Source organism: Bradyrhizobium sp. SZCCHNRI3052 (assembly GCF_032484895.1).
In the GTDB taxonomy this organism is placed as follows: Bacteria; Pseudomonadota; Alphaproteobacteria; order Rhizobiales; family Xanthobacteraceae; genus Bradyrhizobium.
This window is the reverse complement of the sequence record NZ_JAUETW010000001.1, coordinates 795,659-909,805: the sequence shown is the minus strand read 5'-3', so window position 1 is coordinate 909,805 and position 114,147 is coordinate 795,659. Positions and strand designations below refer to the sequence as shown.

Annotated in this window: 101 protein-coding genes, 3 tRNA genes and 1 pseudogene (2 of these 105 only partly in view); 55 read left to right on the top strand and 50 right to left on the bottom strand. The window is 65.2% G+C overall.

Translation table 11 applies throughout. The annotated features are described in order from the left end of the window. From QW887_RS04280 to QW887_RS04270, 3 genes are all read left to right on the top strand, one after another. On the top strand, positions 1-510 hold the 3' portion of the coding sequence (locus QW887_RS04280) for a hypothetical protein (RefSeq protein WP_316194195.1). 183 nt of this gene lie to the left of the window's left edge; the window shows 510 of its 693 coding nt (coding positions 184-693); the start codon falls outside the window, past its left edge; the stop codon is at positions 508-510. Between the two features lie 69 nt (positions 511-579). After that, positions 580-1,317: a tRNA-uridine aminocarboxypropyltransferase gene (locus tag QW887_RS04275; RefSeq protein WP_316165432.1), complete on the top strand. Its 738-nt coding sequence runs from the start codon at positions 580-582 to the stop codon at positions 1,315-1,317. Positions 1,318-1,367: 50 nt separating this feature from the next. After that, positions 1,368-1,541 carry a hypothetical protein gene (locus QW887_RS04270; RefSeq protein ID WP_315797447.1) on the top strand — a complete coding sequence of 58 codons (174 nt, stop codon included), beginning with the start codon at positions 1,368-1,370 and terminating at the stop codon, positions 1,539-1,541. A gap of 50 nt (positions 1,542-1,591) precedes the next feature. On the opposite strand, the gene QW887_RS04265 is transcribed toward QW887_RS04270, so the two are convergent. Continuing rightward, positions 1,592-1,665 (bottom strand) — tRNA-Cys (locus QW887_RS04265). A 770-nt stretch (positions 1,666-2,435) separates the two neighbouring features. Here QW887_RS04265 and QW887_RS04260 point away from each other — a divergent pair. Continuing rightward, a complete protein-coding gene (locus QW887_RS04260) occupies positions 2,436-3,581 on the top strand; it encodes a reverse transcriptase domain-containing protein (RefSeq protein ID WP_316188442.1) in 1,146 nt (381 codons plus the stop codon). Positions 3,582-3,612: 31 nt separating this feature from the next. On the opposite strand, the gene QW887_RS04255 is transcribed toward QW887_RS04260, so the two are convergent. After that, complete coding sequence (locus QW887_RS04255; RefSeq protein ID WP_316175382.1) at positions 3,613-4,644, bottom strand: hypothetical protein; 1,032 nt, start codon at positions 4,642-4,644, stop codon at positions 3,613-3,615. Between QW887_RS04255 and QW887_RS04250 the strand changes: the two are divergent. Continuing rightward, positions 4,607-4,978 (top strand): annotated as a pseudogene (locus tag QW887_RS04250) (PQQ-binding-like beta-propeller repeat protein); the annotation flags it as partial. The gene QW887_RS04255 and the pseudogene QW887_RS04250 sit on opposite strands and share 38 nt — an antisense overlap. Positions 4,979-5,098: 120 nt before the next feature. On the opposite strand, the gene QW887_RS04245 reads toward QW887_RS04250, so the two are convergent. From QW887_RS04245 to QW887_RS04220, 6 genes are all read right to left on the bottom strand, one after another. Continuing rightward, complete coding sequence (locus QW887_RS04245) at positions 5,099-5,278, bottom strand: hypothetical protein (RefSeq protein ID WP_315711867.1); 180 nt, start codon at positions 5,276-5,278, stop codon at positions 5,099-5,101. Between the two features lie 368 nt (positions 5,279-5,646). Then, positions 5,647-6,051, bottom strand: a complete 405-nt coding sequence (locus tag QW887_RS04240) for a response regulator (protein WP_316168020.1) — start codon at positions 6,049-6,051, stop codon at positions 5,647-5,649. Further along, positions 6,029-6,493 carry a response regulator gene (locus tag QW887_RS04235; protein ID WP_316168014.1) on the bottom strand — a complete coding sequence of 155 codons (465 nt, stop codon included), beginning with the start codon at positions 6,491-6,493 and terminating at the stop codon, positions 6,029-6,031. The genes QW887_RS04240 and QW887_RS04235 overlap by 23 nt, the downstream gene beginning before the upstream one ends. Positions 6,494-6,722: 229 nt before the next feature. After that, on the bottom strand, positions 6,723-7,568 hold the full coding sequence (locus QW887_RS04230) for an EamA family transporter (protein WP_316168013.1): 846 nt from the start codon (positions 7,566-7,568) through the stop codon (positions 6,723-6,725). Positions 7,569-7,583: 15 nt separating this feature from the next. Further along, positions 7,584-8,087, bottom strand: coding sequence for an NUDIX domain-containing protein (locus tag QW887_RS04225; RefSeq protein WP_315751108.1), 504 nt, complete (start codon positions 8,085-8,087; stop codon positions 7,584-7,586). Positions 8,088-8,253: 166 nt separating this feature from the next. Further along, a tRNA-Asn gene (locus tag QW887_RS04220) sits at positions 8,254-8,328 on the bottom strand. 257 nt (positions 8,329-8,585) lie between these two features. Between QW887_RS04220 and QW887_RS04215 the strand changes: the two genes are divergently transcribed. The 5 genes from QW887_RS04215 to QW887_RS04195 all read left to right on the top strand — a co-directional run bounded on the left by QW887_RS04215 (position 8,586) and on the right by QW887_RS04195 (position 15,535). Continuing rightward, on the top strand, positions 8,586-8,771 hold the full coding sequence (locus QW887_RS04215) for a hypothetical protein (RefSeq protein WP_316168012.1): 186 nt from the start codon (positions 8,586-8,588) through the stop codon (positions 8,769-8,771). Between the two features lie 133 nt (positions 8,772-8,904). Continuing rightward, a complete protein-coding gene (locus QW887_RS04210; protein ID WP_316168011.1) occupies positions 8,905-9,570 on the top strand; it encodes a protein-L-isoaspartate O-methyltransferase family protein in 666 nt (221 codons plus the stop codon). A gap of 282 nt (positions 9,571-9,852) precedes the next feature. Further along, positions 9,853-11,238, top strand: a complete 1,386-nt coding sequence (locus QW887_RS04205; protein ID WP_316168010.1) for a TolC family outer membrane protein — start codon at positions 9,853-9,855, stop codon at positions 11,236-11,238. Between the two features lie 379 nt (positions 11,239-11,617). Then, entirely contained in the window at positions 11,618-12,361 is a 744-nt protein-coding gene (locus tag QW887_RS04200) for a DUF2497 domain-containing protein (protein WP_315711874.1), read from the top strand. A 309-nt stretch (positions 12,362-12,670) separates the two neighbouring features. Further along, positions 12,671-15,535: a valine--tRNA ligase gene (locus QW887_RS04195; RefSeq protein ID WP_316194194.1), complete on the top strand. Its 2,865-nt coding sequence runs from the start codon at positions 12,671-12,673 to the stop codon at positions 15,533-15,535. 108 nt (positions 15,536-15,643) lie between these two features. Here QW887_RS04195 and QW887_RS04190 read toward each other — a convergent pair whose 3' ends face one another. Then, positions 15,644-16,267: a DNA-3-methyladenine glycosylase gene (locus QW887_RS04190; protein WP_316185076.1), complete on the bottom strand. Its 624-nt coding sequence runs from the start codon at positions 16,265-16,267 to the stop codon at positions 15,644-15,646. Positions 16,268-16,402: 135 nt separating this feature from the next. On the opposite strand from QW887_RS04190, the gene lipA reads away from it, so the two are divergent. Both lipA and QW887_RS04180 read left to right on the top strand, forming a co-directional pair. After that, positions 16,403-17,362: a lipoyl synthase gene (gene lipA / locus QW887_RS04185; protein WP_315751113.1), complete on the top strand. Its 960-nt coding sequence runs from the start codon at positions 16,403-16,405 to the stop codon at positions 17,360-17,362. A gap of 10 nt (positions 17,363-17,372) precedes the next feature. Next, the gene (locus QW887_RS04180; protein WP_316175387.1) at positions 17,373-17,846 is read left to right on the top strand and encodes a type II toxin-antitoxin system RatA family toxin; all 474 of its coding nucleotides are present in this window, start codon (positions 17,373-17,375) and stop codon (positions 17,844-17,846) included. A 374-nt stretch (positions 17,847-18,220) separates the two neighbouring features. Here the strand turns inward: QW887_RS04180 and QW887_RS04175 are convergent, their stop codons facing one another. Continuing rightward, positions 18,221-19,483: a methyl-accepting chemotaxis protein gene (locus tag QW887_RS04175; RefSeq protein ID WP_315711879.1), complete on the bottom strand. Its 1,263-nt coding sequence runs from the start codon at positions 19,481-19,483 to the stop codon at positions 18,221-18,223. A gap of 860 nt (positions 19,484-20,343) precedes the next feature. Between QW887_RS04175 and QW887_RS04170 the strand changes: the two genes are divergently transcribed. Both QW887_RS04170 and QW887_RS04165 read left to right on the top strand, forming a co-directional pair. Then, positions 20,344-20,901 carry an HD domain-containing protein gene (locus QW887_RS04170; RefSeq protein ID WP_316194193.1) on the top strand — a complete coding sequence of 186 codons (558 nt, stop codon included), beginning with the start codon at positions 20,344-20,346 and terminating at the stop codon, positions 20,899-20,901. Positions 20,902-21,149: 248 nt separating this feature from the next. Continuing rightward, positions 21,150-21,497, top strand: a complete 348-nt coding sequence (locus tag QW887_RS04165; protein ID WP_316194192.1) for a DUF1127 domain-containing protein — start codon at positions 21,150-21,152, stop codon at positions 21,495-21,497. 36 nt (positions 21,498-21,533) lie between these two features. Here the strand turns inward: QW887_RS04165 and QW887_RS04160 are convergent, their stop codons facing one another. The 4 genes from QW887_RS04160 to QW887_RS04145 all read right to left on the bottom strand — a co-directional run bounded on the left by QW887_RS04160 (position 21,534) and on the right by QW887_RS04145 (position 24,937). Continuing rightward, on the bottom strand, positions 21,534-22,502 hold the full coding sequence (locus QW887_RS04160) for an alpha/beta hydrolase family protein (protein WP_316194191.1): 969 nt from the start codon (positions 22,500-22,502) through the stop codon (positions 21,534-21,536). A 242-nt stretch (positions 22,503-22,744) separates the two neighbouring features. Continuing rightward, positions 22,745-23,077 (bottom strand): hypothetical protein, encoded by a 333-nt coding sequence (locus tag QW887_RS04155; protein ID WP_316175395.1) that lies wholly within the window; start codon positions 23,075-23,077, stop codon positions 22,745-22,747. After that, on the bottom strand, positions 23,078-23,689 hold the full coding sequence (locus QW887_RS04150; protein ID WP_315711887.1) for a CinA family protein: 612 nt from the start codon (positions 23,687-23,689) through the stop codon (positions 23,078-23,080). Positions 23,690-23,755: 66 nt separating this feature from the next. Beyond that, positions 23,756-24,937 (bottom strand): bifunctional 2-C-methyl-D-erythritol 4-phosphate cytidylyltransferase/2-C-methyl-D-erythritol 2,4-cyclodiphosphate synthase, encoded by a 1,182-nt coding sequence (locus tag QW887_RS04145; protein ID WP_315827594.1) that lies wholly within the window; start codon positions 24,935-24,937, stop codon positions 23,756-23,758. 450 nt (positions 24,938-25,387) lie between these two features. Between QW887_RS04145 and dusB the strand changes: the two genes are divergently transcribed. From dusB to QW887_RS04105, 8 genes are all read left to right on the top strand, one after another. Beyond that, complete coding sequence (dusB, locus tag QW887_RS04140) at positions 25,388-26,341, top strand: tRNA dihydrouridine synthase DusB (RefSeq protein ID WP_316175428.1); 954 nt, start codon at positions 25,388-25,390, stop codon at positions 26,339-26,341. Beyond that, positions 26,338-27,525 carry a nitrogen regulation protein NR(II) gene (locus QW887_RS04135; protein WP_315751120.1) on the top strand — a complete coding sequence of 396 codons (1,188 nt, stop codon included), beginning with the start codon at positions 26,338-26,340 and terminating at the stop codon, positions 27,523-27,525. Before dusB ends, QW887_RS04135 begins: the two co-directional genes overlap by 4 nt. A 9-nt stretch (positions 27,526-27,534) precedes the next feature. Then, the gene (gene ntrC / locus QW887_RS04130; protein WP_315711890.1) at positions 27,535-28,977 is read left to right on the top strand and encodes a nitrogen regulation protein NR(I); all 1,443 of its coding nucleotides are present in this window, start codon (positions 27,535-27,537) and stop codon (positions 28,975-28,977) included. 175 nt (positions 28,978-29,152) lie between these two features. Next, positions 29,153-31,498, top strand: a complete 2,346-nt coding sequence (locus QW887_RS04125; RefSeq protein ID WP_315751121.1) for a PAS domain-containing sensor histidine kinase — start codon at positions 29,153-29,155, stop codon at positions 31,496-31,498. A gap of 17 nt (positions 31,499-31,515) precedes the next feature. Further along, positions 31,516-32,886 carry a sigma-54 dependent transcriptional regulator gene (locus tag QW887_RS04120; RefSeq protein ID WP_315711893.1) on the top strand — a complete coding sequence of 457 codons (1,371 nt, stop codon included), beginning with the start codon at positions 31,516-31,518 and terminating at the stop codon, positions 32,884-32,886. Positions 32,887-33,155: 269 nt separating this feature from the next. Next, positions 33,156-33,404 (top strand): RNA chaperone Hfq, encoded by a 249-nt coding sequence (gene hfq, locus QW887_RS04115; protein ID WP_006613906.1) that lies wholly within the window; start codon positions 33,156-33,158, stop codon positions 33,402-33,404. Between the two features lie 27 nt (positions 33,405-33,431). Further along, complete coding sequence (gene hflX, locus QW887_RS04110; RefSeq protein WP_315711897.1) at positions 33,432-34,811, top strand: GTPase HflX; 1,380 nt, start codon at positions 33,432-33,434, stop codon at positions 34,809-34,811. Between the two features lie 474 nt (positions 34,812-35,285). Beyond that, positions 35,286-36,953: an HNH endonuclease signature motif containing protein gene (locus tag QW887_RS04105; protein WP_316194190.1), complete on the top strand. Its 1,668-nt coding sequence runs from the start codon at positions 35,286-35,288 to the stop codon at positions 36,951-36,953. Between the two features lie 333 nt (positions 36,954-37,286). On the opposite strand, the gene QW887_RS04100 is transcribed toward QW887_RS04105, so the two are convergent. From QW887_RS04100 to QW887_RS04090, 3 genes are read right to left on the bottom strand one after another with little or no spacing between them, the layout of a single operon-like run. Continuing rightward, complete coding sequence (locus QW887_RS04100) at positions 37,287-39,020, bottom strand: thiamine pyrophosphate-requiring protein (protein ID WP_315711901.1); 1,734 nt, start codon at positions 39,018-39,020, stop codon at positions 37,287-37,289. 16 nt (positions 39,021-39,036) lie between these two features. Next, positions 39,037-40,722, bottom strand: a complete 1,686-nt coding sequence (locus QW887_RS04095) for an FAD-dependent oxidoreductase (protein ID WP_315711902.1) — start codon at positions 40,720-40,722, stop codon at positions 39,037-39,039. A gap of 23 nt (positions 40,723-40,745) precedes the next feature. Continuing rightward, positions 40,746-42,119 (bottom strand): MFS transporter, encoded by a 1,374-nt coding sequence (locus QW887_RS04090; protein WP_315711903.1) that lies wholly within the window; start codon positions 42,117-42,119, stop codon positions 40,746-40,748. Between the two features lie 129 nt (positions 42,120-42,248). On the opposite strand from QW887_RS04090, the gene QW887_RS04085 reads away from it, so the two are divergent. Continuing rightward, a complete protein-coding gene (locus QW887_RS04085) occupies positions 42,249-43,151 on the top strand; it encodes a LysR family transcriptional regulator (RefSeq protein ID WP_315711905.1) in 903 nt (300 codons plus the stop codon). A gap of 23 nt (positions 43,152-43,174) precedes the next feature. Here the strand turns inward: QW887_RS04085 and mazG are convergent, their stop codons facing one another. After that, positions 43,175-43,993, bottom strand: coding sequence for a nucleoside triphosphate pyrophosphohydrolase (gene mazG / locus QW887_RS04080; RefSeq protein ID WP_315711907.1), 819 nt, complete (start codon positions 43,991-43,993; stop codon positions 43,175-43,177). Between the two features lie 134 nt (positions 43,994-44,127). On the opposite strand from mazG, the gene queC reads away from it, so the two are divergent. Continuing rightward, on the top strand, positions 44,128-44,844 hold the full coding sequence (gene queC / locus QW887_RS04075; RefSeq protein WP_316167993.1) for a 7-cyano-7-deazaguanine synthase QueC: 717 nt from the start codon (positions 44,128-44,130) through the stop codon (positions 44,842-44,844). A 52-nt stretch (positions 44,845-44,896) separates the two neighbouring features. Here the strand turns inward: queC and QW887_RS04070 are convergent, their stop codons facing one another. From QW887_RS04070 to nthA, 4 genes are all read right to left on the bottom strand, one after another. Continuing rightward, the gene (locus tag QW887_RS04070) at positions 44,897-45,667 is read right to left on the bottom strand and encodes a hypothetical protein (protein ID WP_316167991.1); all 771 of its coding nucleotides are present in this window, start codon (positions 45,665-45,667) and stop codon (positions 44,897-44,899) included. A gap of 183 nt (positions 45,668-45,850) precedes the next feature. After that, positions 45,851-46,237: a nitrile hydratase accessory protein gene (locus QW887_RS04065; RefSeq protein ID WP_315827601.1), complete on the bottom strand. Its 387-nt coding sequence runs from the start codon at positions 46,235-46,237 to the stop codon at positions 45,851-45,853. Beyond that, on the bottom strand, positions 46,234-46,896 hold the full coding sequence (gene nthB, locus QW887_RS04060) for a nitrile hydratase subunit beta (RefSeq protein WP_316175397.1): 663 nt from the start codon (positions 46,894-46,896) through the stop codon (positions 46,234-46,236). Before nthB ends, QW887_RS04065 begins: the two co-directional genes overlap by 4 nt. Continuing rightward, complete coding sequence (gene nthA, locus QW887_RS04055; protein ID WP_316167989.1) at positions 46,896-47,543, bottom strand: nitrile hydratase subunit alpha; 648 nt, start codon at positions 47,541-47,543, stop codon at positions 46,896-46,898. The genes nthB and nthA overlap by 1 nt, the downstream gene beginning before the upstream one ends. 278 nt (positions 47,544-47,821) lie before the next feature. Between nthA and QW887_RS04050 the strand changes: the two genes are divergently transcribed. Next, positions 47,822-49,282 carry a GH1 family beta-glucosidase gene (locus QW887_RS04050; protein WP_315711917.1) on the top strand — a complete coding sequence of 487 codons (1,461 nt, stop codon included), beginning with the start codon at positions 47,822-47,824 and terminating at the stop codon, positions 49,280-49,282. A gap of 242 nt (positions 49,283-49,524) precedes the next feature. Further along, positions 49,525-50,466 (top strand): hypothetical protein, encoded by a 942-nt coding sequence (locus QW887_RS04045; RefSeq protein WP_316175398.1) that lies wholly within the window; start codon positions 49,525-49,527, stop codon positions 50,464-50,466. 82 nt (positions 50,467-50,548) lie between these two features. Here QW887_RS04045 and QW887_RS04040 read toward each other — a convergent pair whose 3' ends face one another. Next, complete coding sequence (locus QW887_RS04040) at positions 50,549-51,370, bottom strand: hypothetical protein (protein ID WP_315711919.1); 822 nt, start codon at positions 51,368-51,370, stop codon at positions 50,549-50,551. 323 nt (positions 51,371-51,693) lie between these two features. Between QW887_RS04040 and QW887_RS04035 the strand changes: the two genes are divergently transcribed. The 6 genes from QW887_RS04035 (at position 51,694) to QW887_RS04010 (ending at position 58,174) form a co-directional block, all read left to right on the top strand. Further along, positions 51,694-52,548 (top strand): DUF2167 domain-containing protein, encoded by an 855-nt coding sequence (locus tag QW887_RS04035; RefSeq protein WP_315711920.1) that lies wholly within the window; start codon positions 51,694-51,696, stop codon positions 52,546-52,548. Next, positions 52,545-53,270, top strand: coding sequence for a site-2 protease family protein (locus QW887_RS04030; protein ID WP_315827605.1), 726 nt, complete (start codon positions 52,545-52,547; stop codon positions 53,268-53,270). Before QW887_RS04035 ends, QW887_RS04030 begins: the two co-directional genes overlap by 4 nt. Positions 53,271-53,580: 310 nt before the next feature. Further along, on the top strand, positions 53,581-54,813 hold the full coding sequence (locus tag QW887_RS04025) for an ABC transporter substrate-binding protein (protein ID WP_315711922.1): 1,233 nt from the start codon (positions 53,581-53,583) through the stop codon (positions 54,811-54,813). A 75-nt stretch (positions 54,814-54,888) separates the two neighbouring features. After that, a complete protein-coding gene (locus tag QW887_RS04020; RefSeq protein ID WP_316167986.1) occupies positions 54,889-55,764 on the top strand; it encodes a branched-chain amino acid ABC transporter permease in 876 nt (291 codons plus the stop codon). Positions 55,765-55,766: 2 nt separating this feature from the next. Then, a complete protein-coding gene (locus tag QW887_RS04015; RefSeq protein WP_316167985.1) occupies positions 55,767-56,696 on the top strand; it encodes a branched-chain amino acid ABC transporter permease in 930 nt (309 codons plus the stop codon). An 8-nt stretch (positions 56,697-56,704) separates the two neighbouring features. Further along, on the top strand, positions 56,705-58,174 hold the full coding sequence (locus QW887_RS04010; RefSeq protein ID WP_316167984.1) for an ATP-binding cassette domain-containing protein: 1,470 nt from the start codon (positions 56,705-56,707) through the stop codon (positions 58,172-58,174). A 56-nt stretch (positions 58,175-58,230) separates the two neighbouring features. Here QW887_RS04010 and QW887_RS04005 read toward each other — a convergent pair whose 3' ends face one another. Next, complete coding sequence (locus QW887_RS04005; protein WP_316167983.1) at positions 58,231-59,064, bottom strand: hypothetical protein; 834 nt, start codon at positions 59,062-59,064, stop codon at positions 58,231-58,233. Positions 59,065-59,517: 453 nt separating this feature from the next. Here QW887_RS04005 and QW887_RS04000 point away from each other — a divergent pair, with 453 nt between their 5' ends. The 3 genes from QW887_RS04000 to QW887_RS03990 all read left to right on the top strand — a co-directional run bounded on the left by QW887_RS04000 (position 59,518) and on the right by QW887_RS03990 (position 64,180). After that, positions 59,518-60,546 carry a TRAP transporter substrate-binding protein gene (locus tag QW887_RS04000; protein WP_316185062.1) on the top strand — a complete coding sequence of 343 codons (1,029 nt, stop codon included), beginning with the start codon at positions 59,518-59,520 and terminating at the stop codon, positions 60,544-60,546. A 75-nt stretch (positions 60,547-60,621) separates the two neighbouring features. Next, on the top strand, positions 60,622-62,508 hold the full coding sequence (locus tag QW887_RS03995) for a TRAP transporter large permease subunit (RefSeq protein WP_316185061.1): 1,887 nt from the start codon (positions 60,622-60,624) through the stop codon (positions 62,506-62,508). 28 nt (positions 62,509-62,536) lie between these two features. Then, positions 62,537-64,180: an acyl-CoA synthetase gene (locus tag QW887_RS03990; protein ID WP_316185059.1), complete on the top strand. Its 1,644-nt coding sequence runs from the start codon at positions 62,537-62,539 to the stop codon at positions 64,178-64,180. Positions 64,181-64,310: 130 nt separating this feature from the next. Here QW887_RS03990 and QW887_RS03985 read toward each other — a convergent pair whose 3' ends face one another. The 7 genes from QW887_RS03985 to QW887_RS03955 form a co-directional block, all read right to left on the bottom strand. Then, positions 64,311-64,940, bottom strand: a complete 630-nt coding sequence (locus QW887_RS03985) for an antibiotic biosynthesis monooxygenase family protein (protein WP_316185058.1) — start codon at positions 64,938-64,940, stop codon at positions 64,311-64,313. Between the two features lie 180 nt (positions 64,941-65,120). Next, positions 65,121-65,918, bottom strand: coding sequence for an MBL fold metallo-hydrolase (locus QW887_RS03980; RefSeq protein WP_315751560.1), 798 nt, complete (start codon positions 65,916-65,918; stop codon positions 65,121-65,123). Beyond that, positions 65,915-66,706, bottom strand: coding sequence for a TatD family hydrolase (locus QW887_RS03975; protein ID WP_315827614.1), 792 nt, complete (start codon positions 66,704-66,706; stop codon positions 65,915-65,917). Before QW887_RS03975 ends, QW887_RS03980 begins: the two co-directional genes overlap by 4 nt. After that, complete coding sequence (metG, locus tag QW887_RS03970; protein ID WP_316175406.1) at positions 66,706-68,781, bottom strand: methionine--tRNA ligase; 2,076 nt, start codon at positions 68,779-68,781, stop codon at positions 66,706-66,708. Before metG ends, QW887_RS03975 begins: the two co-directional genes overlap by 1 nt. A gap of 70 nt (positions 68,782-68,851) precedes the next feature. Next, positions 68,852-69,892 carry a DNA polymerase III subunit delta' gene (locus QW887_RS03965; RefSeq protein WP_316175408.1) on the bottom strand — a complete coding sequence of 347 codons (1,041 nt, stop codon included), beginning with the start codon at positions 69,890-69,892 and terminating at the stop codon, positions 68,852-68,854. Beyond that, on the bottom strand, positions 69,889-70,569 hold the full coding sequence (gene tmk, locus QW887_RS03960) for a dTMP kinase (RefSeq protein ID WP_315827617.1): 681 nt from the start codon (positions 70,567-70,569) through the stop codon (positions 69,889-69,891). Before tmk ends, QW887_RS03965 begins: the two co-directional genes overlap by 4 nt. A 4-nt stretch (positions 70,570-70,573) precedes the next feature. Next, positions 70,574-71,833 (bottom strand): D-alanyl-D-alanine carboxypeptidase family protein, encoded by a 1,260-nt coding sequence (locus tag QW887_RS03955; protein WP_316175409.1) that lies wholly within the window; start codon positions 71,831-71,833, stop codon positions 70,574-70,576. A gap of 179 nt (positions 71,834-72,012) precedes the next feature. Here QW887_RS03955 and QW887_RS03950 point away from each other — a divergent pair, with 179 nt between their 5' ends. After that, positions 72,013-72,966 (top strand): alpha/beta hydrolase, encoded by a 954-nt coding sequence (locus QW887_RS03950; RefSeq protein ID WP_316172044.1) that lies wholly within the window; start codon positions 72,013-72,015, stop codon positions 72,964-72,966. On the opposite strand, the gene QW887_RS03945 is transcribed toward QW887_RS03950, so the two are convergent. The 4 genes from QW887_RS03945 to QW887_RS03930 all read right to left on the bottom strand — a co-directional run bounded on the left by QW887_RS03945 (position 72,963) and on the right by QW887_RS03930 (position 75,246). Then, on the bottom strand, positions 72,963-73,439 hold the full coding sequence (locus QW887_RS03945) for a GNAT family N-acetyltransferase (RefSeq protein WP_315711946.1): 477 nt from the start codon (positions 73,437-73,439) through the stop codon (positions 72,963-72,965). The genes QW887_RS03950 and QW887_RS03945 overlap by 4 nt on opposite strands. A gap of 55 nt (positions 73,440-73,494) precedes the next feature. After that, entirely contained in the window at positions 73,495-74,043 is a 549-nt protein-coding gene (locus tag QW887_RS03940; protein ID WP_315751567.1) for a phage tail protein, read from the bottom strand. A gap of 49 nt (positions 74,044-74,092) precedes the next feature. Further along, complete coding sequence (locus tag QW887_RS03935; protein ID WP_315751568.1) at positions 74,093-74,620, bottom strand: phage tail protein; 528 nt, start codon at positions 74,618-74,620, stop codon at positions 74,093-74,095. A gap of 83 nt (positions 74,621-74,703) precedes the next feature. Further along, complete coding sequence (locus tag QW887_RS03930; protein WP_315751569.1) at positions 74,704-75,246, bottom strand: phage tail protein; 543 nt, start codon at positions 75,244-75,246, stop codon at positions 74,704-74,706. A gap of 401 nt (positions 75,247-75,647) precedes the next feature. On the opposite strand from QW887_RS03930, the gene QW887_RS03925 reads away from it, so the two are divergent. Then, positions 75,648-80,282 carry a beta strand repeat-containing protein gene (locus QW887_RS03925; RefSeq protein WP_316172045.1) on the top strand — a complete coding sequence of 1,545 codons (4,635 nt, stop codon included), beginning with the start codon at positions 75,648-75,650 and terminating at the stop codon, positions 80,280-80,282. Positions 80,283-80,369: 87 nt separating this feature from the next. Here the strand turns inward: QW887_RS03925 and QW887_RS03920 are convergent, their stop codons facing one another. Further along, positions 80,370-81,287, bottom strand: a complete 918-nt coding sequence (locus tag QW887_RS03920; RefSeq protein ID WP_316172046.1) for a septal ring lytic transglycosylase RlpA family protein — start codon at positions 81,285-81,287, stop codon at positions 80,370-80,372. A 927-nt stretch (positions 81,288-82,214) separates the two neighbouring features. On the opposite strand from QW887_RS03920, the gene QW887_RS03915 reads away from it, so the two are divergent. Further along, positions 82,215-82,304: transfer RNA gene (locus QW887_RS03915), tRNA-Ser, on the top strand. Between the two features lie 603 nt (positions 82,305-82,907). On the opposite strand, the gene QW887_RS03910 is transcribed toward QW887_RS03915, so the two are convergent. Further along, complete coding sequence (locus QW887_RS03910; protein WP_316194189.1) at positions 82,908-84,239, bottom strand: hypothetical protein; 1,332 nt, start codon at positions 84,237-84,239, stop codon at positions 82,908-82,910. A gap of 357 nt (positions 84,240-84,596) precedes the next feature. After that, positions 84,597-85,241, bottom strand: a complete 645-nt coding sequence (locus QW887_RS03905) for a Spy/CpxP family protein refolding chaperone (protein WP_315712622.1) — start codon at positions 85,239-85,241, stop codon at positions 84,597-84,599. Between the two features lie 469 nt (positions 85,242-85,710). Here QW887_RS03905 and QW887_RS03900 point away from each other — a divergent pair, with 469 nt between their 5' ends. The 6 genes from QW887_RS03900 (at position 85,711) to QW887_RS03875 (ending at position 91,749) form a co-directional block, all read left to right on the top strand. After that, positions 85,711-87,051, top strand: coding sequence for an ABC transporter substrate-binding protein (locus QW887_RS03900; protein WP_315711956.1), 1,341 nt, complete (start codon positions 85,711-85,713; stop codon positions 87,049-87,051). 124 nt (positions 87,052-87,175) lie between these two features. Continuing rightward, positions 87,176-88,111 (top strand): sugar ABC transporter permease, encoded by a 936-nt coding sequence (locus tag QW887_RS03895; RefSeq protein WP_315711958.1) that lies wholly within the window; start codon positions 87,176-87,178, stop codon positions 88,109-88,111. Next, a complete protein-coding gene (locus tag QW887_RS03890; protein ID WP_315711960.1) occupies positions 88,111-89,022 on the top strand; it encodes a carbohydrate ABC transporter permease in 912 nt (303 codons plus the stop codon). Before QW887_RS03895 ends, QW887_RS03890 begins: the two co-directional genes overlap by 1 nt. Before the next feature lie 19 nt (positions 89,023-89,041). Further along, the gene (locus QW887_RS03885; RefSeq protein WP_315711961.1) at positions 89,042-90,142 is read left to right on the top strand and encodes a sn-glycerol-3-phosphate ABC transporter ATP-binding protein UgpC; all 1,101 of its coding nucleotides are present in this window, start codon (positions 89,042-89,044) and stop codon (positions 90,140-90,142) included. 28 nt (positions 90,143-90,170) lie between these two features. Beyond that, positions 90,171-91,169: a hydroxyacid dehydrogenase gene (locus QW887_RS03880; RefSeq protein WP_315711963.1), complete on the top strand. Its 999-nt coding sequence runs from the start codon at positions 90,171-90,173 to the stop codon at positions 91,167-91,169. A 193-nt stretch (positions 91,170-91,362) separates the two neighbouring features. Continuing rightward, positions 91,363-91,749 (top strand): hypothetical protein, encoded by a 387-nt coding sequence (locus QW887_RS03875; protein WP_315711965.1) that lies wholly within the window; start codon positions 91,363-91,365, stop codon positions 91,747-91,749. A 124-nt stretch (positions 91,750-91,873) separates the two neighbouring features. On the opposite strand, the gene QW887_RS03870 is transcribed toward QW887_RS03875, so the two are convergent. After that, positions 91,874-92,389, bottom strand: coding sequence for a DUF1993 domain-containing protein (locus tag QW887_RS03870; protein ID WP_315711967.1), 516 nt, complete (start codon positions 92,387-92,389; stop codon positions 91,874-91,876). Positions 92,390-92,473: 84 nt separating this feature from the next. On the opposite strand from QW887_RS03870, the gene QW887_RS03865 reads away from it, so the two are divergent. Both QW887_RS03865 and QW887_RS03860 read left to right on the top strand, forming a co-directional pair. After that, entirely contained in the window at positions 92,474-93,265 is a 792-nt protein-coding gene (locus QW887_RS03865; protein ID WP_315711968.1) for a transporter substrate-binding domain-containing protein, read from the top strand. Between the two features lie 72 nt (positions 93,266-93,337). Then, positions 93,338-93,730, top strand: coding sequence for a hypothetical protein (locus QW887_RS03860; RefSeq protein WP_315712623.1), 393 nt, complete (start codon positions 93,338-93,340; stop codon positions 93,728-93,730). Between the two features lie 908 nt (positions 93,731-94,638). On the opposite strand, the gene QW887_RS03855 is transcribed toward QW887_RS03860, so the two are convergent. Then, positions 94,639-95,658 carry a 1-aminocyclopropane-1-carboxylate deaminase gene (locus tag QW887_RS03855; RefSeq protein ID WP_315711969.1) on the bottom strand — a complete coding sequence of 340 codons (1,020 nt, stop codon included), beginning with the start codon at positions 95,656-95,658 and terminating at the stop codon, positions 94,639-94,641. Between the two features lie 145 nt (positions 95,659-95,803). Between QW887_RS03855 and QW887_RS03850 the strand changes: the two genes are divergently transcribed. Both QW887_RS03850 and QW887_RS03845 read left to right on the top strand, forming a co-directional pair. After that, on the top strand, positions 95,804-96,280 hold the full coding sequence (locus QW887_RS03850; protein ID WP_315711971.1) for an Lrp/AsnC family transcriptional regulator: 477 nt from the start codon (positions 95,804-95,806) through the stop codon (positions 96,278-96,280). Positions 96,281-96,371: 91 nt separating this feature from the next. Next, positions 96,372-97,244 carry a DUF2147 domain-containing protein gene (locus QW887_RS03845; protein ID WP_315711973.1) on the top strand — a complete coding sequence of 291 codons (873 nt, stop codon included), beginning with the start codon at positions 96,372-96,374 and terminating at the stop codon, positions 97,242-97,244. 77 nt (positions 97,245-97,321) lie between these two features. On the opposite strand, the gene QW887_RS03840 is transcribed toward QW887_RS03845, so the two are convergent. Beyond that, entirely contained in the window at positions 97,322-97,729 is a 408-nt protein-coding gene (locus QW887_RS03840) for a cupin domain-containing protein (RefSeq protein WP_008965351.1), read from the bottom strand. Positions 97,730-97,777: 48 nt separating this feature from the next. Continuing rightward, entirely contained in the window at positions 97,778-98,476 is a 699-nt protein-coding gene (locus tag QW887_RS03835) for a ribonuclease activity regulator RraA (RefSeq protein ID WP_257164758.1), read from the bottom strand. A gap of 247 nt (positions 98,477-98,723) precedes the next feature. Between QW887_RS03835 and pxpB the strand changes: the two genes are divergently transcribed. Genes pxpB through QW887_RS03820 form a run of 3 tightly spaced genes read left to right on the top strand, consistent with a single transcriptional unit; the run spans position 98,724 to position 101,304 of the window. Then, positions 98,724-99,455, top strand: a complete 732-nt coding sequence (gene pxpB / locus QW887_RS03830) for a 5-oxoprolinase subunit PxpB (protein ID WP_315711976.1) — start codon at positions 98,724-98,726, stop codon at positions 99,453-99,455. Beyond that, the gene (locus QW887_RS03825; protein WP_315711977.1) at positions 99,452-100,486 is read left to right on the top strand and encodes a biotin-dependent carboxyltransferase family protein; all 1,035 of its coding nucleotides are present in this window, start codon (positions 99,452-99,454) and stop codon (positions 100,484-100,486) included. The genes pxpB and QW887_RS03825 overlap by 4 nt, the downstream gene beginning before the upstream one ends. 50 nt (positions 100,487-100,536) lie before the next feature. Then, positions 100,537-101,304 (top strand): 5-oxoprolinase subunit PxpA, encoded by a 768-nt coding sequence (locus QW887_RS03820; protein WP_315711978.1) that lies wholly within the window; start codon positions 100,537-100,539, stop codon positions 101,302-101,304. A gap of 6 nt (positions 101,305-101,310) precedes the next feature. Here the strand turns inward: QW887_RS03820 and QW887_RS03815 are convergent, their stop codons facing one another. From QW887_RS03815 to QW887_RS03795, 5 genes are all read right to left on the bottom strand, one after another. After that, the gene (locus QW887_RS03815; protein WP_315711980.1) at positions 101,311-101,460 is read right to left on the bottom strand and encodes a hypothetical protein; all 150 of its coding nucleotides are present in this window, start codon (positions 101,458-101,460) and stop codon (positions 101,311-101,313) included. Between the two features lie 158 nt (positions 101,461-101,618). Beyond that, positions 101,619-103,220: a sulfite reductase subunit alpha gene (locus QW887_RS03810; RefSeq protein ID WP_315711982.1), complete on the bottom strand. Its 1,602-nt coding sequence runs from the start codon at positions 103,218-103,220 to the stop codon at positions 101,619-101,621. Then, positions 103,217-105,010 carry a NirA family protein gene (locus QW887_RS03805; protein WP_316175412.1) on the bottom strand — a complete coding sequence of 598 codons (1,794 nt, stop codon included), beginning with the start codon at positions 105,008-105,010 and terminating at the stop codon, positions 103,217-103,219. The genes QW887_RS03810 and QW887_RS03805 overlap by 4 nt, the downstream gene beginning before the upstream one ends. Positions 105,011-105,358: 348 nt before the next feature. Then, positions 105,359-106,513 (bottom strand): CmpA/NrtA family ABC transporter substrate-binding protein, encoded by a 1,155-nt coding sequence (locus QW887_RS03800; RefSeq protein WP_316175413.1) that lies wholly within the window; start codon positions 106,511-106,513, stop codon positions 105,359-105,361. After that, a complete protein-coding gene (locus QW887_RS03795) occupies positions 106,510-107,100 on the bottom strand; it encodes an ANTAR domain-containing response regulator (protein ID WP_008965342.1) in 591 nt (196 codons plus the stop codon). Before QW887_RS03795 ends, QW887_RS03800 begins: the two co-directional genes overlap by 4 nt. A gap of 113 nt (positions 107,101-107,213) precedes the next feature. On the opposite strand from QW887_RS03795, the gene rimO reads away from it, so the two are divergent. Then, the gene (gene rimO / locus QW887_RS03790) at positions 107,214-108,539 is read left to right on the top strand and encodes a 30S ribosomal protein S12 methylthiotransferase RimO (protein ID WP_316175415.1); all 1,326 of its coding nucleotides are present in this window, start codon (positions 107,214-107,216) and stop codon (positions 108,537-108,539) included. A 91-nt stretch (positions 108,540-108,630) separates the two neighbouring features. Here the strand turns inward: rimO and QW887_RS03785 are convergent, their stop codons facing one another. Continuing rightward, the gene (locus tag QW887_RS03785) at positions 108,631-109,752 is read right to left on the bottom strand and encodes a DUF2336 domain-containing protein (protein ID WP_315828491.1); all 1,122 of its coding nucleotides are present in this window, start codon (positions 109,750-109,752) and stop codon (positions 108,631-108,633) included. Positions 109,753-110,171: 419 nt separating this feature from the next. On the opposite strand from QW887_RS03785, the gene QW887_RS03780 reads away from it, so the two are divergent. The 3 genes from QW887_RS03780 (at position 110,172) to QW887_RS03770 (ending at position 112,855) form a co-directional block, all read left to right on the top strand. After that, positions 110,172-111,368, top strand: coding sequence for an acetylornithine transaminase (locus QW887_RS03780; RefSeq protein WP_316175417.1), 1,197 nt, complete (start codon positions 110,172-110,174; stop codon positions 111,366-111,368). Between the two features lie 297 nt (positions 111,369-111,665). Further along, the gene (locus tag QW887_RS03775; protein WP_316175419.1) at positions 111,666-111,944 is read left to right on the top strand and encodes a hypothetical protein; all 279 of its coding nucleotides are present in this window, start codon (positions 111,666-111,668) and stop codon (positions 111,942-111,944) included. Positions 111,945-112,066: 122 nt separating this feature from the next. Then, complete coding sequence (locus QW887_RS03770; protein WP_316175421.1) at positions 112,067-112,855, top strand: hypothetical protein; 789 nt, start codon at positions 112,067-112,069, stop codon at positions 112,853-112,855. Here the strand turns inward: QW887_RS03770 and QW887_RS03765 are convergent. Together QW887_RS03765 and QW887_RS03760 are read right to left on the bottom strand one after the other, a co-directional pair. Next, positions 112,845-113,819, bottom strand: coding sequence for a quinone oxidoreductase (locus QW887_RS03765; RefSeq protein WP_315751589.1), 975 nt, complete (start codon positions 113,817-113,819; stop codon positions 112,845-112,847). The two genes, QW887_RS03770 and QW887_RS03765, sit on opposite strands and share 11 nt — an antisense overlap. A 184-nt stretch (positions 113,820-114,003) precedes the next feature. Continuing rightward, a protein-coding gene (locus tag QW887_RS03760; RefSeq protein ID WP_315828489.1) for a TerC family protein crosses the window boundary here: on the bottom strand, positions 114,004-114,147 show its end. It continues 585 nt past the right edge of the window; the window shows 144 of its 729 coding nt (coding positions 586-729); the start codon falls outside the window, past its right edge; it ends in the stop codon at positions 114,004-114,006.

The following is a 114,147-nucleotide window of genomic DNA, read 5'->3' as shown; positions in this document are numbered from 1 at the left end:
GACATGCTATCGGCTGGAGCGCAGTTCTTCGTTACGAGAAATTGGGCCGTCCTGAGAAAACTTGTCGATGAGAGGATATTTTCGACGATCGATGCATTTCAAAGCGACGTGGCGATTCTCAGAAACATGCATCAGCATCAGATCGAGTACTTCAAGGGCAAGGGACAGAAGCCGGACCAGTGGCGATTTATGGGCGAAGCGTGGATTGCGGATGCCGTTTCTACGGTTGACGGACTATGGGGAGGGCGCCTGGACGCTCAGAAATTTTCCGAGGAAGCGGACAAACTACTACCAGCGCTTGTTCCGTTAGATCCGTTGATGATCGACCGCCAGAAAATGTTCGCCCGAATTGAGATACGTGGGCTCAAGTATAGCGAATTCGGTCGGAAGATAACTGAAGAAGACATTGACACTGTCGCCCAAAAGGTTGGGCTTTCGAGCGAAATAGTCAAGGAGGAAGCTGCCGAGGTTGAAGCAGAGAATAAACCTCTACCAGTTGCTTCGGGCTGATGTATCGGCAGGCCGCCCCCGGCCGAATGAGGCGTTGTCGCAGGTCGCGGCTGCGCGTATAGCCGCCGCATGCCAGAACCACACGACCATCCGCCGCTCGCCACCGAGGCGCCGCCCGATTGCCCGCGTTGCCAGAAACCGCCGCCGCTGTGCATCTGCGACAGCGTCACACCGCTGGAGAGCCGGCTGGGGCTCCTGATCCTGCAGCATCCGCAGGAGCAGGATCGCGCGCTCGGCACCGCGCGGCTCGCCGCCCTGCATTTCAAGAACGCGGTGGTCAAGGTCGGGCTATCCTGGCCGAGCCTCGCCAAGGCACTGGGACGGCCGGTCGCCGATCCCGCGCGCTGGGCCATTCTCTATCTCGGCTCGGCGAAGGCGGCCGAGCTCGATCCCGAGAGCGAGGTGGTCGCGGTGACCCGCAAGGGTGAGGTCGCCGACAACCAGCGCGCCATCCTCAAGTCGATCGAGGGCGTGATCCTGCTCGACGGCACCTGGAGCCAGGCCAAAGCGCTGTGGTGGCGCAATCCGTGGATGCTGAAATGCCAGCGCGTGATCCTCGGGCCGCGGCAGCCGTCGCGCTACGGCCGGCTGCGCCGCGAACCGCGCCGCGACGGGCTGTCGACCATCGAGGCTACCGGGATGCTGATGGCCGCGCTGGAACGGCGGCCGGAGATTGCCACGGCCCTCGACGCGAGCTTCGAGCGCATGCTGGCGCGGTATCGGGAGGTGGAAAAAGCGCAGCCGGAGCTCACGCCCCGCCCAAAGGCCCGCAAGCCGGATTGGCGCAACCGTAAACGGCGGGTTTAGGAACCGGAGGTACGCTTCTTGCATTGCAGCATGGAACGAGGATGAGAGCCATGCAGGAAGCAGAAAAGTCCAATGTGGTGCAGTTCCGGGACTACGCGCCCCGGCTGGCCGGCAGGTCCGGCTCGGATCGGACGGGCGTCTCGGCCGGTGAACGAGGGGCAATTCTGACTTGGCCGCGCGCGCAGGTCAGCTATCCCGGCGGCATCGACGATCTGCCCATCTAGCGCCGGTTCGCGGCCCCAGTGGGTAGTCCAACCGCTTGATTTTGATTGAGTGGAGGCCACGACCAGAATTGAACTGGTGTAAACGGTTTTGCAGACCGCTGCGTAACCACTCCGCCACGTGGCCCCAACGCGGTGGATCGATACAGGAGATCAACGGGTTGGGCAACCGCCCTGTTTCGTTCTGTGCACCTGTTCTGAAACTCTTGGCCCGCGTCAGTTCTGAAACTACTGATGCCGTTCTGTTCCTCCCGACCCTTTCTCAAAGTTCCGGATAAGTCTGCTCCCGTAGCCTCTCCAGGTTGCTTTTCGTGCGGACCGCACCTAGCTTCGCGGGGTTGGTAGCCGTTTCTTGTTCGACGACCTCCTAAGACGCTGATTTGTTGCCGAGCGCGACGCGCGGGAGCGCGCCAGACGCAAAGCTCCAGATGCCAGAAGATCGGTCTGTGACCATCGGAAGGCGCCGCAAATCAACGGAGGGGCCAATGCCTGCGGTGCATAAGAGACAGAGCCAGGCTAAGGACCTTAATGAGGGAGGCCGGCGAGGCCGGGGACGGGGCGCCAACGCTCTGTGTTCGTGGTTTGTTCTCGCTTCGGGGCTTGCCGCGAACGTCGCCTTCGGACTAGGAGTTGATGTCCGGGTGGCGATTCATACGTTGCCGAGCGCGACGCGCGGGAGCGCGCCAGACGCAAAGCTCCAGATGCCAGAAGATCGGTCTGTGACCATCGGAAGGCGCCAGTTCGAACAGGCTTAGGTGCACCCCGTTGCTCGACCCTACGCCTGGGAGAACTGTTCAGACGATCTTCCCGAAGCCGGCGAAGATCCTTTCGAGATCGAACCTGTTGTTCGCCTGGAAGGCTTCGCGTGATGCTACTTCCAACCCCGGTCGGCCCGGCGTGGATGGTGTTACCGCCGAGCGGTTTGGAGCTCGAATACAGGAACAGCTCTCAGAGTTGTCGTCTGAGCTTCGGAGCGGATCTTACCGCCCTCGTCGCCTGCGTCCCGTATTTATTCCAAAACCGAACTCCACGACGGAACGACTGATATGCATTCCGGCCGTGCGCGATCGGGTCGTCCAAAAAGCCATCGTTTCTTACTTGGTCAACACCGAGAAGTTCCCTATCGAGAACGAATTCTCGTTTGGGTTTATCAGAGGACGGGGCACGGTACACGCTGTACAAAGAGCTCTAGAACTGAGGCACAGATATTCCTGGTGTTTAAAGACCGATATAGAAGCGTTTTTTGATCGCATTCCGCGATCAGACGCGAAACTGCGAGTGAGTAAATCACTTAGAAGCAGCAGCCTAGTTCCGTTGATTCATCAATTCATAGATTGCGAAATCGCGTCCAACAGAAATACAGACTCAAAGCTCCTCAGGCAGGGCATAATTAGGGGCCGAGGATTACGTCAGGGCATGCCTCTGTCGCCGATCCTTGCGAACTTAGTTCTTTCAGAGTTCGATGCGGCATTCCGGAGGGAGCGTATCGAGATGGTTCGATATGCTGATGATTTGTTAGTCTTCTTCAATTCGAAAAGGGATGCTCGGTCCGGTTTCGAATTTGTTAGGACGCAGCTCGGTCGTCAGGGACTAACAATTCCCGAGTTAGGCGACGATAACTCAAAGACCCAAATCGTCGCTGCTGAACAGCCTGTGTACTTTTTGGGACTTGAGCTGGCTTACTCTGGCTCGAATGGCGGTTATGTACGGAAGGTAGGGCGGAAGGTTATCGCAAAGCTGCAGCAACGATTAGAGAGTGACTTCAATTTCGATGCTCTTCGCAAGAAGAAGGTCAATTTTCAAAAAGCAACGGTCGAACTATCCCAAAGGATCACATCATATCTAGTTGCGTACCGTGGTACGGCCGATTTTCCAGTTCTTGACACCGAGCTTCGCTGCACTGCCAGGAAAGTTTTAGAGGGCATCTACGAAGACGTTTTTGGAGTTGGCGCTCTAGACAACGTGAGCCCCGAGGGCAGAGAGTTCTTGGGGTTGGGCAGTCTACTCTTGCCGACAACCCCTATTGATTCTTCAGCAAGCTGACTAGAAATCCTCCTCGAGACCAAGCTGTCCCTCAGGCTCTGGCGTTATCCGAAGAGCGGTGCGCATGCCGCTTTCGCGTCGCCGCCAGCGCGCGCTTTTCTGTCCGCTTCGCATACCCCTCGTACGCCTTCGACTTGTGAGCCGAGAGCGCGCGGCCTTGGCCGTCCGTGAGCTCGGCCTCCTCGAGCTCGGTCATGCCGCCGTGCCGGCAGGCATCGAGCGTAAAGGTCGGGGGCAGGCCCAGCCGCTCGCGCAGCGCCCGCACCAGGCGGGCCATGCTCATGTTGTCCCATTTGCGCGGGCCGCTCGGCGCCGGGCGGTCGCGCATGACGATGCCGAGGCCGAGGCGCGGCACCTTTGCGAGCACTGCCTCGGCCTCCTCGTAGAACAGCGTGCGGCCGTCGGCCGTGGTCTCCTCGAGCGGATGCAGGACCATCTCGCCGGTCTTGTGGTGCTCGATGCGGATCTGCGTCGGCGCGCGCGGGCCTCGGTAGTCGTTCCAGGTCACGTAGCCCGCCAGAACGTTCTCCGGCCGCTGCAGCCACTCGAAGCAGATCACCGCGGCGGCCGCCGCATCGGGATGTCCGGCGTCCAGCGCACCCCAGGCGAAGGTGTAGACCTCCTCGCGGGTCGCGGCCGGCTTCGTCGCCTTGCGGCGACGGGTCATCGCGACGCCTTCCCAGGGATTCCAGACGCCGTCGCGGAATAGGCCGGGGTGCAGCCGGTGCACGACCTTCCAGGCGTGGCGCGCGACCGCGACCGCCTTCTCGGCCGTGCGCGGGCGTGCGGCCTTGCCGGCGCGGACCGGCGTGTCGCGGATCCGGGCATAGAGCTTGTCGGCGCCATCGGGCGTGATCGTCGTGATCAGGCGGTCGCCGATGCGGGTGCCGCTCCTGCCGCGGATATCGCACAGCAGATGGATGGTGCGCTCATGGTCCGGCGCGGTGCGCGGGGATACGCGCTCACGCCAGTCGTTCGACGCCTTGTAGGTCTCGAACAGCCAATCGACGGTGCCGGTCGCGGCTTTCGGTCCGCTGACGACGGGGGATCCGGCGACAGGCAAGAAGGTGTGGTCGCACAATTTCCCGAAATCCCAGCTGTTCGGGTCGGTGACCGCGACGGCGGGCGATCTCGTTCTGGTCGGCGGCACCAACGACCGGATGTTCCGGGCGTTCCATGCCAAGACCGGCGAGCTGCTGTGGGAGCAGAAGACGAACTCGGGCATCATGGGCATGCCCGTCGCCTATGAGGTGGATGGCACGCAGTACATCGCCGTGCAGTCCGGCTGGGGCGTCGATGCGCAGCGCATCCAGGATGCGCTCTCGAAAGGCAACATCGGTCTGGAGGACAACGTCCCGCAAGGCGGCGTCGTCTGGGTATTCGCAGTCAAGAAGTAGCGCCGGTGATCTGAAGGGCGGCGGCCTCGGCCGTCGCCATCGCAGAAAATGAAGACCGCGGCGGCGTTCCGGCAACGGCGTGCCGATCCCTTGGCTTGCATGACGACAGAAGATCGCGCGTCAGCAGGCCGCGAACCAGCCGTCCGGAAACGGGATCAGCGGCCAGGCGCCCTGGTTGTCGTTGGCCGCCGTGGGGAAATGCAGAATTGAGAACAAGCGGGCCATGGAATCGGTCTCGGTCTCGGGCGCAATAGCGGTTCTCACAACGTCCATCAACAACTCGTATTCGGCTTCGCTCATCTCGCCCTCGCACAAACTGCGAGCCACGATGGCAAAATTCCACTTTGTTCAAATTGAGCGGATCGTTCAAATTCTAACGATCGGGCACGACGGCCCAATCGGTTAGCGGTGCCTTCGTTCCAAAAGATACCGCGGTCCGCGTTGTTCCAATGTGAACGGGCTCACATCCCAAGGCTTCGCGTCGTCCGTGACCCGTCTGCCCGCGCGGCAGGTGATGCCGTGCAGCGATCACGATCCGGCCCGTAGCCGACCGGGAGCAAGAGATCCACAACGCCTGCCCCGAGTCGCAGGCTGCCTCGCTGGCAAAGGCCGAAGAGACGACCCGCTCCAAACGTCCGGCTCGACGCAAGCGGCAGAATCGCTGGCGGTCAAACCGCGACGGCGAGAGGTTCGGTGTCCTGCGCCAGAATGTCGCGCATCAGCTGCGACAGGTCTTTCGGCTTGAACGGCTTCGCCAAACGATGAAGGCCGACCACTCTGGGCGAGGGGCCGAGCAAATCAGGCGTCCCGCGTCCTGATTCCAGCACCATGCCCGACATCATCACGATGGGCATCATGGGCCGGGCCGCCCGTGCAGCCCGGATGACGTCGTTGCCGTCCATGTCGGCCAAGTTGAGATCGATCAGAGCCGCGGCGAAATCATCGCGGGACAGGGCATCCATGGCCAGCCGACCGTCGGTGACGGCAGTGACCGTGTAGCCCTCGCGAACCAGAAGGTGCTGGATGACACAGCAAACGCCGACTTCGTCATCAACGACCAGGATGTTCATTATGAGCCCTTCCTGACAGACGTGGATGAGGAGCGACGTGCCGCGCCTCGCTCAGAAGTCGTTGGCGCACCTCGATCGCACGATCGACCGCTTCGAGCAGATCGAGGATGTCGAACGGCTTCTGCAATGCTGCCGTCGCTCCGAGCTTGATTGCCATACCGAGGAAGTCTGGAGCACCCAGTTTCTTGTCGGTGAACGCGTAACCGGAGATCGCGATGAACGGGACCGTGGGATCGAGCTTGATGAGCTCGCGAATGGTTGCGATGCCGTCCATGCCCGGCATGAACATGTCGATCACGACGGCATCGAAGGACACGCTGCCGATCAATCGAATGCCGGTCGGACCGTCCGGCGCGAGAAACACGCAGAACCGCTTCTTCTTCAATAATGTTTCCAGCGCAGCGCGCGTGGCACAATCATCGTCAATAATGAGGACAGTAGGCATGGGCCACCTCAGTATCAGCAGGACTGAAGGACGCTCACGCTACAAGGACAATAGGCTGAGGCTCGAAAATGGCAAAGTAGTTAACACTGAATTCGTTATCGCGATTCTGCAACCAGCGGTTTTACGGAACTTCCCTGTCCGGGCCGCAGGCCGGCCTTCTGTTGTGCATCATGCGATGAAGATGGAACTATGATTTCCGGGGGTGATGGCTCCGGTTGTTTGAAGAATCTCAGTCCGGCTTGAGCAGGGCGACCGTGACCAGCCCCACTGCGATCAGCGCTGCGCAGCAGAGCCGTCGCGGCGTTGCACGCTCCTTCAGGAACAGCACGCCGATCAGCGTCGCAAACAGGACGCTGCATTCGCGAAACGCGACCACATTCGCGATCGGATTGCGGCTCAAGGCCCAAAGAAATACCACGAATGACGTCAGCCCCAGGGTGCCTGCGATCAGCACCGGAAGCCAGGCGTCTCGGATCTCCACCACCAGAGCAGGTCCTCGCAGCATCATCGCGACGAGAAAGAACACGACACTGTCGAGCACGATCATCCAGACCGTGAACGAAGCCCAGCCGTCGGTCTGCCGGGTGCCTGCCGCATCGACGACCGAATAGCCGGCGACCAGTGCGGCGGCGCAGACGGCGGCCCAGAACGCGCGGCGGTCGATCGGACCGTGGATTCGGTCGCGCGCCAGGCCGGTGATGCCGAGGACGATGACGGCAATTCCGATCAACTGCCCGCTCCGTGGCAGTTGCTGCAGACCCAGCGAGGCAAATAGCGTTGCGAACAGCGGAACGATGCCACGCGCGATCGGGTAGGCGCGTCCAAGCTCGGCCGAACGGTAGGCCATTGCGAGGCTCGCCTTGTAGCCCGCGTGCAAGACCAGCGAGGCCACGATGAGCGGCCAGGTCGCGAGTGCCGGAACGGGAACGAGAAACAGGAAGGGCAGGATCAAGGCGCTGCTTACCAGACCCATGCCAGCCAGGAGGGAGAGGCCGCTGCCGGTCTTGACGATGGCATGCCAGCTCGCGTGAAGCAGACCGGCCATCAGCATGAGAATTGCGGCGACAGGATCCAACGACTCGAGTCCGGTTCAGCTTTCGGGCCGCCAGCTCGCGGCAGCGAAGTAGGGGGTGGGGTCGTGCTGGAGCGCCTGCCGCGAGATGATCCGGCTCGATGGCGACACCGGGAGCTGGTCCCATTCCCCACGATCGACGAATCGAAGGCTCGCGATCTCCTCGCCATCGGGCGCAAGCGCGCCGCCTTCGATGACGGCCTCGAAGGCGATCACCGTGTAGTAGGTCAGATCACCGTTGGGATAGCGGATGAGGAACTCCGGGCCCCCGAACACCCCGAGCAGGCGAATCGGCCGGACCACGAGCCCGGTCTCCTCGAAGCATTCGCGGGTGGCCGCGTCGGCCGGGTGCTCATTCGGATCGATGGCGCCGCCGGGCAACGTCCAGAGGCCCGTCTCCGCGTCGCGCCCGAGCAGAATGCGGCCCTGGTTGTCGAACACGGAGATGGAAACCGCTGTGGTCGCCAAAAGATCATGGCCGATCTTGCTGCGGACGGCTCTCAGATGATCGGAAATCGGCATCGCTGGTCGTCACTTGCAAGAGATGCGCCCCGCTTGCCCGACGCTCCATGCGCGGTCAAGGCAAGACAGCGAAGATCGGCGCACGTTCGCGGCCAATCGGCGGATGTCCCGCGTCACAAGAAAGAGGGATTGGGAGGATATATAGAACCATTCGGCATGGCCAGAATGGCTCCCCGGGCTGGATTCGAACCAGCGACCATTCGATTAACAGTCGAATGCTCTACCGCTGAGCTACCGAGGAACAGGCGAAGCAATGTTCGCGAATGCGGCTGCGTATAACAAAGCCGTTTCGCCTTGCATAGAACGAAATCGCATCTTTGCGACGATTGCGGGCTCAGGAATAAAATACCGAAATTTCAGATGGTTAGATTGATTTTGAACACTTGCTGGGCAGCGGTCGCCCACAGTTCGATGACAGGAAATTCACTTGGAGGGGAGCAAACCGGCCCCGATAGTTTGCTGGAACCGGCCAGTGCCCGCGGTCATGGAGTGTCGTAGATGCCAAACACCGTCGTCCCATTCGCTGAAGCAGTCTCCGCGCCCTCGTTGATTCCCGACCAGGTCGAGCGTCTCAGCGATGACGAATGTCTCACGCGGTTGGCCGACATGATGACGCGCGGTGATTCCGAACATATTGACGAGATCGTGCAGTTGCTCGGGCGACTGGCCGTGGTGATCGAGTAGCCGGCGGTCGGCGCACTCACAGGCGGCGTCCCAGCGGCTCCGTTGAAACCCGCATGTTGCCTTTTCCAGGGCCTTGTACCAAAAGATTGCGCAGATCGTCCGCGGTCCATCCGCTTTGCTTGCAGGTCTGCTCATGTCTTCATTCGCGACGGCGCGCCAGAAAATGGTCGATGGTCAGGTCCGGACCAACGACGTCACCGATCACCGCGTGCTGGATGCGTTGTTGACCGTGCCGCGGGAAGCCTACGTTCCCGCAGATCGGCAGGCGTTGGCCTATCTCGACTTGGATCTCGACGTCTCCGAAACCGCTTCGACCAAGCGGTATCTGATCAAGCCGATGCTGACGGGAAAACTGCTGCAGGCTGCCGAGATCAAGCCGACCGACAGCGTGCTGGTGGTTGGATGTGCGACGGGCTATCTCGCCGCGCTGGCGGCCCGACTGGCGGGCAGCGTGACGGCGACCGAAGTCGATTCTGCCATCGAAGGTCGCGCCAAGCAGCTGCTTGCCGCCGTCGATGGCTGCCCGGTTACGATTCGAGTCGCGCCGGCCGCGGAGGGGGATCCGGCGGACGGCCGCTTCGACGTGATTCTCCTCAATGGAGCGACCGAGGTCGCTGTGGACGGTCTGTGCCGTCAATTGAAGGAGGGCGGCCGCCTGGTCGGCGTCTTCGCCACCGCGCGTCCCGCCCGCGCCATGATCTTTACGCGATCGCATGGTGATATCGGCAGCAGGGTTCTGTTCGATGCTGCGGCGCCGGTCATTTCCGGTCTCGAACGGGTCCCCGAGTTCGTTTTTTAAGTCGTCCGACGAGGTCCTTAGCGACTCCCCTGAACTCCCGGGCCGCCCGTCGCGCAGCACGGTTTGGTGCGTCGTCTTCGCGGCCGCGGGCGGGCAAAATTCTGTTTTAAATCAGAAGTGTGGCCTGGATGCTGCACGTTGACAGTTTTCGATACGGGTTCCAGGCTTGGGTGGTTCCGTTGCGCTTGCATGGGGAATAAGGTGCGAGGTGCGCGGGAGTCTCTTCAACAGGTTACGGCCCGGCTCTGGCGTTCGAGCCGGTAACAAATGAATGGAACAGGGATGTTTGGGGTGAAGCTCGTCACCGCAGCGGCGGCTGCGGTCCTCGTGATGGCTTGTGCAGGCCCGACGCCTGCGCTGGCCGACACGATCGAGGCTGCGCTGGTGCGTGCCTATCAGAACAACCCGCAACTGAACGCGTCGCGGGCCCAGGCTCGTGCGGTCGACGAAGGCGTTCCGCAGGCACTCTCGGGGTATCGGCCGAAGGTCAGTCTGAATGCGACGGCGGGCATTCAGTATACGGATTTGCAAGCGGCACCCGCGACGCCGGCCGTGAACGGCGTGCAGAGGCCGCGAAGCGTCGGCCTGACGGTCAACCAGAATCTGTATAACGGTCAGCAGACGGCAAACGGCGTGCGCAAGGCCGAGGCGAACGTCTCGGCGCAACGCGAGGCTCTCCGCATTCTTGAGCAGCAGGTGCTGCTAGCGGCGGCCACGATCTATATGGACTATCTGCGCGATGCGGCGATCGTCGAGGTCCAGCGCAGCAACACGCGGGTGCTGGAGCAGACGCTCAAGCAGACCCGCGATCGGTTCAACGTCGGCGAGGTCACCCGCACCGACGTCGCGCAATCCGAGGCTCAGCTCGCCGCCGGCCGCACGCAGCAGCTCACAGCAGAGGCCCAACTAACGGCGACCCGCTCGAACTTCCGCCGAATCATCGGCAACGATCCCCAGAACTTGGCGCCGGGCTCTCCTGTCGACCGTTATTTGCCGGCGACCCTCCAGCAGTCGGTCGAAACGGCTCTGACGGAAAACCCGAACGTAACCTCGGCGATGTACGGCATCGACGTCCAGTATCTGCAGGTCAGGATCAACGAGGGTGCTCTGCTGCCGACCGTAAACGTCCAGGCTCAGGCGCAGCAGGGCTATGAGTCGAGCCTGCAATCCTATCGTGGGTTCAGCGCGTCGGCTGTCGCCTCGGTGAACGTCCCGATCTACAATGGAGGGGCGGAATACGCGCTGATCCGGCAGTCCAAGGAGTCGCTGGCGCAGCAGCGTCTAGTCCTGGAGCAGACGCGTGATCAGGCTCGCTCCGACGTGGTATCTGCCTGGGGCAAGCTGCTCGCGGGCAAGGCTCAGGTGCAGTCGGCGCAGGCCCAGGTGGCAGCCTCCGAGATCGCCTTGAACGGCGTGCGCGAGGAAGCCAAGGCGGGCCAGCGGACCACGCTGGATGTCCTCAACGCTCAGCAGGCGCTGGTCAACGCGCGGAATTCGCTGGTGAACGCCCAGCATGACCGCGTGGTGGCATCCTATACGGTGCTTCAGACCGTGGGGCGGCTGTCACCGCAGGTGCTGAACCTGCCGACCACCACCTACGATCCCAGCGTGCACTACCAGCAGGTCCGGGATAACTGGGCGGGAGTACGGACGCCGGATGGTCATTAGTACATTCTTAATATCGACCCTGATCCCTCGGTCCTTGGCCGGGGGATTTTTTTGTGGCACATGCTGTGGTTGTGACGAATGGGCGACGCTTGACAGGCGACCTCCGTGCTCCACCGGGTTCGCGGCCGGCGTTGCTTGCATTCATTTGTTGCCATGACATAGCCTCAAAATGGCCGCCGAACGATTCGGACTGCGTCGGAAGTTCTTCCAAGAATAGACTCCGACATGGGCAGTATCGTTCTGTTGTTTTGCATCGATCAGGCCTTGTCCGGAGACAAGTTGGCATGTCCGTTGAGAAGTCCAAGCCACTTGGGGCCGGCGCCCGGGACTTTTGCGCTGAGCCGGTTCGTACGGCAGCGTTGCTGATTTGGAGTCGGAAATGACGCAGCCTGCGAAGGTCCAAGAACCCTCCATGGAGGAGATTCTGGCGTCGATCCGGCGTATCATTGCCGACGACGAGGGTAAGCCGCCGGCGGCAGACAAGGCCGCCGCGCCGGAGCCGGTCAAGGCCGAGAAGCCGGCGGCCCCGGCTGCGAAGCCGGTAATGAACGACATCCCACCTTCGAAGATCGCTGCTGCGGCTCCCGCCAAGCCCGCACCTCCGCCTCCCGCGCCGCCGGCGGCGTCCGCAAGCAACAACCAGGATGACATTGACGCATTGCTGGCGGGTTTGGATGAAACGACTCCGGTCGCAGAGGTTCGGCCGGCAGAACCCGAGCCCGAACCTGAAGTACTCGAGTTGACCGACGACATGGCAGTGGCCCCACCGACTCCCGCTCCAGCGCCAGCCCCCGCCGCGGCATCCTTCCGAAAGGTGGATCCGCGGGACGATATCGAGTTCATCGAGGCCGGGCGGCTCAATCAGAAGGCTGCCAGCTTCGAGTCCGCGTTTGAGCAAGTCACACCGAAGCAGCCGATCCTGGCCCCATCGACGGTGAACGCCGTCGAATCGGCGTTCAACGCGCTGGCCAATACGGTGCTGAGCAACAACGCCCGGACGCTCGAGGACCTCGTCAAGGAGATGCTGCGTCCGATGCTGAAATCGTGGCTGGATGACAATCTTCCGGCCCTGGTGGAGCGCATCGTCAAGGCCGAGATCGAGCGCGTCTCGCGCGGCCGCTGACGCCAGGACGGCACGATCTCGTGTTCCGTTCTGGAGTGAGCCGCGGCGGGCGGTAGACGCTATCCGTCAATGTTCGCCGCTGCTGTTGACTTGGCGCGCCGCGGCGGCTTTCTAGCCCTGTCAAGCTGATCCCTGCCGGACGGATCGAGAGGGCTCTTCCGGGAGCGCGGTCCGCGGTCGGACATCAGTCCGAAAACAGCCCAAGCACCAACAGCTTGCGCGAGCTTTTTCAGGTCATGTCACAAAAGGCCCGGACGAGTTCCGCGACATCCCGAATTGGACAGCCGGCCCCGCGCCGCTGGAAATGCCATGATCGATAAGAATTATCAGCCCACCGATCTCGAAGGTCGCATGTCCCTGGTCTGGGAGGATGCCCGCGCGTTCTCCGCCGGTCGCCCCGATCGGCGCAATGCGGATCCCTTCACCATCGTGATCCCGCCGCCGAACGTCACCGGCTCGCTGCACATGGGGCACGCGCTCAACAACACGCTGCAGGACATCCTGTGCCGGTTCGAGCGCATGCGGGGCCGCGACGTGCTGTGGCAGCCGGGCACCGACCATGCCGGCATCGCGACCCAGATGGTGGTCGAGCGTCAGCTGATGGAGCGCCAGCAGCCCGGCCGCCGCGAGATGGGCCGCGAAAAGTTCCTCGCGCGCGTCTGGCAGTGGAAGGACGAGAGCGGCGGCACCATCATCAACCAGCTCAAACGCCTCGGCGCCTCCTGCGACTGGGGTCGCGAGCGCTTCACCATGGACGAGGGTCTGTCCAAGGCCGTCGTGAAGGTGTTCGTCGAGTTGCACCGTGCGGGCCTGATCTACAAGGACAAGCGGCTGGTCAACTGGGACCCGAAGCTGCTGACCGCGATCTCCGATCTCGAAGTCCAGCAGATCGAGGTCAAGGGCAATCTCTGGTACCTGCGCTATCCGATCGAGGGGACGACGTTCAGCCCCGAGGATCCCACGAGTTTCATCGTGGTCGCGACCACGCGTCCCGAGACCATGCTCGGCGACAGCGCGGTCGCGGTGCATCCGGACGACGAGCGCTATCAGCACCTCGTCGGCAAGCGCGTGATCCTGCCGCTGGTCGGGCGTGAGATCCCGATCGTTGCCGACACCTATTCCGATCCGGAGAAGGGCACCGGCGCGGTCAAGATCACGCCGGCGCACGACTTCAACGACTTCGAGGTCGGCCGCCGCCATGGCCTGCCGCAGATCAGCATCCTCGATCGCGAAGGCTGCATCGCCCTGGTCGACAACGAGGACTATCTGCGCGGCCTTCCCGAGGGCTCCGAGGAGTTTGCCAGGGAGTTCCACGGCATCGAGCGCTTTGCTGCGCGCAAGAAGATCCTGGAGCGGCTGGAGTCCTTCGGCTTCCTCGAGCGCGTCGAGCCGAATACGCACATGGTGCCGCATGGCGACCGCTCCGGTGTCGTGATCGAGCCATATCTGACCGACCAGTGGTATGTCGACGCCAAGACCCTGGCGCAGCCGGCGATCGCAGCCGTCAGGTCGGGCGCGACGACGTTCGTGCCGCGCAACTGGGAGAAGACCTATTTCGACTGGATGGAGAACATCCAGCCCTGGTGCATCTCCCGCCAGCTGTGGTGGGGTCACCAGATTCCCGCGTGGTACGGCCCTGACGGTAAGGTGTTCGTCGCCGAGACCGAGGAGGAGGCCGTCGGCCACGCGATCGGCTACTACGTCGAGCAGGAGGTCATCACGGCCGAGCAGGGCCGCGAGATGGCGCTCGACCGCAACAAGCGCGAAGGCTTCATCACGCGTGACGAGGACGTGCTCGACACCTGGTTCTCCTCGGCGCTGTGGCCGTTCTCGACGCTCGGCTGGCCGGACGCCACGCCCGAGGTGAAGCGCTACTATCCGACCAACGTGCTGGTCACCGGCTTCGACATCATCTTCTTCTGGGTCGCCCGAATGATGATGATGGGCCTTCACTTCATGAAGGAAGTGCCGTTCTCGACGGTCTACATCCATGCGCTCGTCCGCGACGAGAAGGGCGCCAAGATGTCGAAGTCGAAAGGCAACGTCATCGATCCGCTCGCGCTGATCGACGAGCACGGCGCCGACGCGCTGCGCTTCACGCTCGCCGCGATGGCGGCGCAGGGCCGCGACATCAAGCTGTCGACCCAGCGCGTCGACGGCTACCGCAAGTTCGCCAACAAGCTCTGGAACGCCAGCCGCTTCGCCGAGATGAACGGTTGCGCCGTGCCGGACGGCTTCGATCCGGGCTCCGCCAAGGAGACGCTGAACCGCTGGATCGCCCATGAGGCTGCCGCCGCCACGCGCGAGGTCACCGAGGCGCTGGAGGCGTATCGCTTCAACGACGCGGCTAATGCGATCTACCGCTTCGTCTGGGACGTCTATTGCGACTGGTATGTCGAGCTCTCCAAGCCGACCCTGCTCGGCGAGGACGGCCCCGCCAAGGCCGAGACCCGCGCGATGGTGGCCTGGGCGCGCGACGAGATCCTCAAGCTCCTGCATCCCTTCATGCCTTTCATCACCGAGGCCCTGTGGGAGTCGACCGCCAAGCGCGACAGTCTGCTGACCCTGTCACCCTGGCCGCACCGCACCGACAGGCCGACGGTCGCCGAGATCGCCGCGCTGTCGGCCGCCAGCTTCGGCGACCCCCTGGTGCCGCCGCTGCTGGTCTCGTTCGACGCCGCCAGCTTCAAGGACGAGGCGGCCGAGGCCGAGATCGGCTGGGTGGTCGATCTCGTCACGTCCATCCGCTCGGTCCGCGCCGAGATGAACATCCCGCCGGCGACTCTGATGCCGCTCGCGCTCGTCGGTGCCTCCGCCGAGACGAGGGATCGCGCACCGCGCTGGAGCGAGGTCATCAAGCGCCTTGCGCGTCTCTCCGACATCTCCTTCGCCGATACGGCGCCCGAAGGCTCCGCCCAGCTCGTCGTGCGCGGCGAGGTCGCCGCGCTGCCGCTCAAGGGCGTCGTCGATCTCGCCGCCGAGCGCACCCGCCTTGGAAAGGAAATCGCCAAGGCCGAGGCCGATATCGAGCGCGTCGACAAGAAGCTCGGCAACGAGAAGTTCGTCGCCAACGCGCCCGAGGAACTGGTCGAGGAGGAGAAGGAAAAGCGCGAGGCGGCATTGGCGCGCAAGGCCAAGTTCCAAGAGGCGTTGTCGCGGCTGCAGGGCGCGTGACGTCGTTCTCCCTCCTCCGTCATTCCGGGGCGATGCGAAGCATCGAACCTGGAATCTCGAGATTCCGGGTCTGGTCCTTCGGACCTTCCCGGAATGACGGCCGGCGGCTTAGCGCGGAAACCGCTTGCTCACGAACCTAGAGCCCTTGAGCCCGAAGCGCCACGGCAGCTCGACCGCCTTGGTGATGCCGATGCGGACGCCGGTGACGATCTCTACATCCTCAGGTCGGGCGAACAGCTCGATCGGTAGAGCATCCAGCGCCAGGCCATTATGGGCGATCGTGATCCCCATCGCCTCGGTCAGCTTGCCCGGCCCCGAGCATAGTGCCTTGACATCCTCCAGCCCGCGCCGCCGCCGCATCTCGTCGATCCCGAAGGTCGGCTCGATCGCCCGGATCAGGACCGCGCTCGCCGAGCCCTCCACCTCGCAGACGAAGTTCATGCACCAGTGAATGCCGTAGGAGCGGTAGACGTAGGCGAAACCGGGCGGGCCGAACATCACCTGGTTGCGCGGCGTCGGGCCCCGGAACGAATGCGCCGCCGGGTCGGTGTGGTGATAGGCCTCGACCTCGACGATGGTCCCGCCGACGCCGTCGACCAGAAAGGTCGCCCCGATCAGCTCCGGCGCCACCGCGAGCACCTCGCGGGCGAAGAACGCCCGCGTCAGCCGCTTGGCCGCAGCATTGCGCCGGGGCCGTGAAACCCCGGGGGCTTTTGCCGGTTTTTGCGCCATTCTCAAGGAAATCCGCCGTGCTGAGCGCTGTTCCGCGCTGCCCATATCTGCCATGCCCTGGTATCCTCGGCCAGCCGGTTGCGGCGCGCCGCGGCACGGAATAGCTAGGGCGCAACAGAGGTTTGTGCGAATCCCATGGTCACCATCGTCGACATCAACGCGAACACGCCGCTGCGCCCCCGCCACCCCGAGAAGGCGAACCGGCCGGACTCGATCTCGCCGGCGAAGCCTGCCTGGATCCGCGTCAAGGCGCCGACCACCCGCGGCTACGCCGATACCCGCAACATCGTGCGCGAGAACGGCCTCGTCACCGTATGCGAGGAGGCCGGCTGCCCGAATATCGGCGAGTGCTGGGACAAGAAGCACGCCACCTTCATGATCATGGGCGACACCTGCACGCGGGCCTGCGCCTTCTGCAACGTCAAGACCGGCCTGCCCGAGGCGCTCGACGCCGGCGAGCCGGAGCACGTCGCGGAGGCGACCTTCAAGCTCGGCCTCGCCCATGTCGTCGTCACCTCGGTCGACCGCGACGATCTCGCCGACGGCGGAGCCGGCCATATCGCCGCGACCATCCGCGCCATCCGCGCGAAATGTCCGACCACCACGATCGAGGTGCTGACGCCCGACTTCCTGCGCAAGGACGGCGCGCTGGAGCAGGTCGTCGCCGCCAAGCCCGACGTCTTCAACCACAATCTCGAGACCGTGCCATCGCGCTACCTCTCGGTTCGGCCCGGCGCGCGCTACTTCCACTCGATCCGGCTGCTGCAGCGGGTCAAGGAGATCGACCCCACCATCTTCACCAAGTCCGGCATCATGGTTGGCCTCGGCGAGGAGCGCCACGAGGTGCTGCAGGTGATGGACGACCTCCGCTCGGCCGAGGTCGATTTCCTCACCATCGGGCAGTATCTGCAGCCGACGAGGAAGCACCACGCCGTGATGCGCTTCGTCACGCCGGAGGAGTTCTCCGGCTATGAGACCGTCGCCTACACCAAGGGTTTCCTGATGGTGTCGGCGAGCCCGCTCACGCGCTCCTCGCACCACGCCGGCGAGGATTTCGCCAAGCTGAAGGCCGCGCGCGAAGCCATGGCGCGCTGATCGAGACGAGATGCCGAGATTTTCCAACAAGCGGCGCGTGCCGCACACGGCCGAGCAGATGTTCGACCTCGTCGCCGATGTCGAGCGCTATCCGGAGTTCGTGCCGCTGTGCGAGAAGCTGGTGGTGCGCCAGCACAGCCAGAAGCCTGACGGTATCGAGGTCGTCGTCGCCGACATGACGGTGTCGTTCAAGCTCGTGAAGGAGACCTTCACCAGCCGGGTTACGCTGGATCGGGCCAAGCGCAACATCCTGGTCGAGTATGTCAGCGGGCCGTTCTCCAGCCTGGAAAACCGCTGGAGCTTCGAGCCGCGCGAGCAGGGCGCCTGCGAGGTGACGTTCTTCATCGCCTATGAGTTCAAGAGCCGTATGCTGGCGATGCTGATGGGCTCGATGTTCGACACCATCTTCGCGCGCATGTCGGCGGCGTTCGAAAAGCGCGCCGATGCGATCTACGGCCGCAAGCCAGCGGTGTCGTCGACGTAAGTCTTTCTCCATGTCTTCCAGTGGTAGACGATAGAGGGCGCCTCACCCTCCGTCGTCATCCCCGCGAAAGCGGGGATCCATAACCACAGGACTGCTTGTGGCGGCAGGCAGGTAACTCCGAGCTCGTCTCACCACATCTGCTGCGGCGTATGGATCCCGGGTCGGCGCCTCCGCGGCGCGTTGCGCCGCTGCGGCTTGCCCGGGATGACAGCGGAGGGTGAGGCTGGCGGCCTGCCAACTCACAGCAAGTTGCACCCACGAAGCCGTGGCCAGCGCAACTTGGCTTCAAAATCCTATCCACGCTTCAAACAGCTGCTCCGCGACATCGCCGCGGAGCCGTTCTGATCGCGGACACGTCGAGCCGCGACCGAAACCTACGCCGCCTGCACGGCGGTCAAAAAGTCCTTCACCTTGCCGCGCAGCTCGTCGGCGTGCTTGGCGAGCTGGCCAGCTGCACCCAGCATCTGCCGCGCTGCGCCGCCGGCCGATTCCACCGTCTGGCTGACCGAGCCGATGTTGGTGGCGACCTCGCGGGTGCCGCTGGCGGCCTGGCTGACCGAGCGGGCGATCTCCTGCGTCGCGTGGCCCTGCTGGTCGACCGCGGTCGCAATGGTCTTGGCGATCTCGCTGATCTGGCCGATGGTGCCGCCGATGCCCTGGATCGCAGCCACGGTGTCGCTGGTGGCGCGCTGCATCGCGCTGATGTGCGCGCTGATCTCGTCGGTCGCCTTGGCGGTCTGGCTCGACAGGCTCTTCACCTCCGAGGCCACGACGGCGAAGCCGCGGCCGGCATCGCCGGCGCGTGCCGCCTCGATCGTCGCGTTCAGCGCCAGCAGGTTAGTCTGGCTCGCGATCGCGTTGATCATGTCGGTGACCGCGCCGATCTTGGCCGCGGCGTCCGCCAGGCTGTTGACGAGATCGTTGGTGCGCGAGGACGCCTCGACCGCCTCGGCGGCGATGGTCGAGGAGGTCGCAACCTGACGGTTGATCTCGCTGACCGAGGTCGACAGCTCCTCGGTGGCGCCGGCCACCGACTGCACGTTGGACGAGGCGGAGTTCGACGCCGACGCCACCAGCGCCACGCGTTGCGCGGCCTGATCCGCGGTCGTCGTCAGCGAGGCCGCCGTGGTCTCGACCTCGCGCGAGGCGCCGGAGATCGCATTGGCGATGGCGCCGACCGAGGTCTCGAAATCCTTGGCGATCCGGTCGAGCGCGCGCTTCTTCTCCTCGCGAGCGGCGACGAGGTCGGAGAGATCGCGGCGGAAGCTCATGACGTAGGTCTGGCCCTCGACCTGGGTCGGCACCAGCGTGATCTGGACCAGCGCCGGGCTGCCGTCGGCGCGCTTGGTGGTCCACTCGAACGTCGCGTGGCCCTCGCGCCTCGCCTTGGCATCCATCTCGCGCACCACGTCGGCGGAGCGCTTGCCATCGGGCTGGAACTCCGGCGCCATGGTCGCCGGCGAACGCGACAGCAGGTCCTGCTTGCTGCGGAAGCCGCCGAATCGGACCGCGGTCTCGTTGCAGGCGATGATCTTGCCGTCCGACATCACCAGGATGGCGTCGCGATGACGTTCGAACAGCTCCGTCATCAGGAGGTTATGCGTGCGATCAGCCGACTTGCCGGAGAAGAAAGCCATGGGGTCCCGAATCCACTGTCAGAGAAGAATGCGCGAGACGTAGCAGGACAAAATTAACCAAAACCTTTAGCCGTGGCGGCGCGAGCGATAATCGTCGGCGATCGCGATCCGGCTGGTGAGGGATGGCATCCAGCGGACGAGCAGCCGCAACCTCCGCGGCGCCACCGCGCCCGGGCTCTGGCTGTCAACGAACCCTCTCAGATCACGAGGGCGCAGGGAATGCCGGGAGCTCGCCGCCCCCATGGCCCGCCTGCGGAAAAAAATGCAGGCGGCAGGTACCACAGGTGCAGCCGAGACATCCCGGCATTCCCCGCGCGACGGTCTTCACGCTTATACGCAGTCTCCCCGGGGACCGGCTGTCTTGCCCCCGTGACCGGCGGATCATCATCTCCACCGGCGTGACACCAGCTTCGGGGTGTCAGGACGCTGCGACTTCACGTCCGCCAAGAGCCGTTCGTCCGCACGTCCAAGACGCGCTGCGGCCCCCGGCGGCCATCGCCTTCCCACCTCGCGTGTCGTGACGATCGCGATACGCCCCTCGTGTCGAGGCGGGATGAGGGGAGGGAAACACGAGTTCTGTAAAATAGAAACGGCAATATTTTCGTCGGTAGGACTGGACAGTGAGTCGGACATTGAACGGATTGAGGAAATCAGTGTCTTGGCGCACGCCCTCGCGATGCGCTTCGATCGCAGCAAGGCACCGGAAACGGGCTCTCCGCTGTTGCGCACGCCAGCTGATTTGCCCGACGGGGCGGCTAGGATGATGCTCGACGTGGTGCCCAATGATTGGAACAATGCCGATAATGACCAACGACGAACCATCGGTCTGACCCTGCGTCAGCCAGAGAAGAAAGCAAGCAATGTCACTCTCTCATCTCTACGACGAAGCGCTCGTCTATGCGACAAGGCTGCACCGGACCCAATTGAGAAAGGGCAGCAACGTACCCTACGTCGCGCATCTGCTGAGCGTCTCCAGCCGCGTGCTGTCGGCGGGCGGCAGCGAGGTGCAGGCTATCGCGGGGCTGTTGCATGACGCCGCCGAGGACCAGGGCGGGCAGGCCACGCTGGATGAGATCCGCCGGCGTTTTGGCGATGGCGTCGCCGGGATCATCGCGGACTGCACGGATTCCTGGGTCGATCCGAAGCCCGAATGGCGCCCGCGGAAGGAAGCCTATCTCGCCCGGCTGCCGCTCAAGCCGGCGTCATCGCTGCTGGTCTCGCTCGCTGACAAGGTTGACAACGCGGAAGCGATCGCGAGCGACCTTGATGAGGTGGGCGACGTCGTGTGGCAACGCTTCACCGGTGGAAGGGATGGGACGATCTGGTATTACCGCACGCTGAGCCGGATTTTCGATGAGGCTCTGCCTGGACCGTTGGCGCGGCAACTTGCGCGGACCGTCGCTGCTTTTCCGTCCTGAGCAAATTTGGGGGAGGCCGCTCGGCCTCGCATCCATTCGATGGATGACAACCTCAGATGGATCGGCTATAGAGCCTGCCATGATCACCGTCGCCACCCATCGTTTTGGTCGCATCACGCACCGTAGCTCGCGGGCGGCGGGAGGATCACGCACAATCTGACGATTTGCAGCATTTGATCCGAACAGCCGCCAGGGACCTGGCGGCTTTTTTGTTGCCGGCAGGTTCTTCATTTGAAGGGGAGCCCGCCATGCTGAGCACGACCGACGATCCGAGGGTCATCGCCATCGAGGAGCGTATGCTCCGCGGCGCCTCGCGATCGCCGGGGCTCTGCGCGCTCGGTCGTGATCCCTTGTCGCGCCATCCCATCTCGCCCAGGCCGGGCGCCAAGATCTACTACTTGGCGCCACCGGCTCCCCATCAAAGCTGCGCCGACCTCAAGCCCGCGTCATGGTTGCGGCTCCGGTGGGAGCGCTGGCGCGAGCGCCGCCGCTTTGCCCGGGAGTTGCCGCGGATCGCCGACGAGGTGCTGCAGGACTACGGCCTGACACGCGACGAGGCGCGGCGGCTGTGCCGGCGCCCGTTCTGGCGCGCTTGAGAGCGACGCGGCGGAACGCAGGTTCTGCCACGGATCCTACTTGCCCAGCTTCTCGGAGAAGAACCTGACGACCTGGGCGTCAAACTCTCGGTGAAACGCCGCGCGGTCGAAATCCGCAGGCGTATCAGCACAGATGCGCGGGACGGCGGCCGCGAGCTCTGCGGAGCACGGCGCGAGGAAAGCAAAATGCGCGGCGGGCACGGTGTGGACCTCGGGCGTGCCGGGAAGGCTCGCGGTTACGCGGGCGGTCCCTTCCGGATCGACCCCGTTGCCGCCGAGTTCCGAGCGCCAGACCTGGAGGGGAATCTTGATGCTCGCGAGATTTGCTCGCGTGAATCCGACCGTGTGGGCGGCGTCGGCCAGCACGGCCGCCTTGATCCTCTCGTCGTGCGGCCAGCTTCTGGGAAACTCGCCATTGCGGACCTGCTCGCAGAACGGGTTCTGTTGCGTGCAGTAGTGCGCCACCCTTTGAAAGTCCGGGTCGACGCCGGCGAGAACGGTTCCGGTGTAGCCACCGCGCGAAAAGCCGAAGAAGCCGATCCGGCCCGGATCAATCGCGGCTCTGCTTGTCCAATCGTTCAACATGAAATCGATCAGATGCATCATGTCCTGCGGCCGTGAGAGCCAGACCGACAGGCTGTCGCGCTGCGCCAGGTCACCGACACTGTCGCCGGGATGGTTGATCGCCGCGACGATGAATCCCGCGTCCGCCAGCGCTTCCGCAACATCGTGGTTTCCACCGATCCAGCCGCCGCGACCGTGGGACATGACGACCAATGGCAGCTTCGTGCCATTGATTGGACAATTCTTTACCCCGGGCAGTGTCTCCAGCCCTGGGATCGCGAGGCTTCCAACCGGCACGCTACCGGCGTCTGCGGCGCAAGGCGTCCAGATGATGCCGTGGAATCCGTGATCGACCTCCAAGAGCTGCAAGCCAGCGGCTTGGGCGGAGGAGGTCAGGAGTAGGAGGACGAACGAGAGGGCAGCGAATGTGCGGTCTAGCAATATGATCTCCTCCTGACATGTAGCTCGGCGCGCTCTCGCGGGGGGGGGTCGATCAAGTTCGCGGTGCGCGATGGTCTAGCGAGCTTGTCATGCTGTCAGGAGCGCTTCGCGTCCGTCGTCGCGATGTCCTTGACGGTTCAACGCCAGCGCAAGCTTGATTCATGACAACATTGTTAAATCACGCTTTCGAGATCGTGCGGCAACTCTCCGTTTATCAACATTGCGAGGCGCACTTTCGATGCTCAATTGATCGTGCCTTCAGCGTAACCGATCAGGAGGAATTCAAAATCGACACATTGCAGAGATAGCAACTGCGATTCGTCATCGACCACCTCGAAGCGTATTCTCTCCCGCTGCCAATGACCGATGTCCCTGACGTCCAGACGGAAGCCGTCCATGCGGTCCAGGTGTCCGATCCTGACCTCGACCGCGCCGATGAAGCGCAATTCCAGCCGCGGTTCGGTTCGCGATCGATCCGTCAGGAGCACCAGCTCGACGATGCAGGTCGGTAAAACTGGATCGCGTCGCTGCGCCCGCGATGACGATGCGGCGAGAGCCGCGCGCGTCACTTCCAACTACGTCCGGGGCCGCCTCGGCCGCTTGACCGGATGCAGCCGCGGCGTGCGGGCCACGCGCGGACGTAGTCGCGTCGCTGCCGCGCGTTTCGGCTTGGCAGCGACCTGTGGCCGCGCCAGCTCCATCAGCAGGCGCAGGGCTTCCAGCACCGAGCGCGTGCGCACGGTGCTGCGGCCGATGGCGCCGAAGCGGTGTTCGCGGTGGGTGATGCGGCCGTCGCGGGCGGCGACGGCGAAATGGACCAGGCCGACCGGCTTGCCGGGGGTGGCGCCGCCGGGGCCGGCGATGCCGGTGATGGCCACCGCGAGATCGACGTCGGCGCGTTCCAGGGCGCCGACCGCCATCTGGATCGCGGTCTCCTTGGAGACGGCGCCGAAGGTCTGCAGCGTCGAAGCCTCGACGCCGAGCATCGCGCGCTTGGCCTCGTTCGAGTAGGTGACGAAGCCGCGGTCGATGACGTCGGAGGAGCCGGGGATGTCGGTCAGGGCCGCGGCGACCAGGCCGCCGGTGCAGGACTCGGCGGTCGCGATCATCAGCTTGCGCGACCGGCAGAGGTCGAGCAGCGAGCGGGCCAGCGCGCTGGTAGAGCCGATTTGACGTTCGCTGGCCATGGCTGCGTTGTCCTCATCCGACCGTCAGATCGAAAGCTCCATGAGCGGTGACAGGGTGGTGCGCCTCTAGGCGCTCCACGGCAGACGGATCGTCGCGCTCGCCGTCGCTGCGATGCCTTCCTCGCGGCCGGTGAAGCCGAGCCGCTCGCTGGTGGTGGCCTTGACCGCGATGCGCGAGATGTCGACGCCGGTGATCTCGGCGATGCGGGCGCGCATCTGGTCGCGCAGCGGGCCGATCTTCGGGCGCTCGCAGATCATCGTGACCTCGAGATTGGCAACGCGGCCGCCGCGCGCGGTCACGCGCTCGATGGCGTATTTCAAGAACTGGTCGGATGCGGCGCCTTTCCACTTCATGTCGGAGGGTGGGAAGTGCGAGCCGATGTCGCCATCGGCCAGGGCGCCCAAAATTGCATCAACCAGAGCGTGCAGACCGACGTCGCCGTCGGAGTGGGCAAGGAACCCCTTGCTATGCGGCACGCGCAGGCCGCACAGCCAGACATGGTCGCCTTCGCCGAAGGCGTGGACGTCGTAGCCGGTGCCGGTCCGGATGTCGCCGAGCTGCGCGGCAAGGCGCGCTTCCTCGCGCACGAAATCTTCCGGTGTGGTGAGCTTCATGTTGGCAACATCGCCCTCAAAGGTCGCGACGGTCAATCCCGCCCATTCGGCGATCGCCGCATCATCTGTGAACTCGGTGAGGCCGTCGCGCGCGGCGCGGCGGTGTGCCTCCAGGATCGTGTCGAACTTGAAGGTCTGCGGCGTCTGGGCGATGCGCAGCTTCGCGCGCTCCGGTGTCGCGGTGATGTCGCCGCCCGTGCCGACTTCCTTGATGGTGTCGGTGACCGGCACCACGGGAATCGCCGCGCCGGTCTTGCCGGCCGCTCGAATCGCGCGCGAGATCACGGCGGGCGTGACGAACGGACGCGCGGCATCGTGGATCAGCACGATGTCGGGCTTGTGCGGCGCCAGCGCTTCCAGGCCCGCGAGCACCGAGGCCTGTCGCGTCGCACCGCCATGCGCTGGGGCCTCGTGGCGCAGGCCGAAGACGGCTGCGTTGAAGATGTCGATGTCGTCGGGGTTCACCACCGGCTGGACCACCGCCACCTCGGGGTGATCGGCGAAGGCGGCGAGCGCGCGATGGATGACCGTGCGGCCGCCGATCATGCGATATTGCTTCGGACCGCCGGCGCCGGCGCGCAGGCCACGTCCGGCCGCGACGAGAATGGCTGCAGTCCGCTGAGAAGTCGTCATGGGAACAGGGTATCGATGCTGATGAGGATGATGGGGTTCGCGGCTTCTTACATCTGCAGAAGATGTTAAGCGAGCAGGATCACACGTCGCATGAACGGCACCTGCGATCGCGACACAAGCGCCGGGATCCGCTGGCGCGTTGAGGGGGGCGGTCGCACCTGCCGCCTGCGAGCACCTTGCCGAGCCATGCAAAAATCCGGCGGCTCACGGGTTTACCATGACTGCCGAACAAGCATATTTTGCTGCACTGCACTTGAAATGCCGATCGTCTTGGCTAAAGTGTAGGCATGACGCTTGACTGCACAAGATTTGTGCTTGAGAGTGCAGCGCAGACGCGATGATGCGTCCAAAGAGCTTTAAGAGTCGTTCGTGACCGGTCCGGCCAATACACAAGCCAAAGCCTTGAAGATAGGCGACGTTTCGCTCGCCAACCGGGCCATTCTCGCGCCGATGTCGGGGATCACCGACGCGCCGTTCCGCCGACTCGCGGCCGAGCTCGGCGCCGGGCTGGTGGTGTCCGAGATGACTGCGAGCGACGATCTCGTGCGCGGGCGGTGGATATCCCGGTTGCGCTGCGAGGCGAGCGGCGTCGGGCCGCATGTGGTGCAGCTCGCCGGCTGCGAGGCGCATTGGATGGCCGAGGGCGCGAAGGTCGCCGAGGATGGCGGCGCCGAGATCATCGACATCAACATGGGCTGCCCGGCACGGCACGTGACCGGCGGCCAGTCCGGCTCGGCCCTGATGCGCGATCTCGATCATGCGCTGACCTTGATCGAGGCGACGGTCGAGGCCGTCGATGTGCCCGTGACCCTGAAGATGCGGCTCGGCTGGGACGAGCGCAGCCTGAATGCGCCGGAGCTGGCGCGCCGCGCGCAGGCCGCGGGCGTGCAGTTGATCACCGTGCACGGCCGTACGCGGCAGCAGTTCTACAAGGGCGAAGCCGACTGGAGCGCGGTGCGCGCCGTGAAGGACGCCGTCGATCTGCCGGTCGTCGTCAACGGCGACATCACCAGCTATGAGGACGCGCGCGAGGCGCTCGACGCCTCCGGCGCCGATGCCGTGATGATCGGGCGCGGCGCGCAAGGCCAGCCCTGGCTGCCCGGCCAGATCGGCCGCCGACTCGAGGGCGGTGCGGAAGAGGGCGCGCCGGAGCTGGCGCAGCAGCTCAGTCTTCTCACCGCGCTCTATGACGAGATCTGCCGTCACTATGGCGCGCGTGTCGGCCTGCGCCACGCCCGCAAGCATCTCAGTTGGGGGCTCGACGTCGCCGCCCAGCACGCGCAAGCGCCGGCCGAAAAACTGAAGGCCTGGCGCGACCGTATCCTGACGTCCGAGCAGCCGTCCTTGGTGCATCGGGCGCTGCGTGAGGCCTTCGACGATTTTGCCTGGAGTGCAGCCGCATGAGCTCAGCCGCAGAACAGCGCAAGCGACTTCCCTCGGATGGCGACGCCATCCTCAACGCCCTGCCGAATCCGGTCCTCGTCATCGGCCCGGACGGCATGATCATGGACGCCAACATGGCGGCGGAATCGTTCTTCGATTCCTCCACCCAGTTTCTGCAGCGGCAGTCGCTGAAGAAGCTGGTGCCGTTCGGCTCTCCGCTGCTGGCGCTGATCGATCAGGTCCGCACCACCAGCGCGCCGGTCAACGAGTACAAGGTCGATCTGGGGACGCCGCGCACCGGCGCCGATCGGCTCGTCGACCTGCACGTCGCGCCGCTGCCGGAGCGGCCCGGCCATATCGTGGTGATGCTGCAGGAGCGCACCATCGCCGACAAGATGGACCGCCAGCTCACCCATCGCAGCGCCGCGCGCTCGGTGATCGCACTGGCCGCGATGCTCGCGCACGAGATCAAGAACCCGCTGTCGGGCATCCGCGGCGCCGCGCAGCTCCTGGAGCAGCAGGCCTCCTCCGAGGACCGCATGCTGACCCGGCTGATCTGCGACGAGGCCGACCGCATCGTCACGTTGGTCGACCGCATGGAGGTGTTCGGCGACGACCGCCCGGTGGCGCGCGGGCCCGTGAACATCCATTCCGTGCTCGATCACGTGAAGCGGCTGGCGCAGTCCGGCTTTGCCCGCAACATCCGCTTCGTCGAGGACTACGATCCGTCGTTGCCGCCGGTGCTCGCCAACCAGGATCAACTGATCCAGGTGTTCCTGAACCTGGTCAAGAATGCCGCGGAAGCGGTCGTCGATCTCGGCTCGGATGCGGAAATCCAGCTCACCACGGCGTTCCGCCCGGGCGTGCGCCTGTCGGTGCCCGGCAAGAAATCGCGGGTGTCGCTGCCGCTGGAGTTCTGCGTCAGGGACAACGGCCCCGGCGTGCCGGAAGACCTGATGCCCAATCTGTTCGATCCGTTCGTGACCACCAAGCCGACCGGAAGCGGCCTCGGACTTGCATTGGTCGCGAAGATCGTCGGCGACCATGGCGGGATCATCGAGTGCGAGTCGCAGCCGCGCAAGACGACCTTCCGGGTGCTGATGCCGATGTACAGCGCAACCAAACAACCAGACCAAAGCCCAAATCACAGCCATGGCGATGACGTTTCGGGGACGCCGTTGCATGCCTCACAGGGATCAAATTGAGGACCACCTATGCCTGCAGGTAGCATTCTCGTTGCCGACGACGATACGGCCATCCGCACGGTCCTGAACCAGGCGCTGTCACGCGCCGGCTATGAGGTGCGGCTGACCGGCAATGCCGCGACGCTGTGGCGCTGGGTGAGCCAGGGCGAGGGCGATCTCGTCATCACCGACGTGGTGATGCCGGACGAGAACGCGTTCGACCTGCTGCCGCGGATCAAGAAGATGCGGCCGAACCTGCCGGTCATCGTCATGAGCGCGCAGAACACCTTCATGACCGCCATCAAGGCGTCGGAGCGCGGCGCCTATGAGTATCTGCCGAAGCCGTTCGACCTGAAGGAGCTGATCGCGATCGTCGGCCGTGCCTTGGCCGAGCCGAAGGAGCGCGCGGCGAGCCAGCCCGACGACGGCGAGTTCGAATCGATTCCGCTGGTCGGCCGCTCGCCGGCGATGCAGGACATCTACCGCGTGCTGGCGCGGCTGATGCAGACCGATCTCACGGTGATGATCTCGGGCGAGAGCGGCACCGGCAAGGAGCTGGTGGCGCGCGCGCTGCACGATTACGGCAAGCGCCGCAACGGGCCGTTCGTCGCGGTCAACATGGCGGCGATCCCGCGCGACCTGATTGAATCGGAACTGTTCGGGCACGAGCGCGGCGCCTTCACCGGTGCCAACACCCGCGCCTCCGGCCGCTTCGAGCAGGCCGAGGGCGGCACCTTATTCCTGGACGAGATCGGCGACATGCCGATGGAGGCGCAGACGCGGCTTTTGCGCGTGCTGCAGCAGGGCGAGTACACCACCGTCGGCGGCCGCACCCCGATCAAGACCGACGTGCGCATCGTCGCCGCCTCCAACAAGGACCTGCGCATCCTGATCCAGCAGGGGCTTTTCCGGGAAGATCTGTTCTTCCGCCTCAACGTCGTGCCCCTGCGGCTGCCGCCGCTGCGCGAACGCATCGAGGACCTGCCGGATCTCGTCCGCCACTTCTTCGCGCTGGCCGAGAAGGACGGGCTGCCGCCGAAGAAGCTCGATGCCGCGGCGCTGGAGCGGCTCAAGCAGCACCGCTGGCCGGGCAATGTCCGCGAGCTGGAGAATCTCGCCCGGCGTTTGGCCGCGCTGTATCCGCAGGACGTCATCACGGCGTCAGTCATCGATGGCGAGCTGGCGCCGCCGGCGGTGACCACCGGCTCGAACACGCCGACCTCGATCGACAATCTGGGCGGAGCAGTGGAGGCCTATCTGTCCTCGCACTTCCAGGGATTTCCCAACGGCGTGCCGCCGCCGGGGCTGTACCACCGCATCCTCAAGGAGATCGAGATTCCGCTGCTGACGGCAGCGCTGGCGGCGACGCGCGGCAACCAGATCCGCGCCGCCGATCTGCTCGGCCTCAATCGCAACACGCTGCGCAAGAAGATCCGCGACCTCGACATTCAAGTGTACCGCAGCGGCGCTTGACGGTTATTTGATACCTCTACGGCGGGCTCGGACCCGCCTCAGGTGAGAATTAATGTAGACAAATCCGCGACGCGCTCCGGCGCCGCGGATTTGTCGCAATTTGGCAACAGCGTGGTAGGAATGCATCAGTCCGATTCCCGGACGTGCCGCGTTCAGCATCACCCACCTTGCCGGAATGACCAGCGCAGAGACATCGGCCACCCCCTTCGATTCGTCGTCCACCGAGGGCCGGCGCTGGACTTGGCGCACCTGGCTGGCGCCGGTGGCGGTGGCGCTCGCGCTGCTGTCGGCCTTCCTCACCTTCATCGTGCTGGTCGGGCTGACCCCGGTCGAGCCCACGACCGACGTGGTCAAGACCTTCTACCTGATCGACGCCGGAACGATCCTGGTCCTGGTCGGGATCATCATCCGCGAGGTCTGGCAGGTGGTGCAGGCCCGCCGGCGCGGCCGGGCGGCGGCACGGCTGCACGTCCAGATCGTCAGCCTGTTCTCGGTGATCGCGGTCCTGCCGGCGGTGCTGGTCGCCGTGGCGGCCAACGTCACCATCGATCGCGGCCTCGACCGGCTGTTCTCCGGACCAGCGAAAGTCGCGATCCAGAACTCGCTGACCATCGCGCGCGCCTACATGCAGGAGCACGCGCAGTTCATCCGCGGCGACATCATCGGCATGGCGACCGACATCGCACGCGCGCGGCCGCTGTTCGACCAGGACCGCGCCAGCTTCCGCGAGCTGCTCACCACCAGCGCCGCCTCGCGCAACCTGCCGGGCGCGATGATCATCGACAAGAACACCAATCCGATCGTCTGGGCCGAGACCGGCGGGGTGCAACTGGCCTATTCGCCGCCGGCACCCGAGTTCCTCAACAATGTCCGCGAGGAGGAGCCCGAGATCGCGGTCCTGCCGGAGTCGAACTACGTCGCCGCGGTGATCCGGCTGCGCGCGTTCAACGACACCTTCCTCTACGTCGCGCGTCCGCTCGATCCGCAGGTCGTCGAGCAGCTCAAGCAGACCGAGCTGTCGGTCGCCGAATACGCCCAGGTCGAGGCGCGCCGCTTCGGCATCCAGATCGCCTTCGCGCTGATGTTCGCGGTGATCGCGCTGACCATCCTGATGGCCTCGGTGCTGATCGGGCTGAACTTCGCCAACTGGCTGGTGGCGCCGATCCGGCAATTGATGAATGCCGCCAACACCGTGTCGACCGGCGATCTCAACGTCCAGGTCCCGGTGCATCGCTCGGAGGGCGATCTCGCCCAGCTCGGCCAGACCTTCAACAAGATGACGCAGGAGCTGCGCACGCAGCGCGACGAGCTGGTCAGCGCCAGCGAATTGATCGACAGCCGGCGCCGCTTCATCGAGGCGGTACTGTCGTCGGCCTCCGCCGGCATCATCGGCGTCGATGCCTCTGGCAGCGTCGGCATCCTCAACCGCTCGGCCGAGAAGCTGATCGGACATGCCGAGCAGGAGGTGCTCGATCATCCGCTCTCCGACGTGCTGCCCGAGCTCGACGACATGATGAAGACCGCGCGCGAGGGCAAGCAGCGGCTGGTGCAGGGTCAGATCACGATCCAGCGCGACGGCCACGAGCGCAATCTGTCGGTGCGCGTCACCGCCGAGCAGACCAACCAGGCGCGCGACAGCTACATCATCACGCTCGACGACATCACCGAGCTGGTGTCGGCGCAGCGCACCTCGGCCTGGGGCGACGTCGCGCGGCGCATCGCGCATGAGATCAAGAATCCGCTGACGCCAATTCAACTGTCCGCAGAGCGAATTCGCCGCAAATTCGGCAAGGTCATCACCGAGGACAAGGCGATATTTGAGCAATGTACCGAGACGATCGTGCGGCAGGTCGACGACATCAGGCGAATGGTCGACGAGTTCTCGCGGTTCGCGCGGATGCCGAAGCCGGTGATGGAAGGCGAGGACGTCGCCGACACCGTGCGGCAGGCCGTGTTCCTGATGAAGGTCGCGCATCCCGAGATCGACATCGAGACCGAGATCAAGCAGGACCCCTTGCGCGCGCAGTTCGATCGCCGCCTGATCTCGCAGGCGCTGACCAACATCATCAAGAACGCCACCGAGGCGATCGAGGTGGTGCCAGAGGCGGAGCTCGGCAAGGGCCGTATCGACGTGGTCGCCTCGCGCGAGGGTGAGGACGTGCTGATCGACGTCATCGACAACGGCATCGGCCTGCCGAAGGTGGCACGGCAGCGGCTGCTCGAGCCCTATGTCACGACCCGCGCCAAGGGCACCGGCCTCGGGCTCGCGATCGTCGGCCGCGTGCTGGAAGACCATGGCGGCAAGCTCGAGCTGAAGGACGCGTCCGATTTTCGTCCCGGCCAGCGCGGCGCCTGGATGCGGCTGCGCTTTGCCGTCTCCGGCCAGGCCGCGAAGACGGGCGCGAAGGAGCAGGCGGCGGCGTCTGACAATGCGCAGAAGACCGAGGTTGGCGGCGAAACCGCTGACACGGTTCAAACGACCAATGATGAACCAAAAATCCAAGCCGCAACCGGCAGCTGACGAGACAGGCGTGACCCATGGCGAGTGATATTCTGATTGTCGACGATGAAGCCGATATCCGGGAGCTGGTCGCCGGCATCCTGGATGACGAAGGCTTCACGACGCGAACCGCGCGCGACAGCGATTCGGCGCTCGCGGAGATCACGAGCCGCCGTCCCAACCTGGTGTTCCTGGACATCTGGCTGCAGGGCTCCAAGCTCGACGGTCTGCAGCTCCTCGAGCAGATCAAGAAGGACCATCCCGACCTTCCGGTCGTGATGATCTCCGGCCACGGCAACATCGAAACGGCGGTCGCCGCGATCAAGCGCGGCGCCTATGACTTCATCGAGAAGCCGTTCAAGTCCGACCGGCTGATTCTGGTAGCGACGCGTGCGCTGGAGAATTCCCGGCTCAAGCGCGAGGTGCGCGAGCTCAAGCAGCTGGCGCCGACCGCGAGCAGCATGACCGGCCGCTCGCCGTCGATGAACCAGTTGCGCCAGACCATCGAGCGCGCCGCCAAGGCCAACAGCCGCATCCTGATCGTCGGCCCTCCCGGCTCGGGCAAGGAGCTCGCCGCGCGTTCGCTGCACGCTCAGTCGCCGCGCTCCGAGGGCCCGTTCGTCGTCATCAACGCCGCCGCGATCACGCCGGAGCGGATGGAGGAGGAGCTGTTCGGCATCGAGCAGTCCAATGGCGAGCAGGCGCGCAAGACCGGCGCGCTCGAAGAGGCCCACGGCGGCACGCTGTTCGTCGACGAGATCGCCGACATGCCGCGCGAGACGCAGAACAAGATCCTGCGCGTGCTGGTCGACCAGACGTTCCAGCGCGCCGGCGGCACCACCAAGGTGCACGTCGACGTGCGCATCATCTCCTCGACCGCACGGAATCTCGAGGAGGAGATTGCCGCCGGGCGTTTCCGCGAGGACCTCTATCACCGTCTGTCGGTGGTTCCGATCCGGGTTCCGCCGCTGTCGGAGCGCCGCGAGGACATTCCGGAGCTGATCGACTATTTCATGGAGCAGATTTCGGCCACGACCGGCCTGCCGAAGCGGCAGATCGGCCAGGACGCCATGGCCGTGCTGCAGTCGCATGTGTGGCCCGGCAACGTCCGTCAGCTTCGCAACAACGTCGAGCGCGTCATGATTCTGGCCGCCGGCGGACCGGAGGTGATCATCACCGCCGACATGCTGCCGCCGGATGTGGGATCGATGGTGCCGGCGATGCCGACCAGCAACAATGGCGAGCACATCATGGGACTGCCGTTGCGCGAGGCACGCGAGGTGTTCGAGCGCGACTATCTCATCGCCCAGATCAGCCGCTTCTCCGGCAACATCTCGCGCACGGCCGAGTTCGTGGGCATGGAGCGGTCCGCCCTGCATCGCAAGCTGAAGGCGCTCGGCGTCGGCTGAGGCTCCCGCTCGGCCAAACTTGCCGACTGGACGAATTTACATTGGAAAATTCGTCCATTTCCGGAATTTTACGGATGAATCCGGTTCTTTTGGAACCGGCCTCCTTGCAAGCGGCTTGCCTAATATGCTCGCCTGTCTTCTAATCCGGCATCCCGTGGTCCCTCGAGGGGGATCTCAATGGACCATGGGCCACCTCGATGAATCCGGGGCCTGCGATCGGGTCATCGAAGGTTCAATAAGAAAAAGCACAAGACTGCGAGATAACAACAATGGCGGCCGACCGCGCACAAAACCTACAAGACACCTTTCTCAACCATGTCCGCAAGACCAAGACGCCGCTCACGATCTTCCTGGTCAATGGCGTGAAACTGCAGGGGATTGTCACATGGTTCGACAATTTCTGCCTGCTGCTCCGGCGCGACGGTCACTCGCAGCTCGTCTACAAGCATGCGATCTCCACCATCATGCCGGGCGCGCCGATCCAGTTGTTCGAAGGCGGCGAGGACGCGTCTGCGTGAGTGTGACCTGACGTGAGAGTGACCTGATTGGAACCCCGCGATCGCGAAGGGACCATCGGCCTGTCGAGGCCGGATGACAATAAGGGGACCGGGCTCGTCATCGTGGTCGGCCCCTACTTGCGAGCGCGCCGCGGCGACGATGGCGCGCAAGCAGGCCAATCCGACATGCGTGATTTCGAGGCACGGATCGACGAGGCGGCGGGCCTCGCGCGGGCCATCGACCTGACGGTGGCCGAGGCCATTCTCGCGCCGATCGGGCAAATCCGCCCTGCGACCTATCTCGGCAAGGGCAAGGTCGAAGAGATTGCCGGCGTGATCGCCGGCCATGGCGTCGAGCTGGTGGTGATGGATTGCGCGCTCTCGCCGATCCAGCAGCGAAACCTCGAGAAGGCCTGGAACACCAAGGTGCTCGACCGCACCGGCTTGATCCTGGAGATCTTCGGCCGCCGCGCCAAGACGAAGGAGGGCGCGCTGCAGGTCGAGCTCGCGCATCTCAACTATCAGCGCAGCCGTCTGGTGCGGTCCTGGACCCATCTCGAACGCCAGCGCGGCGGCTTCGGCTTCATGGGCGGTCCCGGCGAGACCCAGATCGAGGCCGACCGCCGCCTGATCGGTGACCGCATCACGCGGCTCGAGAACGAGCTGAAGAAGGTCCAGGCGACGCGGCGGCTGCATCGCGCCGGACGCCAGCGCGTGCCGTATCGCGTCGTGGCGCTGGTCGGCTACACCAATGCCGGCAAGTCGACGCTGTTCAATCGCCTGACGCGCGCCGACGTCCAGGCCGCCGACATGCTGTTCGCGACGCTTGATCCGACCTTGCGCGCGATCACGCTGCCGCATGGCGGCAAGGCGATGCTGTCGGACACCGTGGGCTTCATCTCCAACCTGCCGACGCAGCTCGTCGCCGCCTTCCGCGCCACGCTCGAGGAGGTGCTGGAGGCCGACGTGATCCTGCACGTCCGCGACATGTCGCACGAGGATGCCGAGGCGCAGCAGCACGATGTCGAGCTGGTGCTCAGCCAGCTCGGCATCGATCCCGAGGCCACCGACACCATCATCGAGGTTTGGAACAAGATCGACCGTCTCGACCAGGCAGCGCGCGAGAACCTCGCCAACATCGCCGGGCGTCGGCCGCCGGAGCGGCCATGCCTGCTGGTCTCGGCCCAGACCGGGGACGGCGTCGACGCGCTCCTGCAGACGATCGAGGACCGTCTCGCGGCGGCGCGGACCACGCTCGATCTCACCATCGACGCGGCCGACGGCGCCGGCATCTCCTGGCTGCATCGCAACGCCGAGGTGCTGGCCAAGGAGCTGAACGAAGGCCGCTACGACATGACCGTGCGCGTCGACGCCACCAAGCGCGACATCGTGGTCGAGCGCTATCACGGCGTGCCGCGGGTGGCGTAAAACAGTAAAGGTACCCGACCACTATCGATTGCCCCGCGATCGAGCGGCAATCATCCAAATCAGCTGATTTGAGCGCTTATTCTCTATATTCTTTGAGCGTCTCCGGCGGTCGCCTAGTAAGCCACATCAGCATCATCGCGCAGCAGAATCAAATGGATGGCAGCCGATTGAACGGCTCTCACAGCCATCTCGGCTCATAGACGCAGATGACTTTACACATGGAAAACTTACAACTAAAACGTGTTAATTCTCAATATTGCCTTGTATCAAGAGCTGCCAACAGCCACGCCGTTCAGAAGCGCCTTTCGTCTAAATCAGATTATTTTGTCGAGCGACATGCGGGTTACGCGTATGGCCTCAAGAGAAAAAATCCGACAGAGTGTCCGAACCTCGATCTTTATGAGATCGATTGGCCGCTGTGAGTACGGGGCTTGTGGGGAAATCGCAGCAAGATGGTCCAATGGGCACATCGAGATGATCGGCGAACTCTGTCACATCCTGCCGGTGAATGAGGGTAGTCGATCCGAATTCAAGGCGTCGTTTCCGCACGTCGATCTCGATTCTGAAAACAACTTGATGTTGCTTTGCCGAAAGCACCATCACCTGATCGATCAAGAGAAGCCGAGCGAATACCCGCCGGCGATTCTTTTCCAGATGGTCATTAACAAGGCTCGTCACGTCGCCAGATTCGTGGACGACTTGTTTCAGAGTAGTCCATTTAGGTTCGACCACCACGAGTTGGCGCAAGATGTCAGGGTCGGTCGAATATATGACCTGATGAATGAGGCGACCCTGAGTGGACCAAAAGAGGGGCGCAGTCTTCTCCGGCAGGCAGAGCGTGTCCTGGGCGACATTGCGCTCAATCCCTTGGTTGAAACTGCCGTGCAATGGGTGGAGCTGGCGCGACTTGAGCTCAAAACTACGTCGTTGGAGAACGACTATTCCTCGTCTCGATGGGAGAAGGGGCTGCAGGCGAGCATCGCTATACTGAAAACGATAGTAGACCCGCGAAAAGTGCCCGTCGCGGTTTCGCTTATGCTGCTTTTCTTAAGGGATGAATACGGTGTATTCGATGCACAGAAAAAGCTAACGCTGGCGAAGTCGCTGAACGACAAGCTCGATTCCGTCAGTAGTTCAGCTGACGATCGTGACGCATTGGCGTATAGTTTAATTGTAAAGTCATCCGTGGTCAGGTGGCGAGGTCGCTTGCAGCGACTTCAATCACATCAAGAACGCTCGTTCAGCGAAGCTGAACGCTGCGCGAAACGCAGCCTTTCTCTCGTTAGATCCTCGTCGGCGTTGCTGCAGTCTTTGCTCGTGGAATACTCGAAAGCAAGATTGCTCCCCCTGAGGTCGGTCGCGGAGTACGATGAACGAATAGCCGCTATAGGCCAAACCTTAGAAAGCCCCGAGCTTTTAGAGTACGGCGCGGCTGCGAAATATCGTCCAATCTTCTATCGACAAACATTTCAATATACCAAGTCGATAGACGCATTTTGGACGGGCATCGATTTCGGATTTCGTCCTGCGTTGAGCCGTGTGGCACACGTCATAGGCGAGGCTTCGACTGCTGCATATTCGCAAGATCGAAGCAGAGGATTGACCATTGTGAATGATGCACTCTCGTTTCTTTCGGAGGCATTGCGTCAGGGATTCGATCATGCCCACAATTTCAAGGCTTGGATTGCTTGCAGGTCCATTGTGGATGAAAAGTGGTTCGATATTAATCTGTTATCCAAGTTTGAGACTGATCTCGAAGCTCCGAACCAACTCGCGAACATCTTGACGGATGCGCGGCGGCGCTTTTTTGGACAAGACGCGTTCGGCCACGACGTGCTCTTCGGTGTCGATGAAGCAGAGTTCTGGACGATGCTAGGCACTTTGACTGCTCGTTGTAGATCTGATCTGGATCTCGCAATGCGGTTTTTCGAACGCGCCAGTCGCTATGGAGGGCATAGGTTTCCGATACATGCTGCCCGTGTGCGGGCCTGCTTGCATGTGAAGCGTCTGGAGGAAGCGCGGGCGCACCTGCTTAGGGCCCGGAGCGTGGCAAGCGCGCGATATGGGAGCGCAATCGCTGATCTAGAAGCGTCCCTAGCCAGATTGGAAAATCTACCTGGTCTGTCTCGAAGCTCGGCATGATGCATTCCACAGCTGTCGACACCTTCAGGCAAGACAACGTCCAGAGTGACCTCGTTTGCAGGGACGAGTTCGATGTAGGCAAGGAGGTGTTGTAGATCGTCGTTGGTACCGCTCGACTGTCAAGAAGCGTGGCCTCGATCCCTCTGGGCTTCTTGCCAATCGTCACAGGTACTGCGCAGAAGGAGCAGTACGCGCTGATAGCGTCAAACGTGATGTCGTGGCGGAGCGGATTGTTGTTTGCTGCTGTGGGTAGGCCGCACTGGTCGTCTACATCTCTGCACAACTGACCATCGCGCCGGATCAGACCGCGCCATTTGGTCGCGATCGATCGAACTAAAGCGGCGTGATGTCGACGTGCAGCACCGCGGCGCGCCCGCCGTCGAGGGCTGCGATGCAGCGTTCGATGGCTTTATCGAGCGCCTCGGGATCGTCGACCCGCTCGCCATGGGCGCCGAATGCGCAGGCGATGTCGGCGAGACGACGCTGCTCGTCCTGACGGCCGGTGCAGAGCCGGGAAAGAAATGAGTCGGTCTGCTGTGCCGCGCCGTCCGGATAGACGCGCTGAACCGAAGCCTTCACCGCCTGCCAGCCGTTGTTGTCGAGGATCACGGTCAGGATCGGAAGCTGATATTGCTGCGCTACGGCGTAGACGGAATCCGGCGCGGCGAAATGATAGGCGCCGTCGCCGACGATCTGTACCACGCGCGCTGAGGGATTGGCGAGCTTGAGTCCGAGCGCCATGCCGCCGCTGAAGCCGAGGCCGCCGCCCGCCAGGCCCACATAGGTCATCGGCCTGGTGCGGCGAAGCTGCTGCTGCAGGACCGGCGCGTTGCGGACCGCCTCGTTGACAACGATGTCGTGCTCCGACAGATGCGCCTGCAGCCGCGCGAACAAATGGGCCGGGTTGATCGCGCCGATTGAGCCTTTCTGCGCGGCCGCCGACGTATGTCTCGCATGCGCGGCCTTGCGGGTTGGCTGCCAGCTCGCGATCCGGTCGCGCACCTTCCTCAAATATGTATCGTCGGCACGTGCGACGACGAGCTCCAGGACCTGCCGAAGAATGACGGCCGAATCGCCCTGAATGCGGAGGTCGGTGGCAAATCCCCACATCGGGATGTCCGCCTTCAGGGCGTCGATGTCGATCTGGATCCAGCGCAGCCGATCGGCCGCCTTCAGCATCTGCGGAATGAAGGGGACGTCGATGTCGATGAGCAGTCCGAGATCGGCGCCAGCAATAAGCGCGGCAGGATCGGCGCCCGCAAAGCAAGGGGAGTCCTGGCAGATGTTCATCGTGATGGGATTGAACTCGGCGACCCGGATTCCGCAGACCAGCGCCAGTCGCTCCAGCACAGAAACCGCCTCGGCGCTGCGTCCGAGATATGCGGTCACCGCGATCGGATTGTCCGCCTTCATCAGCGCGTCCGCGATCGCCTGCGCGCGTTCCGGCTCGATGCCTCCCGCTTTGACGCTGCCATAGCGCGCGGCCGGGTAGGCCGGCATCGCCTGTTCGTCCCAGGTCTCGGCAAGGGTTTCTCGCGGCAGCATCATGTAGACCGGGCCGGGCGGATCGCTGTGCATGAACGCGGCAGCGCGGGCCACCGCCTCCTTGACGACGACGCCCGACGGCAGGGTGTATTCCCATTTGACATAGGGCCGCACGATGCTGCCCTGATCGAAGCTCTCCTGCACGAAGTGGACGTAGGTGTCACGTCCTCCCGGCAGCTCGCCATGCAGCGCGAACGGAGCCCGCCCAGCGAACAGCAGCACCGGCAGCCGGTAGCGAAAGGCGTTCTGAATGGCCATGCACGCGTTCGCCGTGCCGGCATCGACGTGGACGAACACGGCCTGACCGCGGCCGGTCGCGCTCGCATAGCCCATCGCCATGTGCACCGCGACCACCTCGTGGGGGCACAGGATCACCTCGGGGTGCCGTCGACCTTCGCTGTCCCAGCGTGCAAGTTCCTCGATCAGCGAGACATGATCGGTGCCGAGATTGGCAAAGATGTAGTCGATGCCGCTCTCGACGAGCGCCTCGAGGAAGTAGTGCGCGGTGGTGTGGCGTGTCATGGCGCGCTGGCGAGGATCAGGCGACGACGGCATTGTCACGGCGCACGGCCTCAGCCTGGGTTGTGAGGCCGCGCAGGCGGTCCAACAGGTCGTCGGGCTCCTGAGGTGCGGCCGCGCCGCGCCAGGCGATGTGCGAATCCGGTCGCACCACGAGCAGGCTGTCAGCGAAGTCGTAGCCGCCCTTGGCCCGGTCGACGTCGACGAGCGTCAAGGGAACGCCCTGGCGGGCTGCGGCCTCGACCAGCGCCTCGGTATTGATGGTTGGATCGAACCGGACCAGCGTATAGGCCGGGCCGAGCGCGTCGAGCAGCGAGCGGCCATCGGCGAGCCACACATGCGGGGAGCGTGCGCCCGGCACGGTCGACGCGGTGAAATGGCCCATGCCGTAGGGCGGCGGCGTCTCGCCATCGTACGAAATGGCCGGTGACCGGTCGTAGTAGTAGCCGAAGTTCAGGCCGGAGCAGCAATATTGCTGCACGTTGAGGTCGTAGGCGGCCTGTCCCACCTTGCGGCGCGCCTCATCGCCCACGGGGCCGTCCATTTCGACTTCGGCAGGCACGCTGCGTCGCTGGCTCATCACGGCGAGCGCATGGTTCATCGCGAAGTGCGACACCTGCTCGGTGATCGGCTGCCGCTCCGCCTCATAGGCGTCCAGCAGGGCAGGGGCAGCCCAGCCGTGCAGCACGCCGGCGAGCATCCAGCACAGGTCGACCGCATCGGCGATCCCGGCATTCATGCCGTAGCCCGCATAGGGAATCCACAGATGCGCCGCATCGCCACAGATGAAGGCACGGCGATCGCGAAAGCGATCCGCCACCAGGCGGCGTCCGATCCAGTCCTCCTTGCTGATGACCTCGTACTCGAAACGGTCGTCGACACCGAGAATGGTGCGCAACGCCCAATCGCGATCGACACTGTCGAATTCGACTTCCTCGGCCGCGAGGTGGTTGTGGATCAGCCAGTTGTCGCGGCCGTCGATGGAGACGGTGGTGCCGCAGCGCCGCGGGTTGAGCGACATCGTCATCCAGGCCGGCTTCTGGGTGATCAGGTCCTTCAGCGCAGGGGCATGGATGTAGGTCGACTGCACCCGCTGCACGACATCGGTGCCGCTGAGCCGCGCGCCGATCAGCTTGCGCACCGCGGAGCGGCCACCGTCGCAGCCAATCAGATAATCGGCCGAAATGGTGATGTCTCGGCCGGCGTCGAGATCGCGTGCCCGCGCGATCACGCCGTTTTCATCCTGGTCGAACCGATCGACCTCGACGCGGTTCAGGATCGTGATGCCGCGTTGCGCCTCGGCGCAAGCGAACAGGATGGGCTCGAGATAGATCTGGTTGATGCGATGGGGCGGCTCGGGCGTCGGCCAATCGGTGTCGGGTCCACCGGTCGCCGTATAGCGGTCCTTGCGGGACGGAATCGGGATGCGCGTCAGCTCGCGGCCGACGACCGTGGTGCGATAGGCGCAGTCGTTGGGAAAGTCGGCCGGCAGGCCGCCTTCGCGCACTTGTTGGACGATGCCAAGGCGGCGGAACACCTCCATCGAGCGCGCGGAGACGTGGTTGCACTTCACGTTGGGCGGCTCTCCGGCGCGCCTGATCTCCGCGACCACGACGTCGATGCCGCGCGAGGCAAGATCCATGGCGGCGGTCAGTCCGACCGGGCCGGCGCCCACGATGAGCACCTGGGTTTGAATCGTCTTCATGTCAGTTCTCTTCTGCTTTGAACCTAGGCACGCTCGGCTGTCGAAAGCGCATCCCGCTGTGTGTCGTCGGCGGTCGGAAGACTGCCGCGCATGCCGAGGACGGCAAGGCCCAGGATCACCAGTGCCGAGAACAGTTGCGGCACCGCGCTGGCCTGAAACAGCGAGGACACGTCCCATTTCGCTGCGAGCATCAACCCGCCGATCGTGACGCCGAGGATCGAGCCGAAGCGGCCGATGCCCAGTGCCCAGCCGATGCCGGTGCCGCGGATGTAGGTCGGATAGATGCGCGCCGCGTAGGCGTTGCAGCCGATCTGTCCGCCGATCACCGCGACGCCGGCAATGAAGACGGCCGGCACGAGAATCGGCAACGAGGCTCCCGCGATACCGATGGTGATGATCGAGAGGAAGCCGGCAACGTAGGTCGCGAACAGGACGCGATCGAAGCCGAACTTTTCGATCAGCAGGCCGAGCCCGACGGTGCCAAGCATGCCGCCGAGCTGGAAGGCGATGCCGACGGCGATCGCCGCCTGGACGTCAAGCCCGACACCATGTGTGAGCGTCGGCAGCCAGCTGTTGAGGAAATAGATGTCCATCATGTTCATGAAGAACATCACCCACAGCAGCAGGGTCGGGAGCAGGCGCCGCTTGGTGAACAACTGCGGCAGCAGGAAGCCCTTGCCGCTCTCCTCGATGATCGTAAAGCGCGCGTCGGCGGGGAGGCGGTCCGACGGATCGATCCGGCTCAGCAGCGCGCGCACGCGATCATTCTTGTTGTCGTCGAGAGCCAGCAGCGAGAGCGATTCCGGCAGCCAGATAATGAGGACCGGACAGAGGATGAGCGGCAGAATGCCGCCGATGAGAAAGATGATCTGCCAGCCATAGGCGGTGATGAGCTTCGCCGCGACCGCTCCGCCGATCGCCGATCCGAGCGACACCGTCATGAACATCAGCATGATCAACAGGGTCCTGCGACGCTGCGGCGAATATTCGCCGGTCAGCGCGATCGTGTTGGGCAGGACGCCGCCGAGCCCGAGGCCGGTGAGGAACCGAATGATGACGAGGTCGGATACGCTGGTGGCCTGGGTGGTCGCCAGCGATCCCAGCGCGAACACGAGAACCCCGGCGACGACGAGCCATTTGCGCCCGAGATAGTCGGCCAGCGCGCCGAACACCAGCGAGCCGATCATCACGCCGAACAGGGACGCACCGAACACGGGCCCCAACGCGCCCGGCGCCAGATGCAGATCCTTGCTGAGGGCAGGGGCGACGAAGCCGAGCGCCTGGGCATCGAAGCCGTCGAGCCCGACGACCAGCGCGCACAGGCAGATCACCCTGATCTGGAAGCCCGACAGCGGCCGATCGTCGACGTAGCGCGTGAGATTGATCGCTTGCGTCAAATGTCCCTCCCCATGTGCTTGTTGTTGCCTGGCGCGCTTCGCAGCAGCCGCCGGCTGTTTGCAAATATGTTGCATGATCAAACTCTTTCGATTAGCCACAAAATTCTCATTCATTCATGAGGAAAGCTAATGCCCCCGACCTTGCGGCAATTGGAGGCCCTGGTCCTGGTGTATCGGCTCGGCAGCATCACCAGGGCCGCCGCCGAGCTGCGCGTCACGCAGTCGGCGATCAGCCTGCTGATCCGGCAGATCGAGGAGAACTTTCAGCTCAAGCTGTTCGATCGCACGACGCGGGCGCTGCACCCGACGGCGGCCTGCCGTGAGGCGATCACCGCCGCGGAACGCATCCTGGCGGGGACGCAGGGGCTGTCGCAGCGGATGCGCGACCTTGCCGAGATCAAGGCCGGCCGAATTTCCATCGCGGTCTCAGCGGGCGTCGCGTCGGCGCTGCTTCCACGCGTGTTTGCGACGTTTCGATCGCGCCATCCCGAGGTGAGGATCGATCTGCGTGATGTCGCGCCTGACGAGCTGCTCGCGATCGTGATGGCCGGGCATGCGGAGTTCGGCCTCGGCAGCGTCGAGGACGACGGCGTGCCGGAGGTCCGGATTGACACCCTGATGCAAAGTCCGCTCTCGGCCATCGGCATCAAGGACGGCCGGTTCGAGAAGCACCGCCGTCTGACATGGGACGGCATCATGAGCTCCGATCTGATCACGATGCGTCACGGCACGCGCATCCGCCGTCAGATCGACGAAGCGCTGGCGCAGACGGGGCGGGCGCTGAAGCCGGCGTGGGAGGTGTCGCTGATCACGACCGCGCTGGCGCTCACGGCGGAGGGCGCCGGCATCAGCATCCTGCCCGCGCACATGCTGCCGAAGGCACAATTTCCGACGCTTGCCGCGATCCCGCTGTCGCAGCCGACGATCCATCGGCATGTCTCGCTGCTGAGCCGCGCCGACTTTGGATTGTCGCCGGCCGCGCAGCGCTTCGTCGAGATCGCAAAGGCCGTGCTGTCGCGGAAGGGCGGCTGATCACGGCTTCGGAGACGGGGACGCTACTTCTCCAGTCGCTTCGCCTCGTTCCACAATTCGTCCATCTCGTCGAGCGACGCTTGTTCGAGTGTACGGCCCTTGGCCGTCAGCGCCTGTTCGATGTGCGCGAAACGGCGCTCGAACTTGGCGTTGGTGCCCCGCAATGCGGTCTCCGGATCCACCTCGGCATGGCGGGCAAGATTGACCAGCGCGAACAGGAGGTCGCCGGTCTCCTCGGTCAGCTCGGTCGCATCCTTGTTGTCGAGCGCGGCCTCGATCTCGTCGGCTTCCTCGCGGATCTTCTGCAACACCGCGCGCGGATCGTTCCAGTCGAAGCCGACGGTCGCGGCCTTGCGCTGCAGCTCCATCGCGCGGACCAGGGCAGGCTGTCCGGCCTTGACGCCCGACAGCAGCGAGGACTTGCCCGTCTGCGCCTCGGGCGGCCGCCGCGCGGCGCGCTCGGCCTTCTCCTCGGCCTTGATGCGGTCCCATGTGCCTTTGGTCGGCTGGGTGACGTTGCCGTCCTTGTCCGGGAACACATGCGGATGGCGGCGGATCATCTTCGTCGTGATGCTCTCGACGACGTCGCCGAATGCAAATGCGCCTTGTTCTTCGGCGATGCGGGCGTGATAGACCACCTGCAGCAGGAGATCGCCGAGCTCCTCGCGCAGATCGTCGAGATCGTCGCGCGTAATCGCGTCGGCCACCTCATAGGCTTCCTCGATGGTGTAGGGCGCGATGGTCCGGAACGTCTGCTCGATATCCCACGGGCAGCCGGTGACCGGCGTGCGCAGCGCCGCCATGATCTCGATCAGGCGTGAGATGTCGCGGGAGGGGATCATGGGCAGGTCCTGACAGCATCGTTCGATCGTGTCCTGTATGCCCCAAGCCGCGCGCGGCTCCCAGCAAAAAGGTCGATTACGCGGGATCGCTCCGCGGGTTGGCCCGACCCGTCGATGATGCTAAGCGGGGGGCCATGAGTGAGCAGGACACGACAGCCCTGGTGCTGTTCTCGGGCGGGCAGGATTCCACGACGTGCCTGGCCTGGGCGCTCGACCGCTTCGCGCGCGTCGAGACGATCGGATTCGCCTACGGCCAGCGCCATGCGATCGAGCTCGCCTGCCGCGACCGGCTGGTCGAGGGCATCGCGCGCCTGCGTCCCGACTGGGCGGCCAAGCTCGGTGACAGCCACACGCTGGACATTCCAACGCTGGCTGCGATCTCCGAGACGGCGCTGACGCGCGACGTCGCGATCGAGATGGGCGCTGACGGCCTGCCCAACACCTTCGTGCCGGGCCGCAATCTGGTGTTCCTGACCTTTGCGGCGGCGCTCGCCTATCGCCGCGGCATCCGCCACATCGTCGGCGGCATGTGCGAGACGGACTATTCGGGCTATCCTGACTGCCGCGACGAAACCATCAAGGCGCTGCAGAGCGCGCTGAGCCTGGGCATGGCGCGCGCGTTCGAGCTGCACACGCCGCTGATGTGGCTGTCGAAGGCCGCGACCTGGCAGTTGGCGCATGATCTCGGCGGCACCGGGCTCGTGGACCTGATCCGCGACCGGTCGCACACCTGTTATCTCGGCGAGCGCGGCGCACGGCACGATTGGGGGCATGGCTGCGGACAGTGTCCCGCCTGCGAGCTGCGCGCCAAAGGATGGCGCGAATACATCGCGGCGGGCGGGCCATCCTGAATCGGAAGCGGGGCCTTCGGGCCCCGCGGAGAGTTGCGCGACAGGCGAGCGCTCAGGCGGCTTCGTTGTCCGACGGCTCACGCTGGCTGACGATGACGAGATCCGCATCGGCGAGGTCGTGGCCGTCATCGGCCTCACTGGCTGCGGCGGAGGCCGCCTGCGCGACGAGGCGCGCGGTGATGTCGTGATTGGCGTCCTTGCCGCTCTTCTCCCAGGCAGGCGCGTTCAGCACCACGATGTCGTCGTCGTGGGCGGCACCGTCGTGATCGGCGGGCACGATCGACGGCGACTTCACCGGCTTGTCGACGATACGCAGGGTCGGGGCCTCGGCTTCGACCGGCTCCGCTGCGGCCGGTTCGTCCTCGGCCATTTCTGCCTGCTCCGGCGCCGGGTCGACGGCCTCTTCGGCGGGAGCATCCGTGTCGGCGCTCGCAGCGCTGGCCACCGCCTCGGCGGCTTCGGCAGGCTGTTCGGCGGCCGCGGCAAGGCTCTCCGTGGCCGCCGCATCATCATGCGGCGCGAGGCCGAGATGCTGCGAGATCTCCTTGATCACGCGGTCGATCGCCACCAGCACGCGATATTCCGGGATCGAGGCCATGTGCTGCTCGAACCGGTTGCGCGCATATTGCAGCGAGTCGATCACGTCGGTGGCGATGGAGGAGCCCGACGCTTCGGTGCCGTGCAGGGCTCCGGCGGCCTTCTCGGTCGAGCTCTCGATCAGCAGGAAGGCCTCGTATTGCGGAATCGATTTGAGCTTCTCGTGATAGTCCTGACGCACGCCGGCGAGCGTGTCGACGATGGTGGCGAACTCTGGCGCGGGCATTTGCAACGTCCCCTCAACTTCGGCAAAGAAGATGCGGGACGCTACGGACGCACTGATGAATGTTCAATTTCGAACGAATACGGCTGTTCGCGGCATGAATAGCCGGCCGTTAAGACCGCACCATCAAAAGCAGGATCGCCCGCTCACCGGGCATTAAGCATCCTCGGGAAGCCTGCGAAACGCTCAGCCGGCAAAATCCTCGGGCCGGAGCTCGATGGGCTTGCCATGTGGGGTGCGATCGGCCGCGTGATCCCAGGCGTCGCGGTAGCGCGCGAGCGCATCGGCGGAGGTGACGCCCTTCTCGGCGACCAGACGTTCGAGCGTCGCCAGCCAGTGTCGATAATACGTATCGCCGCAATCGGCGTCGCCGGCCGCTTGCGCGCGTGAAATCTCCTGGGCGAGCGCGGCGGCCCATTCGGGCCAGGTGAACAGCCCGTGGGCGTGCAGCGTGACGGCCATCGCGAAGGCGTGCGCTTCCCACGGCTCGCGAAACACGGGCCCGCTGTCATCGACGGGAATGCCGGGCAGGGCGCGCGTCGCCGCGACCGCCGCCTCACGGTCCGGTTTCATCGGGCTGGCTCCAGATAGGGCTCGAAAGCGTCGACCGTAACCTCCAGCAGCGGATCGGGCGCATCGGCCCACAGCTCGGCACCGCTGAACGCCACCGTGTAGAGCCATTGCGGATCTTCGCCGCCGCCATGGGCGTTGCTGTCCGGAAACACGTGCATGCCTCTGACCGCCGCGACGCGGCCGAGATGGCCCCGCACGTAGCGCGGCAGCCGCGTGTGCGTCGACGGATGGATGTCCTTGGCCCGTACACTGTCGCCGACGGCGAACAGCGCCGGCTGCGTCGCCACGCGTGCGGTCGGGCCACCGCGACGCAGTGTCGGCGCGACGGCATCTGCAGTGAGGATCTTGGCGACGGGCTTGGCCGGATGCAGCACCTTGCCGGCGGCGATCTCATCGGCGTCGACCAGATGCCGCTCCTGCATCAGCCGTTCCAGGCCCGCGAGCCAGATCTGGTAGTAGCTCATGCCGAGGTAGTCGTCCGGCGGACGGTTCTCGCGCGCGAACCGCGACATGTCGATGTTCCAGCCGCCGGGGGTCGCCATCGCCAGCGTCATGGCGAACGCACGGCGCTCCCATTCGGCGTGAAACACCGGCTCGTTCGGCTCGGGGCGGACCGGACCGAAGCCGGCGACGCCGCCCATGTCATGCGCACCATCCATCAGCGGCCGACCTCGTGCGGTTGCTTCGGCAGGCCGGTGCCGATCATGCTGTCGCGCGTGACGAGCTCGGCGAGCCGCTCCGCGCTCCAGCCGTCGGTCCCCGCGGGACGCATCGGCAGCACGAAATAGCGGACCTCGGCCGTCGAATCCCACACCCGGATCTTCGTTGTCGGCGGCAAGTCGAAGCCGAAATCCTTCAAGACGCCGCGCGGATCCTTCACCGCCTTGGCGCGATAGGGCGCCGACTTGTACCAGACCGGCGGCAGGCCGAGCACGGGCCACGGATAGCAGGAGCACAGCGTGCACACGACCATGTTGTGCAGATCCGGCGTGTTCTTGACCGCCACGATGTGCTCGCCCTGGCGGCCGGCATAGCCGAGCTCGCCGATCGCCGGCGTGGCGTCGGCAAGAAGGCGTGCCCGATAAGCCGGATCGGTCCAGGCCCGCGCCACGACCTGGGCGCCGTTGCGGGGACCGACCTTGCTCTCATAGGTCTCGATGAGCACGTCGAGCGCAGCGGGATCGATATATCCCTTCTCGGTCAGGATGCTTTCGAGCGCGCGGACCCGCAGATCGGTCTCGGACAGGTCCGAGTGATCGTGCGGATGGTCGTGATGGTGGTCGTGATGGTGGTCGTGATCCGTCATGGCACAACCATAGGCGTAATCCGGCACCGCTGTCGAGCCGAGGACGTTACAAACCGACGGTGCGAGCAGTCGCGTTTCAACGCCGCCGCAGCCGTGCGGCGGTCACAATGCCGAGCGCGGCGCCGTCGGTCATTGACGCGCCGATTCCGGACGCAGATGTGATCGAGGCCGCTCCCTTGCCGCCACCTCGGGCTGTTCAAATCGGAGCGCAGATATGGTTCGTAATGCTTTCGCCGTCCCGATCGGGCACGATAGCAACAGAGGTTTGAGGTTCATCAATGCCGAACGACGTCTCCCGCCGTGATCTTGCAAAGCTGGCCGGGCTGGCCGCCCTCGGGGCGGCCAATGGCCCGGCGCAAGCGGAGGAGGGCGCGGTGAAGGAGGATGCCGGGCGGCGGTTTCCCGCCGATTTCGTGTGGGGGACGGCGACGTCGTCGTACCAGATCGAGGGCGGGGCCACGGCCGATGGCCGTGGGCCGTCGATCTGGGACGTGTTCACGCATTTGCAGGGCAACATCGAGGACGGCAGCACCGGCGACGTCGCCTGCGATCACTACAACCGCTACAAGGACGACGTGCGGCTGATCAAGGAGCTCGGCTGCCGGGCCTATCGGTTCTCGATCGCCTGGCCCCGGCTGTTTCCCGACGGGGGGCTGACTCCCAATCCGAAGGGCCTCGACTTCTACAACCGCCTCGTCGACGAGCTCCTGGCCAACGGCATCACGCCGTACGCAACGCTGTATCATTGGGATCTGCCGCAGGCGCTGCAGGACCGGGTCGGCGGCTGGCTCTCGGTCGACACGGCCAGGGCCTTTGCGCACTATGCGGGCTACGTCGCCGAGCATCTCGGCGACCGTGTGAAGACCATCTTCACCATCAACGAATGCGGCCGCTTCGTTCCGTTCGGCTATGGCCTCGGCGTCGACGCGCCCGGGCTGAAGCTGCCGCAGCAGCAGGTCAACCAGGCGCGCCATCACGTGGCGCTGGCGCACGGTCTCGCCGTCCAGGCCATCCGCTCCGGCGGACGCGCCGGCATGCGCGTCGGCATGGCCGAGAACATCACGGCCTGCCTGCCGGCGATCGACACGCCGGAGAACATCCGCGCCGCCGAGATCGCGACGCGCGAATTGAATGCCGGCTTCCTCAACGTCATCCTCGAGGGGCGCTACACGGAGGGTTTCCTGGCGTGGTCCGGCAAGGATGCGCCGAAATTCACCGCCGACGAACTGAAGATCATTTCGGCGCCGGTCGATTTCGTCGGCCTCAACATCTACGCGCCGCAAGCCTATGTCGTCGCGTCGGACCGCGCGGCCGGATTCGACGTGCTGCCGATGCCGTCCTCGTTCCCGCACATGAGCTCACCCTGGCTGCTGGTCGGTCCGGAGACGGCCTATTGGGTGCCGAAGCTCGCCGCCAAGATCTGGAATCTCCAGACCATCTACATCACCGAGAACGGCACCTCCTCGGACGACAAGCTGACCGCCGATGGCAAGGTCCACGACCTCGACCGCGTGATGTATCTGCGCAACTATCTCGCCCAGCTGCAGCGCGCAACGTCCGAGGGCGTGCCCGTGAAGGGCTACTTCCTGTGGAGCCTGCTGGACAATTTCGAGTGGGTGTTCGGCTACAAGCAGCGCTTCGGCATCTATCACGTCGACTTCGACACCCAGGTGCGCACGCCCAAGCTCAGCGCGTCGTACTACCATCACGTGATCAGCCGCAACGCCGTGAGCGCGTGAAGCGCCGCGACGCCACCCGGGGTCCCGCCGGGCGCGGTCCGCGCCATTCAGGCGGCCGATGTGCCGTCGGCATCCGACGCATTGAGTGTCGGCGCGCCGGCCTTCACGTCGCGATTGCAAATCCATGATGCGGAAAGCACACCTCGTGCGACTCTTTTGCGCGCATGCCGTTTTCGTGGCGAAAGCTGGCTGCAGATGACGTAAACCGGCAATCTGCCGGCCCCTCAAGCGAGTTTTCCAGCATGCAAGTTTCCGTTGTTTGTCCGCCAGCCGTCCGCGCGGGCGTTCTGTTCTGCGTCCTCGGAGTGATCGCTGGCTCCAGCGCCTGGGCCCAGGGAGCCGCGAACGATGCGGCCAAGCCCGCCACGGAGCAGTCTGCCGCGCCGACGGCCGAAAAGCCCGCAGAGTCCGAGCCGAAACCCGCGGTTGCTGAAACCAGGCCCGCCGAGCAGCCCTCGGATGCCGCCGGCAAGCCTGCGGCCGAGCCCGAGAAGACGGCCGAGAAGCCCGGCGAGCCAGCCGCTGCGGACACCAAGCCCGTTCAGGCCACAGACAGCGCGAGCCAGCAGCGGGTGGACAAAGTATCAACCGAAAAAGCCGCGACGGATGCTGCGGCCGAGAGCAAGCCAGCCGAGGCCAAATCCGAGACCAAGGTCGAACCGAACTCCGGCGCCGACGTCGGCCAGAAGCCGGCCGTGACCGAGTCGAAACCGGCAGAGCCCGCTCCGGCCGTTCAGCCCGCCGCCGTCGCCAAGGACGCGCCCGCGCCGGAGAAAGCCGAAGAGAAGGCTGCGGAGAGCAAGCCCGCAGCCGCTGCGCCCGCCGAAAAGCCGGCTGCCGCCGCCGAGGTGAAGCCCGCGGTTGCGCCGGCCGAGCCCAAGACATCCGCGCCGCCGGCCGCAGCTTCTTCCGCGGCCACGCCGGGGAAGGCGGCTGCGAAGCAGGACACCGCGTCCCCGTCGGCCAAGCCCGGACGGCACGGCCACGCGCATGCCCAACATGCCGAGGACGACGCCAAGCCCGCCAAGCGCGAGCAACGCGTCCGCAAGCCCAAGAGCGAACAGAAGAGCGAAATGAAGCGGGAGGCGAAGAGGCGGGGTGTGAACTGCAAGAGCTTCCGCACCTATGACGCGGAGAAGGGCATCTACCGCGGCTACGACGGGCGCGTTCACACCTGCTCGTAACGGACCGATAAGGGGCCGATCGGCAAGCGCGCGGATCGGCGGCGGCCAAGACCGCCACCGGTGAGCACGGCCGATCACACCATCAACGCGGCATCGGCGGCTGAATGCCCGAGGTGTTGCGGGTAAAGAGTGTCCCGAACGTCGAGCCCTGCGGCTGCGCCGGCTGCGGCCGGGCCATTCCCGTGGTGGTCCGCTGCTGCGGCGTCACGATGATCTGCTGGGGCGGGCCTGGGGGGACCGTGCCGCGTGCCTGCACCGACTGGTTGGACATTCGTGACACCAGACGCATCAGCTGATCCTGGCCGGCTTGTAGCTGCTCGATGGCGCGGGTGTGATCGCGGCTGGCCTGATCCTGCGTCGACTTGATCTGTTCGATGCCCTGCTGCAGATCGGCGATGTCACGCGCCATCCTCTGCATCAACGTCGCGGGCTCGCGGGGGCCGGTGGTGTCTTCCGCTCCCCTCAGCGAGGCATTCGACATCATGGCATCCTCGCTACCCTGCTGGGCTGACGCCTCGTCCTGCGGAGCTTCGCTGGCGCCCGGCATCCAACGGTCCATCAGCGAGGTGCCGGCGTCGCGCTGCGACCAGGCGACCGAGCCACCGACCAGCACGACCAGCAGAGCGAGACCCACGGCGTTGCGCCCGCGCAGCCTGCCGAGCGGTGCCTTCATCCGCGCCCAGCGGCTGGCCCCGGCGTCTGCCGCCCCGCTCGTGCTCGCTGCCGCCGCGGCATCCGCCGCCACGCCGGGCCTCTCGATCGCCGCGAGCCGCGTATCGATCCGGGTCAGCACCTCACGCAGGACCCGCCGGTACAGTTGATCATAGCTTGTCTTCTCGGGCTTCCCAGGGGCGAGGCCGATCTCGCTCTGATCAATCTGTTGCACGTTCTGTGTGGACTGCATTGCTGATCCCCAAACCCTTGGCCCGCCGCCGACGCCGATGTTCTCTTTGAATTTTCAAACGTGACTCGACCCGCCGCTTTGGCCGAAAGCAAGACAGCGTCGTGACGAGGAGGGGGCCTTTTCGGACCATCTCTCCCTCGCTGCAGCGCCAGTCGATCGCTTCGAGAGGCCTGAATCGCCCTCTTGTTGCGCGCTGCCGAGCCTCCGAGGTACTATCCGACCGATGTTCTTGGGGGGGGGTGGGGCCGGTGCAAAGCTTGATTGTCATTGCGCGCGCAATGTTGTGCGCAGCGTTCGTCGTCCTGTCCGCTCACGCGCAGGCCGTGCCTCTGGATGAGGCCACGCGCAAGGCTGAACTGATGGCGGCCTGGCAGGCGGCGAGCCAAGCGGGCACCGACGGACCAAGCGACATCGTGCTGATCGACCAGGGCACGCTGAAGCTGCCGGCCGACTACTTCTACGTCCCGAAGAACGAAGGCCTGCGGGTCCTTCGCGCGCTCGGCAACGTCGTCAACGACGCGACCTTCGTCGGGCTGGTCGTCGGCAGACGCCAGAACGACGACTGGATGGTGGTGATCAAGCACATCAAGGAAGGCTACATCAAAGACGACGACGCCAAGAGCTGGAACGCGGACGATCTGCTGAGCAACCTCCGCGCCGGCGCCGACGAGGCGAACAAGGACCGTGCGGCGCGCGGATTTCCGGAAATGGCCGTGGTCGGCTGGGTCGAGCCGCCGGCCTACGACGCCACGACGCATCGTCTCGTCTGGTCGCTGCTCGCCAAGGAGAAGGGCCAGCCCGACGATGCGCCGAAGAACGTCAACTACAACACCTACGCACTCGGGCGTGACGGCTATTTCAGCCTGAACCTCCTGTCCGGCTCGGAGCGGATCGCGGGCGACAAGGCGGTGGCGCACGAGCTGCTGTCCGATCTCTCCTACAATGCCGGCAAGCGTTATGAGGATTTCAGCGCCAGCACGGATCGGATCGCCGAATATGGATTGCTGGCGCTGGTCGGCGGCGTTGCCGCGAAGAAGCTCGGGCTGCTGGCGCTGGCCGGTGCGTTCGTCCTGAAGTTCGCCAAGATCATCATCTTCGCCGTCGTCGGCGCCGGGGCCGCTGTCATGAACTTCCTGCGCCGCAAGCCGCGCGGCGACAACGCGGGCGGGCCGACGTGAAGGCTCTCCTGCTGATCCTGTTCTCCGGCCTGAAATGGGGGAAGCTCGCCATGAGCGGCGGCACGATGCTGCTGTCGCTGGTCGTCTATGCCGGCATCTGGGGCTGGCGCTATGCGGCCGGCTTCATTGCGCTCCTGTTTGCCCATGAGATGGGACACTACGTCGCCGCACGTCAGCGCGGCCTCGACGTCGGCGCTCCCGCCTTCATCCCGTTCGTCGGCGCCTGGATCGCGCTCAAGGAGCAGCCGGTCGACGTCGAGACGGAGGCCTATGTGGCACTCGCCGGTCCGCTAGTCGGGACCGCGGCCGCGCTTGCGGTCTATCTGTGGGCGCGATCGGACGACAGCAATCTGCTGCTTGCGATCGCCTATTCCGGCCTGTTCCTCAACCTGTTCAACCTGCTGCCGATCTCGCCGCTGGACGGCGGCCGCGTCACCAGCGTGCTGAGTCCGCGCATCTGGCTGCTTGGCGTTCCCATGCTGCTGGCCTTGATGCTCTATCGGCCGAGCCCGATGCTGATCATCATCGCCATCCTCGCAGCCCCGCAACTGATGAAGGCCTGGCGCTACGATCCCGGCGCGCCCGAGAACGTCGCCTATTATGGCACGACGCTGCAGACGAAGCTCGAATATGCCGGGACTTATCTCGCGCTCGCGGCGCTTCTCGCCGTCATGACCTACGACGTGCACGAGATGCTTGGGCACGTGCGTCAGTTTGGCTGAGTTGAGGTTGCCGCTTCAGTCGAGAAGCTTCATGTAGGTCAAAGGGCACCGCCTCGTCGTAAGGGATCGCCTCGTCGTAAGGACGTGGCCCTCTTCAACTCGGAATATCCGCTGCTGCAATGCAGCGGATATATTTGGGCGGCGCGCAGGAACCATGCAGTCCTGTAAGACATTCCGTGAGCCATGAGCGCGGCGCGCTATCACAATGCGCTGAGCGCAGAGCACGTCTCGGGATGTTCCCTTGCTCACTGGCATGTGGGAGACCAAAGTCGAGCCTGCCCGTCAGAGGCATAAGGATTCGGGAGGTTTCATGATTTCGCTCAAGTCCATCTTGCTTGCGAGCTGCGCAACTGCGCTCGTCTCCTCGGCCGCCTGGGCCGCAGACCCGATCAGGATCGGTGTCATCTCCGAGGCACAGGCCGTCGCCGGCTCGTCGATCGCACCCGCAGCGCAATTGGCCGCCGAGGAGATCAACGCCAAGGGCGGCATCGACGGGCGCAAGATCGAGATCGTCGTCTACGACAATCACTCCTCCTCGGCGGAATCGGTGCGGGCCTTCCAGCGCGCCGTCAGCGAGGACAAGGTCAACGCGGTCATCGCGAGCTACATCTCCGAGGTCGTGCTGGCGCTGGAGCCGTGGGCAGGGCGCCTCAAGACGCTGATGATCACGCCCGGTGCCGCGTCCGACGTCATCACCCAGAACATCGCCAAGAACTACGACCAGCTCAAATACACCTTCCACGGCTATCTGACCTCGACCTCGTTGGCCGGCCTCGTCTGCGACGCGGCCAAGGACCTGCTGGTCGAGCCCTACAAGATGAAGACCGCGGTGATCATGAGCGAGGACGCGGCGTGGACGACGCCGCTCGACGCCGGCTACGAGAAATGCCTGCCGGAGATCGGGCTCAAGGTCGTCGACCACATCCGCATGTCGCCTGACACCACCGACTTCACGCCGATCTTCAACAAGATCGAGGGCCTGAAGCCGGACGTCATGATCACCGGCATCTCGCATGTCGGCACCCAGCCGACCGTGCAGTGGAAGAGCCAGCAGGTGCCGATCCCGATGTTCGGCATTTCTTCGCAGGCGACCAACTCGACCTTCTGGAAAGACACCAACGGCGCCGTCGAGGGCGTCATGTACAATGCCGTGTCGGGACCGGGCGTCGCGGTGACGCCAAAGACGCTGCCGTTCGTGGAGGCCTATCAGAAGAAGTTCGGAAACTTCCCGTCCTATGCCGGCTACACCTCCTATGACGACGTCTACATGATCGCGGATGCGATCCATCGGGCCGGCGGCACCGATCCCGACAAGATGGTCGAGGCGATGGAAGCGACCGACTATGTCGGGACGATCGGCCGCATCGCCTTCAAGCCGAAGGGCGACCCGAACCCGCACGCGCTGCGGACCGGGAAAGGCTACATCACCGGGCTGATGCTGCAATGGCAGAACGGCAAGCAGGTCAACGTCTGGCCCAAGGAGCTCGCCGCCGGCACCGCCACCTGGCCGTCCTTCATCAAGCTCAAGGCGGCCAGCAACTGACGCATCGCGGGCCGCTCCTTCAAGGAGCGGCCCATTTTCTTGGTGCCTCAGTCTGACGTTGCAGGTCGATTTTCGATGCTTTTCTGGCAGATCTTGATCGATGGCTTTGCCATCAGCGCGCTGTATGCCCTCGGCGCGACCGGCTTCACACTGATCTTCGGTGTCTCGGGCGTGCTCAACCTTTCCCACGGCGCCATCATGGTCGGCGCCGCGGTTGCAGCCTGGGCTGCCGCCAGCGAATTCGGTGTCGGGCCCTACACCGGCGCGCTGATCGGAATCCTCGCCGGCTTCATTTTGGCCTTCGCCACCTACTTCATCGCCGTCAGGCCGATCCAGCGCTCCAAGGTGATTGCTGAATCGGAGAAGGAGATCTTCATCCTGACCGCGACGCTGCTGTGGGGCATCATCATCCAGGAGGCGATCGCATATTTCTTCACCAACAATGCCAAGACCGTGCTGCCGATCGTCGAGGGCGTCACTACGGTGTTCGGCGTGCGCACGCCACGCAACGAATACTTCACCGCCGTGATCTGCTGGGTCGCCATCGGGCTGTTGTGGTTCCTGGTCAACCGCACCAGGCGCGGCAAGGCTGTCATGGCGGCGTCGATGAATCCGCGCGGCGTCACCTTGCTGGGCATCGAACTATCGTCGATCTACCTCACCGTCTGGGCCATCTACGGCCTGCTGGCGGGGGTGGCCGGCATCCTGCTCGGCATGTTCTTGGGGGTCAGCTCCTACAGCGTCGGGCCGCTGACGGCGAGCGCGTTCTCGATCGTCGTGCTCGGCGGCCTCGGCAGCGTGTCGGGCTCGCTGATCGCGGCCTATGTGGTCGGCTATCTCGAGACCGGAACGGCCTATCTGATCTCGCCGGCCTACCGGACGATTCCGGCGCTGCTGCTGCTCGTCGTCGTCATGTATCTGCGCCCGCAAGGGCTGTTCGGACGGAGGTGAGCATGCCTGCATTCGGTACGTCGCGGCTGTTCTGGATCGCGCTCCTGACCGTGATCGTGGCTCTGGTCCTGCCGACCTACGTCTCAGGCTACGTCCTCGGGCTGCTGACGGTCGCGTACTACACGGCCGTGTTCGCGATGTCCTGGGACCTGCTGTTCGGCTTCGCCGGCGAGGTCAATTTCGGACCGACCTTCCTGATCGGCGTCGGTGCCTATACGGCCGGCATTCTCGATGCGCACTTCTCGCCGGGCCTGTCGATCTGGCTGTGCATCGCCGCCGGCGCCCTGGCGGCGGTCGTCGGCGGCGTCGTGCTGGCGCTGCCGGCGCTGCGCGTCAGCGGGCCGTATTTCGGCCTGACGACGCTGGTCGCCGTGCTGATGCTGCAGAACTTCATCGTCGTCGCCGCGGGGCTGACCGGCGGCGAGATCGGCCTCGCCGTGCCGGACGTGATCTCGATCGATGCCAAGACCAACTACTGGATCGCGCTCGGCTTCATGCTGGTGAGCGGTGCGATCCTGTTCGGCTTGTCGCGCAGCGCCATCGGGCTGATCCTGCAGGCGAGCGGGCAGGACAAGATCCAGGCCGGCGCGCTCGGCTTCAATGTCACCAAGCACAAGCTCGCCGCCTTCGTCGTCAGCGCGTTCTTCTCCGGGCTCGCCGGCGCACTGATGGTGTTCTACATGGGCACCGCCTCGGTCTCGACCTTTGTCGATGTCGGCGTCGGCGTGCAGATCATCATCGCCGCGGTGCTCGGCGGCCGCCGCACCGTCATCGGCGCCGCGATCGGCGCGATCTTCCTGATCGGCATGGGCGAGCTGCTGCGGCCGCTCGGCGAGCTCGCAACCCTGATCGTCTCGGTGATCGCGCTCGTGGTCATCCTGTTCTTCCCCGACGGCTTCCTCGGCATGATCAGGGGAGGGGCCAAGGCATGACGCAAGGCATGAGCAGCGCTCCGATGCTGGAAGTCAGCGGCCTCACCAAGCGCTTCGGCGGCCTCGTCGCCGTCAAGAATCTCAGCTTCTCGATCCATCCCGGCGAGATCCTCGGCCTGATTGGGCCGAACGGCTCGGGGAAGTCGACCGCAATGAAGAGCGTCATGGGCGTCGAGCGGCCGACCGCGGGCTCGGTCAGGCTCGACGGCATCGAGCTCGCCGGCCTGCCGTCGCACCGCATCGCGCGCATGGGCGTGGGGCTGGTGTTCCAGCATTCGCGGCCGCTGGCGCGCCAGACCGTGCTGGAGAACATCAAGGTCGCGCTGCTGCCGGACAAGCTGACGCGGCTGTTCGCCGACAAGGACGTCGATGCGCGCGCACGCGCGATCGCCGAGCGCGTCGGCCTCGGCAGCGTCATCGACCGGCGGCCGCCGACGCTGGCATTTGCCGACCTGCGCCGGCTCGAGCTCGCCAAGGCTGTCGCGCGCAGCCCGAAGCTGGTGCTGGTCGACGAGCCTTTCGCCGGCCTCACGGCGTCCGAGGTCGCCGACTTCTCCGAGCTCATCCGCGAATTCCGCGACGACGGCCACGCGGTGCTGCTGGTCGACCACAACGTCAAGAGCGTGTCGGCGCTGGTCGACCGCGTGCTGGCGATGTATCTCGGCGAGAAGATCGCCGAGGGCAGGGCGACCGAGGTGATGCAGGACGAGACCGTCCGCCGGGTCTATCTCGGCGGCGCGCTGGTCTCGACCGCGCGGCCGGAGGCGAGCTTCAAGGACGTCACGCCGGCGCTGCAGGTCGACAAGGTCGGCGTGCTCTACGGCAAGGCGCAGGCGCTGCAGGACGTTTCGCTGCACGTCCATGAGGGCGAGTTCGTCTCGGTCGTCGGCCTCAACGGCGCCGGCAAGACGACGCTGTTCAACGCGATCTCGGGCCTAGTGCCGTATTCGGGCGACGTGAAGTGGGCAGGGCGCAGCCTTGCCGGCGGCACGGCGGCGCAGATCGCCCGCTCAGGCATCGTGCAGTGTCCGGAAACGCGCGAATTGTTCGGCGACATGAGCGTGCGCGAAAATCTCGAGCTCGGCGGCAATGCGCTGTCCGACGCCGAGCGTGCCGAGCGGCTCGAATGGCTGTTCGGGCTGTTTCCGATCCTCAAGTCGCGGCAGCCGCAGCTGGCGCGCACGCTGTCCGGCGGCGAGCAGCAGATGCTGGCGATCGCGCGCGCACTGATGATGAAGCCGAAGCTCCTGATCCTCGACGAGCCGACGCTCGGACTTGCACCGGTGATCCTGGAGACCTTGTCGAAGGCGCTCGATCGACTGCGCGAGACCACCAAGATCACGGTGCTGCTCGGCGAACAGAACGTCACCTTCGCGCTCCCGCACGCCGACCGCGTCTACGTGCTGGATCATGCCAAGATCGTCTGGGAAGGCCCGCCGGATCGGTTCGAGGCCGAAGCCGCGGCGAACTATCTGTGAGGGGCAGGGAGCAGGGGCATCCCTGCTCCCTGCCCGGATCTCTCATGAGTTCGGAGCTACGGGAAACGAGGCGGGCGCGCCTGTGGCGGCCGGGGCGCTAGGCGCGCCGCGGCGCCGACGGTCGTCGGCTCGGTCTTCGCTGCGCGGAACGCGCGAGCGAGCTGGTCCTGGCTGGCCTGCAGCTGTTCGATCGCCCTGGCGTGATCGCGGTTGGCCTGTTCCTGGCCGGACTTGAACTCCTGAAACCCGCTCTGCAGTTCGGCCAAGTCATGCGCGATCTTGTCGATCAGCGGCGCGACGTCCCGGTCGGGAGCAGACGGCACGTCATGCTCCGGCGTAGCCTCCGCCATTGCGGAGGATGGATCGCTGGCGCGCGTTGAAGTCGATGATGACGTCTCCGGTGTTGGTGAAACGGCTGGTGATGGTGAGGCAGGGGCCGTCTCGGCCGCACTCGATCCGTTCGCCGCCGTCTCCAGTGCCACCGGCGGATTCGCCGCCTGAGCGTTCTCACGCCGGATGGATTGAACCGCCGCTTCGATCCGGTCGGTGACGGAGGTGATGGTCTCGGTATGGTCCCGCGCCAGGGTGATGGCAGCGCCGATGAGCCCGGCCGAGGCCATCAGCGTGATCATGGCCCGCAATACGGGCCGGCGCCGGGCCGGAGGAGGCGTTTCCACGTGCTCGCTGCCTGCAGCGGGTTCGACAGCCTCGACCGCATCAGCAGCGGCCTGGGCCTCGATGTCGGCGATCCGCTGATCGATACGTGCGCGCACCTCGGCCAGCACCCGCTGATAGATCTCCTCGCAGACAGCGTCGTCAGGCGGCAGCGCGACATCACCCGGATCAACTTCCTTCGACGTCGACTGAACTGGCATGTCTTCGGATCCCATTCACGATACGCCCGTGCCCAATCCTGAAGGATGCGGTTTTGACCTCTGGGCTTTGACCAAACGAAGACTGCGGGGTGACGAGGCGGGGGCGATTTCGCACAGGCGCCGACGTGCGCTGGGCGGGCCGATGTGCGGCTTCCACCGTCCATGGCCAATTCGCATAAGGTATATTATGGAATATTTATATGCATAGGGAGTTCAATGACTTGGCGCCAAATCCTCGAATTTGCGGCAGCCGCGGGCCCTTCAGAACCCCCGGCCAGCCCGAGCTGACGGGCCGTTCGCCGTGGCCGAGACTCGCGCTGCGCATGACCTGCTGCGAACGCCGATATTGCTGCTGCGGCCCATCGCTGCAATAAGCGCAGATGACGTCGCTGATGTCGCTGGATTCGTCTGGCGATGCTTGCGGCGGCGCGATGCAACAAGAAGAAGCTTCTCCAGGGAGAAACGAGCATGAGCCTGTCACGACGCGCGCTGTTGAAGGCCTCCGCGGCGACAGCCGTACTGGGTGGAATTGGCACCGTCGCAGCGCCGCATGTGGCGCGTGCGCAGAGCGCCGAGTTCACCTACAAATACGCCAACAACCTGCCCGACTCCCATCCGCTCAACGTCCGCGCCAAGGAGATGGCGGCGGCGATCAAGGCCGAGACCGCCGGCAAGTTCGACCTGCAGATCTTCCCGAACAACCAGCTCGGTTCCGACACGGACATGCTGAGTCAGATTCGCTCCGGCGGCGTCGAGTTCTTCACGCTGTCCGGCCTGATCCTGGCGACCCTGGTGCCGGCCGCGTCGATCAACGGCATCGGCTTCGCGTTCCCGGACTACGACACGGTCTGGAAGGCCATGGACGGCGATCTCGGCGCTTACGTGCGCGGCCAGATCAACAAGGCCGGCCTGGTGGTCATGGACAAGATCTGGGACAACGGCTTCCGTCAGACGACGTCGTCGACCAAGCCGATCAATGGGCCCGACGACCTCAAGGGCTTCAAGATCCGCGTGCCGGTGTCGCCGCTGTGGACCTCGATGTTCAAGGCGTTCGAGGCCGCGCCCGCCTCGATCAATTTCAGCGAGGTCTATTCGGCGCTGCAGACCAAGGTGGTCGAGGGCCAGGAAAACCCGCTGGCGATCATCTCGACCGCCAAGCTCTACGAGGTGCAGAAATACTGCTCGCTGACCAACCACATGTGGGACGGCTTCTGGTTCCTGGCGAACCGCCGCGCCTGGGAGGCCGTGCCGGTCGACATGCGCACGATCGTCGCCAAGCACATCAACGCGGCCGCCGTGAAGGAGCGTGAGGACGTCGCCAAGCTCAATGCCGGCCTGCAAGCAGAGCTCGCGTCGAAGGGCCTGACCTTCAATCAGCCCAACGTCGCGCCGTTCCGCGACAAGCTGCGTACCGCCGGCTTCTATGCCGAGTGGAAGGGCAAGTATGGCGACGAGGCCTGGGCGCTCCTGGAAAAGGCCGTCGGCAAGCTGTCGTAACCTCGAGCGTGGTCCGGAAGCGTGGGACCGGTCATGCTCAAAACAAGAATGACGTAGACGCGTTCGGGTGACGTCATGGCGCATGCCGAGTTCACGGAAATTGCGATCAGCGAGGTGGTCATCGAGATCCCTCGCCGCCGGTCCTGGCTCGATGGCTTGGACGCCCTGCTGGGTCTCCTGGTCGAGATCCCAGCCGCGCTGCTGGTCGTGGCCGAGATCGTCATCCTGTTCGCGGGCGTCGTGGCGCGCTACGTGCTGCACCGGCCGCTGATCTGGTCGGACGAGCTGGCCTCGATCCTGTTCCTGTGGCTCGCGATGCTCGGCGCTGCGGTTGCGTTCCGCCGCGGCGAGCACATGCGGATGACGGCAATGGTGGCGCGCGCCAGCCCCGGCTTGCGCGCCTATCTCGATCTGGTCGCGACGAGCGCGGCGCTGGCGTTCCTGGTCATGATCGCCTGGCCGTCCTGGGAGTACGCCTACGAGGAAAGCTTCATCACGACGCCGGCGCTGCAGATCGAAAACATCTGGCGCGCCGCCGCGCTGCCGGTCGGTATCGGACTGATGGCGCTGTTCGCCCTCATCCGTCTCGCCCGCACGGCCAGCGTCAGGACGATGCTGCTGGCCGTCGTCTCCGTCGCAGCCATCATCGCGCTGTTCTGGGTGGCACAGCCGCTGCTGAAGCCGCTCGGCAACATCAACCTCGTGATCTTCTTCGTCGGCGTGGTCGGCTTGTGCGTCTTCGCCGGCGTGCCAATCGCGTTCGCCTTCGGGCTCGCGATCTTCGGTTATCTGGCGCTGACGACGCGCACGCCGCTGATGGTGCTGGTCGGGCGCATGGACGAGGGCATGAGCCATCTCATCCTGCTGTCGGTGCCGCTGTTCGTCTTTCTCGGATTGCTGATCGAAATGACCGGCATGGCCCGCGCCATGGTCGCGTTCCTGGCGAGCCTCTTGGGTCACGTCCGCGGCGGGCTGCATTACGTGCTGGTCGGCGCGATGTATCTCGTCTCGGGCATTTCCGGCGCCAAGGCGGCCGACATGGCGGCGGTCGCGCCGGTGCTGTTTCCGGAGATGAAGGCGCGCGGCGCCAAGCCCGGCGATCTCGTCGCCCTGCTCGCCGCCACCGGCGCACAGACCGAGACCATTCCGCCGAGCCTGGTTCTGATCACGATCGGCTCCGTCACGGGCGTGTCGATTGCGGCGCTGTTCACCGGCGGCCTGCTGCCGGGCGTGGTGCTGGCGATCACGCTGTGCGCGCTGGTGTGGTGGCGTTACCGCAACGAGGACATGAGCGGTGTCCGCCGCGCGACCGGAGCCGAGATCGGCAAGGCCTTCATCGTCTCGCTCCCTGCCCTGGCCCTGCCCTTCGTGATCCGCGCCGCCGTCGTCGAGGGCGTCGCGACGGCGACGGAGGTTTCGACCATCGGCATCGTCTATGGCGTGCTGGCGGGCCTGCTGGTCTATCGCCGCTTCGACTGGCGCCGGCTGATGCCGATGCTGATCGAAACGGCGGCGCTGTCCGGCGCCATCCTGCTGATCATCGGGACGGCGACCGGCATGGCCTGGGGCCTGACGCAGTCCGGCTTCTCACACGCGCTGGCGGCGGCGATGACCGGGCTGCCGGGCGGCCCGGCGACGTTCATCGCGGTCTCGATCGTCGCCTTCACGATCCTGGGCAGCGTGCTCGAGGGCATCCCGGCGATCGTGCTGTTCGGCCCGCTGCTGTTTCCGATCGCGCGTGCCGTCGGCGTGCACGAGGTGCATTATGCCATGGTGATCATCCTGGCGATGGGCATCGGCCTGTTCGCACCGCCGTTCGGGGTCGGATATTACGCCGCCTGCGCGATCGGCCGGGTCGATCCCGCGGAGGGCATCCGCCCGATCTGGGGCTACCTGCTGGCGCTTCTCATCGGCCTCGTCATCGTTGCGATTTTTCCGTGGATTTCGATCGGGTTCCTGTAAACTCCTCACATCGCAAGGGAGGGTGGTGATGAGCACGAACCAGTATCAGCTCGGTCTGGGCAAGACGCCGGCCAACTACGTGCCGCTGACCCCGCTCAGCTTCCTGGCGCGCAGCGCGGCCGTCTATCCCGACCACGTCAGCACGGTCTATGAAGGCCGCAGCTTCACCTGGCGCCAAACCTATGACCGCTGCCGGCGCTTCGCGTCGTACCTCGCGGGCCGCGGCATCGGCGTTGGCGACACGGTGGCGGCGATGCTGCCGAACATCCCGGCGATGAACGAGGCGCATTTTGCCGTGCCGATGGCCGGCGCCGTGCTCAACACGCTCAACATCCGCCTCGACGCGCCGTCGATCGCGTTCCAGCTCGATCACGGCCAGGCCAGGATCATCCTGGTCGATCCGGAGTTCTCCGGCGTGATCAGCGAGGCGCTCAAGCTGATGAGCGGCCCCAAGCCGTTCGTGATCGACGTCGACGACGCTTCCTATGACGGCGGCAGCCGCATCGGCGAGATCGAGTACGAAGCCGCCGTCGCCTCGGGCGATCCGCTGTTCGCGCCGCGCCGTCCGGCGGACGAATGGGACGCGATCGCGATGAGCTACACCTCGGGCACCACAGGCAATCCCAAGGGCGTCGTCACCCATCACCGCGGTGCCTATCTGAACGCCGTCAGCAACATTCTCGCCGGTGGGCTCGGCCAGCATCCGGTCTATCTGTGGACGCTGCCGATGTTCCACTGCAACGGCTGGTGCTTCCCCTGGACCATGGCGGCTGCGGCCGGCGTCAACGTCTGCCTGCGCAAGGTCGAGCCGACCAGGATCTTCGAGCTGATCAAGACCCACGGCGTCACCCACATGTGCGGCGCGCCGATCGTCTACAACGTGCTGATCAATGCGCCCGACGCGCCCAAGGGCAAGCGCGACAAGCCGGTGGTGGGGCTGATCGCGGGCGCCGCGCCGCCGGTCGCCGTGCTCGAAGGTGCCGAGAGCATCGGCATCAAGCTGACGCATGTCTACGGCCTGACCGAGGTCTACGGCCCCGCCTCCGTCTGCGCCGAGCAGCCGGGCTGGGACGACCTGCCGGCCCCCGAGCGCGCCCGGCTGAAGCGGCGCCAGGGCGTGCCCTATCCGTTACAGGAAGCCGTCACCGTGCTCGATCCGGAGACGATGCAGGAGGTGCCGCGCGACGGCGAGACCATCGGCGAGGTGATGTTCCGCGGCAACATCGTCATGAAGGGCTATCTCAAGAACGAGAAGGCGACGCAGGAGGCCTTTGCCGGCGGCTGGTTCCACACCGGCGACCTCGGCGTGCTCGACGAGCACGGCTACGTCATCATCAAGGACCGCTCCAAGGACATCATCATCTCCGGCGGCGAGAACATCTCCTCGGTCGAGGTCGAGGACATCCTCTACAAGCACCCGGCCGTGCTGTTCGCCGCCGTCGTCGCCAAGCCCGATCCGAAATGGGGCGAGGTGCCCTGCGCCTTCATCGAGCTGAAGGACGGCGCGCAGGCGACGGAAGCGGAGATCATCGCCTATTGCCGCAGCCACATGTCCGGATTCAAGACGCCGAAGGTGGTCGTGTTCGGCCCGATCCCGAAGACGTCGACGGGCAAGATCCAGAAATTCCTGCTGCGCAACGAGGTGAACTCGGCGAACGCGATCTCGGCGTAGGTGCCCATGAGTAGCCCATGAGTAGGGCGGGTTAGCGCCTTGGCGCGTAACCCGCCGTCCATGACGCCAGAATGGCGGATTACGTTCCGCTAATCCGCCCTACGCACTGCGCTCGCAATGACGAAAATGATCACGAGCCCCTGCTCTTCTCCGGATAATATTGCGGCGCTTCGCGGCGGTCGTACATGCCGTAGTCGCGGGTGACTTCGACGACGCGGATGTTGTCGGCGCCGGGTTCGGTGAGCAGGCGCGTGCTCATGGCAATGCCCCTAGCTTCGTCCGGCAGTTCGATGAGATGCGCGAAGCGTCCTTCCCGGTAGACGCTGGAGAAGCTCGCGACCGGTAGGTCCTTCACGCCGCTCAATTGCGGGGCCGCCGTCTCGACGGCTAGCACATACGTCGGCGCCCGCCGCTTCGGATCATTGTAGGTGCCTCGCCGCTCCGGCTGCCAGGCGGCCTGCCCTGGCCTGATTTCGTGGACCAACTCGGCGATACGCAGGCGATAGTCCGAGAACACCTTGTCGCGGCCGAGGGTCTGGATGTCGTGATGATGGGCATGGACGCGCCAGGCGGTCATGGCGCCCTCGTCCTGCCAGATCTGGTAGGACAGGATCAGATTGTCGCGCGACAGGCTCCGGAAGCGGTCGAGGAACAGGCAGCCGCCGAGCGCATCGAGCTCGGGCCGCAGCGCCGCGGCGAGTTGCAGATACTGGTCGAGGCGGCCCGGCTTGACCTCGACCTCGAAGAACAGCGACAGCATGGCAGCGTCTCCGTGTTTTTGGACGTCGGCTGAACTTCAAACGCGGTGGCCATCGCAGCCGGCCGCGCACGGTGGTCATTGCGAGCGGAGCGAAGCAATCCAGAGTCATTCCGACGACTCTGGATTGCTTCGTCGCCTTCGGCTCCTCGCAATGACGGCCTTGGCCGACGGACGAATGCCCTACCCGAGCTCCAGCCGCATCCCGTCATAGGCCGGCACCACGCCCGCCGGCAGGCTCTGGCGCAGCACCTCGTAGTCGAGATCGGCGGTCATGTTGGTGATGACGGCGCGCTTCGGCTTGAAGCGCTCGATCCAGGCGAGAGCGTCGTTGACCGAGAAATGGCTCGGATGCGAGGCAGGGCGCAGGCCGTCGACGATCCAGAGGTCGAGATCCTCCAGCGCGCCCCAGCTCTCCTCGGGGATGTCGTTGAGGTCCGGCGTGTAGGCGGCATCGCCGATGCGATAGCCGAGCGCGGGGATGTTGCCGTGCTGGACCAGGAACGCCGTCAGCTTCAGCTCGCCGCCCTTGCCTTCCACCGCCTGGGTCTCGCCCGCCTCGATCGCGTGCTGGGTCAGGATCGGCGGATAGTCGCTTCCCGGTGGCGAGATGAAGCAATAGGAGAACCGGTGCATGATGTCTTTCGCGGTCGACTGGTTCAGGTAGACCGGAATGCGCCGGCGCTGATGCATCACCACCGAGCGCAGATCGTCGATGCCATGGGTCTGGTCGGCATGCTCGTGCGTCAGGAATACCGCGTCGATGTGATCGACGTTGGTGTCGATCAACTGCTCGCGCAGATCCGGCGACGTGTCGATCACGACCCGCGTGACGCCATGGGCTCCGCGGCGCTCAGCCAGAAGCGAGCAGCGCCTGCGGCGGTTCTTCGGGTTGTTGGGATCGCAGGCGCCCCACCCCAGCGCCGGGCGCGGCACGCCGGCCGAGGAGCCGCAGCCGAGGATGGTGAGCGTCAGCGTCATGCAGCCTCCTTTGGCCGCGGCACCTTGGAGAACAGCTTGAAGAAGGTCTCGGTGGTCTGGCGCGAGAATTCCTCGAACGAGACGCCGCGGGTCTCCGCCAGCACCTTCGCCGTCTCGACGACGTAGGCCGGCTCGTTGCGCTTGCCGCGGAACTTGCCGGGCGCGAGATACGGCGCGTCGGTCTCGACCATGATGCGGTCGGCCGGCACCTCGGCGGCCAGCGCGCGAAGTGCGTCCGACTTCTTGAACGTCACGATGCCCGTGAACGAGATGTGCAGTCCGAGGTCGATCGCCTTCATCGCCAGCTCACGCCCGCCGGTGTAGCAATGCAGCACGGCTTGGAAAGGTCCGCGCGCCATCTCCTCCTCGAGGATGCGGCTGCACTGCTCGTCCGCTTCGCGGGTGTGGATCACCAGCGGCAGGCCGGTTTCGCGGGCGGCTGCGATATGCGCGCGGAACCCGCGCTCCTGGGCGTCCTTCGAGCCGTGATCATAGAAGTTGTCGAGTCCGGCCTCGCCGAGCGCAACCACCTTGGGGTGATCGGTCAGCGCGATCAGCTCCTCGGCCGGAATGCCGTCCTCCTCGTCCGCATTGTGCGGATGGGTGCCGACCGAGCAGAACACGTTCTCGAACCGCTCGGCGATGGCGAGCAGCTCAGGAAGCCGGCGCACCCGCGTCGAGATCGTCACCATGCGGCCGACGCCGGCGGCGGCGGCACGCGTGACGATGCCATCCAGATCCTCGGCGAAATCCGGAAAATCCAGATGGCAATGGCTGTCGACCAGCATCACGCCGCCGTCGGCTCGATATAGCGCGGGAACACCGCCTGCGGCGCCGGCAGCTGCGTGCCAGCCGCAATCCGGACGTCGCCGCCGAGTCGCGCAAAATTCCGTTCGTCCTCGGGAATGCCGAGGCTGTCGAGCAGCTTTGCCGACGCGGCCGGCATCACCGGCTGGGTCAGGATCGCGACCTGACGGATCACCTCGGCGGTGACATAGAGCACCGTATGCTGGCGCTGCGGATCGGTCTTCGCCAGCGCCCACGGCGCCTCGCCCGCGAAATAGCGGTTGGCCTCGGCCACGACCGACCAGACCGCATTGAGCCATTGGTGGATCTGCTGCGTCGCCATGGCCTTGCGCGCCGCGCCGATCATCGCATCGGCCTCCGCCAGGATCGCCTTGTCATTGGCCGAGAACTCGCCGGGCTCCGGCAGCACGCCGCCGAGCTGCTTTGCGATCATCGACAGCGAGCGCTGTGCGAGGTTGCCGAGGTCGTTGGCGAGATCGGCGTTGATGCGCGCGACGATCGCCTCGTGATTGTAGTTGCCGTCCTGGCCGAACGGCACTTCGCGCAGGAAGAAATAGCGCAGCTGGTCGACGCCATACTGGTCGGCGAGATTGAACGGATCGACGACGTTGCCGACCGATTTCGACATCTTCTCGCCCCTGTTGAACAGGAAGCCGTGAGCATAGACCCGCTTCGGCACGGGCACGCCGGCCGACATCAGGAACGCCGGCCAGTACACCGCATGGAAGCGGATGATGTCCTTGCCGATGACGTGCACGTCGGCCGGCCAGTACTTCCAATTGGCATCGTCCTCGTCGGGGAAGCCGACGCCGGTGATGTAGTTGGTCAGCGCGTCGACCCAGACATACATCACGTGCTCCTCGTCGTGAGGCACACGGACGCCCCAGTCGAAGGTGGTGCGCGAGATCGAAAGGTCCTTCAACCCGCCCCTGACGAAGCTGATGATCTCGTTACGGCGCGCATCCGGCCCGATGAAGTCGGGCTGGCTCTCATAGAGCGCGAGCAGCTTCTCCTGATAGGCCGACAGCCGGAAGAAATAGCTCTTCTCCTCGACCCACTCCACCGGCGTGCCCTGCGGTCCGCGGCGGACGTTGTCCTCGCCGACGACGGTCTCATCCTCGGCGTAATACGCCTCGTCGCGTACCGAGTACCAACCCGCATAGCTGTCGGCATAGATGTCGCCATTCTCGCGCATGCGGTTCCAGATCGCCTGGACGGAGCGATGATGCGCGGGCTCGGTGGTGCGGATGAAGCGGTCGAACGAGACGTTCAGCCGCTCGTCCATCTCGCGGAACCGGCCGGCATTGCGGGTCGCGAGTTCGGACGGCGTCATGCCCTCGTTCTGCGCGGTCTGCACCATCTTCAGACCGTGCTCGTCGGTGCCGGTCAGGAAGTACACGTCCTTGCCGTCGAGCCGCGCAAAGCGCGCGATGGCGTCGGTCGCGATCGCCTCATAGGCGTGGCCGATATGCGGGTTGCCGTTGGGATAGGCGATCGCTGTCGTGACGTAGAAGGTGTTCTTGTCGACGGGAGCTGCGGCGACCTGCGCTACGATCTCGTCGATCTCGACGACCACGGCCTCGACCTTCGGCTTGCGGGGTGCCTTCGGCTTCGCGGCGCGTGGCGGCTTCGGCGCTTCAACGATGGCCGGCGCGACCTTCTTCGGTGCAGCCGGCTGTTTCGGAGCGGCGGGCTTTCTCGCGGCCGAAGGCTTGTTCGTTGCTGCCGCGGGCTTGGCGGCCGTCTTCTTGACCGGCGCTGTGGCGGGCTTTGCCACGGCCTTCTTGGCCGGAGCCTTCACAGCTTTCTTGACCGCTTTCTTGGCGGCGCTCTTCGACGCTTTCTTGGCCGCGCTCGCCGCCGGGGCTTTGCCCTTGGCTTTCGCGGGCGCCGTCTTGGATTTGGCGGTCTTTTTCTTGGCGTCCTTGTCCTTCGCCGCCTTCGCCTTGGCCGCGCTGGCCTTGCCCTTCGCGGGCGCCTTGGCGGCAGCCTTCTTCGCGCCGCTCTTGCTCGCGGGCTTGCCCTTCTTCACGGTTGTCTTGCTGGCCTTGGCCACGGCAGATTCCTCTTTGACGACGTCGGTCGACGGATTGATCCTGATGATCCCGGGATGATGGTCGGCGCGGTTACCGCGTGGCTTCGGCGAGCATCCCGAACACCGAGAAAACCAGCGGTTTTCGCTCCAGATTATAGGATTCGGTGTCGCGCGCGGCGCGGACGATCTTTTCCCATACCTCCGCCAGCCGTGCAAGGCGCGGCAGTTCCGCGTTGGGATCTGCGGCGCGCAGCCGCTCCGCCACCCAGCGCTCGATGCTGTCGAGGAAGCTCGCCAGCGCGACGCGGTCGCTGGTGCCGAGCGCATCGCCCAGGGCATGCAGCTCGCCCGGGTCGATCCGAGGCAGGCTCGCGAGCAGCGCGGCGGTCCGGGTCTGCAGCTGCAGCCCGTCGCCGCCCAACAGCATGAGGGTCCGGGCGACGCTGCCCTCGGAGGCCCTGGCGGCCTCGCGCAGCGCCGGATCGGCTCCGTCCATTCCGGTGGCCTCGGCCGCGGCGCTGACGACGTCGTCGGTGGACAACGCCCGCAGCGCCAGCCGGCGGCAGCGCGACTTGATGGTGGCGAGCACCCGCGCCGGGGCGTTGCTGACCAGCAGGAACAGCGACTGCTGCGGCGGCTCCTCGAGGATCTTGAGCAGCGCGTTGGCGGCGTTCGGATTGAGCTCGTCGACGGTGTCGACGATGCACACCCGCCAGCCCTCGACCGCCGCCGTCGATCCGAAGAACGAGATCGTCTCACGGGTCTCGTCCACGGTGATGACGGTGCGCAGCACGCCCTTGTCGTTGGCCGAGCGCTCCAAGGTGAGCAGCCCGCCATGAGCCTCCGAGGCGATCAGGCGCGCGACGTGGTCCTCCGCGTCGACGTACAACGAATCGGCACCGCGCACCGCGTCCGAGGCAGGATCGCGGTGGGCCAGCACGAAGCGCGCCATGCGGTAGGCCAAGGTGGCCTTGCCGATGCCTTGTGGGCCGCCGATCAGCCAGGCATGCGCCATCCGTCCGCTGCGGTAGGCGGACAGCAGCGCCGCCTCGGCGTCGCGATGCCCGAACAAGGCGGTGGTTTCGCGTGGATGGCGGACCGCGATCTCCGGCTCGACCTTGCGTGCGCTCATGACGCCGCCGCCACTTCCGTGAACAGGCGCTCGCGCACGGCGTCCCAAACGAGCTGCGAGACCGTTTCCGCGCTCGCCGTAGCGTCGATCAGCACGCAGCGCCGGGGATCCTCGGCCGCGATCTTGTGAAAGGCGTCGCGCAGCCCCTTGTGGAACTTGATGTCTTCGCCTTCGAACCGGTCCGGGGTTCCGGCGCCGCGCCGCGCCCCGGCACGCTGCAGACCGATCTCGACGGGAACATCGAGGATGAGGGTCAGATCCGGCTTGAGGTCGCCGATCGTGACCCGCTGCATCGCATTGAGCACGTCCGGCGCGACCTTCCCCTGGCTGCCCTGGTAGGCCCGGGTCGAATCGAAGAAGCGATCGCACAGCACCCAGCTGCCCTGGTTCAGCGCCGGCAGAATCACGTTGCGGACATGGTCGTCCCGCGCGGCCGCGAACAGCAGCGTCTCGGCCTCCGGGCCCAGCAGCTTGCCCATGCCCGACAGCACGAGGTGGCGCATGATCTCCGCGCCCGGCGATCCCCCGGGCTCGCGGGTCAGCACCAGGCGCACACCCTCTTTCTGCAGATGGTCCGCCAGCATCTTGATCTGCGTCGATTTTCCGGCGCCCTCGCCACCCTCGAAGGTGACGAATCGGCCGCGGCCAGGACCACGTTTCAAAGCTGCTTCCGCCATGTCTCTAGAGCTTCTCGGCCCCGGCGCGGAACATCCCGATCACGAGCTCGCTGACCCCATCGATCGCACGCCGCATCGTGGATCCCCTGCTCACCGCCTCCGCAGCATAGACAGGGGCCTCCATGGCGATATTGGGGCCGCGCCAGACCCTGACAACCCCGACCTTCTGCCCGGGCTCGATGGGAGCCCTGACCGGGCCGCTGTAGACGATGCGGGCGATCAGCTTGTCGCCGCCGTTCTTCTGAACCATGACCTTGACCGGCACCGGGCTCGACAGCTTGACCGAGCGGCTCTCGCCGCCGAACACCTTGGCATAGCCGATCGGCTGCTCCGCGGCGAACAGGGTGCGGGTCTCGAAATTGCGGAAGCCCCATTCCAGCATCTTCTTGGCCTCGGTGGCGCGGTCCTCGGAATCCTCCAGGCCATTGACGACCACGATCAGCCGCGTGCCGTTCTGCACGGCCGAGCCGACCATGCCGTAGCCGCCTTCCTTGGTGAAACCGGTCTTGAGGCCGTCGGCGCCTTCCATCGCGTTCAAGAGCGGGTTGCGGTTCTGCTGGCGGATCTTGTTCCAGGTGAACTCCTTATCGCCGAAGATCTTATAGAACTCCGGGAAATCCAGGATGATGTGCCGGGCGAGCATGGCGAGCTCGCGCACCGTCATCTTGTTGCCGGGATCGGGCAGCCCGTTGGAATTGGCGAAGGTCGATTTGGTGAGGCCGAGCTCGCGCGCCCGCTTGGTCATGTAGTCGGCGGCGAAGATCTTCTCGTTGCCGGCCATGCCCTCGGCAAGCGCGATGCAGGCGTCGTTGCCGCTCTGGATGATCGCGCCATGCAGGAGGTCGCTCACCGACACCTTGCTGTTGAGCGCGGCGAACATCGTCGAGGTGCCGGAGGGCGCCCCGCCCCGGCGCCAGGCATTCTCGCTGATGCGGTATTCGTCGTTGAGCTTGATCGTGCCCTCCTTGACGGCGTTGAACACCACCTCGGCGGTCATCAGCTTCATCATGCTGGAGGGCGCCCGCAGCTCGTCCGCGTTCTTCTCGAACAGCACACTGCCGCTGTTGGCCTCGATCAGGATCGCGGTCGGCGCATCGCCGTCGAAGCCGCCATCCTCCTTGCGCGCGCCCTGGACGCTCTGGTTGGCGGCGTACAGCGCGCCGCACCAGCCGACGGCAACCGCCACCGTCAAGGCGATGAGCGCACGCGTCGCCCGTCCGGACGTGAAACCGGAGCGGCGCAGCGGTAAGGTCATGAAATTCATCGGCTAAGCTCTGGAGCGCACTGGGATTCTAGCAGTTGCGGGGGACGCAAACAACTCGGCAATCCCGCGGATGCGTCCGCTGTCCCGTGGATTTGCACGGCCCGTCGCGCGGTGCGATAGGTCGAGCGCCGGCAATCAACACGGCCAACTCGAAATTCGAGCGATCGAGGGTGGAAACAGTGTCATCGACGCGGATCATCAAGGCCAACGGAATCGAGCTGTTCGTGCGCGAACAGGGCGAAGGCCCCCTCGTGGTGCTGTGCCACGGCTGGCCCGAACTGTCCTATTCGTGGCGGCACCAGATCCCGGCCCTCGCCGCCGCCGGCTATCGCGTCGTGGCGCCCGACATGCGCGGCTTCGGCCGCTCGCAGGCGCCTGAGGATATCGGCGCCTATACCATCTTCGACACGGTCGGCGACGTGGTCGGACTGGTCGGGGCGCTCGGCGAGCGTCAGGCCGTCATCATCGGCCACGACTGGGGCGCGCCGGTGGCCTGGCATGCGGCGCTGTTCCGTCCGGACGTGTTCACGGCCGTCGCGGGCTTGAGCGTCCCTCCCCCGTTTCGCGGTCGCGCCCGGCCGCTCGACACGCTCAGTGCCGGCGGCATCGAGAACTTCTACTGGCAGTATTTTCAAACGCCCGGCGTGGCGGAGGCCGAGCTCGAGCGTGACGTGGCGCTGACGATGCGCACGATGCTGGCGCGCGGATTCTCCGATCCGCAGTCGCTGTTCGTCGCACCGGACAAAGGCTTTCTCGGCGACGTCGCCCCCGATCTGCCTTTGCCTGCGTGGCTGAGCGAGGACGATCTCGCCGAGTTCGTCGCGGCTTGCGGCGCCTCCGGCTTCCGCGGTGGCCTGAACTGGTACCGCAACATCGATCGCAACTGGGAGCTCACCGCGCCGTGGCAGGACGCGCAGATCCGCCAGCCGTCGCTGTTCATCGCCGGCAGCGCGGACGCCGTCGTGACCGGGCTGATCGGCGCCAAGCGCGTCCAGGACATGGCGCGAGTTCTGCCGGATCTGCGGCGCAAGCTGATCATCGAGGGGGCCGGGCACTGGATCCAGCAGGAACGCTCTGCCGAGGTGAATGCGGCGCTGATCGCGTTCCTGCGCGAGGTGGCTCCTGCTCGCTAGCGCGCGAGCGGCAGCTCCATCATGCGATGCGACGCCATCGCCTCGTCCGCCACATCGCGGAACCCCAGCCGCACGTAGAACCGGATCGCGTCCTCATTCGTCGTCGCGACCGCGAGCGAGAGCACGTCGGCGCCCTGCTCCCGTGCCGCCGTTGCGACCGCCTGCATGATCTCGCGTCCGACACCGGCGTTGCGCGCGCCCGGCAGCAGCGCGAGATCGACCACGTGCCATCGCGACGCCGCGCGGTCGAGCAGCAGCCGCCCGACCGGCGCGGCATCGCGGAGAATGATCAGCGACTGCGCTGCCGGACATTGCGCCGCGTGGCCCGCGACCTGGGCGCGATATTGCTGCGCCAGCACGAGATCGAGCATCGCCGGCGGCAGACCGGCCGCGGCGAGCTGCGCACCTCTGACGGAGCCAAATAGGTCGCGCAGGAACGGCTCGTCGGCGGTCTCGGCGGGCCGCAGCCGCAAGCGAACATCCCGCGAGACGAGCTCGCTCCCGGTCGTCACTCCGAGCCTGCTCGGCTCAGGAGTTGTTGAACGACGGGAAGATACCCGCATAGCAGATGCACCAGATCAGTGCCTGGGTCGGCTGCATGTTGTCGTGCGGGATGCTCTGCCCGGACGTCGTGACCGCGTTGGGAGCGAGGTTGACGTTCGCCGGCGGCGCCACGAAGCCGTTGAACGAGGGATCGATCGCCACCATCGTCCCGGGCGTCCCCGGCCCGGGGGCCGCGTTCGGCGCGGACCTGCTGCCGAGCTGCAGGTTATGCGTGTGCGCGGGCATTTCGGCCGAAACCAGCCCGACAGTGCTGCTGCCCATCATCTCGCCGATCACGCGGGGCTGCAGGCCGGGTCCGTCGCCTTGGCCGTTGGTGATCGCGCCGCTCAGATTGGGGAGCTGGAAGTTGGTCGTGCCGTTGCCGCCGAAATAGGTGCCGATCAAGGCGAACAACGGCGTGTATTGCTGAATTGGAAGCAGCTGGCCGAAGCACGGCAACCACGCACTATTGAAGCCGCCGGTTGCAAAAGTGAAGGGAAAGGCCTGGATTTCGCCAACAAAGGGATCAGACACGTCGTCTCTCCTCGAGAATGTGCGATGAAGCCGGTCGAACCGCGACGCCTCAGCCTGGCGAGGGATAGACGCCGTTGATGCAGATGCAGTAGTTGCCCACGACGGTCGGCATGATGTTGTTGTGCGGGACGCTCTGTCCCGCGGCGGCCACGCAGGGCGCCATGACCGAGTAGGTGCCGGCATCGGCGATGGGGGCATCGAGATTCCCGGTGGACGCGGTCGCCAGATGGACCGTGGGTCCGGGGATCGCCGTGTCGGCCGTGACCGTCGACGACAGCAGGGCATGGCTATGCGCGGGCAACTCGGTCGTGATCAGCAGGTGCTCGTCCTCGCCCGCGACCTCGCCAAGCACATACGTCGCGCCACCGGGCGGCGTGCCCTGCCCGAGCGGCACGCGGCCGCGCAGATCGGGCAGGTTGAAGGTCTGGATGCCGTCGCCGCCATAGGTCGTTCCGAGGATCGTATAGAGCGCATCGTAGTTTGAAATGGACAGCGAGCTGCCGTCGCAGGCCAGCCAGCCGTCCGGTATGCGCGGAAAGGCGAACAGCCTGATCTCACCGAGAAACGGGTCTGACATCCCGACATCCTTTCATTGAGCCGTGGGCGCCGCGAGAGCAGGCGCGGCGCGGAACTGGGGGGATTCGATCGATCCGAAGACGCTCAGTTGCGCGAGGGGAAGACGCCCTGCATCGCGATCAGGTAGTTGATCACGAGGTAAGGCTGCATGTTGTTATGCGCCTGCCCGCCGCCGATCTCGGGAATGTTCGTGCCCACGGCCAGCGGGACCTCGCCCGATCCTGCGGTCGCGAAGATCTTCTTGGGATCGTCCGCCGGCAGCGTATTGGTCCCGAACAGATTGTTCGTGGGACCCGCGCTCCGGCCCGCGCCGTTGGTCGTCGAGGCCTGCACCAGGTGATTGTGAGCCGGCATCTGAGCGAGGGTCAGCGTCACGGTCGTTTCGCCGCTGACCATCCCTGCGGGAAACTGACCGGAGCTGCCCGTCGATCCGAGGATGGCCCGGCCACGCAGATCCGGCAGCGCGAATGTCGTCACGCCGTTGCCGCCGTAATAGGTGCCGAGCAGTGAGAACAGCGCCTGGTTGGTCTGGATGGCGAGCAGCGCGCCGTTGCAGAACGCCCACCCTCTCGGCGGCTGAGATCCCGCAAAAGGCATGATCTGCCCCAACACAGGCGTCAACGGCATGCGCGTCTCTCCCCAATGTCATTTTGAAACGAATGGCGGCGGCTTGATCAAACAGCCTCCGCATTGAAATTTTTGAGAGCGTGAGAAACAACCTGTAAGAGAAGTCTAGGTTGCGTCGCTCGGATCCGTCAAGACAATAAAGTTCCGCAGATTGCGCTGTTGCCGCTATGCAACGCCAAGCAGAAGTCGTGCCCGGTCTGGTTGAATCGACTTGCCCGGAAGGCGCTGCTTCTCCAAGGTTACGATTGCGTTACCAAAATTTCTTCGAACCAATTTTTTTCAGCGGCACTCTCAGCCAATGAGGGGCCGTAAGGGGCACGACCAAATTGTCAACCGGGACTTGGCGCCGGAATTTTCACGCGGCATGCACGCCTCTGCGGCGTGCGCTGGGTTTTGTTTCGGTGGTTCTTGCCTTGATGCTCGCCTCGATGGTGGGCGCGCAGGCGGCCTGTAACTTCACGACCGGCTCGACCACCAGCACCAGCATCACCATCAACGGAACGGGCGCCGGCAATGCCGTCGGTCTGTGCGTCACCAACGACGTGGTGCTCTGGGGTCTCTACGGACACTCGAATGGCACCAACAGCCCGCCGATTGATGCGTTCAACAATCTCCCGATGACGGCGGGCGGCCTGAGCTACACCAATCTCAGCTACACCGGCGCCAAGGCGACCTACACCCTGATTCCCGTGCCGATCGGCGGCGACTTCACGCAGGTGCCGGAATACACCATCCGGATCGATTCGCTGTCCGGATCGGGAACCGAGAACATCACGCTCTTTTATGCGAGCGACTGCTCGCACACCGCCGGCAATTGTAGCGGCGCCGGCACCACCAATACCTCGTTCACGATCACCGTCACGTTGCCCGGCCCGACCGCGACCCAGGCCATCGCGTCGAAGTCGCTGACCGTCAATACCGCCGCGACATCCTTCACGCCGGTCACCGGCTCCGGCGGCACCGCACCGCTCAGCTATGGCATCGCCCCGACGCTGCCGACCGGTCTGTCCTTCAACACGTCCACGGGCGCCATCACCGGTACGCCCACGGTCACCAGTGCCGCGACCACCTACACGGTCACGATCACCGATGCCAACTCCGCGACCGCCAGCAATACCTTCAGCCTCACGGTCAACGGCGCGGTGACGGCCACGCAGTCCGTTGCCTCCAAGACGCTGACGCAGAATCAACCATCGACCAACTTCACGCCGGTCACCGGCGGCGGCGGCACCCCGGCCTACACCTACAGCGTGTCACCGTCCCTGCCCACCGGTCTCACGCTCAACACATCGACCGGCGCGATCACCGGCACGCCGACGGCCGCGAGCGGCGCCACGACCTACACCGTGACCGTGACCGACGCGAACAGCGCGACCGCCTCGAACACGTTCAGTCTGACAGTCAACTCGGCCGTGACCGCGACCCAATCGGTCGCTTCGAAGACGCTGACGCAGAATGTGGCCGCGACATCGTTCACGCCGGTCACCGGCGGCGGCGGCACCCCGTCGCTCAGTTACAGCATCGCGCCCGCGCTGCCCGCCGGCCTCTCGCTCAACACCTCCAGCGGCGCGATCACGGGCACGCCGACCGCAAGCAGCGGCGCGACCACGTACACGGTGACCGTCACCGATTCCAACAGTGCCACAGCCAGCAATACGTTCAGCCTGACGGTGAACACCGCCGTCACCGCGACGCAGTCGGTGAGCTCGGCCACGGTGACCGTGAACACGGCCATCACGACGTTCACCCCTGTCACCGGCGGTGGCGGCACAACGCCGCGGTCCTATGCCATCGCGCCGACCTTGCCGACCGGACTCAGCTTCAACACCAGCACCGGCCAGGTCAGCGGCACGCCGACGGTGACCAGCAGCACGACCACCTACACGGTGACGGTGACGGATTCCAACGGCGGCACCGCCAGCAACACCTTCCAGCTCACCGTCAATGGGCCGGTGAGCGCGACGCAGGCGATCGCCTCGAAGACGCTGACGCAGAATGCCGCAGCGACGTCGTTCACGCCGGTGACCGGATCGGGCGGCACGCCGCCGCTCTCCTACGGCGTTGCCCCCGCGCTGCCGACGGGCCTGACGCTCAACACCTCGACCGGCGCGATCACCGGCACACCGACCGTGACCAGCGGCGCTACGACCTACACGGTCACGGTCACCGACGCCAACACTGCCACGGCCAGCAATACGTTCAGCCTGACGGTGAACAGCGCGGTCACCGCGACGCAGGCGATCGCCTCGCGGACCTTCACCGCCAACCAGGCCATCACCGCCTTCACCCCGGTCACCGGTGGCGGCGGCACGGGGACACTGACATATTCGATCTCTCCGTCCCTTCCGGCCGGCCTCAGCATCAGCGCCTCCACGGGCGCGATCTCCGGCACGCCTTCGACGAGCGCGGCGACCGCGACGTACACCGTGACCGTCACCGACACCAACAACGGGACCGCCACGAACACCTTCAGCCTGACAGTCAACGGCGCTGTCAGCGCCACCCAGTCGATCCCGGCCAAGTCCCTGACCGTCAATGTCGCCGCGACATCCTTCACCCCGGTGACCGGAGGCGGCGGCACGTCGCCGCTCACCTATGGCATCGCACCGACACTGCCCGCCGGGCTCAGCTTCAACACCTCGACGGGTGCCATCACGGGCACGCCGACCGCGATCAGCACGGCCGCGACCTATACGGTCACCGTGAGCGACGCCAACAGTGCCAGCGCCAGCAACACGTTCAGCCTGGCCGTCAACGGTGCCGTGACGGCGACCCAGGCGATCGCGTCCAAAGGATTGACCGTCAACACGGCGGTGACCTCCTTTACACCGATCACCGGCGCCGGCGGCACCTCGCCGCTGAGCTACGGCATCGCGCCGGCGCTGCCCGCAGGGCTCGCCTTCAATACGACCTCGGGTGCGATCACAGGCACGCCGACGGCCACCAGCGGCGCCACGACCTACACGGTCACGGTGACCGACGCCAACACTGCAACGGCGACCAATACGTTCAGCCTGGCGGTGAACGGCGCGGTCAGCGCGACCCAGGCGATCGCGTCGACCACCCTGACTGCGAACCACGCCGTGACGCCGTTCACGCCGGTCACGGGCGGCGGCGGCACCGCGCCGCTCGCCTATTCCGTCTCGCCGACGCTCCCCGCGGGACTGTCCCTCAATGCGGCCAACGGCAGCATCTCCGGAACGCCCACGGTGACCAGCGCGGCGACGACGTTCACCGTGACCGTGACCGACGCCGCCAACGCGACCGCGAGCAACACATTCAGCCTGACCATCAATGGTGCGGTGACGGCCACGACGGCCGTGCCGTCCAGCTCGCTGCCGATCAACCAGGCGGTGACGCCATTCACGCCGGTCACGGGCTCGGGCGGTACCGGCACGCTGGTGTTTGCCGTTTCACCGGCTCTGCCGGCCGGCTTGAGCTTCAACACGAGCAATGGCCAGATCACCGGCACGCCGACGGTTCCGGCGGCAATGACCACGTATACGGTGACCGTGACCGACACCAACAGTGCCTCGGCCAGTGCCACCTTCAATCTGTCGGTGGGCCAATTGGTCACGACGGTCGCGCTGACCTCGTCGCAGAACCCGAGCCAGTTCGGGCAGCCCGTGACCTTCACGGCCACGGTTTCAGCGTCGGGCGGCACGCCGACCGGAACGGTCACCTTCAACGACAATGGCACGCCGATCGGCACGGCGACGCTGGCGGGCGGCGTTGCGACGTTCGCCACCTCGACGCTCGCGGTCGGCAGCCACACGATCACGGCGAGCTATGCCGGCACCACGCTGTTCACGGCGAGCACCTCGCCCGGCCTTGCCCAGACCGTCAACGTGCCGGTCGACAGCGTTCGGCTGCGCTCGCTGCAGCAGACCGTCAGCAAGCTGGTGGCGCAGAATTCCGGGCAGGCGATCTCCGGCGCGATCGATGACGCCATCGCCGACGGCTTCAACGATGGCGGTTCGTTCCTGACGCCCGGCAATGCCCGCATGCGCTTCAACTTCTCGGCCGATCCGCGCGATCAGGACGAGCGGTCCCCGGCCAGCGACCGCGCCGGCAGCGGCGACAGCAACGCCTATTCCTCGCTACTGCCGGGCGCGTCCCAGCCACGTGGACGTGGTCGCGGCCGGATCGACGATGCGTTCGCGGCCATCGATCGTGGCGACAGGAAGCAGGCCGCGCCGAAATGGCACGAGCAGAAGGAGTGGCTGCTGTGGGCCGATGTGCGCGGTTCTGGCGTCGACCGCTGGGGCAGCACCAGCATCGGCGGCGTCACCCAGGCCAGCCAAGCCTCGATCTATGGCCAGCAGCTCAACGCCACGATGGGATTGACCTACCGCGCCGCGCCGAACTTCCTCGTCGGCGTGCTCGGCGGCTACGAGACCTTCAGCTACACCCAGCAGGACATCAACGGGAAGCTGAAGGGCGACGGCTGGACCACCGGCGCCTATCTCGGCTGGAAGATCATTCCCACGCTGCGCTTCGATGCAGCCGTGGCCTATTCCGGCATCGGCTATGACGGCAGCGCCGGAACCGCCCAGGGCAATTTCAGCGGCCAGCGCTGGATGGTTTCCACCGGTCTGACCGGCACGTATAAATGGGCCGGCCTGGTGCTGGAGCCGTCCACCAAGGTCTACGCATTGTGGGAACACCAGAACGCCTATACGGACTCGCTGGGCACGCGGCAGGGCACCAATGATTTCGCCAGCGGCCGCGCGTCGGGGGGCCTGCGCGCCGCCTACCCCGTCGCCTGGCTCGATAGCGGGCTTCTTCTGACGCCGTTCGTCGGCCTGTACGGCGACTACTACTTCACCAGGGAGGATGCCAACACGCTCGCCGCCGGCGCGCTGGCCTCGACTCCGCTGCTGCAAGGCTGGTCGGCCCGCGCCACCGGCGGTCTCGGCATCCAGACAGCCGGCGGCATCGGTGTCGGCCTCGGTGCCGAGCTCGGCGGCATCGGCAGCAACACCCGCGTCTGGACGTTTTCGGCCAAGGCGCGGGTGCCGTTCAGCGCCCAATAGGCATTCCCAATAGCCCTTGGCGGCGCACTCGAATCGAAACCGCCCCGGCTGGGGCGGCTGGTTCGACGTGCGAGATCGTATGGAAGATCAGTACAGTCCGCGGCCGCCAAGGATCTCGCGGGCCTCGTCAGCGCCGTCCGCCGCGCCGCTCGATGACGGCACGTATCGGCCGCCCTGATCGTAGGACACCGCGCGCGGGTTATCGAGGCTCCGTCCGCGGGTCCGGCTGGAGGCCGACATCTCCGACGTCGCGGCAACCGATGCCAGGTCGGCGGAGGTGTTGCCGAGCGTGTAGGGACGCCCCTCGGGCAGCGGGACCTCGCCGCGAATCGGGCGGCCTGAGCCGATCTCGGGAACGAACGGCCGGGCGGAGGCGACGCGGACGAGAGAAGGCGCCGGCGCCGGGATGCCGGTGCGCAGGGTTGCCATCAGTTGGGTATCGTCGGACCCTTCGAGAGGGGCGCGGCCGACATATTCGACGCGGACGCGGGCGACGCCGTTGCCCTTGAACTCGAGCAGATCGGCCGCCTTGTTGGAGACGTCGATCAGCCGGTTGCCGTGGTACGGGCCGCGATCATTGATGCGGACGATGAGCGATTTGCCGTTGGCGAGATTGGTGACGCGGGCGTAGCTCGGCAGCGGCAGGGTCGGATGGGCGGCCGTCAGCGACGTCATGTCGAAGACCTCGCCATTGGCGGTCAGCCGGCCGTGAAAATCATCGCCATACCAAGAGGCCATGCCCTCGGCGCGATAGTTGGTGTCCTCCTCGGGAACATAGGTCTTGCCGGCGACGGTATAGGGCTTGCCGATGCGGTAGACGCCACCGCCCTTCGGCACCGGCTCGCCGAATCCGACGACGCGCGGGCTCGACGACACGCCGTATTTCGGATCGACCTTGCTGGCGAACTTGTTGGAAGAGGCGCAGTTCGCGACCATCAGGCAGGCGAGGACGGCGACGGCACTGCGCACCGCTCTCTCGACCGGATCTGTTTGACCAATCCCCATCGACCCCAATTACCAATGTGCCGGTCGCAGCCGAGCCATCCCATCAGGCCCGCGCGTCCCGGCTTGTCCCCGAGTCGCATCCCCGCAACTCAATGCACAAGGATAACGCAACCCGAAGACGGCGGAAATGGGGTGGGCCCCGCCGTGGTTAACCGGAGCTTTCCTGCGGTTGTGACGTGGACGGTGGCCGCCCAGGCGTGCACTCCGCTGTGCCTCCGTGTTGCGAGTGCACCTTTTTGGACACATATGTTGCGTGAAATCCTCACCTACGAGTGTTCTCATTTCCCGGGACCTGAATCATTTTGACTGTGCAGGGCTGCACGTCGTTTGCTTCACGTGGGGCGCAACAGGGTGTGTTCGCTATGATCGAAGCAATGACGGCAGTGATGGGCTTGGTTGGCGCCGGGATCTTCCTTGCTCATGCGTTTGAAGGCGTCCGCTCGCGGGCCTGAGTCCGGACAGATCGGACAGCCGACGCCATGGTCGGCTCTCGTCCGCGTCGATGTTTGCGTCCGCTTCAATAACGACACTTCAGGAGCATTCCCTGAAGCTGGCAGTTTCGACCAGCAGATCATCCAGACCGCTCATCGCCCGGCCCTCGGTTTTCTCCGGCCGGTGCGAGATCGGACCGGTAGCGCAGCCGCAGCAGGTGGCCCATGCGACACCAAGATTTACGACATCAAGCGTTGCGACACCAAGACCTGCTCTCGGGGAGCTTTCTCGCCCTGGCAGCGCTGAGCACGGCAATCTTGTGCTCCGGCCTGATGGCTTTTGCGCTCAGGTGAGCGCGGGCTTTGAGCTGAGGCCGTCCGGGCAGGCGTGAATGCGCCGTTGACGAGCCGCAAGCCCGCACCCTAAACAAGGATCGCGTCGATACCGCGCCGCCGTGGCGTGGACGTCGCCGACGTCCCGGACACGACGCCGGATGGAAGGGTGGCCGAGTGGTTTAAGGCACCGGTCTTGAAAACCGGCGTGCCCGCAAGGGTACCGTGGGTTCGAATCCCACCCCTTCCGCCAAGACATCAATAAAATCAATAATTTGCAGAGCGCTTAGGCTTCCAGCGCGCAATCCAAGGCACAATGCGCTCAGGATTGCTTTCGGCCTTGTCCTGCTGACTGCCCTGCTCTGGCTGTCCTTGTGCTTGGCGGTCCTGTCGAGGGCAAAGGCTCGCGCTCGGCCATTCCTTGAAGCTGTCCGGATGCCAAGCGCGATGCTTTGACCGGGTGCGTTGTTGCCGATTGCATAAGGGGATGCACTCGCCCCCGCGGCCCAACCATGGGCTTCGAGAGGAGGTGAGTTGGCATGACACAATGCGAAGCTTGCGCGGGCAAAGGCTATCACGTGGAAATGCGGCCGGTTCGATGGGGCAAGAAAAACGAGCCCTATCGTGAGTGTCCAAAGTGCGAAGGGACTGGAAAAACCAAACCAGAGGCGTTCGACTAGGGCGTAGTCCGGGCCAAACACTAAACCCGCCGGTGCGGAGCCGGCGGGTCGTTCTCAGATCAGCTTTGCAACGATCTCGTCCTCTTCCACGTCCCCGAACTTGTTGCTGATCGCAGTGCGTGCGATGGACCGGCTGGCTGCGCAACGCTGGCGAGGCGCCCGCCGCCTCCCCGTGCTCAGAGCCGGGCGCCTGGCCAACGACCAGGGTGCGCTCCAGGGCTTGCCTGCGGCGCGCGGTGGCCGTTCACAGCGCCGGCGGTCTCGGGCGGCACGCCGACCCGCTCCATCAGTTCGCGAACGTCGCGGATGCGGCTGTCGAGAAGGCCGTGCATCTCAGTCAGCGTCCAGCGCAGCTCATCCACCGCGCCCGGCGCCGCGTCGGGAAAATGCGAGAGATGATAGATCATCTCGTTGAGCACCTGCCGCAGCCCGTACAGGTCGTCATGGGCGAGCTTCTGGACGTCGAGCTGGCCGAGCAGCCGCTGCACGAAGCTGCGCCGATCGGGCGGCACATGGCGCAGATCGACGAACCGGTTGACGTGGAAGGCGCGCGGCGCCTCGGCACTGCCGGCCGCTTGGGCCAGCGCGAGGCGCACGCTGTCCGCGTTGAGGTCCTCGGTATCGACGGAGAGCGTGTTCGGGAACATGCTCTTGTAGCGTTCGATCAAGGCGTGGGTCTTGTCGTAGTACCAGCCGAACTTCTCGGCCAGCGACAGATCCATCCATTGCTGCTTCGACATCTCTCCGAAGTGGAAAGCGGTCGGACGCTTGCGCTGCGCGGCCGGCGAGTCGGCGTAGTAGAGGTGGTTCTGCGGCGACAGCTCGGCATTCTCCACCAGGCTTGCGATGCATGCCGCGCGGTCACGCCGGCGCAGATGCACCAGCGTGACCTGATCGCCGAGGAGCTCGGCGATGATCGGCAGCACGGCCGCATAACCATTGCCGACGACGCACGCATGGGGGCAATCGAGGATCGTCTGACGAATCTGATCCGTGAAGCCGGGATCGTTGGTTTCCCTGAGCTGGCAGAACAGCTCATTGAGCTCGCTCGACGCCCATTCGTGCACGGCCCTGTCGCCGTTGCCCTGGTTGTCGAACACCTCCTGCATCATCCGCGTCAGCGACGTCGTGCCGTCCCGGCCGGTGCCGACGCACAGCACCCGCAGCGTGGAAGACGGAGAATTCCTCAGGGCCGCGTCGCGGCCATTGCCGGAGGGGCGCGTCGCTCCATTGTCCGAGACCACGGCCAGGCGCTTACGCGCCAGCCGGCGAAGCTCCGCGGACGCCGCCTCCCACTCCAGCCTATAGCCGTCGCGCTCGTCGCGCAGGCGGCCCATGATCACGCCCCTTTCTTCCGTGATGCGCCTGTACCGCTCGGACTCGTCCTTCGCGGCGATCAACTCCGCTTGCAGCGCATCGACGAAGCGTTTCACATCCGCATCGAGGCGGCTTTCGGTGCTGGCGGTGTCAATCCCCAACCGGTTCTCGATCCACCGGCGCAGTCGCACTCTCGACAACAATAATCCTCCAAGAAATCGAGCCGAACGGCCTGCTGATCGTTAGCCGCCCGATCGCTGCTGCGATTCAGCACGCCTGCGAAGACCGCCCTGCCGGCTCCGGCTCTCCATGTAATACAATTGCAATGTACATCAAACTGCATCGCAATTCGGTTGCAGAGGCAGCGATGTTGGCCGGCACGTTGCGCGAGCCGCGCCCGCTCGTGCCCGAAAAATGTGCATGCCGCGCGACTAGTGGCCATTTGAGGGTATTAATACACCGCGATGCGGCGCGAGTGCGGTGGTCATGCGTCACGGCACGCCGCTGCTGCCAACGGGCACGGCCGCGACGACGCCAACTCCGTTGAGCTAGTCCAGCCCGCGCTCGCGACTCAGGCGCACCATCTCGTCGATGAAGATCTGCTTCTGCTTGTCGTCGAGGCTGGTGAACAGCGGTTCCGATGTGTCGGCCACCGCGCGCTGGTCGGCGGCGCGATCGACCAGGAACTGAGCCTCGTTGCGCATCTGCTCGACGATGTCGTCCGGCGGATCGCGCTTCGACCGCGCGATGCGCAGCTCGAGTCGATCCGCGCCGTTGCGGCCGAGCGCGTGCATCGCGTTGGCGAACGGACCCCAGTTCTTCGCCTGCTCTTCCGTCAGGTTCAGCCCGGTCTTCAGGCGCTCGATATTGCTATCGCTGTTGGCGACGATCTGGTCGGCCGTGAGTTGCGGGGCGCCCGGCTGCGTCAGCATCGGCGTCGCCTTGGCGACCTTGCTCGTCTTCGTCGCCTTGGAAGGCTTCGCCTTCCTGCCCTCGGCCGGCGGCGCCTCGGGCTGCGCACTCTGCTGGCCGCTGTTGCCGGTGAACGCCCCGGTCACGCCGGTGACCACGCCGACGACACCGCCGATCGCGCCGCCGAGCACACCGCCGACCGGGCCCGCCGCCCTGTTGCCTTCGCGCGCACCCTGCTCGACGCCCTTGAACAGGCCCTGCGCGGCAGGCTGACGCGGCAGGCCCACAAGGCCAATGAGGCCTATTGACACTCCTATTGCGATGCACCGGAAAGACCGGCGCCAGATGCCGGGGCTCATCATCATCAGTTCAGGCTCCGTGCGCAGTCGCTGGTCGTGACGACCATGATTCCAACGAATTCTACCGTTGCCGCAACGCGCAAGTCCATCTGCCGCACGCGGCGCGATGCATCGGACGTGCCCAGCTGCACTGGTTCCTCTCGGCTTCCTGCTCGGCCGAGACGCGCTTTGCACTGCAACGCTCAGCACTGCGATGCAATCAGTTGCGGAACCTGCGACGAAATGTGCACGCCATTAGTTCTAGGATTCGCCTCACCGGCTTTCTCGACAGCCGCTCGCAATTCTGCTCTGATTGCATCCAAGCGAAATCCATGCGCGCATGACGCGACGCAACAACTAACAAATCGGATTCGCATCGACAGAATGCTTGGCTCACCAGGGAGGGAACGCCATGTCACGGAGGAAGCTGAACCGCCGACAATTCGTTGCTGCGACCGCTGCCACCTCGGCGGTCATGATTGCCGCGCCCTATGTGCGTGGCGCCCACGCCGCCGGCAAGCTCTCGATCGGCTTCTGGGACCATTGGGTTCCGGGCGCCAACCAGGCTTCGACCGATCTCGTCAACGAGTGGGCCGCCAAGGAGAAGGTCGAGGTTCAGATCGACTACATCACCAGCCAGGGCAAGAAGATCGAGCTGACGATCGCCGCCGAGGGCGCCGCGAAGTCCGGCCACGATCTGATCGCCATGCCGACCTGGTGGCCGCATGCGCATGCGGAACTGCTGGAGCCGGTCAACGACATCATGGAGCCGATCATCCAGGAGAACGGCGAGGTCAACGGCACCGTCAAATATCTCGGACAGTCCGGCGGCAAATGGCTCGCCGTGCCGGCCTGCGTCGGCAGTCAGATCAAGGGTCCCTGCTCCCGCATCGATCTGATGAAGAAGCATGCGGGCATCGACGTGCAGGAGATGTATCCGGCCGGATCTCCACCGAAGGCCGACAATTGGACCACGGAGACCTTCCTGAAAGCGGCGGAGGCCTGCCATAAGGCTGGCGTGCCGTTCGGCATCGGGCTTGGCGAAACCACCGACAGCGTGGACTCCGCCGGCGCGTTCTTCCAGGCGTTCGGCGCGGATCTCGTCAACGCCAAGGGCGATGTCACGGTGAAGACGGATGCCGTGCGCCAGGCGCTCGAGTTCTACAAGCGGCTGATCGCGGCGCTGCCGCCGGATGTCGCCTCGTGGGACGACGCATCGAACAACAAATGGCTGGTCTCGGGCAGGGGCGCGATGATCATGAATCCGCCGAGCGCCTGGGCGGTGGCCAAGCGCGACGCGCCGCAGATCGCCGAGCAGTGCTGGACTCACGGCTTCCCGGCCGGCCCCAAGGGCCGCTTCGCGCCGTTCCTGCCCTACTTCTGGAGCATCTGGTCGTTCTCCAAGAACAAGGAGGCGGCCAAGAGCCTGATCGTGCACCTGTCGAAGCCGTCATCGATCGAGAAGATGGTGGTGGCGAGCGGCGGCTACGATCTGCCGGCCTATCAGAAGCTGACGACGCTCAAGGTGTGGCAGGAGGAGGGACCGCCGAAGGGGACCCTCTATCACTATCCCAACCCCTATAATCACCAGACGCTGTCGATCGCAGCCTCCCCTGCTCCGCCCAAGATCGCGCAGCAGATCTATGCGCAGGCGACGATGACCAAGATGTGCCTGCGCTACGCCCAGGGCGAGAAGATGGAATCGACCCTCGCCTGGGCCGAAGGCGAGTGCGAGGGCTTCATGCGCAGCTGAGGCATGCTCGAAGCAACGCCGGCGGTCCGCTTCAGCAGGCGGGCCGCCCCCTTTCACCTTGTCAGTGTTTCCCATCCAGTGAGGACCCCGCTGTCGCAGGGGACATCACGAGGAGCCTTTTCTCATGGTTGATGCCGCCATCGGTGAAAACGCCGTCGCCCGCCCTCGCGCGGCCCGCCGCAATGGTCTGCACAGGGCGTTGAAGCGGAAATCGACCGCCGCTTTCCTGATGACGCTGCCGCTGATCCTGCTGATCGTGCTCCTGGTCGTCTATCCCGCCCTGTATTCGGTGCATCTGGCGACCCTGAACAAGTCGATGCAGCGCTTCGTCGGCTTCGGCAATTTCGAGTTCCTGTTCAAGCGCGACACGTTCTGGCTGGTCGTCAAGCAATCCTGCATCTTCGCCATCACGGCCGTCGTGTTCAAGGCGCTGATCGGCTTCATCGTCGCTCATTTCGTCCACAACATCCCCGCCAAGGGGCAGCGCAAATGGCGCGGCATGCTGCTGGTACCCTGGGTGATCCCGCCGGCGATGAGCACGCTGGCCTGGCTGTGGCTGTTCGACCCGTCCTACAGCGCTTTCAACTACACGCTCGCCTTCTTCGGCATCGGCCCGATCCCGTGGACCGGGGATGCCGCCTGGGCGCGGTTCTCGGTGATCCTGGTCAACATCTGGTACGGCGCGCCGTTCTTCATGATCATGTACCTGGCCTCGCTGAAATCTGTCCCGGATCAGCTCTATGAGGCCGCGGCGATCGACGGCGCCAATTGGTGGCAGCGGATCTGGTACGTGACCCTGCCGATGATGCGCAACATCATCGCGATCACGACGCTGTTCTCTCTGATCGTGACGTTCGCCAATTTCGACATCGTGCGCATCCTCACCGCCGGCGGCCCGCTCGACAAGACGCACATCTTCGCGACCTGGGCGTTCCGCGTCGGCATCGAGGGCAGCGACATTCCGCTCGGCGCCAGCGTCTCGCTGTTCATGGTGCCGATCCTGGCGGTCGCCGCCATCTTCATCCTGCGCGACGTCAACAAGCGGGGGAACGAGTCCTGATGAGCACCGTCACGATCGACAAGGCCGGCCCGACCCGTACCGTCAAATATGGCTCGATGAGCCGCGACCGCGCCTGGGCGCTGCGCTGGTCGTATTTCTTCCTGACGCTGTTCGCGATCTTCTCGCTGGTGCCGCCGCTCTACATGCTGATCACCTCGCTGAAGGGCAGCGCGGAGATCTCCGCGGCGACCAATCCGTGGTGGGTGTTCCATCCGACGCTGGAGAACTATGTCGAGCTGCTCACCTCGAACCAGTTTCAGCGTTTCTTCTTCAACTCGGCCATGGTCTCGATCGTCGTGGTGATCATCACCATGCTGATCAGCATCCCCGCCGCATTCGCGCTGTCGCGGATGAAGTTCTGGGGCTCGGCGACGCTGGCGACCGGCGTATTCCTGACCTATCTGATCCCGGACAGCCTGCTGTTCATTCCGCTGTTCAAGATGTTCGCGCTGATCGGCGACGTCACCGGCATCCAGTTGATCAATCGCTGGTACGTGCTGCTGTTCATCTATCCGACCCTGACGGTGCCGTTCTGCACCTGGATCATGATCGGCTATTTCGCCTCGATCCCGAAGGAGCTCGACGAGGCCGCGATCATCGACGGCGCCTCCTGGCTGCAGACGCTGACGCGGATCTTCATTCCCGTCGCCCTGCCCGGTCTGATCGCCGCGACGATCTTCGCCTTCACCGTCTCCTGGGCGCAGTTCCTGTATCCGCTGGTGTTCACGACCTCGACCGACCAACTGGTGCTGCCGGTCGGCATCGTCACGAGCCTGATCAAGGGCGACGTCTTCAACTGGGGACAGATCATGACCGGCGCGCTGCTGGGCGCGGCGCCGCCGCTGATCATCTACGCGTTCCTGATGGACTATTACATTGCCGGGCTCACCGCCGGCGCGACCAAAGGCTGATGACGGGGGTTGATCACAGATGGCTGAAGTGAGCTTGCGCAAGGTCGTGAAGCGTTACGACGACGTCGAGGCGGTCAGGGGCATCGATCTCGATATCGCCGACCACGAGTTCGTCGTGCTGGTCGGCCCGTCCGGCTGCGGCAAGTCGACGACATTGCGGATGATCGCAGGGCTCGAGGACATCTCCGACGGCGACATCACCATCGGCGGCGACGTCGTCAACGACGTGCCGCCGAAGGATCGCGACATCGCCATGGTGTTCCAGAACTACGCCCTCTACCCGCACATGACGGTGGCCGAGAACATGTCGTTCGGGCTGCGGCTGAAGCACTACCCGAAGGCCGAGATCAAGAGCCGCGTGGCGGAGGCCGCGCGCATGCTGGACATCGCCGACCTCGTCGACCGCAAGCCCAAGCAGCTCTCCGGCGGCCAGCGCCAGCGCGTCGCGATGGGCCGTGCGATCGTGCGCAATCCCAAGGTGTTCCTGTTCGACGAGCCGCTGTCCAACCTCGACGCCAAGTTGCGCGTGCAGATGCGCATCGAGATCAAGAAGGTGCACCAGAAGGTCCGCACCACGACGGTCTACGTCACCCACGACCAGGTCGAGGCGATGACCCTGGCCGATCGTGTCGTGGTCATGAACAAGGGCCGCATCGAGCAGATCGGCACGCCGAACGAGCTGTACCACAATCCGGCGACACGCTTCGTCGCCGGCTTCATCGGCTCGCCCGCAATGAACTTCGTGCCGTGCCGGCTCGAGGAGGCCAATGGCCGGCTCCACATCCGCCTCACCGACCGGATCGCCTTTCCGCTGCCGCCGGCGCGCGCCGCGCGCTATCAATCCGTGTCGCGGAACGAGCCGCTGCTGCTCGGCATCCGGCCCGAGCACATCGCCGAGACCAAGCCGCATGCGGAGCCTGGGATTGAGCCGTTCGAGGCGCTGCTCGACGTCACCGAGCCGATGGGCATGGAGACGCTTGTCTACTTCACCCTCAACGAGACGCCGGTCTGCGGGCGGGTCAACCCCAACGCCGGCGCGCGGGATGGCAGCCCTCTGCGCATGGCAATGGACCTCAACAACATGCACCTGCTAAATGAGGCTTCAGGCCTCGTCATCTGACGAGCATAAGAAGCTTCAAGGGCAGGACATGACCACCAGGACGGCAACCAACAAGAACAAGATCCTCGTCACGGAATCCTTCTCGGCCAAGGGCCGCGCGCTGCTGGCGGCGCGCGATGATGTCGAGATGATCGAGTTCCCCAACATGATCTCGGCGGTGGATTTTTCCGACCTGCTGAAGTCCCACGCGCCGGTGCACGGCGTCGCGCTCGGCGCCACGCGCTTCGGAGAGCCGGAGCTGATCGCGGCCGGCGACATGAAAGTCGTCACCCGAATCGGCGTCGGCTTCGACGCGGTCGATGTGCCCGCGCTCTCCAGGCACAAGGTGCCGCTGATGGTCGCGGGCACGGCGAACTCGCCCTCGGTTGCCGAGCAGGCGCTGTTCATGATGCTGACGCTGGCCAAGCGCGCCAACGAGATGCATGCGATGGTCAAGGACGGCACCTGGGGCGCGCGCCTCGGCGTGCTGCCGTTCGATCTCTACGGCAAGACCGTGCTGATCATCGGCTTCGGCCGCATCGGCACCCGCACCGCCAAGCGCTGCCTCGCGATGGAGATGCAGGTCCTGGTCTACGATCCCTACAAGCCCGCAGCCGACATCACCGCCGCGGGCTGCGAGCCCGTTGCCGATCTCGACACTGCGCTCCCGCGCGCCGACTTCGTCAGCATCCACTGCCCGAAGACCCCGGAGACCATCGGCCTGTTCAACGCCGCGCGCCTGCGGCTGATGAAGCCTTCCGCCTACCTGATCAACACCGCGCGCGGCGGCCTGATCGACGAGGCCGCGCTGTACGACGCACTGGTGTCCGGCCGCCTCGCCGGCGCTGGCCTCGACGTGTTCGAGCAGGAGCCGCCGCCGGTCGGCCACGCACTGCATGCGCTGCCCAACGTGATCATGGCTCCGCACGTCGCCGGCGTGACGCGAGAGGCGGTCGATCGCATGAGCGAGCAGACGGCGCGCAACATTCTCAGCGTGCTCGATGGCGATCCGATTCGGCAGAACGTGATCAATCAGGACGTCTTGTAGTCGTCCGGCCGATGTAATGGTCCTGTCCCGTCGGCGACGAGGCAGGACCCGCTCTCATCACGCGGATGTCAGGACCTTTCTCCACCGCTTTGGCGCCCAACTTTCAACGCATTCTTGCAACTTGGCCAAATCCAGCTACAACTGTGACTATCGGCGCCGGATTTTGCGCGCGCCGGTGGGAACAGAGGCGGCCATGAGTGTTGCGACCGAGCACGCGCTCGCAACGATAGCGAGCATTCTCGATCAGCCTGAAGCGACGAGGTCGGCAGACAAGGCGGCGCCGTCGTCGAAGAAGGCTGCCGCGACTGTCGTCTCTCTCGATCAGGCCGACGGCTACACCAAGCTCGGACCTGGGCCGATTTCCGCGATCCGCTTCCGCTGGACGGCACGGCGGGGCGAGGACGGCTACTATGTCGACGAGACCGTCGGGCCGACCTCGATCGCCGTGAGCAGCGGACCGATGACCGCCGAAGCTGCCGTCAAGACGGTCGACACCCGCGCGCGAGAGGCGATCGAGCGCTTCGAGGCGCTGAAGAACGAGATGACCGGCAAGGGCCCGGTTGCGCCCAGCGAGAGGTAGCGCTCCGGCCGCCCGGACCACTCCGTCTTCGTTGCGATGTCTCCAAATCCCATGGCCGGGTTCCATCCTGGCCATTCGTATTTTGTGGACCTCGAGGCCGCCTGCCGTTCCGCCCCGGAAGCGCCTACCTCCGCGCGCCCAGATAGTCCGGCTTCGCCAGCGGCACGCCGGCGTGACGCAGGATGTCGTAGGCCGTGGTGACGTGAAAGAAGAACTGCGGCAGGCTGAACGTGAGCAGCAATGAGCGGCCATCGTCGAAGCCGCGCGTCGCACCGTTGCGGAAGGTGAAGCTGACCTCCCGCTTCGCGCCCTCCTCGATCGCCGCAGGTGGCACGCTGCGCACATCGTCGATCGCGGTTGCAATCCGCGCCTTCAACCCGGCCATATCCGTGTCGCTGTCGGCAACGGTCGGCTGCGCGCGGCCGGCGAGCAGCGCGCAAGCAATGGTGGCGTGGCGGTTGGCTTCGCAGACCTGCCGGATCAGGTTGTACATGTCAGGCGCCAGCCGGGCCTGCAGCAGGTCGGCCGGATCGATGCGGCGCGCCTCGGCAAAGGCAGCGGCCTTGTCGAGCACCCCCGAGAGGTTGTGAAGATAAGGCACGAACACCTCGACCGACGCCTGCACCAAGGAAATGCTCATCAACCAACCTTCCTGCTTGCCCCTCGTCGCGCGTGGCGACCTCCGCTATGAATAGCGCGGCCACATCATGCGAGGTGATTCAATATGGGATTTTTCAACCGGACCGTCGCCGCCGTGACCGCAGCCGTGCTGGCCTGCGGTCTCGCCACTGCCGCACTCGCCGACCAGCCCTCGCGCCTCGACGAGATCGTGCAGCGCGGCAGCTTACGGGTCGGAATGACCGGCGACTACAAGCCCTTCACCTATCTCGACAAGGCGACCGGAAAATTCTCCGGCTTCGACGTCGACATGGCCGAGGCGCTCGGCAAGGCGCTCGGCGTCAAGGTCGAGTTCGTGCCGACGAGCTGGCCGCAGCTCATGAAGGATTTCGAGGCCGACAAGTTCGACGTCGCGATGGGCGGCGTATCGATCACGCTCGACCGCCAGAAGAAGGGCTTGTTCTCGACGCCGATCATGCGCGAGGGCAAGACCCCGATCGCGCGCTGCACCGACACCTCGAAGTACCAGACGCTGTCCGACATCGACAAGCCCGGCACCCGGGTCGTGGTCAATCCGGGCGGCACCAACGAGCGCTTCGCCCGCGCCAACATCAAGTCAGCCGACATCCGCGTCCACCCCGACAACGTCACCATCTTCGACGAGATCGCCAAGGGCGACGCCGACCTGATGATGACCGACGCCTCCGAGACGCGCTATCAGCAGAAGCTGCATCCCGGCGTGCTCTGCGCCGTGCACCCGGAGAAGCCGTTCGATTTCTCCGAGAAAGCCTACTGGCTGCAGCGCGACGTGGCGCTCAAAGCGTTCGTGGACCAGTGGCTGCATATCTCGACCGAGAACGGCAGCTACCAGGCGATCTACAAGAATTGGTTCGAGTAACATGTCCGCGGTCTTCCGTCGGGCAATGATGACCGGATGATCTTCTGGCCCGCCAGCAAAGGACGACATGCGATGAAGTGTCTTCGGATCTACGCAACGCCCGACGGCGAGTCCCGCTTCGGTGAAGTGGATATCCCGACGGCGGCGGCTGTGACCGTCGCCCCCGGCGCCAAGCCGTTTCAAGTTTCCAAGCGCTATATCGCCTCAAGCGTCGAGTTTACGCAGATCCCCGCCGGTATGCGCCAGGTTGACTGGCACACCGTTCCGGGGCGGGTGTTGACCGTCAGACTGAGCGGGGCGGTCGAATACGAGACGAGCGACGGCGAGGTGCGGCGCGTCTCCGCAGGCGAGTTTGTGCTGGTGGAGGACACGCACGGAAAGGGTCATCTGTCGCGTCACTCCGCGGACGCGCAAACCGTCCTGTGGATCAGGCTGCCTGACGGCCTCGATTTGCCGAGTGCATAGTCCCTGGAAGTCGCTGCCGTCTGCCGGCACCTGAGGAGAACCCGCAAGGAAGAGCTGCGCCGAAACAAAATGTTCTTTCGCAATTTCAGTAGGAAGACCCCTGTCCAGTCCCCGGGCGAAAAATATTCGACTTTCGTTTTTCAGAAAAATATGGTTCACTGCCGCCATCCCGCCTCATCGAAGAGGGGCGTCGCGCGCAATCGTCACGACACGCGAGGTGGGGAGGCGATGGCCGCGAGATGCCGAAAGCGTGCTTGCACGCGGACGAACGGCAGCTTGCGGACGTGAAGTCGCAGGGTCCTGACACCCCGACGCTGGTGTCACGTTCGCGGCGGCGCTAACGCGCCGCGCGGACCATGGTGGCCAACAAGCCCGGCGCACCAGGGAGACTGCGTATAAGCGTTAAGACCGTCGCGCAGGGAATGCCGGTTGATCGGCAGCACCTGTGGTACCTGCCGCCTGCATTTTTTTCGCAGGCGGGCCATGGGTGAGGCCCTCACCCGGCATTCCCTGCGCCCTCTTCTGATTGAGAGGGTTCGACTGATGGATCACTCGGACGCCATGCGTCGCGAGAACGCCAGCTCATGTGTAGCGATGTCATGCAAGCGAAAGTCTGTCAGCACACTCGCTGTCATTCCGGGCGCGCGCAGCGGAGCCCGGAATCCATACTCCGAAGCGGACTTTGTTGGAACGAGATGGAGCAGCCGGCGTGCCCAACACGTCCACGTGTGGTTATGGATTCCGGGCTCGCGCTGCGCGCGCCCCGGAATGACGGCGTCATGTGTGGATGGCTCGCGACGACACCACGGCCGGTGCTTATGAGTCCCGGCTCGGAGGCCGGGACGACAGCGGAGTGTGGCGTGGGAGCCCGGCTCACCGCGACGCTGCGAGGGACGATGAAGCCGCCCTCACCCGTTGCGATACGTGTAGCTGTAGCCGTTGATCGCCGGGGCGCCGCCGAGATGCGCATAGAGCACCTTCGACCCTTCCGGGAAGTAGCCCTTCTTGACCAGGTCGATCATGCCCTGCATCGACTTGCCCTCATAGACCGGGTCGGTGATCATCGCCTCGGTGCGGGCGGCCAGGCGAATGGCCTCGTTGGTCTCGGCGCTCGGCACGCCATAGGCCGGATAGGCGTAGTCGTTGAGGATCACGATCTCGTCGTCGCGGACCTTGCGGCCGAGCTCGACGAGCTCAGCGGTGTTGTCGACGATCTGCCGCACCTGGCTGCGGGTCTGCTGCGGCGTGCCGGAGGCGTCAATGCCGATGACGCGGTCGGCGCGGCCGTCGGCAGCGAAGCCGACGATCATGCCGGCCTGGGTCGAGCCGGTGACGACGCAGACGATGATGTAGTCGAACTTGATGCCCATCTCGGCTTCCTGCGCCCTCACCTCCTCGGCGAAGCCGACATAGCCGAGACCGCCGAACTTGTGCACGGAGGCGCCGGCCGGAATGCCGTAGGGCTTGCCGCCGGCATCCTTGACCGACTGGATCGCATCTTCCCAGCTCTTGCGGATGCCGATGTCGAAACCGTCCTCGACGATGCGGCTGTCGGCGCCCATCAGGCGCGTCATCAGGATGTTGCCGACCCGGTCATAGACGGCGTCCTCGTGCGGCACCCAGCTCTCCTGCACGACGACGCACTTCATGCCGATCTTGGCCGCGGTCGCCGCCACCATGCGGGTATGGTTCGACTGCACGCCGCCGATCGAGACCAGGGTGTCGGCATTCGATTCGATCGCATCGGGCACGATGTATTCGAGCTTGCGCAGCTTGTTGCCGCCCATCGCGAGACCGGAATTGCAGTCGTCGCGCTTGGCATAGATCTGCACCTTGCCGCCGAGCGCCGCGGTCAGCCGCGGCAGATGCTCGATCGGGGTGGCACCGAAGGTGAGCGGATACTTCTTGAACTTGTCGAGCCGAAGCACGGGTCTCTCCGTGGGTGGATGAAAGGGCCGGCCGAAACATACGAAAAAGGCGGAGAAAGGTGCTCTCTTTATTGGCCTGCGTTTTTGTGCTCACGTCCGCAAGAATTGATACCGGCAAGAGATATGTCCGCACATGACGGAAAAAATGAGAGAATCTTCCACCGCTGATCTCGACCGGGTCGATCGGCGCATCCTGCAACTGCTGCAGAAGGACGGCCGGATGAGCAATGCCGAGCTTGCCGCCACCGTTCATGTCAGTCCGGCCACCTGCCATCGCCGCACCCAGCGCCTGTTCGAGGAGGGCTACATCAAGGGCGTGCGCGCCCAGATCGCGCCGGAGAAGGTCGAGCGCAGCGCGCTGGTGCTGGTCGGCGTCGTGCTCGATCGCTCGACGCCGGAGAGCTTTCGCACCTTCGAGGCGGCGATCCGCAAACTGAAATTCGTGCTCGATTGCCATCTCGTCGCCGGCGATTTCGACTTCTTCCTGAAGATCCGCGTTCGCGACATGCACGACTTCAACCGGATGCATGGCGACCAGCTGATCTCGCTGCCGGGCGTGCGGCAGACGCGCACGTTTTTCGTGATGAAGGAGGTGGTCGACAATGCGCCGCTCGATTTCTGAGCAGGCCGGGCATTGAACCGGTGGCGCCGCATCGGCGACTTACCAGCGCGTGAGCTCGCTCACATCAGCAACCGACATCGCGGAGACACGGATGAAGAGGCTGTTGGCCGTCGCGGCTTTGGTTCTGGCCAGCAGTGCCGCCGAGGCGCAATACGTCATCGAGTATGGCGGCAAGACGATCCGCATCGATCCCGACCGCGGCACCGTGCAGATCCCCGGCGTCTACGACAATACCGAGCAGAAGAAGACCAAGCGCACCAAGCGCGACCAGGACAATGCGACCAAGCCGCCTCCGGCGCCCACCGAGGCGGCGGTCACGCCGGCCCCGCCCGCGCAGGCTCCGGCTACGACCGCGCCCCCTGCTCCCGTCCCTGCGGCGCCCGCTCCGACGGCAGCCGCACCAGCGAGCCCGCCGGCGGCGCCTCCTCCCGTCCAGGCGGCCGCGCCACCGGCGCCGCTGCCGCCACCTCCGGTGGCCCCAGCCGCCAACGCCACGGCACCGGTTGCGCCGCCAGCCGCTGCAACGGCCGCTGCGGCTCCTGCTGCCGCGCCGGCTCCCGCCGCCGCGCCGCCGCCACCGCGGCCAGCCCAGACGCCTGCCGTGACCACGGCAGCTGCGCCGCCCGCCGCGGCGCAGACCGCCGGTCGCGATCCCAGCTCGCCGGTCGGCATCTGGGTGACCGAGGAGAAGGAGGGCCAGATTCGCATCGAGCCCTGCGGCACCAATCTCTGCGGCTACGCCGTGGATGCGAAGACCAAGCAGAACGGCGAGCAGATCCTGATCAACATGCGGCCGAGCGACAAGGCCCAGGAGAAGAAGTGGACCGGCCGCATCTTCGATCCGAACAGCGGCAGCACCTACGATTCGACGATCGCGCTGAAGGGGTCGGACAGTCTGCGCGTGCAGGGCTGCGCCTTCGGCGGCATGTTCTGCGGCGGCCAGACCTGGACGCGGGTGAACTGAGCCCGGCGCGCGACGCGCCTCCAAACGCAAAGCGCGCGGCCCTGCGACCGCGCGCTCGCACCGTTCTCAGTGATGTATCAGCCGACCGGGGTGGCGTATTCCTCGTCGGTGACGTGCTCCATCCAGGTCACGTGCTCGCCATTGAGCGATTCATGCATCGCGACGTGGACCATGCCGGTGGTCGGCGCGGCGCCATGCCAATGCTTCTCGCCCGGCGGGATCCAGACGACGTCGCCGGCCTTGATTTCGCGCACCGGCCCGCCCTTGGCCTGCACCCGGCCGACGCCCTGGATGACATAGAGCGTCTGTCCGAGCGGATGAGTATGCCAGGCCGTGCGCGCGCCCGGCTCGAACGCGACGCGCGCCGAGGCGACGCGGGCTGGAGCCTGCGGCGTGATGATCGGGTCCTGCCAGACCGTGCCCGTAAAGCTTTCCGCGGCTGCGCGGCGCGTGGGGCGCGAGCCCGCGAGATAAACGTCGACCATTGTTCTGCCTTTCCTGAAGCTGTGTCGTTGATCAATCGGCGCCGTGAACTACTTCTTCGACGCGGCGTAGCGCGCCTTGGTCTCGGCGTTCATCGGATAGAGACCCGGCAGCACCGCGCCCTTGTTCACCTCGTCAACGATCCAGGCTTCCATGCGCTCCTGCTCGGGACCTTCCGCGAGCACGTGATCGAGCATCGCCTGCGGGATCAGCACGGCGCCATCCTGGTCGGCGACGATGACGTCGTTCGGAAACACGGCAACACCGCCGCAGCCGATCGCCTCGCCCCAGCCGACGAAGGTGAGCCCTGCGACCGACGGCGGCGCGGCGTAGCCATCACACCATACGGGAAGGCCGGTGCCGAGCACGCCTTCGAGGTCGCGCACGACTCCGTCGGTGATCAGCGCGGTGACGCCGCGCTTGACCATGCGGGCGCACAGAATGTCGCCGAAGATGCCGGCGTCCTTGACGCCCATCGCATCGACCACGGCGATGCAGCCTTCGGGCATGGCCTCGATCGCGGTGCGGGTCGAGATCGGCGACGACCAGGATTCCGGGGTCGCCAGATCCTCGCGCGCCGGCACGAAGCGCAGCGTGAAAGCGGGACCGACCAGCCGCTTCTGTCCCGGGCGCAGCGGCTTGGCGCCGCGCAGCCAGACATTGCGCAACCCCTTCTTCAGCAGGACCGTCGTGATGGTCGCAGTGGTGACTTGAGACAGGGTGGCGATGGCTTCGGGAGTGAGGGACATCTTGAGACTGGTGCTCCAAACGGGCTGGCAGAAAAAGCAGGCGCATCTTGCGAGCGACGAAGGCGGCGTCAAGGGCGTGCGCGGTGCGTCCGGCGCATGCGGGGCTTGCGTGCACCCGATAAGGCCTCCTTATCGCAAGACATCCGATTAATTTATTGAATTTTCGAGACTTTTTGCCTTGGACCCAATTCCACTGGCGCATGAAAACAGCTAGATGAGGAACACCAACGCGGATCACTTCGGACTCATGGCCGATCCTTTTCCACCTCCTCGCCTGCTGCCCAGCGGCGACAGCGCCGTCACCGTCGAGTTCAGCCGGACGATCGACGAGACCGCAAACCGCCGCGTCCTGGCGCTCGACCATGCGGTGGCAGCGGCCGGGATCGAGGGCATCACGGAGACGGTGCCGACCTATCGCTCGCTGCTCGTGCACTATGATGCAGGTGTGATCGACCACGACACCCTTGGAGCAAAGCTGTTGGCGCTGTCGGCCGGGTCGCTCGCGCCGGAAAGTGAGGTCAGGCGCTGGCGGGTTCCAGTCTGCTATGGCGGAGAGAATGGCATCGACCTCGAGGATGTCGCCAAGGCGTTGAGCCTCACGCCGGACGAAGTCGTCGCACGCCATATCGCCAGCACTTATCGCGTCGCAATGATCGGCTTCACGCCGGGCTGGTCCTATTTGTCCGGTCTCGATCCCACGCTGCAGATGTCGCGCCGCCAGAATCCGCGGCTCTGGACACCGGCCGGCATCATCGCCATCGGCGGCATCCAGACCGGCATCCAATGCCTTGCCGGCCCGTGCGGCTGGCACCTGCTTGGCCGCACCGCGATGCGGACATTTCAACTGCATCGCGAGCCGACCTTTCTGCTCGAGCCCGGCGACGAGGTCAGCTTCTATGCCGTTGACGTCAAGACCTTCGCCGAGCAGGAGCGCGCCGCCGAGAGCGGCGAGCTCATCGCCGAGCGGATCGCCGCATGAGCACGCTCGTCGTCTCACAGATCGGCCCGGCAAGCTCGGTCCAGGATGGCGGGCGTTTCGGCGCGCAGCGCTACGGGCTGACGCCGTCCGGCGCGATGGACAAGCTGGCGCTGGCGGCAGCCAACAGCCTCGTCGGCAATGAGCTGATGGCGGCTGCGATCGAGATCGGCCCATTCGGCGCGACGTTCGCGGCGAAGGGCGGCGCGGTGCGCGTGGCGCTCGCCGGCGCGCAACGGCTGGCGGATGTCGCCAAGCGGCAGGTCGAGATCAACACGTCGGTGACGCTGAACGACGGAGAGCAGCTCACGCTCGGCTTTGCGCGCGGCGGCTCGTTCACCTATCTCGCCATCGCCGGTGGCATCGCCGGCGAACCGATGTTCAACAGTCTCTCGGTGAATGCGCGCGCCGGGCTCGGCAGCCCCTACCCCCGCCCGCTTCAGGCCGGCGACGTGTTCGAAGTCGCCCCCGCCGGCGATGCGCCGGAACTGCGGATCGATCTGCCGAAAGCCGGCGGCGCGATTCGCGTCGTCATGGGACCGCAGGACGACGAGTTCAGCGACGAGATGAAAGCGCTATTCCTCGGCAGCGACTGGATGGTCTCGGCGACCAGCGACCGCATGGGCTATCGCCTCGAGGGGCCGCAGATGCGCCACCTGCACGGTCACAACATCGTCTCGGACGGCACCGTGGACGGCAGCATCCAGGTGCCCGGCAACGGTTCGCCGATCGTGCTGATGTCGGACCGCGGCACCAGCGGCGGCTATCCGAAGATCGCGACCGTCATCACGGCCGATTTCGGCCGCCTGGCGCAGACGCCGGCCGGCACGCCATTCCGCTTCAAGGCCGTGAGCATGGCCGAGGCGCAGGCCGAACTGCGTCGTTACAAGGATCTGCTGCGCAGCTTGCCCGGCCGCGTCACCGAGCTTGCGAGCAGCGACTTCAACGTCGATGCGCTGTTCACGGCCAATGTGGCCGGTCATGCCGTCAGCGCAACCGACGCCACCACCTGGCCCGGAGTCACTCCCGATTAGTTTGATCACATCTCACGTTGCTTCGGACCCATCAACGAGCGGACCCTGACATGACCAGCACCGTCGATCTGAACTGCGACCTCGGAGAGAGTTTTGGCCCGTGGGAAATGGGCAATGACGCCGCCATGATCGAGCTGGCGACATCGGTCAACGTCGCCTGCGGCTTTCATGCCGGTGACGCTGACATCATGCGGCGAACGGTCGAGATGGCGAAGGCCAAAGGCGTCAGCGTCGGCGCGCATCCCGGCTATCGCGATCTGCATGGTTTCGGTCGGCGTCCGATGCCGGGGCTGAAATCATCGGAGATCGAGAACCTCGTTGCCTATCAGATCGGCGCCCTGCAGGCGATCGCCACCGCGGCCGGTCACAAGGTTACGCATGTGAAGGCACACGGCGCGCTGTCCAATGTCGCCTGCGAGGACGACATGACGGCGAACGCCATCGCCAAGGCGATCAAGGCCGTCGATCCGAGCCTGATCTTCGTCGTGCTCGCCAACTCCAAGCTGGTGACCGCTGGCGAGAAGGCCAATCTGAGGATGGCTCACGAGGTGTTTGCCGATCGCGCCTATGGCGACGATGGACTCCTGGTGTCGCGCAGCAAGCCCGGCGCCGTGCTGCACGATCCCAAGGTCATCGCCGATCGTGTGGTGCGCATGGTTCAGGACGGCGCGGTGATTTCGGTGACTGGCAAGGTGATGAAGATGCGGACCGACACCGTCTGCATCCATGGCGACACCGCCGGCGCGGTCGAGATTGCGCGGGAGGTCCGCAAGGCGCTCGACGCGGCCGCCATCACGGTCGCGCCGTTCAAGAGGTGATGAGAATCAGAACGGATGCGTGAAAGACGTGCCCAGGGTGATCGCGGCAATCAGCGCCATCGCGCTGTAGAAGGCAACCAGCGCGACGGTTGCGCCGCGTTCGCGAATGGCGCGGGCCTGGGGCATCTGTCGCAGGGGCGTCGATATCGTGCGCATGGCCGGTCTCCTGAAGTTCCGGCCATGAGAAAAGCGTTCCCGCGGCCGGGTGCAAGGCAACCGGCGAAATAACGACAAGCCCCCTGTTTCGGGTCCGCTTGGAACCAAAAAATTCTCGGCCGATGTTGCGACCGAGAATATTCTCCGCCGGTTCCAGCTCAGTAGACGTCGAGCTGGAACCGGCCCTTCTTCTTGAGGTCCGCGACGAAACTCACCGCCTCGTCCGTCGAACGCGCGCCGAACTGGGCGACGATGTCGACCAGGGCGCGCTCGACGTCCTTGGCCATGCGCTTGGCGTCGCCGCAGATGTAGAGATGGGCGCCGTCGGCGAGCCAGGTCCACACCTCGCGGCCGACCTCGCGCATGCGGTCCTGGACGTAGAATTTCTTGTCGCCGTCGCGCGACCACGCCAGCGACAGCCGCGTCAAGAGGCCGGCGGTCTTCATGGCGTTGAGCTCGTCGGCGTAGAAGAAGTCGCAGTCGCTACGCTGATGGCCGAAGAACAACCAGTTCTTGCCCGGTGCGCCGGTCGCCCTGCGGTCGTGCAGGAACGCGCGGAACGGCGCAACGCCGGTGCCGGGGCCGACCATGATGATCGGCGTCTTCGGATCGGCCGGCAGCGCGAAGCCATGCGCCTTCTGCACATAGACGCGCAGCTTGTCGCCGGGATTGATCCGCTCGGCCAGGAAGGTCGAGGCAAGTCCCAGCCGCTTGCGCTTGCCAACGACGTAGCGGACGCAGTCGACCGTCAGCGACAGCTTGCCGGGCGTGGCATTGTGCGACGACGAGATCGAGTAGAGCCGCGGCTGCAGCGGCTCCAGCGCCTCGACGAAGGCCTCGGGATGCGGCCGGACGCCGGAGAACTTCTGCAGCACCGCCATCACATCGAGCGTCGCCGCGTCGCCATCGGGATCCTCGCCCTGCGCCAGCTGCCGCGCCTTCTCGCGGGTCGCGCCGCCGGTGATGAAGGAGATCAGCTCGAACAGCGAATCCGGCGCCGGCGCCAGCGAGACGTCCTCGAGCAGGCACTGCCGCAGCGGCTTGCCGTTCACCTCGGTCATGTGCGAGGCGCCGAGCAATGCGATGATCTGATCGACGAGGCCGAGATCGTTCTTGGCGAAGATGCCGAAGGAATCACCGACGACGTAGTCGAGCCCGCTCTCTCCGAGATCGAACTCAATGTGCCAGGTCTCCTTCTCCGAGCCCGGCTTGTTGAGCAGGCGCCGCGACAGGAACGTCGCCTCGACCGGATTGTCGCGCGAGCGACCGGGCTCGCTGACGACGACGGAGACCGTGGCCGGCGCAGCCGCAGCGGGCTTGGCCGCGGCCGGAGCCTTGTCGATCTCCTCGTAGAGCGCCTTGAGCATCCGCGCGGTTTCCTTGCCGCCGGGGACGCACAGGTTGAGCCGCGCCTCGCTGCGATCGGCAATCGCATCCGAATAGTCGCTGCAATTGTAGCCGCATTGGCCGCAGTCCTGTTGTGCCATGGCCGCCATCATGCGCCGGCGCAGCGGACGGCCCTCGGCGAGCTTCATGCGCTCGCCGATCGGCATGGTCTGATCGTGCCATGGCGCCTCGTCGTCATCACCGTCGCCCGCGGGCGCGAGCACGGCGCCGTTCTGCGCCGGCGACAATGCCGTCGCGCCGCCGAGACCGAACGCTCCGGCCAGGAAACCGTTGAGCCACGAGCGCTGCGCCTCGGAAAATGGCGCCGTCGGAGGAATGATCTCGATCTTGGACATGGGCGTGATCTGGTTCATGCTGAGACCTCCGACGAAATCTGGGCTTCGGCGAGATTGCGCAGCGTTTCGCCGTCGTGACGACGTGCGAACGACAGGAAGGTCTCCTCGGGCGAGGCGCGATGGGCGAGATAGGCCTTGAGCAGCTTCTCGACGGTTACAGGCGCATCCGCCGCCTTGAGGTCACGATAGACCTCGCGGCCGATGTCGGCCTGCGGGCCGAAGCCGCCGCCGGCGAACAGATGATAGCCTTCGACCGTTTCATCGCCGTCACCAACCGGCACCTTTGCCGCGATCATGCCGATGTCGCTGATGTAGTGCTGGGCGCAGGAGTGATGACAGCCGGTGAGATGGATGTTCAGCGGCGTGTCGACGTCCACCCTGCTCTCGCACCAGTCGCCGATCTCGGCCGCATGTTTCTTGGTGTTGGATGCTGCGAACTTGCAGCCGGCGTTGCCGGTGCAGGCGATCAGTCCGGCGCGGATGTGCGAGGCCTTGACCGACAGTCCGATCTGCTCGACTGCGGCGCAGGCCAGCGCGACCTTGTCGTCGGGAACGCCCGAGAGCAGCAGGTTCTGCCAGACCGTGAGCCGGATCTCGCCGTCGCCGAGATCCGCAGCGACCTTGGCGAGCGCACGCATCTGATCCGTGGTCAGCTTGCCCAGCGGCAGCACGACGCCGATCCAGTTCAGCCCCTGCTGCTTCTGCTGGTGCACGCCGATATGGGCCATCCGGTCCGAATCGGGACGCGGCTCGAGCGCCTCGTCGGGGACGCGCGCCAGCTTGCGGCCGAGCCTTGTTTCAACGGCTTCCATGAATTTGTCGTGGCCCATGCTGTCGAGCACGTATTTGAGCCGCGCCTTGAGGCGATTGGTGCGGTCGCCGGTCTCGATGAACAGCCGCACGATGGCGTCGGCCACCTCGGTCGCCCGCTCCGGCTCGACGATGATTCCTGTCGGCTTGGCGAAATCCTTGTGTCCGGTGATGCCGCCGAGGCCGAGCTTGAACCACACGCCCGGCGCAACGCCGAATCCGTCCTTCACCTCGACCGCCGAGAACGCGATGTCGTTGGTGTCCTCCAACGCCGCGATCCGACCGGCGCCGTCGAAGGCGACATTGAACTTGCGCGGCAGGCCGTAGAGCGAGCGGTCGTTGAGGATGTGGAAGTGCCATTCGCGCGCGAAAGGACGCGTGTCCAGCAGCTCCTGCGGATCGATGCCGGCGGTCGGCGTTCCCGTCACGTTACGGATGTTGTCGGCGCCGGAGCCGCGCGCCGTCAGGCCGAGATCCGACAGACCTTCCAGCAGCATCACGGCATGCTTGGGCGGGATCTCGCGTAGCTGCAGATTGGCGCGCGTCGTGACGTGGCCATAGGGACCGCAGAGCCGGTCGGCGAGGTCGGCAAGCCCCGCGAGCTGCCAATGCTTCATCACGCCGTTGGGAATGCGCAGGCGGCACATGTAGGAGTCCTGCGCCGGCGCGACATGAAACAGGCCGTAATAGCGCCAGCGGAAATTGTCCGCCGCGGACGGCGCAGCATTGCTGCGGGCCTGCTCCTTCAGCCGCTCATAGGCATCGAACGGGTGCAGCTCGCGCTTGACCTTCTCCTGGTCGGCGAGCTTGCGCCCGGATGCGATGACCTTGTCCTGCGCCTTGATGTGAATGGCGTCAGGCCCGGTCGGCTCGGCAATCGTCGTCGCGGCAGCAGCCTGCCCGCGGCCGGCCAGCGTGACCTTGAGGCCGGCGGCCAACCCCTCAAGGTAGCGCTTCTGCTCGTCGTTGAAGTCGACTGACAAGGGTTCGATTTTCATGATGGCGGACGAAGCTCCAGCGGCCAGGACGAATGGCGTTTGCGGATGGGACGAGGATCGCGTCGTCGAACGGCCGATGGGGGGGCGGTTCAAATGAGCGATCCGACCAGCTTCGTTGCTGCGGAAATCCGGTAATGGACTGCAGTCAGCGGCATCTGTGGCGGCTGACTGCACTGCAATATTCAAATTGCGTGCCAGCCGGGACAAGCAGGAAATGTAAGAGAATTCAGAGGGCTGCTCGAATCGGCGAACCCGCGCTGGCAAGGCTCAAGCCCTCAAATGCGGGCACTCCGCCCAAAATTTGATCGGCGGAGCGAGTTGCCCAAATTGAGTACTGAGTGGAAGACCTCAGGCCGTCCAGCGGCCGATCTTGAAGGCCTTGAGGTGGCCGATCACGTCGTCCGCCGCGAAAGGCGGACCGGCGAAGGCGCCGATGGCGCCATCCGTGCCGACCGCGGCCGTGCCCATCGCCGCGTCGTAGATGTCCGGCCGGAACACGCCCATGGCGGTGCCCAGGGCTTCAGTGCTGAGGGGAGTCTGGCCCCACCGCACCATCTGGGCATAGAGCCAGGCCGCCTGGATCTTCTCGGGCCGTCCCGCCTCTTCCCGGCCCACCAGCAGATAGCGCGAGCTTTCGCGGAAGGTGCCGTCCGGCGAGATTTTGAGGCGGCCGTCCAGCGTGCGCTGGAGCACCTCCGCATCGACGCCGATCCGCTCCGGCTGGGCTAGGATACGCGCGGCTTCTGCGTGGTTCTGCTCGATGAATTCGGCGGCCTTGGCGCAGGCGCGGACCAGGCCGGCGAGGGCGTCCGGATTCTTGTCAGCCCAGCTCTGCCTGACCGCCAGCACCTTTTCGGCCGCGCGCACCAGCACGTCAGACACGAAGTGGAGAATATGGCCGATGCCGAGATCGACCGCGATCGAGTTCCACGGTGCTCCGACGCAGAACGCGTCGACGTGACCGTTGGCGATGCTCTCCACCATGTAGGGCGGCGGCAGCACCACGAGACGGACGTCCTCATCGGGGTCGACACCGCCTGCGGCCATCCAGAACCGCAACTGATAGTTGTGGGTCGAGAACGGAAACGTCATGCCGAACGTCAGCGGCTCGGCGCCGGCCTTGCGCCGTTCAGCGACGACGCGCGCCAGCGCCAGCGCCGTCGCCATCGGGTCGAAACGATCCCCCTCGAGGTGGGCCATGATCGCCGCATGCAGCGCTGGCGTCACGGTGATCGCGTTGCCATTCACTCCGAGATTGAAGGGAGCCACGATCGGCACCTTGACATGGCCGATGCCCAGGCTCGACGCAATGGCGACGGGAGCCAGCAGATGCGCCGCGTGGAACAGGCCGATGTTGAGCTTGTCGCGCACGTTCGACCATGACACTTCGCGGACCAGCGTGACATCGAGACCTTCAGCCGCGGTGAATCCGTTGTCGGCGGCGACGATCAGCGCGGCGGCATCGACCAGCGGGATGAAGCCAATGCGAAGCGGGCCGGTCATTTCAACATCTCCGAGGCGGTCAGGATCGATTGCGCGATCTCGCCGATCTTCTTCTTTTCGCGCATCGCCGTGGAGCGCAACAGCACATAGGCTTCCTCTTCGGTGAAGCCCTTCATCTTCATCAGAATGCCCTTGGCGCGGTCGATCACCTTGCGGTCTTCGAGCGCGGACTTGGTGCGCTCGAGCTCGTCCTGAAGCTTGGAGAACGCATTGAAGCGGGAGATGCAGAGATCGAGGATCGGCTTGATCCGCTCCTTCTTCAGGCCGTCGACGATGTAGGCGGAGACGCCCGCCTCCACCGAGGCCTGGATCGAAGCCGCGTCGCTCTGGTCCACGAACATCGCGATCGGCCGGCGGACGGCGCGACTGACCTGGAACATCTGCTCCAGCACGTCGCGGCTCGGGTTCTCCAGGTCGATGACGATGACGTCCGGATCCAGGGCATAGATGCGCGCCAGGAGACCCTGCATCTCGCTGACATGCACGACGCCGGTAAAGCCCGCTTCCCGCAAGCCTTCCTCGAGGATGGCTGCGCGGATCGGGCTTTCGTCGACGATCACGATTTTAGGCGATTGCTCGGCGCTCATCGATCACCAGGTTGTCCGGGCCCTCACCCATAGCATGGACGTGGCCGCGTCAAAGCCTTGTCTTTCTGGGCAATTCGGACTAGCTGACGCCTATCTCATCAGGCAGTTCCAAGATGCAGCAGGGTTCGGCGCCCAAGATCAGCTTTGTTTCGCTCGGATGTCCCAAGGCTTTGGTCGATTCCGAGCGCATCATCACGCGCCTTCGCGCCGAGGGCTACGAGCTTGCCCGGAAGCATGACGGCGCCGACGTCGTCATCGTCAACACCTGCGGGTTCCTGGACAGCGCCAAGCAGGAATCCCTGTCGGCGATCGGCTCGGCCATGGCCGAGAACGGCAAGGTCATCGTGACCGGCTGCATGGGCGCCGAGCCGGAGCAGATCGAGCAGGCCTATCCCGGCGTGCTGTCGATCACCGGCCCGCAGCAGTACGAGAGTGTGCTGGACGCCGTCCACCGCGCATCGCCGCCTGCGCACAACCCTCACCTCGACCTGGTTCCTCCGCAGGGCATCAAGCTCACGCCCCGGCACTACGCCTATCTGAAGATCTCCGAAGGTTGCAACAACCGCTGCACCTTCTGCATCATCCCGAAGCTGCGTGGCGATCTGGTGTCGCGCCCCGCAGCCGACGTGCTGCGCGAGGCCGAGCGGCTGGTCGCAGCCGGGGTCAAGGAGCTCCTGGTCATTTCGCAGGACACCTCGGCCTATGGGCTGGACCTGAAATATGCCGAAAGCGCCTGGAAGGACCGCAGCGTCCGGGCTCGCTTCCTCGATCTGGCGCGCGAGCTCGGCGAGCTCGGCGCCTGGGTCCGGCTGCATTACGTCTACCCCTACCCGCATGTCGACGAGGTGATCGGCCTCATGGCTAACGGTAAAATATTGCCTTATCTCGACATCCCGTTCCAGCATGCCAGCCCGAACGTCCTGAAGGCGATGCGCCGCCCGGCGGCGCAGGACAAGACGCTGGACCGGATCAAGGCGTGGCGGACCACCTGCCCCGAACTTGCGCTGCGCTCGACCTTCATCGTCGGCTTCCCCGGAGAGACGGACGCCGATTTCGCCTATCTGCTGGACTGGCTGGATGAGGCCGAGATCGATCGGCTCGGATGCTTCAAATACGAGCCTGTGGCCGGCGCGACCTCCAACGCCCTACCCGACCAGGTCCCGGACGCGGTCAAGCAGGAGCGCTGGGACGCCCTGATGGCTCGCCAGCAGAAGATCTCGGCACGCCGGCTCAAGCGCAAGGTTGGAACGCGTCAGCAGGTGATCATCGACGAGGTCGGGCCAAGCGTCGCCAAGGGCCGCACCAAGGCTGATGCCCCCGACATCGATGGCGCCGTTTATCTGTCCAGCCGGCGGCCGCTGCGTGTCGGCGAGATCGTCACGGTCAAGATCGAGCGTGCCGACGAATACGACCTGCACGGCACAGTTGCTGGGTTCTAGCGCGGCTCTCTCGCGTCTCGGGCCACCCGCCGGGAACTCGGGGGAATCGCAGACGGGCGTGTAAATGAGTCCTGGACCTGCGGACCGCCCCTCAGTGCGAGGAGCCCGTGGTGCGAACCGACCAGAGATTCAGCAGGCGAAGCGCCTCGTCCTGCTTCAGTTCGAGATATTTGTTCTTGAGCTTGGTCAGCTCGTCGGGAGGCGTTGCACCTGAAACGAACCGGCTATCGAGGATCGCGGCAACCGTGACCCAGCTCAGTCCAGCGGCCTTGCACGGCACGAGAATGCCGTCGCTGCGCAGGCTCTGCATCAGCGGCCGTACCAGCTCGATACTGCACTTCGCGAGCTCCGCGATGGCCGCGATCGTCTCGCCGTAGCGCCGCTGGCGGGCAAATTCGAGCAACTCGGCCTCGGTGAGCTTTCCGCCCTGTTTGAGTTGGCCGATCGCCGCCTTGGCGCTGCCGCCGTCGCGGTTTCGTGACAACTCGCGCTCAGCGTCGAGCGTGGCCGCTGAAATGGCGCTGCGGATTTCCTCGTAGAGATGCGGCGGCGCCGAGGCGAGCAGGCGCACCCTCACCGCCTCCGTCGCGCGCTGCAACAGGGTCCTGCGCAAGGCTGCCGGCAGATCGGCGCGGATGCCGGCCGCGACCGTGAGCTCCGCATCTCCAGCCGCTTGCGCCACGATGGCGGCAAATCCGGCGGGAGACACCCGCGCCCCGGGATTCTTCATCAGTTGCCGGCTCACGCTCGGATAGCGTCGCGCGAGCAGCGCATCGGTGACGATCTCCTGCAGCCACCAGCGCCCGGCGATCGCCACCAGGTGCTTCTCGCTGCGCGTCTGCGCGATCTCGATCAGATCCTCGCTGCTCAGCCGCGGCGATTCCGAAAGCACCGGCCCCGCGACGGCGATGTCGTCATGATGAGCCAGCCGCCGGATCACGCCAGCCGGCGCCTGCGGGATCGGGGCAAGCTGGGCGCTGAGTTCGGCGAGTGCGATCCGGGCACCGACGTCGGCCAGCGCGCGCAGCTCGATGGTGTTGACGAGACGCTCGAAGACGTCGGCAAACAGCGCGTGCTGCTCGATATCCAGGCTGCCGGCGGAGGCGACGAACAGGGAGGCGACCCGCTCGGCCACGCCGGAACAGCGGTCGGCTGAGCCGGTGGCTATGGCCGCCTGCACTTCTTCGGCGATCGTGAGATGGGGGTTCGACATCGCTCATCCTGAGCCGCTTGCATTTTCAAGCTGGCCGGCAAAGTAAACGCAGCCGCTAAATGTTTGGTAAAGTTGTCACTAAAGCGCGAGAGCCGAGATTGGATCGTGCGGCCTTCGCACCGGCCGGCGCTTCCCTCGCCGCTTCCCGGAGTGGCGGCCCGTATTGCAGCCTGCAGGCCGGCATCTTGACACCGGTTGCGATTTGCCTGTATGGCCGCCGCATGATCTTCAACCGGACCAACCGCCGCGCCGCAGTTTGCCGTCGTCACCGCCGTGACGATGCCGGGGCGCGCCATGTCCGAAGACGTTGCTGATCAGCTAGCTCATCAGCTCCAGGTTTTCGAGAAGGCCGCTCCCGCAAAGGAGCGGCCTTCTCGCTTTTGGCCCACCGTTTCACCCCTGAGCACAGGAGATTGCACATGCTGACCGCCTCCCATCCCTACGACGCTCTGATGGAGATCACGGTGCGTCCGCGCACCGTCTTCGTTCAGGGCAAGGGCTCGTGGCTATGGGACGACAACGGCAAGCGCTATCTGGACTTCATCCAGGGCTGGGCCGTGAACTCGCTCGGCCATGCGCCGCCGGAGCTGGCCAGCGCGCTCGCCAGCCAGGCGGCGCGCCTGATCACGCCGAGCCCAGCCTATTTCAACGACACCAGCCTGCAGTTCGCCAAGGCGCTCGTCGACCGCTCGCGCTTCGACCAGGTGTTCTTCACCAATTCGGGCGCCGAAGCCAATGAAGGCGCCATCAAGCTCGCGCGCAAATACGGCGCTCTGCGCAAGAATGGCGCGTATGAGATCATCACCTTCGAGGGCGGCTTCCACGGCCGCACGCTGGCGACGATGTCGGCTTCTGGCAAGAAGGCGTTCGAGCCGCTGTTCGAGCCCAAGGTCCCGGGCTTTCCAAAGGCACGCCTGAACGACATCGCCTCGGTCGAGGCCCTGATCTCCGACAAGACGGTGGCGATCATGCTCGAGCCGATCCAGGGCGAGGCCGGCGTGTGGCCCGCGACCGACAGGTTCCTGCAGCAGTTGCGGGCGCTGACCACCAGGCACGGGCTGCTGCTGATCGTCGACGAGATCCAGACCGGCATGGGCCGCACCGGAAAGCTGTTCGGCTATGAGCACGCCGACGTCCTCCCGGACATCATGACCTTGGGCAAGGGCATCGGCGGCGGCGTTCCGCTCGCTGCCCTGCTGGCGACCGAAGCGGCGTCTTGCTTCGAGCATGGCGATCAGGGCGGTACCTTCAACGGCAATCCGCTGATGTGTGCGGCGGGACTCGCCGTGCTCGACGTCATCGAGAAGCCGGAGTTTCTGAAGGCTGTCACGGACAACGGGATCTATCTGGAGAGCGAGTTGCAGCGAATCTCGGCAAGGCACGGCCTGGGCGAAGTGCGCGGCCGTGGTCTGTTGCTTGCGCTCGACGTGATCAGGCCGATCGCGCCGGCGATCGTCGCGCATGCCTTCGAGCTCGGCCTGCTGCTGAACGCGCCGCGTCCGGATGCGCTGCGCTTCATGCCGGCCCTCAATGTGACGCGCGATGACATCGCGGCGATGATCGACACGCTGGACGGAATCCTGACCAAAGTCGGCGCCGCGCGCTGCGTCGCCTGATCGAATGCCGTTCGGGACGCAGACTCCGTGCCATACGCGAAGCCTGCGTCCCGCTGCCTACAGATGGGGCACAAACATCGAGGTCGGGCTCGCCGCCATTTGACCTGGATCAAGGACAGCCGTCCCTCTGAACAACGATCCTGATCGCGCCAAACACCTGCGATCCGATGACTTACGTTATATCTATTCTGATATAGCGTGTACGGGATGTGATCAGCTCGGAGGAAGAGGCTTGCCGGGACCAAGCTGATGATCATCCGCCGACAACGAGGTCGGCACGATAGAGGAGATGCAAGAATGGCGAGAGACAATCTGGCTCGGGCGTTGCCGGTCGAAGACAGCGGCAGCCACATCGCCCTGGCCGCGACCGAAGAGGTGCTGATCCACGTTCGCTTCTTCCCGAACTCGGACATCAACTCGATCGGCGAGAAGCCCGCCAGCCTGACCGCCAATGAATGGTATGAGCGCCTGCTCGACATGGCGCGTCCGCATTATCAGACCTTCGCCGGCGGCCGCGGCTTCTTCCGCATCCCCCGCCCCTGTTTCGAGGCGATCCTGAAGGGCGTTGCTGCCTGACGTCGGCTCCCCCTCCGGATGAGGCCGCGGGCGTCCTCTCTGCCTCATCCCTGTCGACCGCGGTGCGCCGGGTGCGCCGCGGTCGCTGGCGTTTTGGTCCGTGCGCGCGTCGGAGGACAACATTGAGCGAAGCGGCTTTCAACGAACTGCGACGGGTCTTCAACGCGCTGCTGGCGTCCGGGCTGGCCTCGCAGAATCTGGCAGACATGCTCGCCGACCGCGCCTTCGATCTGTTCGAAGCCAACATCGATGCCCAGACGGCGCATCTGCCCACCCTCGCCTGCGCCAAGGGCTGCCCCTCCTGTTGCGCGCTGCGCGTGACCGCGACGGCACCGGAGATCTTCCTGCTCGCGCGCTACGCCCGGCAGATCGATCAGCGCATGCCGGCAACCGCGCTCGGCTCGCTGTCACGCCGGATCAAGCTCGCCAACCGCGCGACGCGTGGCTTGAGCGAGACCGAGCGAATGAAGCTGCGCCAGCCTTGCCCATTCGTCGTGCGCGGCGGCTGCATCATCCATCCCGCGCGTCCGCTCGCCTGCCGCGGCCATGCCTCGTTCGACCGGCGCGCCTGCGCGCAGGCCATGGCCGGCCGCGAGGTCGACGTGCCGGTCTCGGCGCCACACGTCGCGCTGCGCGCCCTGGTGCAGGATTCGCTCAGGGACGCGCTCGGTGCTGCGGGGCTCGCCTCTGGCCTCTATGAGCTCAACCAGGGTCTCGTTCTGGCGCTCGACGCCCCCGAGCGCGAGCGCGCCTGGCGCGACGGACAAGACAGCCTCGCGCCGGCGCGGATCGTGGCGTCGACGACGGCAGCGCAGACGGACGCGGTGCTCTGGAGCCGGGCGGCGGGTGACGCTTCGATCCGGGACGAGGTTCCAGAGGCAGAGCCAGGTCGCCAATCTCCTATGGCTTGAGGATCGAGGCCCCGGTCGTGACGCGGCTTTCGAGATCGGCGTGCGCCCGGCCCGCATCCTTGAGCGCATAGGCGTGATTGATCTGCACGTGCAGCTTGCCGCTGATCACCGCCGAGAACAGCGTGTCGGCGCCCTCCAGCAGCTCGGACCGTTTGCCGATGTAGTCGTTGAGCTTCGGCCGGGTCGCGAATAGAGAGCCGTGACTGTTGAGCTCGGCGATCGAGAATGGCGGCACCGGACCCGAGGCATTGCCGAAGCTAACGAACAGACCGCGCGGCTTCAGGCAGGACAAGGAGCCGGGGAAGGTCGACTTGCCGACGCCGTCATAGACCACGTCGCACAATTCGCCGCGGCTGATCTGCTTGACCCGCGCGACGAAGTCCTCCTCGTTGTAGAGGATGACGTGGTCGCAGCCATTGGCCAGCGCCAGATCCGCCTTCGCCGTGGAGCCGACGGTGCCGATGACGTGCGCGCCGAGCGCGCGCGCCCACTGGCAGGCCAGCAGGCCGATGCCGCCCGCGGCGGCGTGGATCAGGACGCGATGGTGCGGCTCGACCTTGAAGGTCTTGTGCAGCAGGTACCAGACCGTCAGCCCCTTGAGCATCAGCACCGCGCCCTGCTCATAGGTGATGTGGTCGGGCAGCTTGACCAGCCGCTGCCAGCCGATGTTGCGCTCGGTGGCATAGCCGCCGAGGTTCTCATAATACGCGACGCGGTCGCCGGGATGGAAATGCGTGACGCCCGGCCCCACGGCGATCACCTCGCCGGCCGCCTCGTTGCCGGCGATGAACGGCAGGCCGGGCGCCTTGTACAGTCCGGTGCGATAGTACACGTCGATGAAGTTGAGGCCGATCGCGTGCTGGCGGATGCGGACCTCGCCGGGGCCGGGCGCGACGAGATCAACCGGCTCATAGACGAGCGCTTCGGGGCCTCCCACCTTGTGCACGCGCACCGCCTTGACCATCCCGCCATCTCCCCTTCGGACTCTCCATCGCCGCCTCCGGGAATCCGGCGAAAGAACCTTCGACACTTACCTGATTCTCATCGACATCCGGCTCCGTTGAAGGAGCCGACCTCCGGCCGCGCATCGGGCGCTGCCGGCGGCAAAAGCGAAGGCGATCACGACGGCCTTGTCAACTCGGCGCCTGTCAGGCGTTGCGCTTCCTGCGGTTGCGCGAGGCCATCACGTTGAAGGCTTCGACTGCCAGCGCAAAGACGATCGCGAAGTAGATGTAGCCGCGCGGGATGTGGAACTCGAAGCCGTCGGCGACCAGCGCGACGCCGATCAGCAC

What these genes read in the sequence shown, in the direction of transcription:
- QW887_RS03835 (WP_257164758.1), bottom strand. Translation starts at nt 98,476, where the DNA reads ATGTCCCTCACTCCCGAAGCCATCGCCACCCTGTCTCAAGTCACCACT.
- QW887_RS04180 (WP_316175387.1), top strand. Translation starts at nt 17,373, where the DNA reads ATGCCGAGATTTTCCAACAAGCGGCGCGTGCCGCACACGGCCGAGCAG.
- QW887_RS04005 (WP_316167983.1), bottom strand. Translation starts at nt 59,064, where the DNA reads ATGGGATCCGAAGACATGCCAGTTCAGTCGACGTCGAAGGAAGTTGAT.
- QW887_RS04105 (WP_316194190.1), top strand. Translation starts at nt 35,286, where the DNA reads ATGATCGGCGAACTCTGTCACATCCTGCCGGTGAATGAGGGTAGTCGA.
- nthB (WP_316175397.1), bottom strand. Translation starts at nt 46,896, where the DNA reads ATGGATGGTGCGCATGACATGGGCGGCGTCGCCGGCTTCGGTCCGGTC.
- QW887_RS03870 (WP_315711967.1), bottom strand. Translation starts at nt 92,389, where the DNA reads ATGAGCATTTCCTTGGTGCAGGCGTCGGTCGAGGTGTTCGTGCCTTAT.
- QW887_RS03890 (WP_315711960.1), top strand. Translation starts at nt 88,111, where the DNA reads ATGAGCACCGTCACGATCGACAAGGCCGGCCCGACCCGTACCGTCAAA.
- QW887_RS03860 (WP_315712623.1), top strand. Translation starts at nt 93,338, where the DNA reads ATGAAGTGTCTTCGGATCTACGCAACGCCCGACGGCGAGTCCCGCTTC.
- QW887_RS03850 (WP_315711971.1), top strand. Translation starts at nt 95,804, where the DNA reads ATGAGAGAATCTTCCACCGCTGATCTCGACCGGGTCGATCGGCGCATC.
- QW887_RS03975 (WP_315827614.1), bottom strand. Translation starts at nt 66,706, where the DNA reads ATGCTGGTCGACAGCCATTGCCATCTGGATTTTCCGGATTTCGCCGAG.
- tmk (WP_315827617.1), bottom strand. Translation starts at nt 70,569, where the DNA reads ATGGCGGAAGCAGCTTTGAAACGTGGTCCTGGCCGCGGCCGATTCGTC.
- QW887_RS04245 (WP_315711867.1), bottom strand. Translation starts at nt 5,278, where the DNA reads ATGAGCGAAGCCGAATACGAGTTGTTGATGGACGTTGTGAGAACCGCT.
- QW887_RS04170 (WP_316194193.1), top strand. Translation starts at nt 20,344, where the DNA reads ATGTCACTCTCTCATCTCTACGACGAAGCGCTCGTCTATGCGACAAGG.
- QW887_RS04070 (WP_316167991.1), bottom strand. Translation starts at nt 45,667, where the DNA reads ATGCCCGCGCCAGAGTTCGCCACCATCGTCGACACGCTCGCCGGCGTG.
- QW887_RS03920 (WP_316172046.1), bottom strand. Translation starts at nt 81,287, where the DNA reads ATGGGGATTGGTCAAACAGATCCGGTCGAGAGAGCGGTGCGCAGTGCC.
- QW887_RS04165 (WP_316194192.1), top strand. Translation starts at nt 21,150, where the DNA reads ATGCTGAGCACGACCGACGATCCGAGGGTCATCGCCATCGAGGAGCGT.
- QW887_RS03990 (WP_316185059.1), top strand. Translation starts at nt 62,537, where the DNA reads ATGAGCACGAACCAGTATCAGCTCGGTCTGGGCAAGACGCCGGCCAAC.
- QW887_RS03895 (WP_315711958.1), top strand. Translation starts at nt 87,176, where the DNA reads ATGGTTGATGCCGCCATCGGTGAAAACGCCGTCGCCCGCCCTCGCGCG.
- QW887_RS03865 (WP_315711968.1), top strand. Translation starts at nt 92,474, where the DNA reads ATGGGATTTTTCAACCGGACCGTCGCCGCCGTGACCGCAGCCGTGCTG.
- QW887_RS04015 (WP_316167985.1), top strand. Translation starts at nt 55,767, where the DNA reads ATGCCTGCATTCGGTACGTCGCGGCTGTTCTGGATCGCGCTCCTGACC.
- dusB (WP_316175428.1), top strand. Translation starts at nt 25,388, where the DNA reads ATGTCGGGGATCACCGACGCGCCGTTCCGCCGACTCGCGGCCGAGCTC.
- rimO (WP_316175415.1), top strand. Translation starts at nt 107,214, where the DNA reads ATGCAGCAGGGTTCGGCGCCCAAGATCAGCTTTGTTTCGCTCGGATGT.
- QW887_RS04050 (WP_315711917.1), top strand. Translation starts at nt 47,822, where the DNA reads ATGCCGAACGACGTCTCCCGCCGTGATCTTGCAAAGCTGGCCGGGCTG.
- QW887_RS04270 (WP_315797447.1), top strand. Translation starts at nt 1,368, where the DNA reads ATGCAGGAAGCAGAAAAGTCCAATGTGGTGCAGTTCCGGGACTACGCG.
- mazG (WP_315711907.1), bottom strand. Translation starts at nt 43,993, where the DNA reads ATGATCCCCTCCCGCGACATCTCACGCCTGATCGAGATCATGGCGGCG.
- QW887_RS04095 (WP_315711902.1), bottom strand. Translation starts at nt 40,722, where the DNA reads ATGAAGACGATTCAAACCCAGGTGCTCATCGTGGGCGCCGGCCCGGTC.
- QW887_RS04225 (WP_315751108.1), bottom strand. Translation starts at nt 8,087, where the DNA reads ATGCCGATTTCCGATCATCTGAGAGCCGTCCGCAGCAAGATCGGCCAT.
- QW887_RS03805 (WP_316175412.1), bottom strand. Translation starts at nt 105,010, where the DNA reads ATGAAAATCGAACCCTTGTCAGTCGACTTCAACGACGAGCAGAAGCGC.
- QW887_RS04100 (WP_315711901.1), bottom strand. Translation starts at nt 39,020, where the DNA reads ATGACACGCCACACCACCGCGCACTACTTCCTCGAGGCGCTCGTCGAG.
- QW887_RS04190 (WP_316185076.1), bottom strand. Translation starts at nt 16,267, where the DNA reads ATGGCGCAAAAACCGGCAAAAGCCCCCGGGGTTTCACGGCCCCGGCGC.
- QW887_RS04120 (WP_315711893.1), top strand. Translation starts at nt 31,516, where the DNA reads ATGGCGAGTGATATTCTGATTGTCGACGATGAAGCCGATATCCGGGAG.
- QW887_RS04210 (WP_316168011.1), top strand. Translation starts at nt 8,905, where the DNA reads ATGTCTTCATTCGCGACGGCGCGCCAGAAAATGGTCGATGGTCAGGTC.
- QW887_RS04235 (WP_316168014.1), bottom strand. Translation starts at nt 6,493, where the DNA reads ATGCCTACTGTCCTCATTATTGACGATGATTGTGCCACGCGCGCTGCG.
- QW887_RS04085 (WP_315711905.1), top strand. Translation starts at nt 42,249, where the DNA reads ATGCCCCCGACCTTGCGGCAATTGGAGGCCCTGGTCCTGGTGTATCGG.
- QW887_RS03955 (WP_316175409.1), bottom strand. Translation starts at nt 71,833, where the DNA reads ATGAATTTCATGACCTTACCGCTGCGCCGCTCCGGTTTCACGTCCGGA.
- QW887_RS04000 (WP_316185062.1), top strand. Translation starts at nt 59,518, where the DNA reads ATGAGCCTGTCACGACGCGCGCTGTTGAAGGCCTCCGCGGCGACAGCC.
- QW887_RS04215 (WP_316168012.1), top strand. Translation starts at nt 8,586, where the DNA reads ATGCCAAACACCGTCGTCCCATTCGCTGAAGCAGTCTCCGCGCCCTCG.
- QW887_RS03775 (WP_316175419.1), top strand. Translation starts at nt 111,666, where the DNA reads ATGGCGAGAGACAATCTGGCTCGGGCGTTGCCGGTCGAAGACAGCGGC.
- QW887_RS04125 (WP_315751121.1), top strand. Translation starts at nt 29,153, where the DNA reads ATGACCAGCGCAGAGACATCGGCCACCCCCTTCGATTCGTCGTCCACC.
- QW887_RS03995 (WP_316185061.1), top strand. Translation starts at nt 60,622, where the DNA reads ATGGCGCATGCCGAGTTCACGGAAATTGCGATCAGCGAGGTGGTCATC.
- QW887_RS03885 (WP_315711961.1), top strand. Translation starts at nt 89,042, where the DNA reads ATGGCTGAAGTGAGCTTGCGCAAGGTCGTGAAGCGTTACGACGACGTC.
- QW887_RS04275 (WP_316165432.1), top strand. Translation starts at nt 580, where the DNA reads ATGCCAGAACCACACGACCATCCGCCGCTCGCCACCGAGGCGCCGCCC.
- QW887_RS03935 (WP_315751568.1), bottom strand. Translation starts at nt 74,620, where the DNA reads ATGTCAGACCCGTTTCTCGGTGAGATCAGGCTGTTCGCCTTTCCGCGC.
- QW887_RS04205 (WP_316168010.1), top strand. Translation starts at nt 9,853, where the DNA reads ATGTTTGGGGTGAAGCTCGTCACCGCAGCGGCGGCTGCGGTCCTCGTG.
- QW887_RS04200 (WP_315711874.1), top strand. Translation starts at nt 11,618, where the DNA reads ATGACGCAGCCTGCGAAGGTCCAAGAACCCTCCATGGAGGAGATTCTG.
- QW887_RS04145 (WP_315827594.1), bottom strand. Translation starts at nt 24,937, where the DNA reads ATGACGACTTCTCAGCGGACTGCAGCCATTCTCGTCGCGGCCGGACGT.
- QW887_RS03980 (WP_315751560.1), bottom strand. Translation starts at nt 65,918, where the DNA reads ATGACGCTGACGCTCACCATCCTCGGCTGCGGCTCCTCGGCCGGCGTG.
- QW887_RS04135 (WP_315751120.1), top strand. Translation starts at nt 26,338, where the DNA reads ATGAGCTCAGCCGCAGAACAGCGCAAGCGACTTCCCTCGGATGGCGAC.
- hfq (WP_006613906.1), top strand. Translation starts at nt 33,156, where the DNA reads ATGGCGGCCGACCGCGCACAAAACCTACAAGACACCTTTCTCAACCAT.
- QW887_RS03825 (WP_315711977.1), top strand. Translation starts at nt 99,452, where the DNA reads ATGAGCACGCTCGTCGTCTCACAGATCGGCCCGGCAAGCTCGGTCCAG.
- QW887_RS03880 (WP_315711963.1), top strand. Translation starts at nt 90,171, where the DNA reads ATGACCACCAGGACGGCAACCAACAAGAACAAGATCCTCGTCACGGAA.
- QW887_RS03965 (WP_316175408.1), bottom strand. Translation starts at nt 69,892, where the DNA reads ATGAGCGCACGCAAGGTCGAGCCGGAGATCGCGGTCCGCCATCCACGC.
- QW887_RS04025 (WP_315711922.1), top strand. Translation starts at nt 53,581, where the DNA reads ATGATTTCGCTCAAGTCCATCTTGCTTGCGAGCTGCGCAACTGCGCTC.
- lipA (WP_315751113.1), top strand. Translation starts at nt 16,403, where the DNA reads ATGGTCACCATCGTCGACATCAACGCGAACACGCCGCTGCGCCCCCGC.
- QW887_RS03785 (WP_315828491.1), bottom strand. Translation starts at nt 109,752, where the DNA reads ATGTCGAACCCCCATCTCACGATCGCCGAAGAAGTGCAGGCGGCCATA.
- QW887_RS04065 (WP_315827601.1), bottom strand. Translation starts at nt 46,237, where the DNA reads ATGAAACCGGACCGTGAGGCGGCGGTCGCGGCGACGCGCGCCCTGCCC.
- QW887_RS03765 (WP_315751589.1), bottom strand. Translation starts at nt 113,819, where the DNA reads ATGGTCAAGGCGGTGCGCGTGCACAAGGTGGGAGGCCCCGAAGCGCTC.
- QW887_RS04040 (WP_315711919.1), bottom strand. Translation starts at nt 51,370, where the DNA reads ATGCAGTCCACACAGAACGTGCAACAGATTGATCAGAGCGAGATCGGC.
- nthA (WP_316167989.1), bottom strand. Translation starts at nt 47,543, where the DNA reads ATGACGGATCACGACCACCATCACGACCACCATCACGACCATCCGCAC.
- QW887_RS03820 (WP_315711978.1), top strand. Translation starts at nt 100,537, where the DNA reads ATGACCAGCACCGTCGATCTGAACTGCGACCTCGGAGAGAGTTTTGGC.
- QW887_RS03845 (WP_315711973.1), top strand. Translation starts at nt 96,372, where the DNA reads ATGAAGAGGCTGTTGGCCGTCGCGGCTTTGGTTCTGGCCAGCAGTGCC.
- QW887_RS04195 (WP_316194194.1), top strand. Translation starts at nt 12,671, where the DNA reads ATGATCGATAAGAATTATCAGCCCACCGATCTCGAAGGTCGCATGTCC.
- QW887_RS04045 (WP_316175398.1), top strand. Translation starts at nt 49,525, where the DNA reads ATGCAAGTTTCCGTTGTTTGTCCGCCAGCCGTCCGCGCGGGCGTTCTG.
- QW887_RS04150 (WP_315711887.1), bottom strand. Translation starts at nt 23,689, where the DNA reads ATGGCCAGCGAACGTCAAATCGGCTCTACCAGCGCGCTGGCCCGCTCG.
- QW887_RS03810 (WP_315711982.1), bottom strand. Translation starts at nt 103,220, where the DNA reads ATGAACCAGATCACGCCCATGTCCAAGATCGAGATCATTCCTCCGACG.
- pxpB (WP_315711976.1), top strand. Translation starts at nt 98,724, where the DNA reads ATGGCCGATCCTTTTCCACCTCCTCGCCTGCTGCCCAGCGGCGACAGC.
- QW887_RS03985 (WP_316185058.1), bottom strand. Translation starts at nt 64,940, where the DNA reads ATGCTGTCGCTGTTCTTCGAGGTCGAGGTCAAGCCGGGCCGCCTCGAC.
- queC (WP_316167993.1), top strand. Translation starts at nt 44,128, where the DNA reads ATGAGTGAGCAGGACACGACAGCCCTGGTGCTGTTCTCGGGCGGGCAG.
- ntrC (WP_315711890.1), top strand. Translation starts at nt 27,535, where the DNA reads ATGCCTGCAGGTAGCATTCTCGTTGCCGACGACGATACGGCCATCCGC.
- QW887_RS03840 (WP_008965351.1), bottom strand. Translation starts at nt 97,729, where the DNA reads ATGGTCGACGTTTATCTCGCGGGCTCGCGCCCCACGCGCCGCGCAGCC.
- QW887_RS03875 (WP_315711965.1), top strand. Translation starts at nt 91,363, where the DNA reads ATGAGTGTTGCGACCGAGCACGCGCTCGCAACGATAGCGAGCATTCTC.
- QW887_RS04175 (WP_315711879.1), bottom strand. Translation starts at nt 19,483, where the DNA reads ATGGCTTTCTTCTCCGGCAAGTCGGCTGATCGCACGCATAACCTCCTG.
- QW887_RS03780 (WP_316175417.1), top strand. Translation starts at nt 110,172, where the DNA reads ATGCTGACCGCCTCCCATCCCTACGACGCTCTGATGGAGATCACGGTG.
- QW887_RS03815 (WP_315711980.1), bottom strand. Translation starts at nt 101,460, where the DNA reads ATGCGCACGATATCGACGCCCCTGCGACAGATGCCCCAGGCCCGCGCC.
- QW887_RS04010 (WP_316167984.1), top strand. Translation starts at nt 56,705, where the DNA reads ATGAGCAGCGCTCCGATGCTGGAAGTCAGCGGCCTCACCAAGCGCTTC.
- QW887_RS03795 (WP_008965342.1), bottom strand. Translation starts at nt 107,100, where the DNA reads ATGAGCGCCGAGCAATCGCCTAAAATCGTGATCGTCGACGAAAGCCCG.
- QW887_RS03900 (WP_315711956.1), top strand. Translation starts at nt 85,711, where the DNA reads ATGTCACGGAGGAAGCTGAACCGCCGACAATTCGTTGCTGCGACCGCT.
- QW887_RS03800 (WP_316175413.1), bottom strand. Translation starts at nt 106,513, where the DNA reads ATGACCGGCCCGCTTCGCATTGGCTTCATCCCGCTGGTCGATGCCGCC.
- QW887_RS04020 (WP_316167986.1), top strand. Translation starts at nt 54,889, where the DNA reads ATGCTTTTCTGGCAGATCTTGATCGATGGCTTTGCCATCAGCGCGCTG.
- QW887_RS03930 (WP_315751569.1), bottom strand. Translation starts at nt 75,246, where the DNA reads ATGCCGTTGACGCCTGTGTTGGGGCAGATCATGCCTTTTGCGGGATCT.